The organism is Acinetobacter sp. ANC_7511 (assembly GCF_056779975.1).
Window position 1 is genome coordinate 57,672 of sequence record NZ_JBWYIY010000009.1, and the last position, 94,319, is coordinate 151,990.

Annotated in this window: 82 protein-coding genes, 6 tRNA genes, 2 other RNA genes and 1 pseudogene (1 of these 91 only partly in view); 58 read left to right on the forward strand and 33 right to left on the reverse strand. The window is 38.2% G+C overall.

Annotation, left to right across the window (positions count from 1 at the left end):
* Together AC1M9L_RS07590 and AC1M9L_RS07595 are read left to right on the forward strand one after the other, a co-directional pair.
* A protein-coding gene (locus tag AC1M9L_RS07590; protein WP_481591787.1) for a hypothetical protein crosses the window boundary here: on the forward strand, positions 1–952 show its 3' portion. It extends 344 nt beyond the left edge of the window; the window shows 952 of its 1,296 coding nt (coding positions 345–1,296); its start codon lies beyond the left edge, outside the window; its stop codon occupies positions 950–952.
* A 260-nt stretch (positions 953–1,212) separates the two neighbouring features.
* Complete coding sequence (locus AC1M9L_RS07595) at positions 1,213–2,508, forward strand: hypothetical protein (protein ID WP_481591835.1); 1,296 nt, start codon at positions 1,213–1,215, stop codon at positions 2,506–2,508.
* 29 nt (positions 2,509–2,537) lie between these two features.
* On the opposite strand, the gene smpB is transcribed toward AC1M9L_RS07595, so the two are convergent.
* On the reverse strand, positions 2,538–3,014 hold the full coding sequence (smpB, locus tag AC1M9L_RS07600; protein ID WP_035269908.1) for an SsrA-binding protein SmpB: 477 nt from the start codon (positions 3,012–3,014) through the stop codon (positions 2,538–2,540).
* Positions 3,015–3,153: 139 nt separating this feature from the next.
* Between smpB and coaD the strand changes: the two genes are divergently transcribed.
* The 4 genes from coaD (at position 3,154) to AC1M9L_RS07620 (ending at position 4,469) form a co-directional block, all read left to right on the forward strand.
* Positions 3,154–3,645, forward strand: a complete 492-nt coding sequence (gene coaD, locus AC1M9L_RS07605; protein WP_035269911.1) for a pantetheine-phosphate adenylyltransferase — start codon at positions 3,154–3,156, stop codon at positions 3,643–3,645.
* Between the two features lies 1 nt (position 3,646).
* The gene (locus AC1M9L_RS07610; protein WP_180027945.1) at positions 3,647–3,910 is read left to right on the forward strand and encodes a YfhL family 4Fe-4S dicluster ferredoxin; all 264 of its coding nucleotides are present in this window, start codon (positions 3,647–3,649) and stop codon (positions 3,908–3,910) included.
* Positions 3,911–3,938: 28 nt separating this feature from the next.
* Positions 3,939–4,320, forward strand: an RNA gene (gene rnpB / locus AC1M9L_RS07615) — RNase P RNA component class A.
* Positions 4,321–4,392: 72 nt separating this feature from the next.
* Positions 4,393–4,469, forward strand: a tRNA-Met gene (locus AC1M9L_RS07620).
* A gap of 58 nt (positions 4,470–4,527) precedes the next feature.
* Here the strand turns inward: AC1M9L_RS07620 and AC1M9L_RS07625 are convergent.
* Positions 4,528–4,890 carry a hypothetical protein gene (locus AC1M9L_RS07625; protein ID WP_373683286.1) on the reverse strand — a complete coding sequence of 121 codons (363 nt, stop codon included), beginning with the start codon at positions 4,888–4,890 and terminating at the stop codon, positions 4,528–4,530.
* 202 nt (positions 4,891–5,092) lie between these two features.
* On the opposite strand from AC1M9L_RS07625, the gene AC1M9L_RS07630 reads away from it, so the two are divergent.
* Positions 5,093–5,169 (forward strand) — tRNA-Met (locus AC1M9L_RS07630).
* Positions 5,170–5,204: 35 nt separating this feature from the next.
* Here the strand turns inward: AC1M9L_RS07630 and AC1M9L_RS07635 are convergent.
* From AC1M9L_RS07635 to AC1M9L_RS07645, 3 genes are all read right to left on the reverse strand, one after another.
* Complete coding sequence (locus AC1M9L_RS07635; protein ID WP_481591788.1) at positions 5,205–6,224, reverse strand: hypothetical protein; 1,020 nt, start codon at positions 6,222–6,224, stop codon at positions 5,205–5,207.
* A complete protein-coding gene (locus AC1M9L_RS07640) occupies positions 6,217–7,842 on the reverse strand; it encodes an NAD+ synthase (RefSeq protein WP_481591789.1) in 1,626 nt (541 codons plus the stop codon). The genes AC1M9L_RS07635 and AC1M9L_RS07640 overlap by 8 nt, the downstream gene beginning before the upstream one ends.
* 341 nt (positions 7,843–8,183) lie before the next feature.
* A complete protein-coding gene (locus tag AC1M9L_RS07645) occupies positions 8,184–8,672 on the reverse strand; it encodes a hypothetical protein (protein WP_481591790.1) in 489 nt (162 codons plus the stop codon).
* Positions 8,673–8,954: 282 nt separating this feature from the next.
* On the opposite strand from AC1M9L_RS07645, the gene AC1M9L_RS07650 reads away from it, so the two are divergent.
* From AC1M9L_RS07650 to AC1M9L_RS07660, 3 genes are read left to right on the forward strand one after another with little or no spacing between them, the layout of a single operon-like run.
* Positions 8,955–9,908, forward strand: a complete 954-nt coding sequence (locus AC1M9L_RS07650) for a metal-dependent hydrolase (RefSeq protein ID WP_481590217.1) — start codon at positions 8,955–8,957, stop codon at positions 9,906–9,908.
* A 15-nt stretch (positions 9,909–9,923) separates the two neighbouring features.
* Positions 9,924–10,769, forward strand: coding sequence for an SDR family NAD(P)-dependent oxidoreductase (locus tag AC1M9L_RS07655; RefSeq protein ID WP_481591791.1), 846 nt, complete (start codon positions 9,924–9,926; stop codon positions 10,767–10,769).
* Between the two features lie 15 nt (positions 10,770–10,784).
* On the forward strand, positions 10,785–12,362 hold the full coding sequence (locus AC1M9L_RS07660; RefSeq protein ID WP_481591792.1) for a flavin-containing monooxygenase: 1,578 nt from the start codon (positions 10,785–10,787) through the stop codon (positions 12,360–12,362).
* A gap of 155 nt (positions 12,363–12,517) precedes the next feature.
* On the opposite strand, the gene gltA is transcribed toward AC1M9L_RS07660, so the two are convergent.
* Positions 12,518–13,792 carry a citrate synthase gene (gene gltA / locus AC1M9L_RS07665; RefSeq protein ID WP_035269948.1) on the reverse strand — a complete coding sequence of 425 codons (1,275 nt, stop codon included), beginning with the start codon at positions 13,790–13,792 and terminating at the stop codon, positions 12,518–12,520.
* Between the two features lie 1,041 nt (positions 13,793–14,833).
* On the opposite strand from gltA, the gene sdhC reads away from it, so the two are divergent.
* The 10 genes from sdhC to AC1M9L_RS07715 all read left to right on the forward strand — a co-directional run bounded on the left by sdhC (position 14,834) and on the right by AC1M9L_RS07715 (position 27,320).
* Positions 14,834–15,232 carry a succinate dehydrogenase, cytochrome b556 subunit gene (gene sdhC, locus AC1M9L_RS07670; RefSeq protein WP_179997761.1) on the forward strand — a complete coding sequence of 133 codons (399 nt, stop codon included), beginning with the start codon at positions 14,834–14,836 and terminating at the stop codon, positions 15,230–15,232.
* Entirely contained in the window at positions 15,232–15,597 is a 366-nt protein-coding gene (gene sdhD / locus AC1M9L_RS07675) for a succinate dehydrogenase, hydrophobic membrane anchor protein (RefSeq protein ID WP_035268511.1), read from the forward strand. The genes sdhC and sdhD overlap by 1 nt, the downstream gene beginning before the upstream one ends.
* A 12-nt stretch (positions 15,598–15,609) precedes the next feature.
* Entirely contained in the window at positions 15,610–17,508 is a 1,899-nt protein-coding gene (sdhA, locus tag AC1M9L_RS07680; protein ID WP_035268510.1) for a succinate dehydrogenase flavoprotein subunit, read from the forward strand.
* A 14-nt stretch (positions 17,509–17,522) separates the two neighbouring features.
* Entirely contained in the window at positions 17,523–18,233 is a 711-nt protein-coding gene (locus AC1M9L_RS07685; protein WP_035268507.1) for a succinate dehydrogenase iron-sulfur subunit, read from the forward strand.
* 738 nt (positions 18,234–18,971) lie between these two features.
* The gene (locus tag AC1M9L_RS07690) at positions 18,972–21,794 is read left to right on the forward strand and encodes a 2-oxoglutarate dehydrogenase E1 component (protein ID WP_481591793.1); all 2,823 of its coding nucleotides are present in this window, start codon (positions 18,972–18,974) and stop codon (positions 21,792–21,794) included.
* Positions 21,795–21,811: 17 nt separating this feature from the next.
* Entirely contained in the window at positions 21,812–23,032 is a 1,221-nt protein-coding gene (gene odhB / locus AC1M9L_RS07695; RefSeq protein WP_035268505.1) for a 2-oxoglutarate dehydrogenase complex dihydrolipoyllysine-residue succinyltransferase, read from the forward strand.
* 60 nt (positions 23,033–23,092) lie between these two features.
* Positions 23,093–24,526 carry a dihydrolipoyl dehydrogenase gene (gene lpdA / locus AC1M9L_RS07700; protein ID WP_035268502.1) on the forward strand — a complete coding sequence of 478 codons (1,434 nt, stop codon included), beginning with the start codon at positions 23,093–23,095 and terminating at the stop codon, positions 24,524–24,526.
* Positions 24,527–24,693: 167 nt separating this feature from the next.
* Entirely contained in the window at positions 24,694–25,860 is a 1,167-nt protein-coding gene (gene sucC / locus AC1M9L_RS07705; protein WP_481591794.1) for an ADP-forming succinate--CoA ligase subunit beta, read from the forward strand.
* Between the two features lie 12 nt (positions 25,861–25,872).
* On the forward strand, positions 25,873–26,763 hold the full coding sequence (gene sucD, locus AC1M9L_RS07710) for a succinate--CoA ligase subunit alpha (protein WP_035268498.1): 891 nt from the start codon (positions 25,873–25,875) through the stop codon (positions 26,761–26,763).
* Between the two features lie 77 nt (positions 26,764–26,840).
* Positions 26,841–27,320, forward strand: coding sequence for a hypothetical protein (locus AC1M9L_RS07715; protein WP_481591795.1), 480 nt, complete (start codon positions 26,841–26,843; stop codon positions 27,318–27,320).
* A 4-nt stretch (positions 27,321–27,324) separates the two neighbouring features.
* Here the strand turns inward: AC1M9L_RS07715 and rsmD are convergent, their stop codons facing one another.
* Both rsmD and mrdA read right to left on the reverse strand, forming a co-directional pair.
* Positions 27,325–27,876, reverse strand: coding sequence for a 16S rRNA (guanine(966)-N(2))-methyltransferase RsmD (rsmD, locus tag AC1M9L_RS07720; RefSeq protein ID WP_035268497.1), 552 nt, complete (start codon positions 27,874–27,876; stop codon positions 27,325–27,327).
* On the reverse strand, positions 27,877–29,985 hold the full coding sequence (gene mrdA, locus AC1M9L_RS07725; protein WP_481591796.1) for a penicillin-binding protein 2: 2,109 nt from the start codon (positions 29,983–29,985) through the stop codon (positions 27,877–27,879).
* Between the two features lie 236 nt (positions 29,986–30,221).
* Here mrdA and AC1M9L_RS07730 point away from each other — a divergent pair, with 236 nt between their 5' ends.
* From AC1M9L_RS07730 to AC1M9L_RS07745, 4 genes are all read left to right on the forward strand, one after another.
* A complete protein-coding gene (locus AC1M9L_RS07730) occupies positions 30,222–30,737 on the forward strand; it encodes a hypothetical protein (protein ID WP_035268492.1) in 516 nt (171 codons plus the stop codon).
* 64 nt (positions 30,738–30,801) lie between these two features.
* On the forward strand, positions 30,802–32,118 hold the full coding sequence (locus tag AC1M9L_RS07735) for a DUF445 domain-containing protein (RefSeq protein ID WP_035268489.1): 1,317 nt from the start codon (positions 30,802–30,804) through the stop codon (positions 32,116–32,118).
* A gap of 75 nt (positions 32,119–32,193) precedes the next feature.
* Complete coding sequence (adk, locus tag AC1M9L_RS07740; protein ID WP_035268488.1) at positions 32,194–32,853, forward strand: adenylate kinase; 660 nt, start codon at positions 32,194–32,196, stop codon at positions 32,851–32,853.
* Positions 32,854–32,928: 75 nt separating this feature from the next.
* A complete protein-coding gene (locus AC1M9L_RS07745) occupies positions 32,929–33,081 on the forward strand; it encodes a hypothetical protein (RefSeq protein ID WP_171076785.1) in 153 nt (50 codons plus the stop codon).
* Here the strand turns inward: AC1M9L_RS07745 and nth are convergent.
* Together nth and AC1M9L_RS07755 are read right to left on the reverse strand one after the other, a co-directional pair.
* Positions 33,078–33,779, reverse strand: coding sequence for an endonuclease III (gene nth, locus AC1M9L_RS07750; RefSeq protein ID WP_481591797.1), 702 nt, complete (start codon positions 33,777–33,779; stop codon positions 33,078–33,080). The two genes, AC1M9L_RS07745 and nth, sit on opposite strands and share 4 nt — an antisense overlap.
* A complete protein-coding gene (locus tag AC1M9L_RS07755; RefSeq protein ID WP_180027938.1) occupies positions 33,780–34,571 on the reverse strand; it encodes an RnfABCDGE type electron transport complex subunit B in 792 nt (263 codons plus the stop codon). It lies immediately after the preceding gene.
* Positions 34,572–34,907: 336 nt separating this feature from the next.
* Between AC1M9L_RS07755 and gdhA the strand changes: the two genes are divergently transcribed.
* Positions 34,908–36,251, forward strand: coding sequence for an NADP-specific glutamate dehydrogenase (gene gdhA / locus AC1M9L_RS07760; protein ID WP_035268479.1), 1,344 nt, complete (start codon positions 34,908–34,910; stop codon positions 36,249–36,251).
* Positions 36,252–36,302: 51 nt separating this feature from the next.
* Here the strand turns inward: gdhA and AC1M9L_RS07765 are convergent, their stop codons facing one another.
* From AC1M9L_RS07765 to AC1M9L_RS07785, 5 genes are all read right to left on the reverse strand, one after another.
* A complete protein-coding gene (locus AC1M9L_RS07765; RefSeq protein ID WP_481591798.1) occupies positions 36,303–37,079 on the reverse strand; it encodes a DUF4377 domain-containing protein in 777 nt (258 codons plus the stop codon).
* A gap of 153 nt (positions 37,080–37,232) precedes the next feature.
* Positions 37,233–38,009, reverse strand: a complete 777-nt coding sequence (locus tag AC1M9L_RS07770) for a DODA-type extradiol aromatic ring-opening family dioxygenase (RefSeq protein ID WP_481591799.1) — start codon at positions 38,007–38,009, stop codon at positions 37,233–37,235.
* Positions 38,010–38,109: 100 nt separating this feature from the next.
* Positions 38,110–38,592, reverse strand: coding sequence for a 23S rRNA (pseudouridine(1915)-N(3))-methyltransferase RlmH (gene rlmH, locus AC1M9L_RS07775; RefSeq protein ID WP_035268469.1), 483 nt, complete (start codon positions 38,590–38,592; stop codon positions 38,110–38,112).
* 156 nt (positions 38,593–38,748) lie between these two features.
* Entirely contained in the window at positions 38,749–41,175 is a 2,427-nt protein-coding gene (lon, locus tag AC1M9L_RS07780; RefSeq protein WP_481591800.1) for an endopeptidase La, read from the reverse strand.
* Between the two features lie 116 nt (positions 41,176–41,291).
* A complete protein-coding gene (locus AC1M9L_RS07785; RefSeq protein ID WP_481591801.1) occupies positions 41,292–41,906 on the reverse strand; it encodes a 5-formyltetrahydrofolate cyclo-ligase in 615 nt (204 codons plus the stop codon).
* 225 nt (positions 41,907–42,131) lie between these two features.
* Between AC1M9L_RS07785 and AC1M9L_RS07790 the strand changes: the two genes are divergently transcribed.
* Both AC1M9L_RS07790 and AC1M9L_RS07795 read left to right on the forward strand, forming a co-directional pair.
* Complete coding sequence (locus AC1M9L_RS07790) at positions 42,132–43,388, forward strand: putative solute-binding protein (protein WP_481591802.1); 1,257 nt, start codon at positions 42,132–42,134, stop codon at positions 43,386–43,388.
* Between the two features lie 103 nt (positions 43,389–43,491).
* The gene (locus tag AC1M9L_RS07795) at positions 43,492–43,614 is read left to right on the forward strand and encodes a hypothetical protein (RefSeq protein ID WP_481591803.1); all 123 of its coding nucleotides are present in this window, start codon (positions 43,492–43,494) and stop codon (positions 43,612–43,614) included.
* Between the two features lie 28 nt (positions 43,615–43,642).
* Here AC1M9L_RS07795 and AC1M9L_RS07800 read toward each other — a convergent pair whose 3' ends face one another.
* The 4 genes from AC1M9L_RS07800 to AC1M9L_RS07815 all read right to left on the reverse strand — a co-directional run bounded on the left by AC1M9L_RS07800 (position 43,643) and on the right by AC1M9L_RS07815 (position 46,137).
* Complete coding sequence (locus AC1M9L_RS07800; RefSeq protein WP_481591804.1) at positions 43,643–44,611, reverse strand: hypothetical protein; 969 nt, start codon at positions 44,609–44,611, stop codon at positions 43,643–43,645.
* A 402-nt stretch (positions 44,612–45,013) separates the two neighbouring features.
* Positions 45,014–45,197, reverse strand: a non-coding RNA gene (gene ssrS / locus AC1M9L_RS07805) — 6S RNA.
* Positions 45,198–45,298: 101 nt separating this feature from the next.
* Positions 45,299–45,583, reverse strand: coding sequence for a cell division protein ZapA (locus tag AC1M9L_RS07810; RefSeq protein ID WP_180027932.1), 285 nt, complete (start codon positions 45,581–45,583; stop codon positions 45,299–45,301).
* A gap of 2 nt (positions 45,584–45,585) precedes the next feature.
* Positions 45,586–46,137, reverse strand: a complete 552-nt coding sequence (locus AC1M9L_RS07815; protein ID WP_035269763.1) for a hypothetical protein — start codon at positions 46,135–46,137, stop codon at positions 45,586–45,588.
* Positions 46,138–46,202: 65 nt separating this feature from the next.
* On the opposite strand from AC1M9L_RS07815, the gene AC1M9L_RS07820 reads away from it, so the two are divergent.
* From AC1M9L_RS07820 to AC1M9L_RS07840, 5 genes are all read left to right on the forward strand, one after another.
* Complete coding sequence (locus tag AC1M9L_RS07820; RefSeq protein WP_481591805.1) at positions 46,203–46,823, forward strand: UPF0149 family protein; 621 nt, start codon at positions 46,203–46,205, stop codon at positions 46,821–46,823.
* An 82-nt stretch (positions 46,824–46,905) separates the two neighbouring features.
* A complete protein-coding gene (pepP, locus tag AC1M9L_RS07825) occupies positions 46,906–48,225 on the forward strand; it encodes a Xaa-Pro aminopeptidase (protein ID WP_481591806.1) in 1,320 nt (439 codons plus the stop codon).
* A gap of 195 nt (positions 48,226–48,420) precedes the next feature.
* On the forward strand, positions 48,421–49,629 hold the full coding sequence (locus AC1M9L_RS07830) for an FAD-dependent monooxygenase (RefSeq protein WP_481591807.1): 1,209 nt from the start codon (positions 48,421–48,423) through the stop codon (positions 49,627–49,629).
* A complete protein-coding gene (locus AC1M9L_RS07835; protein ID WP_481591808.1) occupies positions 49,626–50,864 on the forward strand; it encodes an FAD-dependent monooxygenase in 1,239 nt (412 codons plus the stop codon). The genes AC1M9L_RS07830 and AC1M9L_RS07835 overlap by 4 nt, the downstream gene beginning before the upstream one ends.
* A 170-nt stretch (positions 50,865–51,034) precedes the next feature.
* Complete coding sequence (locus AC1M9L_RS07840; RefSeq protein WP_035269751.1) at positions 51,035–51,283, forward strand: hypothetical protein; 249 nt, start codon at positions 51,035–51,037, stop codon at positions 51,281–51,283.
* Positions 51,284–51,323: 40 nt separating this feature from the next.
* Here the strand turns inward: AC1M9L_RS07840 and rsmI are convergent, their stop codons facing one another.
* Positions 51,324–52,166, reverse strand: a complete 843-nt coding sequence (gene rsmI / locus AC1M9L_RS07845; protein ID WP_481591809.1) for a 16S rRNA (cytidine(1402)-2'-O)-methyltransferase — start codon at positions 52,164–52,166, stop codon at positions 51,324–51,326.
* Between the two features lie 11 nt (positions 52,167–52,177).
* Between rsmI and AC1M9L_RS07850 the strand changes: the two genes are divergently transcribed.
* The 4 genes from AC1M9L_RS07850 (at position 52,178) to AC1M9L_RS07865 (ending at position 55,176) form a co-directional block, all read left to right on the forward strand.
* Positions 52,178–53,107, forward strand: a complete 930-nt coding sequence (locus AC1M9L_RS07850; RefSeq protein WP_481591810.1) for a penicillin-binding protein activator — start codon at positions 52,178–52,180, stop codon at positions 53,105–53,107.
* 14 nt (positions 53,108–53,121) lie between these two features.
* Positions 53,122–53,538 (forward strand): YraN family protein, encoded by a 417-nt coding sequence (locus AC1M9L_RS07855; protein WP_180027924.1) that lies wholly within the window; start codon positions 53,122–53,124, stop codon positions 53,536–53,538.
* 64 nt (positions 53,539–53,602) lie between these two features.
* Positions 53,603–54,295, forward strand: coding sequence for a BON domain-containing protein (locus tag AC1M9L_RS07860; protein WP_481588942.1), 693 nt, complete (start codon positions 53,603–53,605; stop codon positions 54,293–54,295).
* Positions 54,295–55,176: an alpha/beta hydrolase gene (locus AC1M9L_RS07865; protein ID WP_481591811.1), complete on the forward strand. Its 882-nt coding sequence runs from the start codon at positions 54,295–54,297 to the stop codon at positions 55,174–55,176. The genes AC1M9L_RS07860 and AC1M9L_RS07865 overlap by 1 nt, the downstream gene beginning before the upstream one ends.
* Positions 55,177–55,199: 23 nt before the next feature.
* Here AC1M9L_RS07865 and nudC read toward each other — a convergent pair whose 3' ends face one another.
* From nudC to dnaQ, 3 genes are all read right to left on the reverse strand, one after another.
* On the reverse strand, positions 55,200–55,958 hold the full coding sequence (gene nudC, locus AC1M9L_RS07870) for an NAD(+) diphosphatase (protein ID WP_481591812.1): 759 nt from the start codon (positions 55,956–55,958) through the stop codon (positions 55,200–55,202).
* Positions 55,958–57,598 (reverse strand): chemotaxis protein, encoded by a 1,641-nt coding sequence (locus AC1M9L_RS07875; protein ID WP_481591813.1) that lies wholly within the window; start codon positions 57,596–57,598, stop codon positions 55,958–55,960. Before AC1M9L_RS07875 ends, nudC begins: the two co-directional genes overlap by 1 nt.
* 119 nt (positions 57,599–57,717) lie before the next feature.
* A complete protein-coding gene (gene dnaQ, locus AC1M9L_RS07880) occupies positions 57,718–59,133 on the reverse strand; it encodes a DNA polymerase III subunit epsilon (RefSeq protein WP_481591814.1) in 1,416 nt (471 codons plus the stop codon).
* Positions 59,134–59,348: 215 nt separating this feature from the next.
* Here dnaQ and AC1M9L_RS07885 point away from each other — a divergent pair, with 215 nt between their 5' ends.
* From AC1M9L_RS07885 to AC1M9L_RS07910, 6 genes are all read left to right on the forward strand, one after another.
* Complete coding sequence (locus tag AC1M9L_RS07885) at positions 59,349–62,561, forward strand: LysM peptidoglycan-binding domain-containing protein (protein WP_481591815.1); 3,213 nt, start codon at positions 59,349–59,351, stop codon at positions 62,559–62,561.
* A 33-nt stretch (positions 62,562–62,594) separates the two neighbouring features.
* Complete coding sequence (locus tag AC1M9L_RS07890) at positions 62,595–64,448, forward strand: extracellular solute-binding protein (protein WP_481591816.1); 1,854 nt, start codon at positions 62,595–62,597, stop codon at positions 64,446–64,448.
* A gap of 11 nt (positions 64,449–64,459) precedes the next feature.
* The gene (locus tag AC1M9L_RS07895) at positions 64,460–65,530 is read left to right on the forward strand and encodes a microcin C ABC transporter permease YejB (protein WP_481591817.1); all 1,071 of its coding nucleotides are present in this window, start codon (positions 64,460–64,462) and stop codon (positions 65,528–65,530) included.
* A 2-nt stretch (positions 65,531–65,532) separates the two neighbouring features.
* Entirely contained in the window at positions 65,533–66,543 is a 1,011-nt protein-coding gene (locus tag AC1M9L_RS07900; protein WP_481591818.1) for an ABC transporter permease, read from the forward strand.
* Complete coding sequence (locus AC1M9L_RS07905) at positions 66,521–68,098, forward strand: dipeptide ABC transporter ATP-binding protein (protein WP_481591819.1); 1,578 nt, start codon at positions 66,521–66,523, stop codon at positions 68,096–68,098. Before AC1M9L_RS07900 ends, AC1M9L_RS07905 begins: the two co-directional genes overlap by 23 nt.
* A gap of 102 nt (positions 68,099–68,200) precedes the next feature.
* On the forward strand, positions 68,201–69,445 hold the full coding sequence (locus tag AC1M9L_RS07910) for an NADH:flavin oxidoreductase/NADH oxidase family protein (protein WP_481591820.1): 1,245 nt from the start codon (positions 68,201–68,203) through the stop codon (positions 69,443–69,445).
* Between the two features lie 57 nt (positions 69,446–69,502).
* Here AC1M9L_RS07910 and AC1M9L_RS07915 read toward each other — a convergent pair whose 3' ends face one another.
* The 6 genes from AC1M9L_RS07915 to AC1M9L_RS07940 form a co-directional block, all read right to left on the reverse strand.
* Positions 69,503–70,906, reverse strand: a complete 1,404-nt coding sequence (locus AC1M9L_RS07915) for an iron-containing redox enzyme family protein (protein WP_481591821.1) — start codon at positions 70,904–70,906, stop codon at positions 69,503–69,505.
* 157 nt (positions 70,907–71,063) lie between these two features.
* A tRNA-Glu gene (locus tag AC1M9L_RS07920) sits at positions 71,064–71,139 on the reverse strand.
* 40 nt (positions 71,140–71,179) lie between these two features.
* Positions 71,180–71,255, reverse strand: a tRNA-Glu gene (locus AC1M9L_RS07925).
* Positions 71,256–71,280: 25 nt separating this feature from the next.
* A tRNA-Glu gene (locus tag AC1M9L_RS07930) sits at positions 71,281–71,356 on the reverse strand.
* A gap of 214 nt (positions 71,357–71,570) precedes the next feature.
* Positions 71,571–72,983, reverse strand: a complete 1,413-nt coding sequence (locus tag AC1M9L_RS07935) for an amino acid permease (protein ID WP_481591822.1) — start codon at positions 72,981–72,983, stop codon at positions 71,571–71,573.
* A 108-nt stretch (positions 72,984–73,091) separates the two neighbouring features.
* Positions 73,092–73,167 (reverse strand) — tRNA-Glu (locus tag AC1M9L_RS07940).
* A 255-nt stretch (positions 73,168–73,422) separates the two neighbouring features.
* On the opposite strand from AC1M9L_RS07940, the gene AC1M9L_RS07945 reads away from it, so the two are divergent.
* Entirely contained in the window at positions 73,423–73,905 is a 483-nt protein-coding gene (locus tag AC1M9L_RS07945) for a YaiI/YqxD family protein (RefSeq protein ID WP_155756969.1), read from the forward strand.
* Positions 73,906–73,928: 23 nt separating this feature from the next.
* Positions 73,929–74,837, forward strand: coding sequence for a DMT family transporter (locus AC1M9L_RS07950; protein WP_481591823.1), 909 nt, complete (start codon positions 73,929–73,931; stop codon positions 74,835–74,837).
* A 9-nt stretch (positions 74,838–74,846) separates the two neighbouring features.
* Here AC1M9L_RS07950 and AC1M9L_RS07955 read toward each other — a convergent pair whose 3' ends face one another.
* On the reverse strand, positions 74,847–75,422 hold the full coding sequence (locus AC1M9L_RS07955) for a PilZ domain-containing protein (protein WP_035266851.1): 576 nt from the start codon (positions 75,420–75,422) through the stop codon (positions 74,847–74,849).
* Positions 75,423–75,445: 23 nt separating this feature from the next.
* On the opposite strand from AC1M9L_RS07955, the gene AC1M9L_RS07960 reads away from it, so the two are divergent.
* The 4 genes from AC1M9L_RS07960 (at position 75,446) to AC1M9L_RS07975 (ending at position 79,923) form a co-directional block, all read left to right on the forward strand.
* The gene (locus AC1M9L_RS07960) at positions 75,446–76,681 is read left to right on the forward strand and encodes a lipoprotein-releasing ABC transporter permease subunit (RefSeq protein WP_481591824.1); all 1,236 of its coding nucleotides are present in this window, start codon (positions 75,446–75,448) and stop codon (positions 76,679–76,681) included.
* Positions 76,674–77,351 (forward strand): lipoprotein-releasing ABC transporter ATP-binding protein LolD, encoded by a 678-nt coding sequence (gene lolD, locus AC1M9L_RS07965; protein WP_035266856.1) that lies wholly within the window; start codon positions 76,674–76,676, stop codon positions 77,349–77,351. Before AC1M9L_RS07960 ends, lolD begins: the two co-directional genes overlap by 8 nt.
* 82 nt (positions 77,352–77,433) lie before the next feature.
* Positions 77,434–79,119, forward strand: a complete 1,686-nt coding sequence (locus tag AC1M9L_RS07970) for a ComEC/Rec2 family competence protein (protein WP_481591825.1) — start codon at positions 77,434–77,436, stop codon at positions 79,117–79,119.
* Between the two features lie 24 nt (positions 79,120–79,143).
* The gene (locus tag AC1M9L_RS07975; RefSeq protein WP_481591836.1) at positions 79,144–79,923 is read left to right on the forward strand and encodes a ComEC/Rec2 family competence protein; all 780 of its coding nucleotides are present in this window, start codon (positions 79,144–79,146) and stop codon (positions 79,921–79,923) included.
* Here the strand turns inward: AC1M9L_RS07975 and AC1M9L_RS07980 are convergent.
* On the reverse strand, positions 79,920–80,855 hold the full coding sequence (locus AC1M9L_RS07980) for a lysophospholipid acyltransferase family protein (protein WP_481588956.1): 936 nt from the start codon (positions 80,853–80,855) through the stop codon (positions 79,920–79,922). The two genes, AC1M9L_RS07975 and AC1M9L_RS07980, sit on opposite strands and share 4 nt — an antisense overlap.
* A gap of 131 nt (positions 80,856–80,986) precedes the next feature.
* Here AC1M9L_RS07980 and sppA point away from each other — a divergent pair, with 131 nt between their 5' ends.
* Positions 80,987–82,000 carry a signal peptide peptidase SppA gene (gene sppA, locus AC1M9L_RS07985; RefSeq protein ID WP_180027906.1) on the forward strand — a complete coding sequence of 338 codons (1,014 nt, stop codon included), beginning with the start codon at positions 80,987–80,989 and terminating at the stop codon, positions 81,998–82,000.
* Positions 81,997–82,806 (forward strand): alpha/beta fold hydrolase, encoded by an 810-nt coding sequence (locus AC1M9L_RS07990; protein ID WP_481591826.1) that lies wholly within the window; start codon positions 81,997–81,999, stop codon positions 82,804–82,806. Before sppA ends, AC1M9L_RS07990 begins: the two co-directional genes overlap by 4 nt.
* A 15-nt stretch (positions 82,807–82,821) precedes the next feature.
* Here AC1M9L_RS07990 and purN read toward each other — a convergent pair whose 3' ends face one another.
* Together purN and purM are read right to left on the reverse strand one after the other, a co-directional pair.
* Complete coding sequence (gene purN, locus AC1M9L_RS07995; RefSeq protein WP_481591827.1) at positions 82,822–83,451, reverse strand: phosphoribosylglycinamide formyltransferase; 630 nt, start codon at positions 83,449–83,451, stop codon at positions 82,822–82,824.
* Positions 83,452–83,469: 18 nt separating this feature from the next.
* A complete protein-coding gene (gene purM, locus AC1M9L_RS08000) occupies positions 83,470–84,540 on the reverse strand; it encodes a phosphoribosylformylglycinamidine cyclo-ligase (protein WP_481591828.1) in 1,071 nt (356 codons plus the stop codon).
* A 135-nt stretch (positions 84,541–84,675) separates the two neighbouring features.
* Between purM and cxpE the strand changes: the two genes are divergently transcribed.
* The 8 genes and pseudogenes from cxpE to AC1M9L_RS08040 all read left to right on the forward strand — a co-directional run.
* The gene (cxpE, locus tag AC1M9L_RS08005; protein ID WP_481591829.1) at positions 84,676–85,899 is read left to right on the forward strand and encodes a chloramphenicol efflux transporter CxpE; all 1,224 of its coding nucleotides are present in this window, start codon (positions 84,676–84,678) and stop codon (positions 85,897–85,899) included.
* Between the two features lie 15 nt (positions 85,900–85,914).
* Positions 85,915–86,622 carry a DnaA regulatory inactivator Hda gene (gene hda, locus AC1M9L_RS08010; protein ID WP_035266869.1) on the forward strand — a complete coding sequence of 236 codons (708 nt, stop codon included), beginning with the start codon at positions 85,915–85,917 and terminating at the stop codon, positions 86,620–86,622.
* 179 nt (positions 86,623–86,801) lie between these two features.
* Entirely contained in the window at positions 86,802–88,592 is a 1,791-nt protein-coding gene (rbtA, locus tag AC1M9L_RS08015; protein WP_481591830.1) for a rhombotarget A, read from the forward strand.
* A 12-nt stretch (positions 88,593–88,604) separates the two neighbouring features.
* Positions 88,605–91,016: a CSLREA domain-containing protein gene (locus AC1M9L_RS08020; protein ID WP_481591831.1), complete on the forward strand. Its 2,412-nt coding sequence runs from the start codon at positions 88,605–88,607 to the stop codon at positions 91,014–91,016.
* 127 nt (positions 91,017–91,143) lie between these two features.
* Complete coding sequence (locus AC1M9L_RS08025; protein WP_481591832.1) at positions 91,144–91,926, forward strand: tellurium resistance protein; 783 nt, start codon at positions 91,144–91,146, stop codon at positions 91,924–91,926.
* Positions 91,927–91,985: 59 nt separating this feature from the next.
* Positions 91,986–93,065 (forward strand): toxic anion resistance protein, encoded by a 1,080-nt coding sequence (locus AC1M9L_RS08030; protein ID WP_481591837.1) that lies wholly within the window; start codon positions 91,986–91,988, stop codon positions 93,063–93,065.
* A 17-nt stretch (positions 93,066–93,082) separates the two neighbouring features.
* Positions 93,083–94,003 (forward strand): hypothetical protein, encoded by a 921-nt coding sequence (locus tag AC1M9L_RS08035; RefSeq protein WP_481591833.1) that lies wholly within the window; start codon positions 93,083–93,085, stop codon positions 94,001–94,003.
* A 171-nt stretch (positions 94,004–94,174) separates the two neighbouring features.
* Positions 94,175–94,319 (forward strand): annotated as a pseudogene (locus AC1M9L_RS08040) (thioredoxin family protein); the annotation flags it as partial.

Consider the following 94,319-nt stretch of genomic DNA (forward strand, 5'->3'; position numbering starts at 1 on the left):
TCGTGAAGGACGAGTCCAATCAAGTGCCCAACTAACCAATCCATTTTTAGAGTTTGCTATAAAAAACCCAGATTCAGCTTCCACACGTGAAATGGTTGGTGTTCGTTTAAGTGCAGAAAAAGTACTAGGATTATTAACGCTTGGTAGTGAGAACTCTGAAAAACAAAATGGTATCAATAGTTTAAGTGGCTATCTGAAGATTAAGGACGCTGTTGGAACTGCGACAACAGCAGCTCGTTCTGGTGTAAATTTTAACAATCTTGGAGAATTAGTTTACGGAAAAGCTAAGAGTACAACAGGTTTCGTAAGTGCAGACTTTACGTCTAATGATTATGCTTTAAATTTAGCTGAGGGAAGCGGCTCTTTAAAAATTAATGGCCAAACTATTAGTGGTAACAGAATGTCAAATGTTTATTTAACAGGTGTTGCTCGAATAGATAACATTGCATTGTCAGGGAAAATTTCTGCAAGTGCTAAACTCTGGGGGCTTTTGCCTATACCACTATCTGGTGACATTACGGGTAATGTTTCAAACCTAAATGTAGATGTTAAAGTTTCAGAGAACCTTGGATATATTCACCGCTTACCTTTGAGCAATCCATTTTCTCTATCGATGCAAAAACAAGATATACATTGGACTGGAGCGAGTGTTGCTGCTCAGACAGGTTGGTGGCTTTCAATCGAGGACCCAATTGATATAGGTAATGTTACTCCGAGTCAAAAAGTGGTTGTGACAGATGCAGTGATTAAACAAGTTGTACCGCTAATTAGTAATTATTTACAGGCTAATCCAATCGAATGTGGTTTTTTAGCAACAAGTTGTTTAGCAGGTAATTTTAGATTAGGTGAGGTTCCATTAACAAATTCAAGAGTGAATATGGATTTGGTAAACTTACAGTTAAAAAATCAATCCTTTGCCCCAAACTGTTATGGAAGTTTAAAATTCTGTTAAATAAGAGATATACTTGAGTTTTAAGTTTGCACTTCATCGGATAAATTGAAATATATATCACATTTTAAAAATTAACAATGTGATGTAAGTCTCTAGAAAATATTCAATTTTATTTTAATTTCTATATTTTAATTCTTTTAGCAAGTTTTAAGCCTCTTTATTTTTTTCATTAATTTATAGATAGTAATGCTGTTGCTTATGGATTAAGCCTGAATAAAAATAATATGGAGACTCTAATGTTGAAGAGTTTAATTGGTTCTATCAAATTGATTTTATCAACATCATGCTTAGTGTTGATTCCTTTGTATGCAACGGCAAATAACATTCATAATGATTTAAAAATGATGAGTGATGAAGAGTTATCAGCGACAAATGGCCAAGCTTTGTTAAGTATGAGTTATATTGATCCCAATGATGGGGCAAACAATATGCGAGGTAAAGGTGTTGGCTTTTATAAGCTTGGAATGGAAGCAGATATAGAACTCAATGCAAATATTAAGCATTTACAACTTGGCTGTGGTGGTATTAATGGAGCAGGTGGATGTGACATTGATATCGAAAATCTGAGTTTGAGTGGTATGTCAGACACTAGAGAAGGTCGTGCGGGTTCTTCAGCTAAGTTAACCAATCCATTTTTAGAGTTCGCGGTAAAAAATCCAACATCTGCATCAACTCGAGAAGTTGTGGGTTTGCGTCTCAGTGCTGAAAAAGTATTAGGTTTACTGACGCTTGGTGATGAAAACTCTGACAAACCGAATGGTATTAACTCACTCAGTGGTTATTTAAAAATTAATCCCACTCAGGGTATGGGCTATACTAATGCTCGAAGTATGACTTATGCTGATACTGGTCAAACTATCGATGGAAAAGTGAATGCAAGAATTTGTTTAATTTGTATTATCGCACCTACTTTGACACTCGATTTTAAATCGAATAATTACAATTTAGCATTACAAGAAACGACGGCACCAATTCAGATTAATGGAACTACGGTCTCTGGTACTCGAATGAGTTCTGCACAATTGACAGGTGTTGCCAATATTAATCAATTGAATTTTGGTGGTAATCTCACGGCTAATATCCAAGTGCTAGGGGTAGGATTACTGAATTTGCAAAAAGAGGTCAGTGGTAACATTACAGGTTTAAAAGCCAACATTACGGTAGATCAAAACTTAGGTTTAATTCATAAAATCCCTGTAAACAATCCATTCTCGCTCTCTGTGCAAAACAGTGAAATCTGGTGGCCAAATGCTGACGTTGCTGCACAACAGGGCTGGTGGATGGCGTTTAATGATTCGATTAATATTGGGGATGTAACACCTGAGAAGCGTATCGATATTACGAATGATGTGTTAAAACAAGTGGTTGGACCAATCAGTGATTATATCAGTCGAAATCCTCCATCTTGTAATGCACTTGATTGTCTGTTCGGTGACAAACTTGGTGTTGGGAATGTTCATTTGCCGAATACCAATGTAAATTTTCCATTAAAAGATTTACAACTTAAAAATCAAACCTTTGCTCCAAACTGTTATGGAAATTTAAGGTTTTGTTAATAAAAAAAACGCTCAAATGAGCGGTTTTTTTATTTATGAAAAATTCTTGCTTTATCACGCTGCCAATCGCGGTCTTTTTCAGTGGCACGTTTATCGTGTAATTGTTTACCTTTAACAAGTGCAATTTCGAGTTTGACTAAACGACCTTTCCAATAGCACGCCAAAGGTACACATGTGTAACCTTTTTGATTGATCGCCCCTTGGAGTTTCTCGAGTTCACGACGTGAAAGAAGTAGCTTACGAGTACGTGTTGCTTCGGGAACGATATGAGTTGAAGCAGAAAGAAGAGGTTGAATTTGAGCACCAAATAAATAAGCTTCATTATTTTTGAAAATAATATAGCTTTCCGTGATACTCATGCGTCCAGCGCGAAGAGATTTTACTTCCCAACCTTGTAACGCTAAACCAGCTTCAAATTTTTCCTCAATAAAATAATCGTGACGTGCACGTTTATTTAGCGCAATAGTGCCACTATTATTTTTTTTAACTACAATCGATTTCGACATAATACAAATATTCCAAGATTAGGCCTATTTTGCCTCAAACTTGGCTTGAGGTGAAGTCATTTCACTGTCAACAAGTGTGCGTGTGAATTGAGTTTTTGTTAAACTATGCGCCTACATAATAATCTTAGAGTATAAATGGATGTCTAAAACTCGTGTCATCTATCCGGGAACATTCGATCCTATTACCAATGGTCATATTGATCTTGTCTCTCGTGCTGCAAAAATGTTTGATGAAGTTGTAGTTGCGATTGCAATTGGTCATCACAAAAATCCAGTGTTTAGTTTAGATGAGCGAGTTGCGCTTGCAAAATCATCATTAAGCCATTTAGATAACGTAGAATTTGTTGGTTTTGATGGTTTGTTGGTGAATTTTTTTCAAGAGCAAAAGGCAACAGCTGTACTCAGAGGTTTAAGAGCAGTATCTGACTTTGAATATGAGTTTCAACTTGCAAATATGAATCGTCAATTAGATTCAAATTTTGAAGCTGTATTTTTAACGCCGTCAGAGCAATACTCGTTTATTTCATCCACATTAGTTCGTGAAATTGCACGTTTGAAAGGTGATGTGACGAAATTTGTGCCAAAAGCAGTTGTTGAGGCATTTGAACGTAAGCATCAGCAAGGTTGGTAGAGTGTCTTTAATTATTACGGATGAGTGCATCAATTGTGACGTTTGTGAGCCTGTATGCCCAAATGAAGCGATTTATATGGGTGAACTGATCTATGAAATTGATCCGAATCTATGTACTGAATGTATTGGTCATTATGACCAACCCCAGTGTTCATTATTCTGCCCGGTAGACTGTATTCCTAAAGATCCTAATCATGTGGAATCTGAGGATGAATTGCTGGAAAAGTATAAAAAACTAATTGCTCAAAAAAGCACGAGCAATTGATCTCAAAGTTTGTTAAGATGCGCCACTTGAAGTGAGCCAGACGATCGCTGCTGTGAAGGTCTTCGTGACTAAAGCAGGGGAGGAAAGTCCGGGCTTCATCGGGCAAGGTGCCAGGTAACGCCTGGGAGGCGTAAGCCTACGGAAAGTGCAGCAGAGAGTAGACCGCCATTTTGCAACTGAACTTCGGTTTAGCCTAGAATATGGTAAGGGTGAAAGGGTGCGGTAAGAGCGCACCGCATGACTGGTAACAGTTCATGGCATGGTAAACCCCACCTGAAGCAAGACCAAATAGGAATCCTTAAGGTATGGCCCATACTGGATTCGGGTAGGTCGCTTGAGCATATGAGTGATTGTATGCCTAGAGGAATGATCGTTCTAGACAGAACCCGGCTTATCGGCTCACTTCAACAAATTTTGATCAAACAGTGCCGATATTACTTGACGGATACATCAATCAAGTAGATAATGCGCCCACAGTTTACGGCTATGTAGCTCAGTTGGTTAGAGCACCGCACTCATAATGCGGGGGTCACAGGTTCAAGTCCCGTCATAGCCACCATTTTTTATAGACCACACTCACTAGTGTGGTCTTTTTTTATGTGTGAAATCTTGAGTTTTCATTGGCACTGAATAAGCTGAGAATCTAGCTTAATTTTTGGAAACCCTTGTTCAAATTGTGCTAAAACGGCTCTCTGATTTACATTTGAAAACACAATATTTTGCAAGCTTTCAATTTTTTGCTCAGACAAATAAAGCTGTGCACAATGAAGAGCAACCGCATTCTCTTTACTCACGGCAAGTTTATGATCTTCAGGAATGACATCAATATGCACGAGCTTTTGTTGAGCACGGCTTAATTGAACTAGAGTTCGTTTTTGTTGCATGGTTATAAAGTTTTGAGCATTGATCCATTGAGCGACATCCATGCGTACACCGTGATAATTCACAAATATGGGATGAATCGTTTGGCATCCGCTCACAAGGGTTAAACAGCATATGAGAATAAAATATTGAGGATTGAGCATGATTTTGATGTTATTGAAACCTTACTATTACAATAAAATCATATAATTATGGATTAATTTTGTTCAAATAAGGTTTATTTGTATAAAGGGTGATCATTAGTGCTTTCGTATGCTTGACGATACAACGATAACTTAAGATAATGCGCACACAGTTTACGGCTATGTAGCTCAGTTGGTTAGAGCACCGCACTCATAATGCGGGGGTCACAGGTTCAAGTCCCGTCATAGCCACCATTTTTATAGACTATGCTCACCGCATGGTCTTTTTTTTATTTCTCAAAATGTTTTGAGATAATATCAAGTGTAGATTGTGCTTGATAAAAAGGCTGAATCAAGCTTTGAATTAATTGTTCTAGAACGCCAAAATCATTTAACATGGTGATAAGTTGAGGTGCAAAACGATGGGCTTCGATCACTAAATCTTCTTGAGTTAGTCCAACAGCCGTAAGTAAAGCTTGTAAACTGTAATCACCAAAATATTCATAGAACTCATCAACCACTTCTAAAATGATGGACTGAATCTCAGCGGATTGGCGTAAATTTCTCCAGGTTTCATAGACCAGAATAAAAAAATCTTCGACATCAATGGCTTCAATCTGCTCAAGCTGAGCTGAAATTTTTTGAAATTGGAGATCTGACCAAATATGTTGAATGATTTCATAAAGTTCATTTTGAGGCAGCGTGATAATTTCGCCTAATTGAACCAATATTGCATTTGCAAGTTGGGATTCTAGTTTTAACTCTAATGTATGTTGCTGATCTTGGAGATAATTAAAAATCTTTGATTTGACCGTATGATTTTGAACTTTATTTTTTCGAAGCCTATCCAGCCAAGGTGTATATTTTTCTAAAATCTGATTTGCTAATTGAAGGCTCACTGCATGTGCCTTCTCATTACTCAAAATTTGTTGTTTTAAACCATAACGTACTTGATCTAATTCAAGAATTTTATTTAGCCATAGCCCAAAATCATGGTCTGAAATTAAATCTCCGATTAAAGCATTTGAATTCTTTAAATGAAGGTAAATACGTTGTGCAACAGCGCCAATAAACTCTAGTAAATCAGGTCCAAGATTTAACTCAAAAGTATATTTCGAAACAACAGCATGAAGTTGTTCAATATTTACAATATCTTTTAATTTAATTCGATTAAACTGAGCATAAGCTTGTGAAACAAACGTGTCTAATACCGCATTTGATTCAGCATTTAATAAATGTTGTTGGGTAAACCGAATTTGCTCAAGCATAAGTGCTTGAGCAAATTGATTGAGTTGTGTCGAGTTAGACACCTGCTTTCCATCCATTTACGATTGGATAGCGGCGTTCGCGGCTAAATGCACGAGAGGATATACGTGGACCAATTGCACCCTGACGGCGCTTATATTCGTTGCGATCAACCAACCCAATGACTTTAGTCACGATATCTCGATCAAAACCTTTGGAGATAATATCTTCAAGACTCTGATCTTCTTCAATATATGCATATAAAATTGCATCAAGAACATCGTAAGGTGGTAATGAGTCTTGATCTTTTTGATCAGGTCGTAATTCAGCAGAAGGTGGGCGAGTAATCACACGTTCAGGGATTACAGGCGTATCTTCCAAACTATTACGGTATTTCGCTAACTCAAATACAATCGTTTTATAAACATCTTTAAGTACAGCAAAACCACCGACCATATCACCGTACAGTGTGCAGTAACCAACAGATAATTCAGATTTGTTACCTGTAGATAAAACAAGATTACCAAATTTATTCGACAGACCCATTAATAAGGTGCCGCGTGCGCGAGCTTGTAAATTTTCCTCAGTTGCATCAGCAGGAGAATTGCCGAAGAATGGGTGTAATGTCTGCATAAAGCTGTTGACGATTGGGTGAATTTCCGCAATACCAAAAGTGACTCCCATACGTTTTGCCTGCTCAGTCGCGTCTTCAACACTGATTTGAGAGGTATATGTGTAAGGCATCATAACCGCTTGAACTTTATCTGCTCCAATAGCATCGACAGCGATTGCAAGGGTGAGTGCTGAGTCGATACCACCAGAGAGACCAAGAATGACACCAGGGAAACCTGAGCGTTGTACATAATCTCGTGTTGCCAAAACCAAAGCTTGGTAAATTTCTGCAATCGTATCTAATGCAGGTGCTTTGGTAGCGGCTTTAAAAGATTTAAGCTCTGCTTCATATTCAACATGAAAAAGGTCTTCTTTAAAGCTTGGTGCTTCAAGTACAACTTCACCATTTGCATTTACAACGAAACTTGTTCCGTCGAAAATGAGATCATCTTGCCCACCCACTTGGTTGACATAAACAAGATTGAGATTCAATTGTTTAGCTAACTCTGTAAGCGTAACAACACGGTGTTGAGGCTTTCCAACTTCGTATGGTGAGGCATTTAGCACAAGAACAGTTTCAACATTTAGTTTGGCAAGTTGTTGAACACTCTCTAGCGTCCAGACATCTTCGCAAATTAATACACCGAATTTATGTCCTAAATATTCAAATACAAGGTGTTGATGACCCTCAGCGAAATATCTCTTTTCATCAAAAACACTATAATTTGGTAAATTTTGCTTGTTATAAATACCTAATACTTGCCCATCTTTCATAACGGCTGCAGAGTTATAGCGTGCACCCGAATCAGCTTGATTAACAAAACCAAATACCATCACAATGTCTTTCACTTCAGCCAGTTTTTCGAAAGCTGATGCTGTACGTTTGCTTAGGCTTGGACGAAGTAGGAGATCCTCTGCAGGATAACCAATGGTCGAAAGTTCAGGAAACACAATGATATTGGCATTTTGCTGTTTGGCTTCATTAGCGAGTTCAATCATTCGTTGAACATTGGCTTCTATATTGCCGACAAATGGAGAGAATTGAGCAAGAGAAACTTTAAAACTATTCATTTAAACCAAGTCCTATCCTATAGGTTTATATACAGCACGTGCTGATTTTATTGGAGTAATTATTCAGCTGTGTGTATGTGATATTACATAACTGCCAAATGGCTCAAATTTACATCATTCAAACATGATAAAAGATCTTATTTTTTGCACAGCAAAAACTACGATTCATATGTATTCTATCTAAAATAAAAGTAGATACTAGCTTTTGCCATTGTTTGTACATAAAAAATTAAATCGTAATGGATTTGCGACACAGTAAATCAGATGTCAAAGCTGATATGGTGTTTCTGATTCACAAATCAATAGCTTGAATAAAAAATATTCTTTTAATTTTACAATTTTTATTGATTCAAAATAATATTCGGAATCTTTTTCAAAAATATATCTCTAGCTATATCGCCTTGTTGTTCAATGTTGTAGTCATTGAAATTTTTTTTAGGGTCAAATTTATAGGCATAAGGATTATACTTTTTGAAGGAAATAAAATACGCACTTTGCAGAAAAGCGCCTTTGAGCAAAACATTTTGTCCTTGTTGGTGTTGTAAAATATGAGTCATCTCGTGAATGAAAATTCCTTGATAGATTTTATTTTCTTTCGAATAGTCAGTTTTGAAATGTTTGTTACGAATATGCAAATAGCCCTTTGGTGCCATAAATACCGCTGAGGGTTGCCACGGTAGAAACGGATGATTCATGATTTTCACACTGTCATAATCTATAAGATCACCAAAGACACTTTGGCTCAACGTGATTTCACCTTGGGTGAGTGTTCTACATCTAAAAGCGTCAAATTTTATCCATTTTAAAATAAGTGGCATCCACAACATCATACTTATTTCTTAATCTACTTAAAGTTTATGTGACATTCAAAATATCACTATTTGGAATCATTACTTGTTAAAAATGGTGTTGACCTTTAATGATAATGAAATGGTATTTACTGATTAAAACTTAATAATTTTGTTAGACAATCTTGATGAATGAGCAATTATGCCATCTCTAAAGATTTATTATGCAAATGGCTATTTCGTCTTTTTATCTTAATTTTTTAGAAACGTCGAAGAATTCACATTATTTGAATTTATTCACTGAGATAAAAGAGAAGGTTCGCCATGTTATTAACTCAGCCACTAAAAAAAATTTCTAAATTTCTAAACGGTTCTAAATTTGATCCTGAGAATCAATCAAAAGCTATTCCAATTCGTCATATGAAATTTGATTTTGATCATCAAAAGATTGATCCAAAATTTTATTTGAATGCGGAATTAGCAAGTGCTTACTTTGCCTCACTTTCAATTTTTTTAACCTATGGTGAGGATCTCGTTATTGATACAGCACGTTATCATCGTGACTTTATTCAAGATCCATTACTGAAGCAAAGAGTGACAGCACTGATTGGGCAAGAAGCTTTACATTCTAAACTTCATGAAGAATTAAATGACGCTTTTTTAAAGGCAGATTTGCCTGTCAAATTGTTTAGATTTCTGGCGCATCACGTTTTTGAATATGGTTTTAATCGGTTGCCTCAGCCAATGAAATTATCGCTTATGGCTGGGATTGAGCATTTTACCGCAGTGCTTGCTGAATACATGATGAATCATGAGCATATTTTCTTCGAATCTCAAGATGAGAAACAACGCGCAATTTGGATGTGGCATATGCTTGAGGAATCAGAGCATAAAGATATTGCATATGATGTGTTCCAACTTCTTTCGAGTAACTATGCTTTAAGAATAGCAGGCTTTTTCCCAGCGCTTATTACGATTTTAGTGCTGATTTCTGCTGCATCACTAGTTGTGCCATTTTATCGTAAGCCATCAAATCTAATCAGTTTAAGTTACTACAAAGATATGTACCGAAGTGTAGGTTTGATTTTTGGTCTAAAAGATGGTGTTTATGGCAGTTCGATCAAACATATTTTCGAATATCTCAAACCAGACTTCCATCCGAATGATCATGATACATCAGCGTTTTTAGAGTACTACAAAGAACGTTTATTAAATCCAGTGGATGGTATTTTAACACCATACTTTACGAAGGAATTCATGCCTGCTTTAAAGGTATAAGAATAAGGATAGTTCATGCTTTTTTTTAAGAAGAAAATTAAACCGAGCCATCAGGCTTATGCTGTGGTAACGGGTGCTGGAAGTGGTATTGGACGGAGTTTTGCATTGGAAATTGCAAAACGTGGTGGTCAAGTGGTGTGTGCTGATATTAATTTAGCTGCAGCTGAAGAAACTGTTCAGCTGATTTCTCAGACCACAGGCCAAAAAGCATTTGCTGAATCCTGCGATGTGGGAAAAAAGGAAGATGTTGAGCGATTGGCGAATCAAGCAGAAAACCTTTTTAATCATCCTGTGACACTTGTTATTAATAATGCTGGCGTGGGGTTAGGTGGTAAGTTTGATGAGGTGACACTAGAAGATTGGCAATGGTGTATGCATGTCAATTTATGGGGCGTGATTCATGGTTGTCACTTTTTTGTACCGAAGTTTAAACAACAAGGTTATGGGGCAATTATTAATGTTGCTTCAGCAGCAGGTTTTACAGCTGCACCTGAAATGACAGCTTATAACGTGACGAAATCTAGTGTACTTGCATTATCTGAAACGTTATCTGCAGAATTACATCAAGATAATATCCATGTGAATGTGCTTTGCCCAACTTTAGTACCTACCAATATTATGAAGAATGGGCGATTACCTTCCAATTACTCGGGTTTAGCGGATGATTTATTGCAGAATCATGCATTTGTCACAAGTGATCAAGTTGCACAAAAAACCTTAAACAATTTAGATAAAGGCATTCTTTATACGATTCCACAGCCAGACGCGAAATTATTTTGGTTGATGAAGCGTGCTTCACCGACCTTATATACCAAGATGTTAGGTGTAGGTTATCCATGGTTTAAGCGGTTTGTAAAATAATAGAGAGATAAAAGAATGACACTCGATAACGAATTTGAAAGCAAAGCAGATTTAAAAATTCAAAGTGATGATCAATCTGAAAAAACAGAAGTAAAAGTAAAGAAAAAAAACAATGCAGATAAAGAACTTAAAGTTGAACAACAACAAAAGGTGTATGACACGATTGTTGTTGGTGCAGGTATTTCAGGTATCGCTGCGGCATATAAAATGAATCAGGCAGGCTATCGCGACTACATTGTGCTGGAAAAAGCGAACCGAGTTGGTGGTACATGGCGCGATAATAATTATCCAGGATGTGGATGTGATGTTCCTTCAGCCTTATATTCTTTTTCCTTTTCGCCAAGTCACAAATGGAGTCATTTGTTTGCCAAGCAGCCAGAAATCTTAAGTTATCTTGAGGAAGTGGTTGAGAAGCATCAACTGAATGAAAAAATCCAATTTAATCATGAATTAAAAGCAGCACGTTGGGATAACGAGAAGGCGCAGTGGTCGTTAGAAACTTCTCAAGGAAAGTATCTAGCAAAAACGGTAATCTTTACAACGGGACCCATTACTGAGCCATCATTTCCAAAAATTAAGGGCATAGAAAGTTTCAAGGGGGAAATGTTTCACTCTGCAAGATGGAATCATGAGTACGATCTTAAAGGTAAACGTATTGCTGTTATTGGTACAGGTGCTTCAGCGATTCAATTTATTCCTCAGGTTCAGCCATTAGCGAAAGAACTCTTTGTGTTACAGCGTACAGCACCTTGGGTTTTGCCAAAAGCTGATATGAATTTGAATGATCAAGCGAAATCACTGATCCAGAAATTTCCCGTTATTCAATCCACTTGGCGGAGCAGTATTGCCCAAATTTTAAATGGCATTAACTTTGGTTTGCGTAATCCAAAAGTACTGAAACCTGTGAATTTCTTAAGCAAACAATTATTGAAGTTGCAAATTCAAGATGATGAATTAAGAAAAAAAGTCACACCAAATTTTGATATTGGTTGTAAACGTCTTTTATTTGCCAACAATTATTATCCAGCATTGCAACAAGATAATGTGAAACTAATCAATGAGGGGTTGGTTGAGATTGATGGGAATACGGTTGTTGCGGCCAATGGTGAGCGTCATGAAGTAGATGTCATCATTTGGGGCACGGGTTTTGAGGTATCGCATCCGCCAATTGGTAAGCGCATTTATGATATGGATGGGAAGCTCTTAGCGGATCGCTGGAAAAATAGTTCACCAGAAGCTTATTTAGGTGCAAGTATTACCAATGTACCAAATGCATTTTTGGTGTTAGGACCAAATATTCTGGTTTATGACTCATTTATTGGTATTGCTGAAGCTCAATTAGATTATATTCTTGATGGCCTACTAAAGATCAAAAAGCAAAATATTAACAAGCTTGTGATTAAAGACGACGTTGTTAAGCGACATAATCAATTGGTTCAAAAACATCTTAAAACCACTGTATTTAATGCAGGTGGCTGTAAGAGTTACTATTTGGATGAAAATGGTCGTAACTTTGCAGCATGGCCATGGTCTCTTGCAAAATTAAAACAGCAGTTAAGCTCATTAAACTTGGATCATTATTCACAACACTGATCAAAAAGCCTGATTTAATCAGGCTTTTTTTGTTTGTAGATATTCTATATATACGAGGTTTGTATTTCATCAGGGCTGAAAACAATATTTTGTTGTTAATCAGATAATAAAAAACCACCCAAAGGGTGGTTTTTTGACTGTCGACGTAGTTCGAATTAACGAACGATATCGCGTTGAACTTCGCCAGTGTAAAGCTGACGAGGACGTCCGATCTTGTATGGGCCGCTGTGCATTTCTAACCAGTGGCTGATCCAACCAACAGTACGTGCAAGTGCGAAGATTACAGTGAACATTTCTGTTGGGATACCAATCGCTTTAAGGATGATACCTGAATAGAAGTCAACGTTTGGATAAAGGTTACGCTTGATGAAGTATTCATCAGAAAGTGCGATACGCTCCAATTCCATTGCTAAAGCTAACTGTGGATCATTGATACCTAAAGCACCAAGAACTTCATCACAAGTTTCTTTCATTACTTTAGCACGTGGATCGAAGTTTTTATAAACACGGTGACCGAAGCCCATAAGTTTAACTTCTTTAGTCTTCACTTTTTCCATGAAGCCAGCAACGTTTTCTACAGAGCCGATTTCATCAAGCATCTTAAGAACAGCTTCGTTTGCACCACCGTGAGCAGGGCCCCAAAGTGCAGAGATACCAGCAGCGATACATGCATACGGATTAGCACCAGTAGAACCAGCTAAACGTACTGTAGACGTAGAAGCATTTTGTTCATGGTCAGCATGAAGCGTGAAGATACGATCCATTGCTTTTGCAAGAATAGGGTTAACTTTGTAATCACGATCTGCTGGAGTAGCAAACATCATGTACAAGAAGTTTTCTGCATAGCTTAAGTCATTACGTGGGTAAACGAATGGTTGACCAACAGTATACTTGTAGCTCCACGCAGCAAGGGTAGGAATTTTAGCAATCAAACGGATCGCAGTAATTTCACGGTGATCAACATTTTCGATATCAAGGTTGTTGTGATAGAACGCTGATAACGCACCAACAACACCAACCATAATCGCCATAGGGTGTGCATCACGGCGGAAACCGTTATAGAAGCGGCTAACTTGATCGTGAACCATGGTGTGGTTACGAACTTTAGCGTCAAACTCTTCTTTTTGCTCAGCTGTAGGAAGCTCACCATTTAATAATAAGTAGCAAGTTTCTAAATAATCAGCTTTAGTAGCTAGTTGGTCGATTGGATAACCACGGTGTAATAGAACACCTTTATTACCATCGATAAATGTGATTTTAGACTCGCAAGACGCTGTAGCCATAAAACCAGGATCAAAAGTGAAGTGACCTGCGGCCAATACATCTTTAACGTCGATTACATCTGGGCCCAATGTGCCGCTGTAAATTGGTAATTCAATTTCTTTGCCATCAAGCTGTAATACGGCTTTTTTGCCAGTTGCTTCAGACATTCAATAGATCTCCTGTCCTGGTGAATGTTTTATCTAACCCGAAATAATCTGTTGTAATCCGTGAGTTAGACGGTTTCAAAATTTGCTCTAAGCTTAGTGAGTAGTCAAAAATTGTCAATTATACTTATGGATAAAAATGACGACCTAAAGTGACTGGTTCTAAACTCAGTTAATCAGTAGGAATTTATCTGCTTTTCACTAGCGCCGCCGTATAATAAGACAATTTCAACGGTAGTGGCATAAAAAAAAAGACAAAAACGTGCATATTTTGATGATTTAAACCAAGTAATGCTTGATTATTAATACCTTTTATCAATATGTTAAAGGTTGTGAAAAGCGATTGTTTATAGAATTTGTCAGTTTTTTTAAGATGATAGACTGAATAAATACACCAAAAATGACAATGAAATATTTTTTTTCACTTTATTTACTAATTGATTAAAAAGTGTCTAATTTATAATGTTTCATTACATTTTAAGTGGTGAGCTCAACATTAGAAAATGAAGTTTATTTTGTAATTAATTTATAAGTGCATATGATTTTTATCCTTTTTTACATTTGAAATTACTCAATTCAATTAGATAAAAAAACAATGACCATGTGAGCAATATTCATTTTTCTAATTAGTTTTAAAAGTACAAATTATTTGAGATTTAATTTTCTTTAAGTTTTTGAAAAATAAAATAAATATTATATTTCTTGAAAAAATATATTTTTGTAGTGAGTTGTGCTTTAGTCTAATTAAGACAAATCGAACATTTGAGTTCAGTAACACTAAATTAAAATAAATTGATATAAATATTAATGGCTTAGTGTTTGTATTTAAATAGAGAGATGACTTAACTGTAAGAAAGTAGATGTAAATGATTCTTATTTAAAAATATTTTATGGTTGACGCCTGCTTCGTAGGTTTGTAATTTGAAATTGCACGTTTTATAATTCCGTGTCGTATAAAGGTTTAGACAATTTATTTGTCTAACAAATGCCAGCTTTCCTTCGAATTAATTCCAACAAACTCCGGATGGAGTTTTTAACTACAGGATGCCCGCTGTGAAAAGCAACAGACCTGTCAATTTGTCCATGGGTCAAGTTTTAGACGTAAACTTAAAATCCCCTGTGGCTATTGCATCTATTTTACACCGTCTTTCAGGTGTCATCGTATTTTTACTCGTACCAGTTCTTTTATGGATCTTAGACAAATCATTGTCTTCTCCTGAGGGCTTTGCACAAGTTCAAGCTATTTTTGATAGCTTTATCGTGCGCTTTATCGTATGGGTATTTGTCGCTGGCTTAATCTACCACTTCATCGCAGGTATCAAGCATTTGCTTGCTGATATGGGTATCGCTGAAGAGTTACAAAGTGGTCGTGTAGCAGCAACAATCGCATTAATTTTATCTGCAATTGGTATCGTTGCATCATTTGTATGGATCGTACTCTAATGAAAAGTGCTACTGGTTTAACGGGTTCAGGTTCTCGCGATTGGTTTATCCAGCGTGTAAGTGCTGTAGTTTTAGCTGTTTATACTGTTGTGGTGTTTGGTTGGATCCTTTGTAATGGTGGTTTCAACTTCGAACAGTGGTACGGCTTTATGATGACATTACCGATGAAGATTTTATCTTTATTGGCAGTCTTATCTCTTGTTGCACACGCATGGATTGGTATGTGGCAAGTATTCACTGACTATGTGACGACTCGTCAAATGGGTCCATCAGCATCAGGTTTACGCCTTGTACTGACTTCAGCAGTTATTATTGCTGTATTTGCATATGCGATCTGGGCAATCCAGATTTTTTGGGCGAATTGATAGGAAACAATCATGGGCGCTATAAACCCTAAAGAAGATTATACAAATATTCCACACGAAACTTTCGATGCTGTCATCGTTGGTGGTGGTGGTTCTGGTATGCGTGCTTCTTACCAACTTGCTCAAGCTGGTTTGAAAGTTGCGGTATTGACTAAAGTATTCCCAACGCGTTCTCACACTGTAGCTGCACAGGGTGGTATTGGTGCTTCTCTTGGTAACATGCAAGAAGATAACTGGCACTACCATTTCTATGACACAGTAAAAGGTTCTGACTGGTTAGGTGACCAAGACGCAATTGAGTTTATGACTCGTGAAGCGCCACAAGTTGTATATGAACTTGAACATCTAGGTATGCCATTTGATCGTAACGCTGACGGCACAATTTACCAACGTCCATTCGGTGGTCACTCTGCGAACTATGGTGAAAAAGCTGTTCCTCGTGCTTGTGCTGCTGCCGACCGTACAGGTCACGCACTTCTTCACACGCTTTATCAAAGCAACGTGAAAATGGGTACACAATTCTTCGTAGAATGGATCGCGCTTGATTTGATCCGTAATGAAGCAGGTGATGTACTTGGTGTTACAGCAATTGACCAAGAAACAGGTAAAATTGCAGTATTCCAAGCGAAAGCAACATTGTTCGCAACGGGTGGTGCTGGTCGTGTTTACCGCGCATCTACAAACGCATATATCAACACTGGTGACGGTCTTGGTATGGCTGCTCGTGCAGGTATTCCATTACAAGATATGGAATTCTGGCAATTCCACCCAACGGGCGTTGCAGGCGCAGGCGTATTGTTAACTGAAGGTTGTCGTGGTGAAGGTGCAATCCTTCGTAACAAAGACGGCGAACCGTTCATGGAGCGTTATGCTCCAACTTTGAAAGACTTGGCACCACGTGACTTCGTATCACGTTCTATGGACCAAGAGATCAAAGAAGGCCGTGGTTGTGGTCCTAAAGGTGATTATATCCTTCTTGATATGACGCACTTGGGTGCTGATACGATCATGAAACGTCTTCCATCTGTATTTGAGATTGGTAAGAAGTTCGCGAACGTTGACATCACAAAAGAGCCAATTCCTGTTGTACCAACAATCCATTACCAAATGGGTGGTATTCCAACTAACATTCATGGTCAAGTTGTTGTTCCTGAATCGCGTGAAACTACTCCGCTAGAAGCACATTACGACAAAGACAGCGATACTTATTCTACCAATGCTGCGGATCGCAATTTCACTAAACCAGTGAAAGGTTTCTATGCGATTGGCGAATGTTCATGTGTGTCTGTACATGGTGCTAACCGTTTAGGTACAAACTCATTGCTTGACTTAGTTGTATTTGGTAAAGCTGCTGGCGAACATATCATTGACTATGTGACTAAGCATCACGGTGATGAATATGCGCCGCTTCCAACAACTGTGCTTCAGCAAACTGTCGAGCGTATCCGTCGCTTAGATGAGTCAACTTCTGGTGAGAATGCGCAAGAAGTTGCTGATGCAATTCGCGATATCGTTCAAGATCATGCAGGTGTATTCCGTACAACTGAACTTCTTGAAAAAGGTGTGAAAGAGATTCTTGCACTTGAGCCTCGTATCCGTAATATCCATTTAAAAGACAAATCAAAAGTATTTAATACTGCGCGTATTGAAGCACTTGAAGTGGAAAACTTATACGAAGTTGCAAAAGCAACCTTAATCTCTGCTGCTGCACGTAAAGAATGTCGTGGTGCGCATACTGTTGTAGATTTTGAAGAATCTCCAGATCATCCAGCATATCCTTACGGCCGTCGTGATGATGAGTGGATGAAGCATACTTTATGGTTCTCTGCTGATAACCGTCTTGAGTACAAGCCAGTACGTTACAAGCCTTTATCAGTTGATGCTATTCCACCTAAACCACGTACATTCTAATTGGGAGAAGTAAGATGAGTAGAGGTACTCGTACATTTAATATCTACCGCTACGATCCTGATAAGGATAAAGCACCGTACATGCAAACATTCAAGCTTGAGTTGACTGATAAGCACCGTATGTTGCTTGATGCGCTACTTGCATTGAAAGTTCAAGACGAAACTTTAACGTTCCGTCGTTCATGTCGTGAAGGTATTTGTGGTTCAGATGGTGTAAACATCAATGGTAAAAATGGTTTAGCGTGTCTTTGGAACCTAAACGATTTGCCAGAAGTAATTACTATTCGTCCATTACCAGGTCTTCCAGTAATCAAAGACTTGGTTGTAGACATGAATCAGTTCTATGATCAGTACGACAAAATTCAACCGTTCTTGATTAATAATCAACCTGCACCACCTAAAGAGCGTTTACAATCTCCAGAAGAGCGTGAGCATCTTGATGGTTTGTATGAATGTATTCTTTGTGCATGTTGTTCAACGTCTTGCCCATCATTCTGGTGGAACCCTGATAAATTCTTGGGTCCTTCAGCATTGTTGAATGCATATCGTTTCATTATTGATTCGCGTGATACTGCTACTCAAGACCGTTTGGCTCGTTTAGACGATCCTTTCAGTTTATTCCGTTGTAAAGGTATCATGAACTGTGTATCAGTATGCCCTAAAGGTCTAAATCCAACAAAAGCGATTGGTCACATTCGTAGCATGTTGTTAGATCAAGCTGGATAATGCTGTTCCAAAAAAAGCACACTTAGGTGTGCTTTTTTTTTAATCAAAACTTGATGTTAAATTTAGTTTTCGAGATATTTTGGTTGAAGTGGTTAGATTTGCCCCAATCATAAAAAAATATGCACTTTAGGGATAAATGAAAACGTTTTGCATCTGCAAATATCTTTTTAAAATGTTAAGATATCGGTTTTATGATCCAAGTTGCATGTATTTAAATCTATAATTTTAGGCTTTAGTCTAATAATTATGAATTTTAATAGAATTTATCTAAATGCACCTTATATTATCTCAATGGTTTATAGTTGTATTTAGCTAATTTATGAATGGTATGTGTCAATAAAATCAGTTTGAAGTGAAGTTCATGGTAGGATTTGAACAAAATTTTTAGCATGAATGTTATTCAATCTGTACATTAAATCAACATTTTGGTGGTTTGGTGTTAAGCTGAAAGCAGGGATAATCAAATTGAAAAGTTGCTTTAGAAAAGACTAATATTTTTATTTTTTTCTAAGTCAATTTGCAAAAATTGCTCGGTAATTTTATCGAGTATAAAGATGAGTGATGATGCCAATGAGGGCGTTATGATTCGTCATTGGTATTAGAAACTCTCTAATGCTATACGCCCCATGGTCTTTTGTACCAGATGGGTGAATGTCAATTTACCGATTTGGCATTATCAATCATGGGCGAGCTTAGAAAGCTCCCTGTAATGTTTTGCAATAGGAAATGGGTCCACAAATGCAAGAAGTTGCTGACGCATTGCGTCTTGACACTGAACTTTCCGCTGACAGTGCAGCGTATATTGAAGAACTTTATGAGCAGTATTTAGTTGCTCCAGAATCAGTCGGTGCTGATTGGCAAGAATACTTTGGTAAGTTCCCAAAAGGGGATCAACCACACAGCAATGTACGTGAGCAATTCCTTTTATTGGGTCGTAACTCAAACCGTATTCAGCCTGTCGTTCAAAGTTCAGTTAGTTCTGAGCACGAGCGTCGTCAGATTGGCGTATTACAATTAATCGCTGCATACCGTAACCGCGGTCATCAAAAAGCAAAATTAGATCCATTAGGTTTGGCAAAACGAGAAGAAGTGCCTGATCTTGATCTAGCGGCTCATGGTTTAACCAAATCTGACTTAGATACTGTATTCAATACAGGTAATCTTGCAATTGGCAAAACTGAAGCAACTTTAGGTGAAATGGTCAATGCGATGGAGGCGACGTATTGCGCTTCTATTGGTGTTGAATATATGCACATTGTTGACACTAAAGAGAAACGTTGGATTCAACAACGTCTTGAAGGTGTGAAAGGTCAATTTGGTTTTTCAGCAGAACAAAAGAAACATGTTCTTGAACGTTTAACTGCAGCTGAAGGCTTAGAGAAATACTTAGGCAATAAGTATGTTGGTGCTAAGCGCTTTGGTGTGGAAGGCGGTGAATCTTTCATTCCGATGGTTGATGCTGTTATTCAACGCGCAGGTTCTGTGGGATGTAAAGAAGTTGTGATCGGTATGCCACACCGTGGTCGTCTCAACTTGCTTGTCAATATCATGGGTAAAAACCCAGCAGATCTTTTCGGTGAATTTGAAGGTAAATCACTTCACAAGAAAGGTTCTGGTGACGTTAAGTATCACCAAGGTTTCTCGTCAAACGTAATGACTCCAGGTGGCGAAGTTCATTTGGCATTGGCATTTAACCCATCACACTTAGAAATCGTAGGGCCTGTAGTTGAAGGTTCAGTACGTGCTCGTCAAGTTCGTCGTAAAGACATTGGTGGTGATGACGTATTACCAGTAATCGTACATGGTGATGCTGCATTTGCTGGTCAAGGTGTGAACCAAGAAACCTTCCAAATGTCACAAACACGTGGTTATACGGTAGGTGGTACAGTTCATATTGTTGTCAATAACCAAGTTGGTTTTACAACATCAGATCCACGTGATGCACGTTCTACTGAATACTGTACTGATATCGCGAAAATGATTCAGGCACCAATCTTCCATGTGAATGGTGATGATCCTGAAGCTGTATTGTTTGTTGCTCAACTTGCACATGATTTCCGTCATACTTTCCGTAAAGACGTTGTTATCGATATGTTCTGTTACCGTCGTCGCGGTCACAATGAAGCAGATGAGCCAGCAGCAACTCAGCCAATGATGTATCAAGTCATTAATAAGAAAACGACGACTCGTGCATTATATGCTGACAAATTAGTACAAGAAGGTGTAATTGATCGTGCGACTGCAGATCAGATGATCGAAGATTACCGTGCTGATTTAGAAGCAGGTAAACATGTTGCTAATGCACTTGTACTTGAACCGAATAAAAAAATGTTCGTTGACTGGACGCCATACTTAGGTCACGAATACACTGACGTTTGGGATACTACTTTCCCTGAAGAGCGTTTAAAAGAACTTGGTCGCAAAATGCGTGAGCTTCCTGAAGGCTTCGTGATGCAGCGTCAAGTTTCTAAGGTGATCGATGATCGTCTTAAAATGCAAACTGGTGAAATGCCATTGAACTGGGGTGCAGCTGAGACTCTAGCTTATGCTTCGTTATTGGACGAGGGTTATCTTGTTCGTTTAACTGGTGAAGATGTTGGTCGTGGTACATTCTCGCATCGTCATGCGAAGCTTCATAACCAAGTAGACGGTTCGACGTATATTCCACTTTGCCATATTAAAGAAAATCAACCGCGTACAGCGATTTATGACTCATTATTGTCTGAAATGGCAGTATTGGCATTCGAATATGGTTATGCAACAACTCTACCTAAGAGCTTAATTATTTGGGAAGCACAATTTGGTGACTTCGCGAACTGTGCTCAAGTTGTTATTGACCAATTCATTGCTTCTGGTGAGACAAAGTGGGAGCGCGTTTGTGGTTTAACGATGCTTCTTCCACATGGTTTTGAAGGTCAAGGCCCAGAACACTCATCTGCACGTTTAGAGCGTTTCTTACAGCTATGTGCTGAAGAAAACATGCAAGTGATGACGCCTACAACTCCTGCACAGATTTTCCATGCTTTACGTCGTCAGGCGATTCGCCCAATTCGTAAACCAATGATTATCATGTCTCCAAAGTCATTATTACGTCACAAATTAGCGGTATCTAATCTTGATGAATTGGCGAACGGAACTTTCCAAACTGTGATTGATGAAGTTGATAACATTAATAAGTTGGATGTGACTCGTGTAGTGCTTTGCGGTGGTAAGGTTTATTACGATTTACTTGAAAAACGTCGTGAAAATGAATTGAACAACACTGCTATTGTTCGTGTTGAACAATTGTACCCATATCCAGAAGCACGTTTAGCGGAAGTACTTGCACAATATCCAAATATGAAAGAGCTTGTTTGGGCGCAAGAAGAACCGAAGAATCAAGGCGCATGGTTATTCATCGCACCACGTTTATACGAAGGTGTTATGAAGTCAGGTCAAAAAATTCAAATCAGCTATGCAGGTCGTGAAGCATCTGCTGCACCGGCTTGTGGCTCACCATATTTACATGCAAAACAACAAGCACAACTCGTTAACGAAGCGCTTGCGATCGTAGCAGAATAATCAGGAGAATCTTAAGAATGGCAACCGAAATTAAAGCACCGGTATTCCCAGAGTCAGTTGCAGACGGAACAATTGCAACTTGGCACAAACAACCAGGTGAAGCGGTATCACGTGATGAAGTGATCTGTGATATCGAAACGGATAAAGTTGTACTTGAAGTTGTTGCTCCTGCAGATGGTACGATTGCAAATATCATTAAAGGTGAAGGCGACACAGTTCTTTCTGATGAAGTAATTGCTACATTTGAAGCAGGTGCTGTTTCTGGTGCTTCTCAAACTCAAGCTGTTCAATCTGAAGAGAAAGTTGAACAAGCTGCGGCTGCTACAGAAGCGGGTGCTGCTCCGGTTGTTGAACGTGCTCAAGCTCCTGTTCAAGACCAAGCTCCAGCTGTTCGTAAGGCATTAACTGAAACTGGTATCAATGCATCAGAAGTTTCAGGTACAGGTCGTGGTGGCCGTATCACTAAAGAAGATGTGGCGAATCACCAATCTAAACCTGCTGCTCCTGCTGCTGCACCATTAAGCGTAGCTGTAGGTGAGCGTATTGAAAAACGTGTTCCTATGACACGTCTTCGTAAGCGTGTGGCTGAGCGTTTACTTGCTGCAACGCAAGAAACAGCAATGTTAACGACGTTCAACGAAGTCAACATGAAGCCAATCATGGACATGCGCGCTCAGTACAAAGATGCTTTTGAAAAGCGTCATGGTGCTCGTTTAGGCTTTATGTCATTCTTTGTTAAAGCTGCAACTGAAGCACTTAAACGCTACCCAGCTGTAAATGCTTCAATTGATGGTGATGATATCGTTTATCACGGTTACTATGACATCGGTGTAGCGGTATCTTCTGACCGTGGTTTAGTAGTTCCAGTATTACGTGATACTGATCGCATGAACTATGCTGAAGTAGAAAATGGTATTCGTGATTACGCATTCAAAGCACGTGATGGTAAGCTCGGCATTGAAGATATGACAGGTGGTACATTCACGATCACTAATGGTGGTACTTTCGGTTCATTGCTTTCAACACCAATTTTAAATACGCCACAAACTGCAATTTTGGGTATGCATAAAATCCAAGAGCGTCCAATGGCGGTAAATGGTCAAGTTGAAATCTTACCAATGATGTATTTAGCGCTTTCTTATGACCACCGTTTAATTGATGGTAAAGAAGCAGTAGGTTTCCTTGTAACAATCAAAGAATTGTTAGAAGAACCAGCTAAACTTATCCTTGATCTTTAATTCTAAAGAATAAATCCATGGGCTTAGAGCGATCCTCTAGGCCCATTTTTGGAGAGAAGAATGTCTCAACAATTTGATTTAGTAGTAATCGGCGGTGGTCCAGGTGGTTATGAAGCTGCTATTCGTGCAGCACAACTGGGTTTCAAAGTTGCGTGTATTGAAAAGCGTATTCATAAAGGAAAACCATCTTTAGGTGGTACTTGCTTGAACGTGGGTTGCATCCCATCTAAAGCACTTTTAGATTCTTCACATCGTTATGAAGATACTGTTCATCATTTAGATGATCATGGTATTACAACGGGCGAAGTGAAATTCGATCTTCAAAAATTACTTGCTCGTAAAGATAAAATCGTTAACCAACTTACAATGGGTATTGATGGCCTGTTGAAAGGTAACGGCATTGAATGGTTGCAGGGTACAGGTAAATTATTAGCTGGTAAAAAAGTTGAGTTTGTTCCACATGAAGGTGAAACTCAAATTTTAGAACCTAAATATGTCATTCTTGCCTCTGGTTCTGTTCCTGTAAATATTCCTGTTGCTCCTGTAGATCAAGATCTTATCGTTGATTCTACTGGCGCGCTTGAATTCCAAGAAGTACCTAAGCGTTTAGGTGTAATTGGTGCAGGTGTAATTGGTCTTGAACTTGGATCAGTATGGCGTCGTTTGGGTGCAGAAGTTGTTGTTTTTGAAGCAATGGATGCATTTTTACCAATGGCTGATAAAGCTTTGGCAAAAGATTACCAAAAAGTATTAACTAAGCAAGGTCTTGATATTCGTGTTGGCGCAAAAGTAGCTGGTACAGAAATCAATGGTCGTGAAGTGACAGTTAAGTACACTCAAGGTGGCGAAGACAAAACTCAGACTTTCGACAAATTGATCGTTTGCGTGGGTCGTAAAGCGTATGCAGAAGGTTTATTAGCAGAAGATTCTGGCATTAAACTTACTGAACGTGGTTTGGTTGAAGTAAATGATTGGTGTGCAACTTCTGTTGAAGGTGTATATGCAATTGGTGACTTAGTACGTGGTCCAATGCTTGCACATAAAGCAATGGAAGAAGGCGTAATGGCTGTTGAACGTATTCATGGTCACGCAGCTCAAGTGAACTATGATACGATTATTTCTGTGATTTATACACACCCTGAAGCGGCGTGGGTTGGCTTAACAGAAGAACAAGCGAAAGAAAAAGGTCACGAAGTTAAAACAGGTCAATTTGGTTTCGCAGCGAATGGTCGTGCGATGGCAGCTGGAGAAAATGCTGGTTTCGTAAAATTTGTTGCTGACGCTAAAACGGATCGTTTGCTTGGTATGCACGTGATTGGACCTGCTGCGTCTGATATCGTTCACCAAGGCATGATCGCACTTGAATTTGTATCAAGCGTTGAAGATCTTCAATTAATGACATTTGGTCACCCAACATTCTCTGAAGTAGTTCATGAAGCTGCGCTAGCAGTAGATGGGCGAGCGATTCACGCGATTCAGCGTAAACGTAAATAACACAAAAAAGAGCGGCTGAGGCCGCTCTTTTTGCATTTGGTGGTTGTTTTTGTTTGAATAATCATCTAAAACTAGAATACTAAATTTAATAAATGCCAATATTTATTGCGAAGGAAGTTTAAATATTGGTGTGTCATAAAAAGTGAAAAGTAGTAAAAGGTAAAACAATGAATTTACACGAGTATCAGGCGAAATCGCTGTTAAAAAAATATGGTATGCCAGTTCAGGAAGGCATCATCGCTACAAATGCAGAGGAAGCAGTAAAAGCATTTGAACAGCTAGGCGGCAAATTCGCTGTTATGAAAGCACAAGTACATGCCGGTGGGCGTGGAAAAGCTGGCGGCGTTAAAGTCGTTAAGTCAGCTGATGAAGCAAAAGAATATGCTTCGCAAATTATTGGTACTCGTTTAGTTACATATCAAACGGATGCAAATGGGCAACCAGTTAACAGTGTACTCGTTGCAGAAGATGTCTATCCAGTTGAGCGTGAATTGTATTTAGGCGCAGTTGTTGATCGTTCATCACGTCGTATTACTTTCATGGCTTCTACTGAAGGTGGTGTCGAAATTGAAAAAGTCGCTGAAGAAACTCCAGAAAAAATTATTAAAGTTGAAGTAGATCCATTGGTTGGCTTACTTCCTTTCCAAGCTCGTGAAGTCGCTTTTGCTTTAGAGCTGAAAGATAAACAGATTAATCAATTTGTTAAAATTATGTCTGCAGCTTATCAAGCGTTCGTAGAAAATGATTTCGCATTGTTTGAAATTAATCCATTGTCAGTCCGTGAAAATGGTGAAATTTTGTGTGTTGATGCCAAGGTCGGTATTGATTCGAATGCTTTATATCGTTTGCCAGAAGTTTCTGCTTTAAGAGATAAATCGCAAGAAAATGAGCGTGAGCTCAAGGCATCTGAGTTTGACCTTAACTATGTTGCTTTAGAAGGTAATATTGGTTGTATGGTGAATGGAGCAGGTCTTGCAATGGCAACCATGGACATCATTAAACTCTATGGTGGTCAACCAGCAAACTTCTTGGATGTAGGTGGTGGCGCAACCAAAGAGCGTGTAATTGAAGCATTCAAGATCATTTTAGTGGATCAGTCAGTAAAAGGTGTGCTGATCAATATCTTCGGTGGTATTGTGCGTTGTGACATGATTGCTGAAGCAATTATTGCAGCGGTTCAAGAAGTAAATGTAACAGTGCCTGTTGTTGTTCGCTTAGAAGGGAATAATGCAGAACTAGGTGCAAAATTACTTGATGAATCTGGTCTTAAACTAATTTCTGCAAACGGCTTATCTGATGCCGCAGAAAAAATTGTTGCTGCAGTAAAAGCATAAGGAGTATCAATCATGAGCGTATTAATTAATAAAGACACTAAAGTATTGGTACAGGGCTTTACGGGTAAAAATGGTACATTCCACTCAGAACAAGCTTTGGCTTATGGTACTAAGGTTGTGGGTGGTGTGACTCCAGGTAAAGGCGGTCAAACTCATTTAAATCTACCTGTATTCAATACAATGAAAGATGCAGTGAAAGAGACTGGTGCTGATGCATCGGTCATTTACGTTCCTGCACCATTTGTATTGGATTCTATCGTTGAAGCAGTTGACTCTGGCGTTGGACTGATTGTTGTTATCACTGAAGGTGTACCAACCATTGATATGCTGAAAGCGAAACGCTATCTAGAAACCAATGGAAATGGCACTCGCTTAGTGGGTCCAAACTGTCCAGGTGTTATCACGCCGGGTGAATGTAAGATTGGTATTATGCCAGGACATATTCATCAGCCAGGACGAATCGGTATTATTTCGCGTTCTGGTACGTTGACCTATGAAGCTGTTGCACAAACTACGAAGTTAGGATTAGGTCAATCAACGTGTATTGGTATTGGTGGAGATCCAATCCCTGGTATGAATCAGATTGATGCTTTGAAACTGTTCCAAGATGATCCAGACACAGATGCAATTATTATGATTGGTGAGATTGGTGGTACAGCTGAAGAAGAAGCGGCAGAATATATCCAATCAAATGTGACCAAACCTGTTGTTGGTTATATTGCTGGTGTGACTGCACCGAAAGGTAAGCGAATGGGTCATGCTGGTGCTATTATTTCAGGTGGTAAAGGCACGGCAGAAGAAAAATTCGCTGCGTTTGAACGTGCTGGAATGGCATATACACGTAGCCCAGCTGAACTTGGTTCAACGATGCTAGAAGTACTTAAAGAAAAAGGTCTAGCTTAATGCTTTAAGTAAAAAAGCCTCCTGAGTGGAGGCTTTTTTTCATGCATAATAATAAGATATAGAAACGTAAAATTAATATGATTCAAAATTTAAAACTTTATTTACAAGCTTTGATGTTTTTTTCAATTTCTGCTGTTCACGCGAATTCCTTGGATCATGATGAAAATACGAATGATCAAAATCTCATTTTTAATTTTTTTGAAGCTCAGCAAGAACTTCACTATGAGCCTGCCATGGAAGATTTAAATAGTGAACAGACCAAGATTGCAGAATTAAATGAGAAAGAATATTCGAGATTTGATGTATTGACGCATTCAATTTTTCAATCCGAACGTATTCAATTTTTTAATTTCACGGCTTTTGATCGGAATGAATTGAAGAATAAACTTGATACAGGTCATTTTGACTTATCAAATCTGGAACAATTAAGCATTACGTTTGGATATGGTGTTGAGTATTTGCTGAAACAGAATCAAACGATAGGGTACGAGTTTTTATCCTCGTTTCCCTACGATCGAGGCAGATTGATTCGGATTTTTTGGAATCAGACATTTTAAATGTCTAATCTATTTTTCGATAAAGGCCTGATTTAACTGTTCCAGCTTTGGTTTCTTTTATGAGGTGCCATGAAGAAGGTAGATTAAGTGATGACAATGGTTGATCGGCTTCGACATAAATAAATGCATCTGCTTTGAGTTTTGGGTCAATCAATGAAGCCAACTCCTCCCAAAGATTTAAACTATAGGGAGGATCTAAAAAAACTACATCGAATTGATTGTTTGAGAGTTGTTTTAGCGCGATTTGGGCAGTGCTTTGAATCAGTTTTGCATTATTCACATTTAAAAGCGCTAAGTTTGATTTTAAAAATTTATTTTGCTCTAAATTAGGTTCGATCATCGTGACATGAGCTGCCCCTCGAGATAGCGCTTCAAAACCTAATGCACCAGATCCAGCGCAAACATCTAGCACCTGCGCTTGTTGAATATCCCACATTAACCAATTAAATAAAGTTTCGCGTACACGATCTGGTGTTGGTCTTAAACCCTCAATAGTGGCAAAAGGTAATACACGGCGTTTCCATTCACCACCAATGATGCGGAGTTGATTTTTCATTTATTGACTCGTGTTACGTTGAGTGTCAGTGTTTGCATTTGTTGCATTTGTTGCATTCGTTGCATTCGTTGCATTCGTTGCATTCGTTGCATTCGTTGCATTCGTTGCATTCGTTGCATTCGTTGCACTGTTGCTGTTACGTGATGTTTGGAGTTCACGAGGAAGTGCATTTGGATCGGCTGACAAATTAGTAGATCCGCTAGGTAATTCACCAGGCTTAATGCCTGCTGTCATTAAGCCGCCGCTGACAACATGATTCATCGGCTTTATTGGCTTACGATCACGATGGAGTAACCAATAATCTAATACAGGACGTGCGAGCGCGGTTGCTCCTGAACCTCCACGACCATTTTCCCATATCACTGCAATCGCTATTTCTGGGTTGTCGGCAGGGGCGAAGCCTACAAATAAGCCGTGATCGAGTTGACGTTCAGTTAATAAAGCTTCGTTATACTTTTTACCTTGCGCAATACTCTTGACCTGAGCGGTACCTGTTTTACCCGCAATTTGATATTGCAGTCCACCACGAATCCCTTTACCTGTTCCAGATTGGATCACATCCACCATGGCATCACGCATCTTAATCCAATCTTCATCAGTACCATTGAAGGCAATTTTATAATCTGGTGCATTGTGGACTTTGAATTGCTTTGTTCCTTTGGTTTCACGCAATACATGCGGTGTAACATGGGCGCCATGATTTGCGGTAATTGCAGTTGCCATCGCTAGTTGTAAAGGGGTAGAAGTGAATGCACCTTGCCCAATACTGACTGAGATTGTTTCACCTTTGAGCCATTTAGAATTGCGAGTACGCATTTTCCATTCTGGCGAAGGATACAAGCCTGTGCTTTCGCTAGGAAGGTCTACACCCGTTTTCTCACCAAATCCAAACTGACGCATCCATGTGTTCATACGATCAATCCCCATCTGGTAAGAAAGAACGTAATAGTAAGTATCACAAGAGACAACAATGGATTTATGCATATTGACTACACCATGCCCCGTTTTTTTCCAGTCGCGGAATTTGTGAGAGTCTCCTGGTAAGTGGAAATAACCTGGATCTGAAATAGCAGTTGACCAATCGACAATACCGTAGTGAATACCCCCTAATGCAGCCATAGGCTTAATGGTAGAACCTGGTGGATAGGTCCCTTGAACTGCGCGGTTATACAACGGCTGATCTAAATTGTCACGCAGTGCACTATAGTCTGTATGACTGATACCAGTCACGAATAAATTGGGGTTGAAACTCGGACTCGAAACGAGTGCCAAAATTTCACCTGTACGTGGATCCATTGCAACAATTGCACCACGACGCCCCGCAAGTTGCTCAGCAGCTACTGTTTGGAGACCATAATCAAGTGATAAATAGAGGTCATTACCGCGTACAGAATCTTTACGCCCTAACTTCCGTAAGACATTACCAAATGCATCTGTCTCAATAGATTCAAAGCCAGGTGAACCATGCAACAGGTCTTCGTAAAATTTTTCTACGCCAATTTTACCGATCAGGTTGGTGCCTGCGTAAGCATCTTTATCAATGCTTTTAAGTTCTTTATCATTAATACGACCGACATACCCAATAACATGGGCAAATAATTCACCATGTGGGTAATAACGCGTCATTTGGGTTTCAATGGAAACACCAGGAAATTTAAACTTTACTTCGCTAAATTTAGCGATATCTGTTTCAGTTAAGTTTAGTTTAAGCGTTACACGTTCAGTCTTTTTTGCGGTTTTTACACGACTCATGAAGCGTTCAATGTCTTCTTCGCTCAAGTCAATAATCTTTCTAAGGCGTTCTACCGTGTCTTCAATATCAGGCACATCCGCTTTACTTAATGTAGCCGTAAAAACTGGATAATTGTCAGCCAGTAGAATGCCGTTACGATCAAAAATATAACCGCGGGCAGGGGAAATCGGTTGTAAACGAATTCGGTTTTTGTCCGATGCATCTTTAAACTGGTCGTAATGCACAATTTGCAAATAAGCATATCGAGACAATAGAACAAGTAAAAAAAAGATTACCACGCAAATAGCAAACACCACTCGACTACGAAAAATTCGCTTTTCTTGTTGTACATTCTTCAGTGGGAACTGCTGCTTCATAGATCTTTACTTTTTTGCGGGTAAAAGCTGACTTTATATCAAAGTATTTTAACTCAGATTGACTATAAAATTTGTAAAATTAATAAATAGTTCGTATGTTATAAAAATTAAAATTTGACCAAATAGACACTAATTTTAAAGCTTGTTGTATATAAGAACGAAAATTATTCTGTTAAAGTCGAATCACTATGGATGAATAATAATATTGTTCTCAGTTTGAGAAAATGGAGAAAATAATGAGAAAAATCGTTTCCTTTGCTGTCATGATGTGGGTAGGGAATTTAGCATACGCAGATTTTTCATCGTTTTATCCTGAAGCAAAATTGAAACCAGAACAATTTTCTAAAATAAATGTGGGTGCTGGTGTTACACAACGGTTAGCGCATGGGAATTTAGAATACGTCACTCCATACGGTATTGGATACGGAAAGCTTGGCGCTTTCTTAAATGACGACCACGATGTGGGTGCTCAAGTCGGTTTTCGTTACCCAATAATTCTCGGAACTAAGGACTTAAATGGATTTTATTTAGGTGCATTTGCTGGTCATCTAAAATCAAAAACAGTCAATGGTGAAAAGGAATCTCAACTCGGTGGTGGTATAGATTTATCTTATGTCATGCTGAATAAAGAAAGAATTAGTACATTTAGTGTAGGGATAAAAGCAGGAGAGGAAATCACGCAAGGAAACCAAGTGATTTTTGAAACTAAACCAGAACTACAGTTTGCTTACACCTTAAGTGTAGGATTTTAGAAAGCTTTATGGTTTTATACCTCAAGTTCGACTGCAATTAGATATATGAATATGAGAGTCATGAATGTTTGGATATGTGAGTGATTTGTGGCAAGCCTTCGTCAATCGACCTGATTTTTATGCAGTACTGAGTATTATCCCAGTAACCGCATTTGTGACTTGGGCTCACGTCTGGATGGCACTCAAGATGGTGTTTTATCCAATTAAGTTTTGGGGTTTTCACTTAGGTCCGCTTCCGGTGGGATGGCAAGGAATTGTTCCACGTAAGGCAGGACGTATATCGGGTATTATTACCGACAATACACTATCAAAACTTGGCTCCTTACGAGAGTTCTTAGATGCGATGGATCCCGAGGATACTGCTCGTATCATTGGTGAACAGGTTGGCTTTGAGTTAGAGCACTTAATTGATGAAGTGATGATGGATCGCAATGCGGTTCTATGGGAAAACTTACCTTACTCAATCAAGAGACGTATTTATGCGCAAGCACATAAGCAACTTCCAAATGTTTTGAAAGAGCTCGTAACCGAATTAACTTTAAATGTTGAGTCGCTCGTGGATATGCGTGCGATGGTAGTGAGTCAAATGGAAGGCGACCGTCAATTGATGGTCAATATGTTCCTAAAAGTGGGTCAAAAAGAAATTAACTTCATTTGGCATATCAGTGCATTAATCGGTATGTTCTTCGGTATCTTCCAAATGATCGTTTGGTTTGTGGTGCCTTGGCATTGGACTGTACCATTCTGGGCAGCAATTTGGGGCTTTTTAACAAATTGGATTGCAATTTGGATGGTATTTAATCCAGTTGAACCACACTATATACGTTATCCACAATTCTTTGAATTAACGAAAGATCGTAAATTCCCTTGGATAAAACCTGTCATTCCACGCATTGGTTCTTATAATATTCAAGGTGCGTTTATGAAGCGCCAAGAAGAAGTATCTGATGTATTTGCACGTGTAGTGACTGAAGATTTGATTACATTGAAATCTATTATGATGGAAATGATGTATGGTGGAAAAAAAGACAAAACACGCCGTATTGTTAAACGTCATATCAATGAAATCATGGAAACACCATTGGTTCGTACATCATTACAGCTATCTTTAGGTCCAAAAGAGTATGCAAAACTCAAGACAGACTTGATCGATCGCTCAATTGAAATTACGATGGTGCCTGTATGCGACCCAGCTTTTAATGCGAGCCGCGCACAGAAAATCTATCAAATGTTTAAAGAACGTATCCGTGAATTAACGCCGCGCGAGTTTCAAAATCTATTACGTCCTGCATTCCAGGAAGACGAATGGATCTTAATTGTGCTAGGTGGGGTAACAGGTTTCTTCGCGGGTCTGATTCATTTATTTGTGGCTTTCTTATAAATAGATGCTGGATTGGTGCCTACCAAAGACATTAACCAAGTATCGTCGATATAGTTAAAATGAGGATGTTTATTTATGCGCATTATATTACTCGGACCACCTGGAGCAGGTAAAGGTACTCAAGCTCAGTTGATCTGCAAGCGCTACAATGTCCCACAAATTTCAACCGGTGATATGCTCCGTGCTGCAATTCGTGAAGGAACTGAACTCGGTCTACAGGCAAAATCTGTAATGGACAATGGTGGTCTAGTTTCTGACGAACTGATTATTGGTCTGGTTAAAGAGCGTATTGCACAACCAGATTGTGCAAATGGTTGTATCTTTGATGGTTTCCCTCGTACGATTCCTCAAGCTGAAGCTTTGGAAAAAGAAGGCATTGATATTGATCACGTGATCGAAATTGATGTGCCTGATGAAGAAATCGTTAAACGCTTATCGGGTCGTCGCCAACATCCAGCATCAGGTCGTGTTTATCATATCGTCTACAACCCACCAAAAGTGGAAGGCAAAGATGATGAAACTGGTGAAGATTTAGTTCAGCGTCCAGATGACCAAGAAGAAACAATTCGTAAGCGCTTAGGTTCGTATCATACTGAAACTGAACAGTTGGTTGGCTTTTACCAAGGGCGTGCAGCTTCAGGTGAAAATGCGCCAACGTATGATAAGTTGAATGGACTTCGTCCTATTGAAGAAGTTCAAAAAGAACTTTTTGCAATTTTAGATCAAACTAAATAACCATTATTCAGCTTTGACAAAAAAGAAGCCCTAAGTCATATTAGGGCTTCTTTTTTATAATGTTAAGGTAAACAAGTGCAAAATATTGCCATTATTTTATTGATGCTTGCATGCTTGGCAGTATTGTCTTTTTTGGTATTTATAAGTTTTAAATTACTTCGCGATAGTCAAAAACAGATGAAATTAGATAAAGAGAAAAAAGATCAAAAAAAATCTCTTGATCGTTAAACCTGTTTTAAATCGATCTGTCTTGTCGCTCCATATTCGAAACGTTCAGGCCAGTTGCACACATCACTCACAACACATTCATTGCACTTTGGCTTCCGCGCAATACAGCAATAACGTCCATGTAAAATTAACCAATGATGAGCGTCTACAATAAACTCTTTTGGAATCACTTTAACTAGACGGTGTTCAACTTCGAGTACATTTTTTCCTACCGCAAGTCCAGTACGATTACCTAATCGAAAGATGTGGGTATCAACGGCCATGGTTGGTTGACCAAAAGCGGTATTTAATACCACATTTGCAGTTTTTCGACCTACGCCCGGAAGTGCTTCTAAATCAGCACGGTTGTTAGGAACAGTACTGTTGTGTTGTTTAATCAATATTTCACAAGCTTTGATGACATTTTCAGCTTTAGAGTTATAGAGACCTATTGTTTTAATATAAGATTTTAATCCTTCTACACCTAAGCCATAGATTGCTTCAGGTGTGTTTGCTACAGGGAAAAGCTTATCTGTGGCCTTATTTACGCTTACATCAGTGGCTTGTGCTGATAAGGTCACAGCAACTAACAACTCAAAGGGTGAAGAATAATTCAGCTCTGTTTTAGGGTTTGGGCGTTGAGCTCTTAATCTTTCAAAAAAAATTTGAATTTGGTTTTTTGTCATGTTTTTTACAGTTTTAGGTGTTTTAACGTTCATTTAAACACCCTCAATTGAATTGAGTTTTTCATATAAAGTATTGAGTTGCTCTTGCTTATCGACACTCTCACGTACAGCAAGTTGTTTTTCAAGCTTTTTAATTTGTGTACGTAATTTGGCAAGTTCGATTGTAGATTTTGCATCTAATGTCTTATGAAGCGCTGTTTTTTTTATCGTTTGAATAGTAGGTACTGATTGTAATTGTTTTGAAAATTGAGCAAAAAGCGCAGTATCAATTTCAGCTTTAACGACAGGACCTTTGCGATGAAGACTGCGATTTTCCTCACGTTGAATATGAGCATAATAACGATTTCTAAGATCATTTTGTTCTAGGATGCGGGCTTGCTCATTTGGTATGGGCTGTAAATCTTCAACAAGATCGATACAGTCAACTGGACAAGGTGGTATACATAATTCGCATCCAGTACAAAGATCAGTTAACACAGTATGCATTAACTTTCCTGATCCAATGATGGCATCTACAGGGCAAGCACTGATGCATTTAGTGCAACCAATACACTCGTCTTCACGTATGATCGCTTTCATACGCTGTGGGCGACCATCAGATTGAATTGGCCAAACGCTTTCTTCAGCTTTAAGCTTAGGGCGATTCAGTAAGTGAGCAATTGCGTCAGCAACAGGTTGACCGCCAGGGACACATTTATTCGCGTCTTCTCCTTCTACAATAGCTTTAGCATAAGGTAAACAACCATCACGGTGGCCACATAGACCACATTGGGTTTGAGGTAGGAAAGCATCAACTTGTTGTATCAATGAGATTTGTGCGTGCATGTACGTTAAAACTTAATCAAGCGAAAAGGAGATCATAGGTGCGAAATATGAATGATTTTAACATGATTAGTGTTAGTTTGGGGTGCGCTGTTATGGGTCATTTATCGCGCAATAAAAGCGCCGAATAAGCATTAATTCATAATTAAAAGTAATGAATTTGATAATTTAAAATTATTAAATACTATAATTAAGTAATTGAAATTAAAAAAATATTAAAAAAAATTATGAAAACTATTGTACAGTGCCTGTAAAAGATATTTAATACTTTGCGCCAAAACTTATCAATATATTGAAATTTTGACCAATTTTGATCCATTTTCTGCTGAGGATTAAGCGTTGAAATACAACAGCCTTAACGACTTCCTAGACTACGTTAAAACACGTGATGCACATCAACCAGAATTTCTTCAAGCTGTTGAAGAGGTGATGACAAGCTTATGGCCTTTTATTGAAAAGAACCCTAAGTATGCAGCTCATGGTTTATTAGAACGTTTAGTTGAACCTGAACGTGCGATTCAATTCCGCGTTTCTTGGGTTGATGATCAAGGTCAAACACACGTTAACCGTGCGTTCCGTGTTCAGTACAACTCAGCAATTGGTCCATTCAAAGGTGGTATGCGTTTCCACCCTTCAGTGAACCTTTCAATCCTAAAATTCTTAGGTTTTGAACAGACTTTCAAAAATGCGTTAACTACACTACCAATGGGTGGTGGTAAAGGTGGTTCTGATTTTGACCCTAAAGGTAAATCAGAAGGCGAAATCATGCGTTTCTGCCAAGCACTCATGATCGAGTTATACCGTCACTTAGGATCTGACACAGATATTCCTGCGGGTGATATTGGTGTTGGTGGCCGCGAAGTTGGTTACATGGCGGGTATGATGAAGAAGCTCAGCAATGACACTTCATGCGTATTTACAGGTAAGGGTTTAACTTTTGGTGGTTCACTAGCGCGCCCTGAAGCAACTGGTTACGGTACAGTGTATTTCGCTGAGGAAATGCTTAAGACTCGTAACGACAGTTTCAAAGACAAGGTAGTTACAATCTCTGGTTCGGGTAACGTTGCACAGTTTGCTGCTGACAAAGCAATGTATTTGGGCGCAAAAGTTGTTTCACTTTCAGATTCAGCTGGTACTGTATACATTAAAGACGGTTTAACTCCAGAGCTTTTAGCTGAAGTAATGGAGCTTAAAAACGTTCAACGTGGTCGTATCTCTGAGTTTGCAGCGAAGCATGGTTTTGAATATCTTGAAGGGCAACGTCCTTGGGGTATTAAGTGTGATATCGCACTTCCATGTGCAACACAAAATGAATTAGATGCTGATGATGCGGATAAATTGCTTGCAAATGGTGTGATCTGCGTAGCTGAAGGCGCAAATATGCCTTCTACACTTGCTGCAGTTGAAAAATTCGTTGATGCAAAAATTCTATATGCTCCAGGTAAGGCATCTAATGCAGGTGGTGTTGCAACTTCTGGTCTTGAAATGTCTCAAAATGCGCTTCGTTTAGGTTGGTCTTTCGAAGAAGTAGATGAGCGTTTACATGCAATCATGAAAGAAATTCACCGTAACTGCGTAAAATTCGGTACTCAAGAAGATGGTACTGTGAATTATGTAGATGGTGCGAACATTGCTGGTTTCGTAAAAGTTGCTGATGCGATGTTAGCTCAGGGTGTATTCTAAGAATATAATCAAAAATAAAAAAACCGAGGCTTAGCCTCGGTTTTTTATTCTTTATAAAGAACCTTTTACAGCTTCACGCTCTACAGCCATATCAAAAATATAAGCATACTTTGATTGATCTGCAGCAGGATTTTTAATTTCATAACGTTTTACACGAATGATTTGACGTTCATTCGGACTATGTGAAAAACCTTCAATTTGATCGTAGAATAAAGTCCAGTCTTTATCGACTTGCGTTTTAATACCACTATCGTTGTATTTTATTTCTCTGACTTGTAGACAAGTTTGGGGAGCTACACCAGTACATTGTTTAGTTTCTGGCGAAATTTCAAGAAATATGGTTTCACCTTGAGTTTTGTATTTGGTTTCAGGTGTCATTTTACCCGTGAAGATAATCTTTTCACCATTCGGCTGTACCAAAGTCAACATTGGATTATCACGATCATTTAAATTAAGCACGAAAGGAACAGCAGCTTGGGAAAATAGATTTCCAGCAAAGCGTTCTTGTTCGGCAGCCAAACCATTACATCCCTTCATGGTAGATGCAAGTTGAGCAGCTACGATAGTATTGTTTTTTAGCTCAAACCCGCCAAATAAAGTATTGCAGCTCGTATGAATTGAAAGTTTTTTATCAGCGGTGAAGTTTAAAGTGATTGGTTGAGGCGCATTTTGTGGATTGGCTTGCCATTGGTATGCAGCGAGAGTTTGATCAGCATTTTGTTGTTGAAGCACAGACACAGCTAAATCCCCAGCTTTTTGTAGATCGGAAGTCTGACACGCAGCAAGTGTGATAGGCAAAATAGCCAAGGTAATTAATTTTAATTTCATAACAAGCTTTCTAAATTGTATTGATCCGAGGAAGGATAACGCAGGAGATCTAAAAAATTATGGATACATTTTGCACTTTTCAGTATCAAAATGTATCCATTGATCGATGATTATTTCGTGATGGTCATTTAAAAAATGATATTTTATTTTCTCTCAATCAAAGCGATAAATATCCATCCCTAAAGCACCCATGGTAAAACTACTATGTACAATGCTAAAACGATCACCAGTGCCCATAGAGAAAAATAAAGGTGCAAAGTGTTCTATCGTAGGGTGGTTACGATGAACATAAGGAATCGTATCCCACGCTAAAATAGCAGGATAATCCGAATGAGTGAGCTGCTGCACCACGTAGTTTCTAAAAGTTGATGCCCATTCTGGAACTTCACTCGTTTCACCATGCCAAGCAAGCTCTCTTAAATTATGGGTAATGCTTCCCGAGCCAATTAATAATATTTGCTGATCTCTTAATGGAGCGAGAGCTTGACCAATTTTAAATATCGCTTCAGCAGACATCGTCATGGGTAAAGAGATTTCGACTACGGGGATATCAGCTTCTGGATACATATGTAATAAAGGCATCCATACGCCATGATCACGAGGTCGTGTACTATTGGCATGTGCAGTAATTTGTGCCTCAGCGAATAAATTTAAAACTTGTTCAGCAACATCTGGAGCACCAGGGGCAGGATAGCGAATTTCATAGAGTGCATCTGGGAAACCTCGAAAATCGTGCCATGTTTCAGGTCTAGTCCCCGTACTTACTTCGAGTGCATTGCTTTCCCAATGCGCAGACATGACGATTATCGCTCTAGGTTTGGGCAAATTGAGACTCAAGCGATGTAAAGCTGGACCAACCTGTTCAGGATTCAAAGCCAGCATTGGAGAGCCATGTGAGATGAATAAGCCAGGTAGCGTTTGAATAGTCATGAGGGTAGTTCCATTCTTAGATGTATGAGGTGATCATCGCAAATTTTAGAAATCAGAGTAACCATTTAAATTTGAACATCATGTTGCAAATTCGGAACGATTATCCAGCACGATGGTACGGATGGTTATGATTAATGCTCATGGCACGGTACAGTTGTTCAATCAACAGAATGCGAACCATAGGGTGGGGTAGCGTTAATTTAGATAAAGACCAGTGCCAAGCAGCAGCTTTACGAACTGCATCAGAATGTCCATCAGGTCCACCAATCGCGAGCACAACATCATTCCCTTCAAGCATCCAACCTTTCATGGTTTCAGCTAATTTTTCTGTACTAAACTCTTTTCCTCCCACTTCAAGTGCAATTAAAAGTTCATTTCCTTTCAGTGCATTTAAAATGCTATCGCCTTCGATATTACGGTATTTTAAAATATCAGCTTCAGAGTCATTCTTTCCGCGTTTCGCCATAGGAAGCTCAACAATTTGAGTTTGTACAAAAGGTTGAATTCTTTTGAAATAATCTTCAAAACCAGTAAGAACCCATGCTGGCATTTTTTGACCAATGGTCAAGATACGAATTTTCATGAAAATGTGTCACTAGAAGTTTCACGATATTATACATTTCAAAGTGATGAATTTATAAAATCAAAAGTTAAAACATAATGAGTTGTTAAATTTGCATCCATTGATATCTTATAAAAAAAGAGAGCCTAAGCTCTCTTTCTTCAGTTAAAAGACCGATTAGTGTCGTGCAGATTTTGATTCGTCAACTGCTTTCACAATGGGTGTTTTTACTAATGGTTTAGGCATAGAGGTTAATGCTAGAGGTAAAATTTCATCAATTGATTTTACAACTTTGATATCTAAACCTTCTTTCACATTATCAGGAATTTCGACTAAATCACGTGCATTTTCATGTGGAATAAAGACCATTTTTACACCGCCACGATGTGCAGCCAGTAATTTTTCCTTTAAACCACCAATACGCATTGCACGGCCACTCAAGCTAGTTTCACCAGTCATTGCAATATCAGGTCGAATCGCAATGCCAGTAAACGCTGAAACTAATGCTGTCGTCAAAGCAAGACCAGCTGAAGGACCATCTTTAGGCGTAGCGCCTTCAGGTAAGTGCACGTGAATATCGGTTTCTTCAAAGCGAGTAGAATCGATACCCAAAGCATCAGCTCGTGTACGCACTACGGTCATCGCTGCAGTAATAGACTCCTTCATAACATCACCTAAAGAACCAGTGGTTACAAATTTGCCTTTACCTTTCATTGCTGCAACTTCAATTGTCAGTAGTTCACCACCAACTGAAGTCCAAGCTAGACCATTAACACGACCGACTTGAGCTTCTTCTTCCGCCATACCAAAATCGAATTTATGCGGCCCTAAGTAGTCAGGTAGATTTGCCGAATTAACTTCAATTTGAAGATTTTTCGCTTTTTTACTAACCGCTTCTTTAACCACTTTACGTGCAATTTTAGAGACTTCACGCTCTAAACTTCGAACACCAGCTTCACGTGTATAGCGTTGTACGATATCTCGAATTGCTTCTTCGTGTACACTTAATTCCTTAGCACGTAAGCCATTATTCTTGATTGCTTTAGGTACTAAGTAACGCTCAGCAATATTGATTTTCTCTTCCTCTGTATAACCAGGAAGGCGAATGACCTCCATACGATCTAACAAAGCTTCAGGTATATTCATACTGTTTGCAGTACAAATAAACATGACTTCAGATAAATCAAGATCAAGATCGAGATAGTGATCGTTGAATTTGTGATTCTGTGAAGGATCAAGCACTTCTAACAAGGCAGATGCAGGATCACCACGATGATCTTGAGCCATTTTGTCAATTTCATCGAGTAGGAATAAAGGGTTTTTTACACCGACTTTAGAAAGTGATTGCACAATCTTACCTGGCATCGCACCAATATAAGTTCTGCGATGTCCACGAATCTCAGCCTCATCACGAACACCACCAAGTGCCATTCGAACGAATTCGCGACCTGTTGCTTTAGCTACAGACTCACCTAATGAGGTTTTACCTACACCAGGAGGACCTACGAGACACAATACTGGTCCACGTAGTTTTTTTACACGTGACTGAACAGCAAGATATTCAACGATACGTTCTTTAACTTCATCCAAACCATAATGATCAGCATCAAGAATATCTTGAGCTTTAGCAAGATTGATACTTACTTTGCTCGCCTTATTCCATGGTGTATCTAAAATAGTTTCGATGTAATTACGAACTACGGCTGCTTCACTCGATGCAGGCTGCATTGCTTTGAGCTTACGGAATTCACCTTCTGCTTTTTTACGAACATGCTCAGGAAGATCAGCTTCAGCTAAACGTTTTTCAATCTCTGCGATATCATCTTCAGCACCGCCATTCATGTCAGAAAGTTCACGCTGAATAACTTTCATTTTTTCATTTAGAAAATATTCGCGCTGATTCTTTTCCATTTGACGTTTTACATTGTCATGTAAATTTTGCTCAATCTGTTGTTCTTCAGACTGTTGAAGCAAATAAGTCATTAACTCTTGTAAATGAGCTTCAAATTCATCGTGTTCGAGGAATTTTTGTTTCACTTCGATATTTAACGGCACGCGTGTTGCGACGAAGAACATGAGTTGCAATAAATCATCGATTTTATTTGCAGCATTAATTAACTCACGCGCATTACGTAGTTTTGCTTCAGCGTATTGGCTGAAAAGACCACGTAATTCTTCGAGGCGAGTTTGTTGAGTTGCCGATTCCATACGGATCGTCATTGGGCTAAGGCTGTGCTCAGCTTCTAAATAATCGTTTTGATCGTAAATATTAATCAATTTAGAGCGATAAATACCCTCGATTAAAACCTTAATGCAGTTTTCATCGTTCTCATGATTTACGACTTGCACAATCTTCGCGACAGTACCGTATTGATATAAATTGTCGTGATCAATTTCTTCTGTAAGAGAATCTTGTTGAGCTACTACAAAAACTAAATTGTCACTGTTACGAGCTACATCAACTGCTTTAATCGATTTTTCACGGCCGACAAAAAGCGCAATTTGCATGTGTGGATAAACCACAACATCACGCAAAGCTAATAGCGGTAACACGCTAGGGGTCTGAAGTTCTAAGTTTTCTTCATTCATAATAATATCAGTCATGAGCACTCCTAATGAGTGACAACGGTGTTGCCATATTTTTATAGTGATGTGTAATTTAAAAAATACAAGGGTGAAAATCGATAAAATTCGATTTATTTCTACTAATCTTGATAAATTCAGTTGGATTTAGGGTGAATTAATATTCTTCGTTTGAATTTTAATCGTTTTCTAGGGGTGATTAACTCATCTAATGGCTGATCCCAAGGTTGGCGCTTTAAAGGATCTAAGATTAATTGAAAGTCATGCGCTAAACCGATGCGATAGGGTTGATTGCTCGCATGCTTTAAAGTTCTATCATAAAAGCCACCTCCCATACCCATACGTGTTCCATGATAATCACAGGCTACTAGGGGCATCAACAGTAAATCAATTTGTTTTACATTTTTCCCCAATCTATGCATAGGCTCATACATGCCTAATTTATGTTTAGTAAAACGTTTATTTAGATATTGATGCTTTGAAATTGGAACCCATTTTAAAGTTGAATCAAGTCTGGAGACTTTTGGGAGATAGACGACTTTATGCTTTGAAAAGCAATGCATGATTAGGATATGTGTTTGAACTTCACCGAATGCATCTAAATAAATCCCAATTTTTTGTGCAGATTTAAATTTAGAGTGAGATTGGATTTTTGACAAAATCTGAAAAGCAGAACGTCGTTGCGTAAAAATTGAGAGTTGTCTTCTACGAGAACGTAGATTTTTTCTTAAAAGTTGTGTCTGCAACTGCATTTCAAACTGTACCAATCTAAGTGCATGTGTAAGGGTAAGTAGTTTATCGATTTTTACTCAGGTTTAATCAACCTGATTTGAATATTTTCGATAGTATATTTTTCATTTACTCTAGGTGTAACAAATAAAAGATTGGGGTCAATTTAATTTTTAATTGAAGCCGATAAGCTGAACTCTATCAGATCAATGAAGCTCTGATTATAAAGAATAGAAAAGGGAACGATAATGAAAAATAAAAAATACGGTATTCTATTTAAAAAGAGCAAGCATGCTTATCGTATGGTTATGCTCACGACAGTAATTAGTCTTTCTGGTCTAATCACAAATCATGTAAATGCTCAAACTAGCTCTAAGTTGGATTTATCACTGTCCAGCCATTCTGTGAATAAAATAAAAAAACTACTGAATGATCCAAAAGTTTGGCAACAGATTCCGAAACAAGTCACCTTATGTGTGTATTCACCGAGCGGTGCTCATGGTGAAGCATTTGAGCAGGCGACGAGCTATATGAGTGAATTACCACGAATTTCTAAAGTTGCTCAAGATTTCGGCGTGCAAATGACTGTCAATCGTACGGCTAAGCTACAAATGCAGATAGATTTGAATTATCCAAAATTAAAGCAAAAAACATCCACTGAAGTTAATTTAAAAGTCTATACAGATGAACGGGTTTTAACTGAAGACTTTAGAAGTAAACGTTGTGATGGTGCTGGAATAAGTAATTTACGTGCTAAGCAATTCAACTCTTTTGTTGGAAGTATTGATGCAATAGGTGCAGTTCAAAACTATAAACAACTGACTAAAGTGATTCAGCTGTTAGCAAGACCTGAATTTGACTCGAAAATGGTCAATAAGGATTATGAGGTTGTCGGTATTGTGCCTTTAGGTGCTGCTTATATTATGGTAAATGATCGTAAAATTGATACTTTATCTAAAGCAGCTGGGAAAAAAGTTGCTGTAATGAGTTTTGACGCAACCCAAAAAAAATTAGTCCAAAATGTTGGTGCTCAACCAGTTTCAGTGGATTTAACTTCTGTAGGCGGAAAATTCAACAATAAGGAAGTTGATATTATCGCAGCACCTGCACTCTTATTTGAACCTTTGGAACTCTATCGTGGAATGACAAACAAGGGCGAGGTACGAGGCGCAATTATTCGTTTTCCACTGGTTCAAGTGACGGGTACATTGATTATGCATCGAAATAAATTTCCTGCTGGAATGGGGCCCATAGCAAGGGAGATTATTTCCAAGCAATTAACACCAGCTTATAAATTTATTGATCAAACTGAATCTAAAATTGATCCTAAATTTTGGATGAATATAAGAGATGCTGAGAAACCTGGATATTTGAAAATTATGCGCGAAGCTAGAATTCAGATGACAAAAGAAGGGCATTATCATCCTGAAATGATGTCTATCCTTAAAAAGATACGATGTAGTGATGATCCTAAGAATTATGAGTGTGCGCTTCAAGATGAGTAACTAATAATCTATAAAATAGATGGTTTTTATAATTTTAATCGGTTTTATTTGTTTTTAGCCATGCTTTAAATTATTCACATCTAGATTAAAGAGCAAATGTGAGATGAAAACTTTTATCGCAGTAGTTACTTCTACTTTGATTGTAAGTGCATGCGCATATAATCCTGTAAATTATGAGCAGCTCAGAATGTCAGAAAATGCTCAACATATGAAATTAAATGGTTAAAAAAAGCCCCCAGATGGGGGCTCATTGTTTATTTACCAGTGATTTCAATCCATTTCATTTCAATAGGTTGTTTTTGATTGAATGAAACCATAGCAGTATTTGATTTATCTTTTGTTTGAGTTATATCAATTCGTTGGTAAAATCTGTCAAAAATTGTTAATTGGCCAGAGGCTTGAGGATAGGGTTGATCTGAAAATATGATTTTTTCAAATACAAAAGGAGTACTGGTGTAAAAATTAAAATTATATGAAAAATCTTCACCATAAGGTTGACCAATAATATTGCCTTGAGTGGTAAGTATTTTTTTATCAGTGCGGATAACAGAGTAAATATAATCACTTAAGCCAAGATATTCTTTACTTTCTAATGTTTCTGAATCTAAGATTTGATAACTAAAAGCTTTATTAATTTCGTAAGAATAATCACCTGAGGTTTCACCACGTAATGTAATTTCACCGTTAACTAAATAGTCATCTTTATCTTTAAAGTCTAAAGGATTATATAAAGCATTATTGAATTTTAAAGTTTTAATATTATCCTTTTCAGTCAATGAAATGCTGCCTGATTTGAATTTATTTACACCAGCATTTGGGCAATAACTACCTGGGTTAGTTGGCGTTACTTGTACAGTATTTGCATCTAATTTGGTTTCAGTAGTACACGTAATATTTCTGTATTTTGCAAGTGATACGCCTTGATCGAAGATCTCAACGAGTTTAGCATCCGATCTCAATATAAGTTGATCACCAAACATTTCACCTATAGCTTGGCTTAAGGCTTTATTATATTTGCTATCAATTTCATTTAAATTATCATTAGTGCCTAATAAATCACTTAAAAATGAAGGTTTTTGGAAAGGCACAAACTCACTTGAAAGTTGATTTGGATAAATTGTTTTGTCTGGTACATTTTGAGGCTTATCATCACCACCACCACCACATGCTGTTAAGAGTGTAGCAATACCCGCAACCCCAGCCAATTTTGCTAATTTAGACATATTCTCTTCCTTTAAATATAAATCTATTCTCATTGTTTATAATGTTTGACTAATAATATGAAGTCTTTAAACAATAAGAAGACATTAAAATGAAATACTTTTTGTGTAATTTCTATTATGGGGAATAATAATTTAAATTTTAGAAAAGTTACTAGGTCATTATTAACCAAATTTACAAATAATATGTCAATTTTTTTATATTGTTAAATATATATAAAGCAATAGGTTTAAATAATTAAATAATATTGAGAGTTAAGTGTACTTGTTTTAGATTAGTGTCTAATAAGTTGTTTATAGTGAAAATAATGTGATAAAAATCAAAAAAATATTAATATTGATTATTAATTTGGGATAAAGCGCAAGGATGTTTATTCAAAAATAAGAAAAAAGAGAAAATAAAATAAAGACTCCGGAGATGCCGCTGCATGTGTCGTTACCCTGAACCCGACGAGTTCAAGGTGGACGCGACGTATACTTGCTGGGTTTCCCACTCGAGGTGGGCATACGCTCTAAATATACAGAACACAATCCATAAGTTTAAGTATCGGCAGGGGAATAGACCCGCTGGCGAACATCCCAGAGTTAAATTAAGTATAACGAAATGAGTGAGATTGGCAAACCTTGGTGTACCCATTATTTGCGTGATAATTCACTCAGTAAAACTGACTGTGCAAACTTAGATCAAATTTATACAGTTTTTTCAACGTCTTCCAAGATTGTTGCAAGTAAGCGTTCACAATGAGAATATTCTTGTAAGGATTTGTTCATTGTTAAAACTTCTTGCATAAGCTCTAAAGCCACCATGATAACGAGCTTATTGTGTTCTACGTTAGGTGCTTTTCTACGAAATTCTTGAAATTTCTCATTCAGCAAATCACCAGCACGTTGTAAATCATCTTTCCGATCTTGAGTGGTTGAAAGTCTAAATGTTTGTTCAATTAGTCTTAACTCGACTGTAACGACTTCAGACATAATTATGCTTCCTCATTTTGTTCAGCCGGATTTTCTAATTGTTGGATTTCTTGGGCATGATGATCTTGATCAGTACCTAAAATGGCCAATCGTTGAATGATTTGCTCAACCTTAGTTTTAGCGAGTTCATTTTTTTTGATTAAACGTTGATTTTCAGCCTTCAATTCATCAATTTCTTTTTGAGCTTGACGTTGTTCAGCCAACATTTTTTCTTTGATGACTCTCAACTCATTCCTTTCAGCCAAGATTTCCTGAAATCTATTTTTTAAATCAGTACAACTCTTTTCTAAACGACTATAACGTTCTGCTAAAGCAGTAGCATCTTGATTTAAAGTTTTATAAATACCATCCAATTGATTGTATTTGTCATTTAGACTTTCAATCTGTTCTTGCTTTTGAGTGATGACGCTATTTTTTTGAGCAGTTTGAGTTTGATGAGTTTCCTGAAGTTCTTTCTGCTTAGCTTCAAGAGAACTATTCATTTGTTCGGTTTCGGACAAACGATGTTTAAGCGTGCCTAAATGCGTTTGTAAACGCTGTAATTGTTCTAACATAACGAGGTCGCGTAGTTTCGCAATCAAAGGTAATATATACAGAAGTATAGAGATTGGAAAAGCGAATGCAAGACGATATTTCAGGTTGGACAGATTGGAACCAACAATTCGGTTTAATTGAGGAAATTACTAGTCCTAGTGAGTTACATGGTCTACTTACAGGTATTGTTTGTGTAACTGAACCGCCATCTCATGAGGAGTGGATACGAATTTTGTCTACATTGAATGTGCCTCAATTAGAACCTACTGCTCTTAATTTACTGGCTGAGGAATCTGAAGATGTTTCGCATGCTTTATCAGAAGATGAATTAGATTATTTACCCATTTTGCCTGATGATGAACATGTATTGTCTGAGCGTGTTCAAGCTTTAGCAGATTGGTGTGCAGGAGTGGTATTGGGGTTTGGATTAGCGTCTGGGCATATTCGTGCTGATGAAGCTGAGTTGATTGAACACTTGCAAGATATTGCAGCAGTCGAGTTTGAAGATTCTGATAATGATGAAGAAGGTGAAATTAGCTATCAAGAACTTTATGAATTTGTTCGATTAATTCCAGTGAGTTTATCTGTTGGACGAACCAAGATTGCTGTTGAAGAAAGCTCATTACTGAAACATGTAAAACCAACAATTTCGAAAAAAAATGAGCAAAGTGTCGTTGAGATGTTTACACCTCATCGACCAAGTTGATTACATTTAATCAAGAGTACTACTTAACATATAAGTAGTACTGTATTTTCTTAAATTAAATAGCCTAAGCTGCAGAAAAGATATGAAACTTACTCAATCAGATTTTCAAAAACGACGTGATCAATTAGCCGCTGAAATAGGCCTAAGAAGCATTGCAATTATTGCAACACGTGAAGAAATGTTTAGAAATCGTGATGCTGATTATAAATATCGCGCTGATAGTAGCTTTTTTTATCTAACGGGATTTGCAGAGCCTGAAGCAGTTGCTGTAATTGAAACATTTGATACTGAAGAAGAAGGTTATACCTACAGTTTATTTTGTCGTGAACGCAATCGAGAGATGGAAATCTGGACAGGTTACCGTGCAGGGATTGATGGTGCAGTCGATGATTATGATGCGGATGAAGCTTATGCGATTGATCTACTAGACGAAGAAATGATCGCAAAGCTTCAAGGAAAAGAAAGATTATTTTATAGAATTGGTCAACAAGCCAGTTTTGATGCAAAAATTACAAAATGGATTGCAGAAGCAAGTGGTGAAAGCCGACGTGGTACCGCTGCACCGACACAATTGATTCAGTTAGATACAATTTTAGATGAGATGCGTCTACACAAAGAGCCAAAAGAAATAGAGTTAATGCAAATCGCATCTGATATTTCTGCTCAAGCACATATGCAAGCGATGAAATCTGTACGACCAGGAATGATGGAATATGCTTTAGAAGCGGAGCTGAATTATATTTTTGGTAAAAATGGTTGTGTACCATCGTATAACAGTATTGTGGGTGGTGGTGAAAATGCTTGTATATTGCACTATGTTGAAAATAACAAACAACTTAATGACGGCGATTTAGTTTTAATAGATGCAGCTTGTGAATATGAATTTTACGCGTCAGATATCACTCGGACATTTCCAGTAAATGGTAAATTTAATCCTGAACAAAAGGCGCTTTATAATATAGTGCTTGATGCTCAAATCGCTGCAATAGATGCGGTTAGAATTGGTAACTCTTACAAAGAGCCACACTACGTTGCTGTTCGTATTTTAGTGCAAGGCTTGCTTAATCTTGGAATCATGCAGGGTGATCTCGATAAAATCATTGAGACAGAAGCCTATCGTCAATTTTATATGCATGGAACTGGTCACTGGTTAGGCATGGATGTTCATGACGTAGGGGCATATAAAGTCGATGGAGAATGGCGAACATATCAAGAAGGTATGGTGGTGACCATTGAACCAGGTTTATATATTGCCCCTGATGATGAAACTGTCGATCCAAAATGGAGAGGGATTGGTATTCGCATTGAAGATGATATTGTGGTCACTCAAGATGGACCGAGAAACCTGACTGCTAAAGTAGTGAAAACCATTGAAGATATCGAAGCCTTGATGGCGAGTTAACCATTTTCACAAATCTCAAAAGTCGATGGAAACATCGGCTTTTTTTCAATGTCATATTCAATATTGAAAAATGAATTATGGCTTCATCTTCAATAACGCTAATTCATTATAAAAAGTAAAAACTTTATTGTAAGATGAATTTGATTAAAAATTTATGTGTATGCAGCTATTGCTTGCTTTTATAAGGATCAAAACATGCAACAAGAAGTCATCATTGTCGGTGGTGGAATGGTCGGATTAAGCCTTGCTCTTATGCTGGCTAAAACTAACATTGCAGTGAAATTGTTAGAGGCGATCAGCTATCCTAACTATGATGATGCTAACCTTGCACCATATCATTCAAGTTTTGATGCCCGTAATAGTGCGCTGTCACGTCGAAGCGTGCAAATTTATCAAGAATTGGGAATTTGGGATTCACTGCAACAATATGCAACGCCTATTTTAGAAGTAAATATCACAGAAGAAGGAAGTTTCGGTAAGGCACGTTTAATCGCGGCTCAAGAGAAAGTAGAAAGCTTTGGTCAAGTGATTGAGAATGCATGGCTTGGACGAGTATTGTTATCAGAAGTCAAAAAAAATCCACTCATTGAGTTAATTGATGGTGTTCAAGTGACGTCGCTTAAACAGGATGAGAATTTAGCTTATCTCGAAGCATCAAAAGCGAATGAACATTTGCAGTTTCAATCCAAATTAGTCATAGCAGCAGATGGACGTGATTCTTTCTGTCGAAAAGCACTCGGTGTCGGTGCATCAGAGCATGATTATGATCAAGTGGCGATTGTCACTACAGTGCAGACATCCAAACCTCACTCCCATGTCGGTTTTGAGCGTTTCAGCCCACTTGGGCCTTTAGCATTGTTGCCTTTACCTGGTGAATACCGTCGCTCTGTTGTTTGGCCAGTGCCTAAAGGCACTGAGGGAGAGTGGTTAGGTGATGAAAATGATCAGCATTTTTTAGATGCTCTTCAAAAAACGTATGGCGATCGAGCTGGAAAATTTGAGAAAACTGGACGTAGATTTAGTTTTCCTTTATCTCAAGTTTTGTCTGAAAAACAAGCAGTAGGACGTGTTGTACTTATGGGTAATGCTGCTCATACGATTCATCCAGTCGCAGGTCAGGGTTTTAATTTGTGTATGCGTGATGCATATGTATTGACCCGATATTTAAAACAACAAGTCATCAAAAATGCCGATTTAGGTGAAGCTGCTGTAATGAAAGAGTATGAAAAATCTCGACTCAAAGATCAGCAACGTGTGATTAAGTTTTGTGATTCTGTGGTGCGAGGCTTTAGTAATCAAAATCCAATTCTAAAATTTGTGCGAAATACAGGTCTAATGTGCTTTGAAAATATTCCAGGTATTAAGCCACTCGTTGCCAATTATGCAATGGGGTTAAAAGCATGAATGATGCTATTTTAGATGTCGTGATTGTGGGTGGTGGTTTAGTTGGTGGATTAACGGCTTTATTGTTGGCTAAAGGTGGAGTTCAAGCGACTGTACTTGATGCAGCACCGATATTGGATCACGAGAAGACCTTAAAATCATTGAATCCTCGTGTACTTGCATTGAGTCAAGCCACTATTCATTTGCTTAAGCATGTTGATGTATGGGGTAAGTTAGCTCGTCAACAACCCTACACGGGAATGCAGGTGTGGAACAAAAATGGCTTTGGTGAAATCAATTTTGGAACATCAGCGCATTCTAAACCTGATCAAGCACAAATATTAGGTTCAATGGTCGAACCAAGTATCTTGAACCTTGCGATTCAGAGCATGATGATCGACCAGATTGATGATTACCGTACTCAGATTCAAGTGAAACGTATTGAGCAAGGAAATGGTTGTTGGATTCTTCATCTCGCTGATCAAACTCAATTGAAAACGAAACTTTTAATTGGTGCGGATGGTGCAAACTCATTCGTACGTGAACAAGCCATGATTGATTTGGATGTTTTGGATTATCATCAGGCTGGTATTAGCTGTGCGATCAAGACGGAACAAGCGCATCAACATGTTGCGAGACAAATTTTCTTAGAAACAGGGCCACTGGCTTTTCTCCCAATGGCAAGTTTAGAAGATCAAGAATATGGTCATTGGCAATCCATTGTATGGACTTTACCAGATGATTATGCAGACGAATTTGCGTCACTCTCAGATGAAGATTTTGTACAATTACTGACACGAGAGAGTCATCATATGTTGGGCAAAGTATTAGCCGCAACGCCTCGAGCAAAATTCCCACTGAAAGCACGAGCTGCTCAACGTTATATTAAAGATGGCTTAGCGCTAATTGGTGATGCAGCCCATGTTATTCATCCACTTGCTGGTCAGGGGGTGAATATTGGTTGTCTTGATGCAGCAATTCTATGCGATGCGCTACTTTCGGACTACGCACGTGGCGTTTGGGCTCATGAGCAAACTTTATTGAAATATGAGCATCGCCGTAAATTTCAAAACGATGCCATGATGCATAGTATGTCTATGATTGGGTGGATGGAATCTGCTCCTGTTTTTCCTATTGTTTGGGCGAGAAACTTTGGGTTGAAACAAGTTGAAAATATCAGTGCGTTAAAATCGGCGTTTATGTCGCAAGCGAATGGTTTGAGTCAGCTCAGTAATACAAGATATCAAGTGAATTGAAATCTGATCTAAAAAGAATCATCAGTATATATTTTTTTACCAATATGATTAAAAAATATACAAATGAGGTGCTTTAGATACTATGCGAAAGATAAAGAGCTTGATACATTTCTCTAAAAATCAAAGCACGTTCCAATCAGGTGCGTGAAAACATTGATGGGGAGTTTGAAATGACAGACGCAAATGATTTTGATGACAACGAAGACAGTGTTGTAGACGAAAATGAATCACAAGCAGCAGAAAAAGGTGCGGCCGTAAGTGACGTTACTGTATCTGATGCCGATGTCGCGGAAGCTGAAACATTAACAGTGACAGCTAAACTCAAACAACGTCAGGCACTGGAAGATGAAGTTGCTGCTTTTCTAGCACGTGGTGGTCGTATTACTGAAGTTCCACCTGATGAATCAATAAAAGATTAATAAAAAAAGCACCATCAATATGGTGCTTTTTTTATTTTGCTTAATCATTCGCACCACTGAGCTCTAGCGCGCGTTGATATGCGACTTTCTTTTTGATTCCGGTGAGATCAGCTGCAAGTTGAGATGCTGCTTTTACAGATAAATCTTGCAATAAACGATTGAGTAATTTGTCTAATTCTTCTTGCTGCATGTCTTTTTCAGTGGCTGCTCCAGCAATGACCAGTACAATTTCACCTTTTTGCTGGTGATGATCATTTACAATAAATGATTGTAAATCTCCAAGGGTCATTTTTTTGATTGTTTCGAAGGTTTTGGTAATTTCACGTGCAAACCCGACTTCACGGTCAGCCCCGAACACAGAGACCATATCCGTTACAGAGTCTAGGATTCGATGTGGTGCCTCATAGATGATCATGGTATGCGTGTTGTCTTTCAGTTTATTTAATTGAATAAGACGTTGTGATTGTTTCGAAGATAGAAATCCTTCAAAACTAAAGTGATCACTGGGTAGACCTACAGCGCTTAATGCTGCAATAGCTGCACATGCACCTGGAACAGGAACGACACGAATACCATGCTCCTGAGCTGCACGAACCAATTTAAAACCAGGATCACTAATCAATGGTGTACCTGCATCACTGACGAGTGCAACATTTTCACCATTTTTTAACTTATCGATAATTATATCAATTTTGTTACTTTCATTGTGATCATGGCACGCTGTAAGCGGAGTTGAGATATTATAGTGTTTCATTAAAAGAGCGGACTGACGTGTGTCTTCTGCCGCGATAAGAGAGACAGACTTTAAAACATCAATTGCTCGATAAGTCATGTCATCTAAGTGCCCAATTGGCGTCGCTACAACAAATAACTGAGCACTCATAAGGTTTCTCCATGTTGGATCTATTAAGAATAAAAAAAGAATTCATTGGTATTGGCTTATGTGGAATGATTTTCCAAGCCCAAGCGGAAGTATTGGTTATTTTACCTGATTCAGGCCCTATGGTGCGAGCAAGTAATAGTATTAAAAATGGTATTGATGAGGCTTATCAAAAGTCTAAAAGTGAAATGCCAATCAAATATGTCAATTCGGATCAAAAACGATTAAAAGAGATCCTAAAGACGCAAGTCAGTCAAAACACCAAACTTATTATTGGTCCATTAGCCAGACAGGATGTCGAAGCAATAATGAAAGAACCGCTTAAAATTCCTGTTTTAGCACTGAATGAAGTTCCTTCTAAGCATGCAAAAGTGTGGCAGTTTAGTTTATCGAAAACTGATGATGCTCAAGTTTTAATTAAACAGATTGAAAAGGATCGAGTTCAACATCTCTATATATTGCGTGAGTCTGGTACTGAGCCTGAGAGCTTAAGCTTTGTAAATGCCGTGTTTAAAAATTTTCATGGTAAATTTTCTCTAGTCCAACAATTGCCTGATATAAAGTCAAATGAAGGTGTGTTGCTTTTAGGCAGTATGGCGTGGATCAACTCATTGAAGAATAAGCCTTCAAAACGTTTGTATGTTCAGGCTTTTGCTATTGATCATAATATGGATATTCCGAAGGGAACTAAATTCTGTGATGTTCCAGTCATGGTTCAATTTTTAAAAAAACCTAATCAAACAACAGAAAATACTGCTGCATTCCAACGTCTCAATGCCTTCGGTCAAGATGTTTGGCGTTTGGCGGATTTGATGTTGAAAACGAAGAATCCTGATCAAATATCAATTCAAGGTCAGACTGGGCATTTGAGTTTTAAAGAGCATCGGATCGAAAGAAAACCTGCGTGTTTCGAGAAAACATGGTTTAGATTAAAAAATATTTAAGAGGACTTAAATGGATGAGTTCTCAACAATTAGGTATATGGGCTGAAGACCAAACTGAAAAAATCTTGATCTCACAGGGTTATATTGTGCTGGCTCGAAATTTTCATTCTCTTTATGGTGAGATAGATCTGATTGCTCAACGTGATCTTGAGCTTATATTTGTTGAGGTCAAAGCCAGATCAAAAACAACCTATGCTTCAGCCCTAGAATCAATATCATCGAGCAAGCAAATTAAAATTGCGAAAACAGCAATGTCATTTCTTCAAAAATTTCCAAGCTATACAGAGTTTTATTATCGTTTTGATGTGTTTTGTTTTGATTTTCATAAAAAAATTGCAAAACCGTTACAGCATGAAATTTCTGATATGGATTATGATCTCGAGTGGATTGAAAATGCATTTACAATAAATGCAGACTTGATTAATCTATGAACCGAATGAGCTAAGCCATTTCCAACAATAGAAAAAATTCAAGTTTCACGAGGAGACGGATTGAGTGTTGAAGCGTATTGTAATTTCGATGGCGTGTGTTGCTAGTCTTTCAGGCTGTGCAAGTTTTATTTCAGGTGGAACTGGCGCAGAACCAGTTGGGGTGGTGAGTGGAGCTCGTTCTTTAGGTCAGGTATTTATTGACTCTTCAATTGAACGTACAGCAAAGATCAATTTATACAAATTGGATGCTCGTTTTAAACAATCTCGAGTCAATGTGAATAGCTTTCACAGTAATGTCTTGTTAACAGGTCAAGTGCCTGATGCGCATTTGAAACAGTTAGCAGAAGATAACGTTCGAGCGATGAGTGATGTGAAATCTATTCATAATTACATCACAGTTGGTCCTCAAATTGGTTACTCTACCATCATGCAAGATGCGACTGCGACAGCGAATACACGTGGCTTAATTATGCGTGCGCCAGTTGTTTCAGACAGTAAAGTCTTGGTTCATACTGAAGATGGCGTGTTATATGTGATGGGACGCTTAAATACAGCTGAAGAGCAAGATCTCATTGAAGTTTTACAACGAGTAGGGAATGTAACGAAAATTGTTACTTTGATTGATAACGTGGAATCTGCTCAAGTAGGCGCAGGTGTTCAATCATCATCACTTATTAACCCTTCAGCGGTAAGTACTCAACCTTATGTTGAGACACCCGTTGCAATTGATCCTGATGCTGGTGTTAGTTACCAATAATGTCGAATAAGATTACGCAATTTTTTCCGAAATCAGTTCAGTTAAAACTTACCCAGTTGAATCAAAAACTGAATGCTTTTCGCCCATATAATTTGGGTGGTTTGGCATTAAATCAATTGACCTCAAATAAAGGCTATTCTGTAAAAAGAAATATTGCTTATGGTCTTAAAGCTCGGCAACGACTGGATCTTTATGTTTGCCAAGCGCCAGCGAATAAACCTTTAGTTATATTCGTGCATGGTGGTGCATGGAGTAGAGGAAGTAAGGACGATTACAAGTTTCTTGGAGAAAGTTTGACACGTGCTGGATATAACCTCGCCGTAATAAACTATCATCTGGCGCCAGAACATATTTTTCCTCGTTACGTAACTGACCTTGCAGATTCAATTCAATATTTAATCAAAAGTGCTGATAAATATGGTATTTGTGCAGATCAAATAGCGCTTATCGGACATTCTGCTGGTGCTTTTAATGTGATGTCACTGATTTACCATCCTTCATTCATTGACTTTGAAGGACGAGATCGAATTAAAGCGTTGATTGGTTTGGCTGGACCCTATCACTTTAACTATCTAGGTGATCATTTGTCTGAACATGCATTCGATAAAGCAGTAAATTTCAAAGCGGTGATGCCATACTATTTTGTAGAGAAAAATAATATTCAGCACTATATTTTTCTAGCAGATCAAGATACGTTGGTAAAAGATCATAATTCTGAAGAGATGCATCAAGCACTGTTAGCTGTAGATAATCATAGCCAGCTCATTCGGGTGCCTCGTACTGGACATGTATCAATCATGGCAACAACTGCCACATTATTTGATCGACTCTTCAAAACTCGATCTCTCATCCTGAAAGTTTTAGAAGAGTCCTTCAAATAAATCTATAACGATTCGGATTTGATTTATTCAGATTTGAAAGGAGTTTTGTGAATGACATGTTGAATCATGGCATGCGCAATACTTCCTGCAAATGGAATTTCTGGTAAGTCATCAAATTTAAAGAATTGGGCATCACTAATTTCATCTTCTTGAAGCACAATTTCACCTGAATCATACTCGGCTCGAAAAGCAATCATTAAATTACTTGGGAATGGCCAAGGTTGGCTGGCAAGATATTGAATATTTTTAACGTTTAGACCAATTTCTTCCATGGTTTCGCGTTGCACAGCCTCTTCTAAAGTTTCACCAACTTCGACAAAACCTGCAATCAAACCATACATATTGGATTTATTTTTTGCATTTTTCGCGAGCAAAATTTCATTGTCACCTCGTGTAATTACCGTAATGACACAAGGTTGAACACGAGGGTATTGGTGATAATTACATGCTGGGCAGATCATGGCATATTCTGAACGGTGCACATCTGTTTCTGTACCGCAATGACTGCAAAATTTATGATTACGACGCCATTCTAATAATTGAACTGCTCGACTCGCTTGTTCAAATTGTTGCTTAGACCATTGAGTGATCAACTGTCGGATTGGCACAAGTTGATAACCTTTAGGAATTGCTTCTTCAATATGTAGATCTCGTGCAATTACTTGATCACCAGATTGGAAAATCAGATCACTCTCTAAACGTTCAACACGTGGTAATTGGAAGTTTTCATCGACGAGAAGTTGATGTTGTTTAAAAATATAAGCAACAGAGAGTTCAGACATTAGGCAACCGCTTTAATTTTTTGACTGCTGATGAGTGCAGTCTCAGATACTGATTTATGAATAGGATAATCATACTTCAAGCCATCAAGATGAAGTTCTAGACTGGCAAGCACATCTAGAATGTGCTGAAGTTGTTGGTGGGTGAGTGATTTCTGAATATCGTAATAGTGTTCAACCGCCTCAGCACTATTTTTTAGCGCATTACTTAATATTTGAGCATCAAGAAATAGAGCAGCACCGCTTAATTGTCTTAAATTGGTTGTGATGTTTAATAAATCATTTGTGTCTTGAGCATCATTGTTTTGAAAAAGTTTATCGCCTAGTTCTTGCAAGAGAATTCGAGCTTCTTTTTGCAGCGTTTCATGCGCATCATCTAACCGATCCAGTGATATATTCAAATTATTCACATCAAGTTGAATGCGAGTTGGTGCAAAATTTCGCTTCAAAATCCCGATAGAGTTCATAGCCGACAGCATGCTGTTCATTAATCGTTGAGCAAAATCGGCATTTTGTTGAATATAGGTTCGATGAAAATGCTCTGCTTGCAGTTTCATTTCTGCATAAGCTTCATTAAGATTCATCACTAAAAAGATATTTGCCATACGATAGAGCTTTAAGCGAATATCTAAAATTTGATCGTCAGTAAAACTTTGATAGTGACTTTCAATATCTAACCTTAATTGATTCAATTCTTCTGTAATCAAGTGAGCAACGGTATCGATTGTTCTTTGATCAGGTCCAAACAGATGGCGACTAAAAATTTGTAGTTGAACATCAGTCAAAATGTTGTCCGAGATTTGAAAATACTCACGAAGCATTTGTGAATCGTAGTTTTCTTGGCTAATACAAATCGCTAAAGCATTAGCAAAGTCAGTTTCATCGACCTGAAAATGATGGGGTGCATTTAAAAACTCTCGGATCTGACTGCCAACTTTAGCCAACCATTTTAGGCGTGCATCACTGAGAATGAGTTGGTCAAGTTGATTAAATGCGATTTGCATCAGAAGCCAATATTGTTGACTCGGTGTTTCAAGAGAGAACAGTGCTATATGATCTACAATGAGTTTAAAACGATCAAAATCGTCTTCAGTTTCATTTTGCGTCACTATTTTTATTAAACAATCTTTATATAGTGTATTCCAATAATCAGATGAATTAATCTGATTCGATGATGCTTGCGGTGTTAAAGTTAATTGTTTCTGAGTGGTCTGAATTCCATTACCCAATGCTGTACAAGGGATATTCAATACTCGCTCTAGATGGTTAAGTGTATCTAAGAGAAATTGGGGGACATCGACTTCACGTAAGCAAATAAATTCAATATATCGTTTTAGCATTGTTGTGCCATCACTTAATGCGGCGGCGTATTTCAGGTTTTTTGCGGTTGGATTTTGCATCATCTTTGACATGACTTGCGCACAGTAGTGTGCAAGTTGTGCGAGATGAGGAAGTTCGATCATGGCAAAAACTTGATTGGATTGCTCAAGTCGAATGAATGCGTCATCTATCCCAAAAGGAAGTGTTTGATCATCGATAAGCTCTGATACTGTATTTTCGACCTGATCGATGATTTGATCAATTTCTTTTTTAACAATAAGTAATGCTGTAGGGTCAAAATAAATTGAACTTTGATAAGACATCGATCGAAACCTATGTTGGCCATTAATTTTGCTCAGAGCCCAGATAAGGGGAATTTTTGCTCTAAATGAATATAGCCGAACTGATCGTACTTTACAAAATGAATCAAGCAGATGGAAGATTATTTAGCAAATAAGCACGGCTCGCCATTTTTTTCTTGGTAATCTTCGATCCATTTTTGGTGTGCTGCTAATTCCTCATCAGAAGCATAAATGATTGGTAAATCTACCTCAATTTTTTGGTACTGATTTTGTCCAGTTTCAGAATGATGATCATGCGCTGAGAGTGCATCGATATCAAATGAAACTTGACCACCTGTCATGGCTAAATAAACATCTGACAGAATTTCTGCATCCAGTAAGGCGCCGTGGAAGGTACGATCACGCTGTGGAACTTCGTAGCGTTTCACTAATGCATCCAATGAGTTCTTTTGACCTGGATGTTTCGCTTTTGCCATTGCAAGTGTATCGGTCACTGCGCAGACTTCTGAAAGCGTACCAAAGCCAGCACGTTTGAACTCCATATCTAAGAAGTTCATATCGAAAGTTGCGTTGTGTGCGATAATTTCTGCACCTTTTAAGTACTCGTACAGTTCAGCAGCGATTTCTTCAAATATAGGTTTATCTTTCAAAAAATCATCAGAAATACCGTGAATTGCTTCAGATTCACCGACTGGTTTTTTGGGATTGATATAAATGTGAATTGAACTTCCTGTCAGTTTACGATTGATCATTTCAATCGCACCTACCTCGATAATACGGTCTGTATCTTGATAATAAAAACCTGTAGTTTCCGTATCTAAAATCAGTTGGCGTGGTCCCTGTAAATTTAAATGAGCAGGTGTGACCACAATATGTGGATGCGATTTTTCAGCTAACTGAGGAACGCTTTGATCTACAGATTCAGAATTTAAGTCCTGTGCATCAACTGTCTTAATAATATCTGAGGAGTTTGAGGTGACTTCGTCCGTGCTGTATTCAGCTTGATCATCATTTTCTGCTAAATCAATTTCAACTTCTTCATCTTGATCATTGAGATCTAAACCAAACGGATCATTGAGCAACCAATCTTCAGACTGTTTTTTTTTATCATTCGCTTGCAGGGAATTTTTAAATTGTTCAGCCGTTTGGTCAGCGCCTTGATTAGCTAACTGATCTGCCATTTCATTGCCTGGATGTCCTGCATGACCTTTAATCCAGTTCCATTCAATGTCTCGACCTTGACAAACTTGATCCAAAGTTTGCCATAAATCAGGATTTTTTACGTCTTTCCAATTTTTCTTTTTCCAACCACTGATCCATTCAGTAATACCGCGTTTTACATAGTTTGAGTCTGTCCAAATGATCAGCTTTGCATCAACAGGACAAAATTTGATTCCTTCGATTGCAGCGGTTAACTCCATACGATTATTGGTCGTGTCTGGTTCACCACCACATATTTTATGTTCTGTATCCTTAGTGATGATGTAAGCACCCCAGCCACCTAGCCCAGGATTACCACGACATGCGCCATCAACATAAAGTGTTATTTCAGACATAGTTTGAACCAATCAATCGAATAAAGTGTTGAACATCAAGTTCGGAAATTTTATTGTATACGTAAATGCGAAACATCAGTGCGATAACTGGATATTTTTTAATGTCTTGTAACATTTATAAGCAATTACTCATCAAGAAGAGACTTGCCTGAACAACGAGCTCCTCTAAAATGGCTTATATACAATAAATTTACTATGCGTCTTTCGGAATTTGTATGTCTAAAACAACCACCGCAGTGTGGCAGCCATCTGCAACTTTTTTATTTAAAATTTCAGTAATTACTTCCGCAGTAACCGGATTAGGCGTAATGACTGGCTGTACAGCGAGTCCCACTTCTGTTAAGACGCAAAAGACGAATCAACTCGGCATGTTAGATGCCAGTAGTTTAGATTCACTTGAAGATCTTTTATCTGCAACTGATATGCGTGCAGTAGAAGGTGATCGTTTACTTATTTTAAAACACGGTGATGTTTGGAAACGTATGACCGTTGGTTTTAAAATGGATGAAACAAAGTGGGATCCACGGATTGATGCTCAAAGAAGTTGGTTTATTACGCGTCAGCCTTATCTGGATCGTTTATCCGCTCGAGCTTCTCGTTATCTTTATCATACTGTAAAGGAAGCAGAGCGTCGTGGATTACCTACTGAACTTGCTTTACTTCCTGTCATTGAGAGTTCCTATGATCCTGCTGCAACGAGTTCAGCGGCAGCTGCAGGGATGTGGCAATTCATCCCAAGTACAGGTCGTATTTATGGATTAAGACAGACCAATTTGTATGATGGACGCCGTGATGTAGTTGAGTCTACACGTGCAGCCTACGAGTTTTTAGGAAGTTTATATAACCAATTCGGTTCATGGGAATTAGCTTTAGCGGCTTATAACGCTGGTCCTGGACGTATTCAACAAGCGATTAACCGTAATAAGGCTGCTGGCTTGCCTACAGATTATTGGTCATTACGTTTACCTCAAGAAACAATGAACTATGTACCTCGTTTTCTTGCGGTTGCACAGATTATCAAATCCCCCGAAAAGTATGGCGTAAGATTACCACCAATTGCGAATCGGCCTCACTTTAGAGAAGTTCCAGTTCCAGCAGGTGCGAGTTTAAGCGAAATTGCTTCTCTGACAGGCTTAAGTCGTGCAGAACTTTATCAACTGAATCCAGGGCATCGTGGTGATATTATTGATCCTCAAAGTCCACAGCGAATTTTAATTCCAGCAGATTTAAATCCAAATATTGATCGTAAACTTAAAGCACTTAAACCAAGTAGTGCAGGTCTATGGGCGAGCGCTTCAAGCCCTGTTTCTACATCTACGCCAGCAACCACAATTACAACGACAGTAAATACACCAAAAGCTTCAAATGCTTCCGTATTGGCAACTCAAACAGCGAAGCCAGTTAATAATACTCAAACACCTTCAGTTTCTACAACAATTTCAACTTCGAAGGGTAGGACTCCTTCTGGTTCTGATGCATTGGCAGCTTTTGCTGCTTCGGCAGTGGTGCCAAGTGCACCTCGTATACCTGTTGCTGTTACACCGGCGCAAAATGTTAAACCTGTACGTGTAGAACCAGAAATCACTGCTGAAGAAAAAGCCAAAATCTTAGCTTCAATTGCACCTGAAAAAACCACAACAACTACGAGTTCTGATCAAATTATTGCCTCGGTCATTGAACCACAGGCCACTGAAGCAGAAAAAGCGGAAGTCGTTAGAGAGATTAGCGCCATTGCACCTCAAGGTACTGAGATTGTCGATCCGTTAGATGGCAAGATTAAATTAACTGCGATTCAAACAAGTCAATCTGTGGCAGCAGGACAAGGTTCAGAAGTTAAAGTTGGTTTTGCTTATCCTAAATCTGTAGCAGAAAGTACATTGCCTACTTCTGAGGAAGCCCAGCTTAATCAAGGTAAGGCATTTAAGAAAACTGAAAGTGAAGTGGTTGTAGAACCACCTAAGGGTAAGCGTAGTACGTATACGGTACTCCCTGGTGACACGCTAGCAATTATTGCAATGAAAAACGGCGTAAGTTGGAGAGATATTGCAAAATGGAACCAAGTAGATCCAAATGCAACCTTATATGTAGGTGCGACCCTATATCTCTACGATGCTAAACCAGTAGCATCTGCTCAGAAAACGGATATAAAGCCAGCAAGTTATATTGTAAAAGCAAATGATAGTCTGACTAGTGTTGCAAACCAGTTTGATTTGAGTGTCCAACAATTGGCTGAATTGAATGGTCTAACTATCAATAGTAATTTACTGGTTGGGCAGAAGTTAAATCTAATCCAGTCTCAAGCATCTAAATCAAGCAAAACAGAACAAGCTGTAACAAAGGTTCAAACGAAATCTTATACGGTTAAACGTGGCGAATACTTAAAGTTAATCGCTGATCGATATGGACTTTCGACTCAAGAGTTAGCGTCATTAAGCTCAGGACTGAAAGCTGATAGTAGCCTGTACGCGGGTCAAAAAATTAATGTTCCTTTAGAAGAAGTGCAATCTGCTACAGCTTCATCAACAACTCGCGCGAGTAATGCTAAAACTGTACCTGAAATTCAGACTGAAACTTACCGCGTACAACGAGGAGATACGTTGTACAACATTGCAAATGCGCATAAGTTAACCGTTGTTGAGTTGGCGACACTGAATAATTTGGATATTGAAAAAGGATTGATGGTTGGTCAAACCATTAAAGTACCAGCGGGATCTAAAGTACCAGAGCAATATGTTGTTCAATCAGGCGATAGCCTGAATGCCATTGCAAGCAAATATAATCTTTCTGTTGCACGGTTAGCAGAAATGAATGGCTTGCGAACGAATGCTGGATTACAAGTTGGGCAAAAGCTGAATTTGAAAGAAGATGAAAATAAAGCTTCCACTAAGCAGAGTTCGACACGAAATAATTCGGTTGCTGAGAAAGTGGAGTTTCACACTGTGAAGAGTGGAGAGACCTTAGCAAGTATTGCGCGACAATATGATATGCCGCTTCAATCATTACTTACGTTGAATGATCTAAACTCGAGATCAGTCCTTCAAATTGGTCAAAAATTAAAAGTAAGTGGCGATGTTGAAAAGACGGCTGCAAGTACAGAAAAAACACCAGTCCGTCAATCAAAATCGCGTGATACAGAGGATTATGCTGTCAAATCAGGCGAGTCTCTTCATGTTATTGCTACACGATTTGACATGACTGCAAAAGAACTTGCAGACCTCAATAAGTTAAACCTACGTGCTGGATTGCAAAGAGGCCAAATTATTCAAGTTCCTAAAGTGGTCACAGATTATAAAGTCCGTAGTGGTGATTCCCTGTACAGAATTGCGAATCGATTTGGTATAGACATTGATCAGCTTGCAGAAATGAATGGTTTGAAACCAAACACACCTTTACAGATTGGTGCTACGATTAAAGTTCCACATTCTTAAGTCTGCTTAAGCAATCAGGAATTTCATATCGAGATGCGCATTTCATCAACTTTGTCAAAAGCAAAGTTTATTTTCCTCTTCTTGCCCATTCATATCAGTGCATGGGCAAATCTTCAAACGACGCCTTATATTGCTTTACAGTCAAAACCGAAATATCTGAATTTAGATGCGATGCCATATGCCAACCCAGACGCACCAAAGGGTGGAAAGTTGGTGAAAGCGGCTGATGGGACATTTGATAATCTAAACGGTATGAATGGGCAAGGAAGTTGGGTTGAAGGTACAAATTACTTGTTCGATACGCTATTTTCCAAGTCATTAGATGAACCAAATGTGTTTTATCCACTTTTGGCTGAGAAAATTCAGTTTGATCCAACCCGAACAAAATTTGTGATTTTTCATTTAAATCCACGTGCTCGATTTAGTGATGGATCTCCTGTACTGGCTGATGATGTTAAATTCACGTTTGAAATGTATTTAACCAAAACCAATCCCGGTTTACAGATGTATTTGTCTGATTTAGATAAAGTTCAGGTTCTGTCTAAACATGCCGTAAAAATGGTATTTAAATCAGAAAGAAATACTGAAATGCCAGCAATACTTTCACAGATGCCAATTTTTTCTAAAAAAGATTGGCAATCTAAAGATTTTAGTCGAGCAACACTCAAACCCATTTTAGGATCAGGGCCATATACAATTAAAAATCTTGATGCTGGTCGTAGTATTACCTATCAGCGTAATCCCCATTATTGGGCTAAGGATTTACTTGTAAATCGCGGTCGTTATAATTTTGATCAAATTAAATATGTTTATTACCGTAGTTCGGACATTGCATTTGAAGGATTTAAAGCTGGACAATATACGTTTCACCAAGAGAAATTTGCTCGTAAATGGAAGACGGAATACAACTTTCCAGCATTTAACTCAGGATTGGTTAAAAAATATAGTGTAGCTTTACAAAACCCTGCTCCGACACAAAGTATCGTTTTAAACACACGAAAAAAACCCCTAAACGATATCTATTTTAGACAAGCAATGACCTATGCTTATGACTTTGAATGGCAAAATAAAGCATTGTTTTATCAACAATATCAACGTTTACAAAGTCATTTTCAGTTTAGTGAGCTCGAAGCAAAGTCAGTACCAAGTCAAAAAGAATTAACAATATTAAAACCTTATTTATCTCGGTTACATCCTTTACAACGAGAAGGGGTATTAAAAGCGTGGAAATATCCCATCACTGATGGTACAGGCTACAATCGTAAAGGCTTACTCACTGCTCGGAGAATTTTAATTGAGCAGGGGTATTCATTTAAAAATGGTAGTTTGCATGCGCGTGATGGAAAACCAATTCAATTAGAATTGCTTCTTCATCAAGAAGGCTTACAACGGACGCTCATGCCTTATATTCGAAATTTAAAAAAATTGGGTATTCAGGTTTCGATTCGGCAAGTCGATATGCCTCAATATTTACAGCGGATGCGTCAATATGATTTTGATTTAACCACGATGGTGATGCCGCAATCGCTTAATCCTGGGAATGAGCAAGCGCAATTTTGGAGTAGCCATGCTGCAAATGAAGAGGGAAATTATAATTTTTCTGGTGTAAAAAATAGCGTTATAGATGAAATTATACAACGTATTATCCATGCGCCTAATCGTGAAAAATTAATATTAAATACACGTATCTTGGATCGTTTATTACGTGCAGGATATTATCAGATACTTACTTATGGAAATGATCGTGAATGGTATGCGTATTGGAATATGTATAAACAACCACAGATTAAACCCAAACTCGCTGTTGGTGAAGATTATTGGTGGGTAGATCAACAGCAAGCTCGCAAAGTGTCTGCTTATCTTGGTCGAAGTAAAGGCTCACGTTAAAGGTTAAATTTATGGGTCTTTATATACTTAAACGACTTTTGCTGATCATTCCCACTTTATTTTTGATAATGCTGATCAATTTCGCCGTCGTTCAAATTGCACCTGGTGGACCTGTAGAACAGGCAATACAGAGAGCTGAACAGTTTCAAGGCATTGGTGTTGTGTCTGGTTCGACATCTCATATCAATGAAGTCCAGAGTCATTATCAGGGTACACGAGGACTCAGTCCTGAAATGGTCGAGCAGATCAAAGCGCAATATGGATTTGACCGCCCTGTGCATGAGCGCTTTTTTCTAATGCTAAAAGGATATTTTCAACTCGATTTTGGAACGAGCTTTTTTAAAAATAAATCAGTAACAACATTAATTTTGGAAAAAATGCCAGTCACGATCTCCCTTGGATTATGGAGTACCTTACTGATCTACAGTATCGCCATTCCTCTAGGGATCAGCAAAGCGAAAAGACATGGCAGTCTGTTTGATCAAACGACCTCCTTAATATTGGCGGTAGGTTATGCAGTGCCAACTTTTGTATTTGCTATTCTACTTATTATGATTTTTTCGGGGGGATCGTATTTACAATGGTTCCCATTACAAGGATTGGTCTCTGAGAATTTTGCTGAACTCAGTTTTATTGATAAAGTTAGAGATTATTTTTGGCATCTTACATTGCCTGTCCTTACTATTATATTAGGTGGATTTGCGACCCTCACATATCTAACAAAATACTCTTTTATGGAAGAGTTAAATAAACAATATGTGACGGCAGCTCGTGCTAAAGGTCTGACCGAGCAACGCGTTTTATACAATCATGTTTTCCGTAACGCCATGTTAATCGTTATTGCAGGATTACCTGAAGCACTGATCGGAATTTTTTTTGTTGGTAATCTATTTGTAGAAATTATATTTAATCTTGATGGTTTGGGTTTGCTTGGATTTGAGGCAATTCAGCAGCGTGATTATCCCGTGATTTTTGGAACATTGTTTATCTTTACGTTGGTCGGTCTAATTTTGAGATTACTCAGTGATGTTCTATATCAATTGATTGATCCAAGAATCAATTTTGATCGTCGAGGAGCATAAAAATGTCTCCACTTTTCGATCAACGAGTTTCAAAATTTAAGTCACATCGACTCGGATACTTCAGCTTCATTTTATTTATCGCGATCTTTATTTTATCCTTGGGGGCAGAGTTTATTGCCAACGAAAAACCAATACTTATTTATTATAAAGAAGAAATTTATTTCCCAATTTTTAAGCCTTATCCTGAAACAACATTCGGTGGTGTCTTTGAGACTGAGGCTGATTATAAAGATCCAGCTGTTCAAGAATTGATTAATGAGCATGGATGGCAGATTTGGCCTATCATCCCATTTTCATATCAAACACCTAATTATGAATTGGCAGAAGCTGTACCATCTCCACCGACCTCCGTGAATTGGTTAGGCACAGATGATCAAGGTCGTGATGTCTTGGCAAGATTAATATATGGTATTCGTATCTCTTTGCTGTTCGGCATTGCACTTACTATTGGATCTGCATTCATAGGAATTACCATTGGTGCTGTCCAAGGCTACTTTGGCGGTTGGTTGGATCTGATCGGTCAAAGGCTGTTAGAGGTGTGGGGTGGTCTACCAATGTTATTTATTGTGATGATCTTAGTGAGCATGTTTACACCAAGCGTATATTGGCTGTTTTTAATTATGCTGATGTTTGGTTGGACTGCGTTAGTTGGTCTTGTTCGTGCAGAGTTTCTGAAAGCCAGAAATTTGGACTATGTGCGAGCTGCGAGATCACTCGGTGCTACAGATAGTCAAATTATTATCAAACATATTTTACCCAATGCTATAAGTTCGTCACTCTCACAGCTTCCTTTCATTCTTACCGCTAATATTACCGCACTTACAGCATTAGATTTTCTGGGCTATGGTTTGCCACCTGATACAGCTTCAATTGGTGAAATTTTATTACAGGGTAAGAATAATCTATCAGCACCGTGGTTGGTTTTATCTGGATTTTTTAGTCTAGCAGTTGTGTTATCTATTCTTATTTATATCGGAGAGGCAGCTCGAGATGCATTTGATCCAAGAGGCTAAACCAATACTTGAAGTCAACAAGCTCAATATTCAGTTGAATGAACAAAAAATCTTAACTGATTTGTCTTTTAAGCTAAATGCGGGTGAGACAGTAGCGATTGTTGGTGAAAGTGGTTCAGGAAAATCTTTAGCTTGTCTAAGTCTTCTAGGTCTTCAAGATCGCGCTCTAGACTTAAGTGGTGAAATCATATTTCAAAATGAAGATCTGTGTCTAAAACACGAAGATCAGTTGCGCTTAATACGTGGCAATAAGATCGCGATGATATTTCAAGAGCCAATGACGGCACTTAATCCATTACATACAGTTGAAAAAATTATTTCAGAACCTTTATGGCTGATGGGGCTTAAGAGAAAAGACATTCAAAAAAAAATAGAAGAAGTGCTTTGTGATGTAGGGTTGGGTAATTCATTAGACATCCTCAAGCGATATCCACATCAGTTGTCTGGTGGACAGCGTCAAAGGGTGATGATCGCAACAGCTCTGATTTCGGAACCTGAAATTTTAATTGCAGATGAACCAACAACAGCCCTTGATGTATCACTACAGAAACAAATTTTAAATTTAATTAAAGACCAAGCGCATCAAAAAAATATGGCCTTAGTTTTGGTTAGTCATGATTTAAGGTTGGTGCAACAATATGCTGATCAGGTATTGGTTTTGTCTAAAGGTGTCACAGTTGAACAGGGTGATGTCTCTCAAATATTCCTGCAGCCTCGCCATGAATATACTCGACTGCTCCTTAATCAGCAGTTTGATTCGATTTCACCTATCAGTGAACAGGCCAAAGAACTTTTAAATACTGAACATCTTCGAGTGCGGTATCCACCTAAGCTGAATTTTCTGAATGTATTTAAAACTCAATTTATAGCGGTGGAAGATTTAAGTTTCCAGCTTAAACAAGGAGAGTCGCTTGGTATTGTAGGTGAAAGTGGGTCTGGAAAAACCAGTGCTGCACTCGCGCTTGCACGACTCATAGAGTCAACAGGTACCATTGAATTAAATCGTATCAATCTCAATCAGTTGTCTGACAAGCAACTTAGAGCGCATCGAAAAGATTTTCAAATCGTTTTTCAAGATCCTTTTTCGAGTCTCAATCCAAGAATGGATGTTTTGTCGTTATTAACTGAAGGGTTAAGATTAAAAAAATTGAGAAAGAGTGAAAAATTAAATCTCGCGATTCAAGCCCTTGAAGAGGTTAATCTCACAAAAGAATTTCTTGATCGTTATCCTCATCAAATGTCGGGTGGACAGCGACAAAGAGTATCGCTGGCCAGAGCACTTATTCTGAAACCTCAATTACTCATTCTGGATGAGCCAACATCTGCATTAGATCGCAATACACAAATAAAATTGGTGAAATTACTTCAAGATATACAGCAGAGAACAGGGATCAGTTACATCTTTATTAGTCATGATCTGAAAATTGTGAAAGCGTTATGCCATCGAGTTATGGTGATGAAAGATGCAAAAGTTTTAGAAATTCAAGAGACAGAACGTTTATTCCGTGCACCGATTCATGCTTATACGCAACATCTTATACAAAGTAGTTTATAAAAGTTATTTGACAAGAAGGATTGTCAATTCTAGACTGAAATTCAGGGAAGTCACGCCTAATTGGTTTTAGGTTTAGATAAGCACAAAATTGAGAACTTCAAGATGAGTAAAATTGCTGAGCCGATTCAAATTCGCAATACAACTTTCAAAAATCGCATTATTAAAGGCGCAATGAGTGAAGCTCTAGCGAATGCTGCTGGTGAACCAAATCATTTGCACACAGGCTTGTATGAAGCTTGGGCAAGAGGAGGTTTAGGGGGTTCAATCACAGGAAATGTGATGGTTGATCTACGTGCGAAGAATGAGCCTGGTGTCGTCGTGGTCGAAAATGAGCGAGATTTACCTAAATTAAAGGCATGGGCTGACCTAGGTAAACGTTATGGTATGGTCCAGCTTGTTCAATTGTCTCATCCGGGCAGACAGTGTCCTAAAGGCTTAAATAAAGAAACTGTTGCACCGTCTGCTGTGCCATTTAGTGCTATGTTGGCAACTACCTTTGCTACTCCACGGGCTCTCGAGCATGAGGAAATCCTAGATCTAATCCAAAGGTTTGCAACCTCTGCAGCGATTTGCGAAAAAGCGGGCTTTGAAGGTGTTCAATTACACGGTGCTCATGGATATTTAATAAGTGAATTTCTATCGCCACTGACCAATAAGCGTAATGATCAATGGGGTGGAAGCATTGAAAATCGTATGCGTTTCTTATTAGAAATTTATAAAGCTGTTCGAGCTGCAACATCCGAGAATTTTATCGTTTCAGTGAAATTGAATTCCGCAGATTTTCAACGTGGTGGAATTACTGAAGAAGAAGTGATTCAAGTATTTAAAGCTATTGATGATGCAGGTATCGATTTAATTGAAATTTCAGGTGGTACGTATGAAGCGCCCGCAATGGCAGGTGCTAAAGCTGAACAGCGTAAAGCAAGTACCATTGCACGTGAGGCTTACTTTTTAGATTTCGCAGAGAAAATACGTAAAGAAGTAAAATGCAGACTGATGGTTACAGGTGGATTCAGAACCGTTAAAGGGATGAATGATGCTTTAGAAAGTGGTGCATGTGACTTTATTGGAATTGCACGCCCGCTCGCTGTAGAAACGGATTTAACTGATCGTTTGATTGCAGGACACGATGTTAGATATGCAGTAAAACCAATTAAAACAGGGATTCCATTTATTGATAAAATGGCAATTATGGAAATTATTTGGTATGCGGCACAATTCAAAGCGATTGGTGAGGGTAATCAACCTAATCCAAAACTTTCACCTTCAAAAGTTTTTCTGAATTATGCAAAAGGAAATGTGAAGGCTATCATTCAAGGTAAAGTTAATTCAAGAAAATCTGCATAGTGTGAATCTATATATAAGGAGCCTTTATGGCTCCTTATTTTATGCGGCGAGTTAAAACTAAAGCGCAAGTGTTTGAAAAGGGAAAAGTAACTTAGAGACTTCTTGGGTTGCCCATAATCCGATCGCTCGTGGATGATAGTAAGGTGATAGATATGGAATTAACAATGCTAGTTTATCGTTTGTATCATCTAATGAATGACATTGATGTTTGATCTGTTCAAGTTCCTGTTGATTATTGTATTTTGATAGCCAGTTTTGATCTCCTGTTACAGGCATTCTTTTTAAACGAACAGTTAATGATTCCCCTTGAATCCAGTCTTTGATCAGGATTTTCTCAGTTGCATTAAACACACCAAACATTTTGCCATCACTATCGTGAATAAGTTTCCAAAAACGACTTTCTTCGACAGGCCTGTTTTTAATAATCCATTGTTTATCAATTAAGATTTGAACAAATTCAGATATTAATTGAGGTTGAGCGAGCCACTCATTAATAGACTTGCCACTGAATTGACATTTTTGGTTATGGATATGTTGACCGACAACTGCTTTTCTTTGCAGAAGTTGATAAACGCTTTTAGTCAGATCAATTTCTTGAATGATATTCGTCGAGCTCAAGCCAAGATCATTCATTTGGAAGCCCATTTTCACCAGTTCAAGATATTTTGATTTATCTTGAGCTTGATGATAATGATCAATAAATGCCTGTATTGATTTTTCAGCATGTCCATTGTGTGTATTATCAATCGTAATATGAACATTAAAATAATGAGGATCAATTCCAAGTTCTGCTAATTCATAATTGGTAATTAACAGGTGTAGTGGTAATTGTTCATAACCCAAGTTAAATCCAATTACTATTGGAAATAAATCATGTGGTACATATGCGAGAGCAAGTTGAACAGCGGCTTGTTCGAAATAAATATCATCTAAATAATTAATGTACGGTTCAAGCTCGAAATGTCGCAGTAAGCTTTGATACATGCAAACATGATTTGCTTTAGCATCTCCCAAGCCAAGTTCTTCTAAGTAGATATAGCTTAGATCTTTGCTTTCAAACAGAGAGGGGTGCGTAAGAGATGAATATAGCCAGGAGCCATCTACATATTTAACTGGAGCAACTTTATATAAAAATTCTAAAGCATGAGAGATGGTTGGAAAGTAGTCACGCCCAAGTCCTGATTTTCGTTGATCTAGATAACTTTGAAATTTAGAACAAGTTTGATCATGTTCGTGTTGTATATGTTGCCTAACTTGGTCTACCTGATCAATCCACGATAAATGAGTCGTATTGAGTTGATCGAATAGTGAAAGAACATAGGTTTCAGCATATTCTGTTTTACATTCACGATTCACTTTAGGGTCTAAAAAAAACTCAACCCAGTCTTTATTTGTTTTAGGACTAATTGTATTTAATTGTGATGGGGATGCTAGGGGATTAAGTACGGTGTTGTCCAACATCATCTTCTCCAAGCGTTATTAAGGGTTTAAACCACCATAACCTGCAAAGATGATAATGTTGTTTATTTTGTGTTCGATTTTTAGGGTGACTAAGTTATAAAAAAAAACCCAAGTCTTAAATGCTTGGGCTTTTTTATGAGATGTATCATCTCGAATATGGCGTCCCTACGGGGATTCGAACCCCGGTTACCGCCGTGAAAGGGCGATGTCCTAGGCCTCTAGACGATAGGGACAGTGCAGAAATATATTTTAAACCATTTCAATTGAAATTAATGGCGTCCCTACGGGGATTCGAACCCCGGTTACCGCCGTGAAAGGGCGATGTCCTAGGCCTCTAGACGATAGGGACTTAATAAAATCTACTTCTGAAAAATTGGCGTCCCTACGGGGATTCGAACCCCGGTTACCGCCGTGAAAGGGCGATGTCCTAGGCCTCTAGACGATAGGGACGTTTCAGAGGTGGGCGTATAATAGGGTGAAAATAGGGGGGTGTCAAACGCATTTCAGCAAAAAAATTAAAAAAATGGTGTGTTCGTATGAAAATAAAACAATATTGAATTTAAAGGCTAAATTTAGATCAAATCTCCAAGAAATATTAGAAAAGCATTTGGAAAATAGGAACTGTCTAAGCAAAAAAATAGCGACCGAAGTCGCTATTTCAAAATCAAGATTTATCGTGATAAAACAGGTAATAACTGGCATAGCATACAGCAATGAACGCTAAACACCCGAAAAAGCTAATACGCATACTTGGATCAAATACCATACTTAAGCATGTGATAAAACAGAACACAAAACCTAAGATTGGGACAATTGGAAATAATGGAGCAGCAAAGCCCAGCTCTTCTTTTTTGCGCCCTTGCTTATACCAATCGCGTCTGAAATTAAATTGGCTTAAACAAATACTCATCCACACAACGACCATTGTAAAAGCAGCAATACCTAATAAATTGGTAAAAATAGTCTCAGGTGCGAATTGTTCTGATAATAAGCCTGGTAACCCACCGATCATTGTCACGATCACTGCAACATAGGGGATACCACGTGCATTCACTCTAGAAAATACTGCAGGGAGCTGCTTTTTGTAAGATAAAGACCACATCATGCGTGACGCAGCAAACAAACCAGAGTTAGCAGCTGACAATAAAGCAGTAATAATTACAAAACGGATAATATCTTCTGCATAAGGAATACCAATATGCTGGAAAACAGTCACAAATGGAGAGCTACTCACACCTTCAGCAGCTAAGCCAGCTTCTTGGTGTGGAAGAAGTGACGTCACTACAATGATCGTACCTACGAAGAAAATCAACAGACGAAAAATCGCTGTATTAATTGCTTTAGGAACATTTTTAGCTGGGTCTTTAGTTTCACCAGCAGCAACCCCAATTAATTCTGTTCCAGAGAATGCGAAGTTTACGATAAGCATCGTAGCAAAAATTGGGAATAGACCTTCAGGGAACCAGCCTTGAGCAGTTAAATTGCTAAATAAAGGCGCCGTTTCGTAACCTTGATAGCCAATTACACCAAAAATTGCGAGTAGACCTAATAGAATAAATGCAACAACAGTAATAACTTTAACTAATGCCAGCCAAAATTCAGATTCTGCGAACCATTTTGTGGAAATCATATTTAAAACAAATACGAATACACCAAAGATTATAGTCCACATCCACATGGAACTATCTGGGAACCATTCCTGCATGAGGAGGGCGGCGGCTGTAAACTCAGTTCCTAAAGTAACCGACCAAGTTAACCAATATAACCAAGTGATGGTATAGCCTGTTCCTGGTCCAATATATCTTTTGGCATAAGCACCAAACGAACCAGACTCAGGCATATGAACGGCAAGCTCACCTAAACACAGCATAACCATGTAGGCGATAATCCCGCCAAGGATATAAGAAATAATGGCACCTACAGGCCCCGTTTGTGCAATGACTTCACCCGAACCTAAGAAAAGTCCAGTACCGATTGCGCCGCCAAGCGAAATCATAACCAGATGTCGAGTACTCATAGCGCGTTGTAAAGGCGCAGAATTGCCCTGATGCGAAGCATCATTCGGAGATGAGTGCATAGGATTGAAAATTCGAAACAAATGAAGCGAGTTATTGTAGTGAAAAACTACAATTCTTCAATGAAATAATAGTAATTTTGAATATTGAGTGATCGTATGAAACGATAATGGCGTCCCTACGGGGATTCGAACCCCGGTTACCGCCGTGAAAGGGCGATGTCCTAGGCCTCTAGACGATAGGGACGTTGCGAGGTGCTTGTATATTAAGGATAGACATTTCAATTGTCAAAAGCTTCGTATCAAAAAAAGTTTTAATCGTTCATACATTAAGCAAAAACAATCAATTAGTTTTAATTTTGATTAAACTGACAACAATAAGATTTTTCATGTATTTAAATAACATGGAGAGAAGGTCCTCACTATGAAAAAACGATCCGCTTTATATTCATCATATCAAACCAACCATCTATTAAATTTGATAAGATGACGTGGTAAGACAATGAAGGAAAGAGGCGTGTTGCCATTTAAACTCTGGGTCGATGCTGATGCATTACCTAAAATTTTGCGTGAAGTCATCTTAAGAGCTTCTGATCGTTATCAACTCGAAGTAACTTTTGTCGCCAATCAAAATGTAGGAATAACTCCTTCCGTTCGTATTAATTCAATACAAGTGATGAGTGGAGCAGATCAAGCTGATAAAGAAATTATCGAACGTATGAAAGAGCATGATATTGTCATGACGCAGGATATTCCTCTAGCAGCTCAAGTCATCGAAAAGGGTGGCGTTGCAATTCATCCACGTGGTGAAATTTGGACAGAAGCTAATATTAAGGCACGATTACATTTGCGTGATTTCATGGAAACTTTGAGAGGGGCTGGCGTTCAAACCGGTGGACCACCGCCAATTTCAGAAAGAGATAAGCGTGAATTTTCAAGTGCTTTGGATCAAACGATTCAAAAACAAAAAAGAAAAACTGCCTGATTTATCTTATCAATCGAGTTCACATGCCAGAAAAATCTAAACTTATGCTCATTTATGCCTTATTGGTCATCATCTGGGCAACAACTCCACTTGCGATTGTGTGGAGTGTAGACGATATTTATTTAATGTGGGCATTGGTGATTCGATTAGGCTTGGCACTGCCTATCGCGGCATTACTTCTCATAGTTTTAAAGGTGAAATTTCCTTTAAATTCAATTGCATTGCATAGTTATTTTGCTGGTTCATTTAGCTTGATTGGTTCGCAATTTTTTACTTATGTAGCTACTGATTATCTAAGTTCTGGCATGATTGCACTGATGTTTGGATTAGCCCCAATTATGGCAGGGCTTATTGGAAAATTTATCTTTCAACAAGATTTGCATAAGCTGCAATGGTTAGGAATGATCGTCGCGATTACTGGGCTTGTAGTGATCAGTTTTACTGGATCAGCACAACATATCCATCCCATTGGAATTGGTTTAATGTTGCTCAGCGTTTTTTCATACGCAATGTCAATTTTTTGGGTAAAAAAAATAAATGCTGATGTAGCACCGATGGCACAGGCGACAGGTTCAATACTGGTTTCTACCATCGTTGCATGTCTAATTGTGCCATTTATATGGAAATATTTACCTACTGAATTACCTTCAATGAAGTCATTACTTGCGATCATATATTCTGTTGTTATGGCTTCATTAGTTGCTATGTTTTGTTATTTCTATTTGGTCAAAAAAATCCAACCCACCACATTGTCCCTTACAAATGTAATGACTCCAGTTTTAGCGCTTGGTATAGGTGCCGCGTTTAATCATGAGAAATTAACGCTAGGTATGATACTGGGAGCAATGATCCTACTTCTGGGATTGTTTATGTATTTTTATCGGGATATAGAAGCGAATCAGAAATTTAAACAAAAAGTATTAAAGCCTTAAGTTGGATGCTCAGCGATTCTGTGAGTTTTTTAAATGCTTCAAGGCTTCTGTTAACTTTACTTTGTCTTGGGGATGTAACGTTAGAAAATATGCACCGGTTCTAAACAGCCCATTTTCTTCTTGATTGCTGTAGACAACTTGTGCAGTTGCAGCGATATGAAAATCATTTTCAGGGTGACTCAATGTGATGTGTATATAGGTTTGTTCAGGGATATGTTGCTCAGCATAAAAACTAAAACCCGTTTCAGACAAATTGACTTGAGTAGGTACTGGTAACATGGTTTGTACAATAGAGTCGTAAAGTGAGCCCGTAATGAGGTTTAATTTTTGATTAAATAAGGATAATATCCGAGCAATTTGTTGATCTTTTTGATTTAATTGTTCTAATTCGTACATAAGCGCATGATCAAATTGATCTAATTCTGCAAGTAAGAGAAAATAGCGCGGTAGTACAAAATTTGAATCATAGGGATCATTCAAAGCGACATCTTTAGTGATGATCTGATAATTTATTCTTAAGGCAGCATCAATACGTGACATGACGCGTCTTTCAATATTGCCACTTTGATGCTGAAGATTTTCCATTAAAACACCTCGGACTAGATGGTATGTTTAAACCGATCTCGCTGTATATAGGGTTGAGATACACTCGCGCACGGCGAAGTAATCACTTTATTTCTTTTATTGCTTTAGTTTCCATGATCGGTCTGACTTTGGGCGTCGCTGTTCTCATTACTGTGTTATCTGTAATGAACGGTTTCGATCGTGAATTAAAAAACCGTGTCTTGGGAATGGTACCTCAAGCGACTGTTTCCTCTACACAAATTCTAACAGACTGGCCTGAGCTTGCAAAGAAAATAGACCAACATGAACATGTGACGGGTGTTGCACCTTTTACACAGTTGCAGGGGATGTTAACAGCCCAAGGACAGGTTGCAGGGATAATGGTCACGGGTATTGAGCCTGACTATGAAAAAAATGTATCTATTATTCAAAATCATATGGTTCAAGGCGACATCAACTCATTAAAGAAAGGTGAGTTCGGGATTGTTTTGGGCAAGCAGATGACGGATGCTTTAGGTTTAAGTCTCAATGACAATGTAACATTGGTATTACCTGAAGCGACACCATCACCCGCTGGCGTTGTTCCAAGATTTAAACGTTTTAAAATTGTCGGTATTTTTAGTATTGGTGCGGAAGTGGACTCGATGATGGGTTACATCGCGCTAAATGATGCTTCGACATTGTTGAGACTGCCGGATGGTGCACAAGGTATCCGTATGAAGCTAGATGATATCTTCAAAGCACCACAAGTCGCTGAAGAAGTTGTTATGGATTTACGAGGCAATTTCTATCCATCAAATTGGACTTATACGCACGGCAATCTCTTTAGTGCCATTCAGATGGAAAAAGCAATGGTTAGCCTTTTACTTTTCCTCATTGTCTTGGTTGCAGCATTTAATATTGTATCTTCATTGGTGATGGTGGTTACTGATAAAAAATCTGACATTGCTATTTTAAGAACCTTAGGTGCTTCACCAGCAACGATCACTAAGATTTTTATGGTACAGGGTACGGTGATTGGTGTTGTAGGAACACTGGCAGGAGCAGCACTAGGTATCATCTTTGCAACGAGCATTAGTGGATTTATTGGCTGGTTGAACACTGCTTTTGGACTAAATTTGTTCGATGCATATTTCATTAACTATTTACCATCGTATCTACGTTGGCAAGATGTGGTGGTGATTGTTAGCTTATCACTAGCGCTAAGTTTCCTTGCAACAATTTATCCAGCGCTGCGTGCTGCCAAAGTTCAACCAGCAGAGGCTTTACGCTATGAGTAATATTGTCTTAGAAGCCAAAAATATTCATAAACATTTTACAGATGGTAAATCAACTGTTGAAGTGATTAAGGGATTGGATTTAGTTGTTGAGCAAGGACAATTTGTTTCAATTGTTGGATCAAGTGGTTCGGGTAAGAGTACGCTGTTACATGTATTAGGGGGGCTTGATCGTCCGTCCGAAGGTGTAGTGATGCTTAATGGGCAGCGTTTTGACACTTTAGGCGAAGCTGAACGCGGTTTCCTACGTAATGAACACCTCGGATTTGTGTATCAATTTCACCATTTACTTCCTGAGTTTACGGCTTTAGAAAATGTATCAATGCCGCTGATGTTACGTAAAGATGCAAATTTTAAAGAAGTAAAAGAACGTGCAGAATATTTGTTGAATAAAGTGGGTTTATCACATCGTTTAACGCATAAACCAGGTGAGTTATCTGGCGGTGAGCGACAACGCGTTGCGCTTGCACGGGCTTTAGTGGCTCAACCTAAATTGATGATGGCAGATGAGCCTACTGGAAATTTAGATCGTAAAACTGCCGTCACAATTTTTGAATTGCTTTCCGATCTGCGTAAAGAATTTAATATGGCAATGCTCATCGTGACCCATGATGAACAGCTCGCACAAACTGCTGATAAGATTTTGCATATGCAAGATGGATTGTGGGTATAGCCTAAAAATCCGATTAACAGTCTTGTTAAAGCCCACTTAGGTGGGCTTTAATCTATTTAAGAAAAATAAACATAAAAGTTAGATGTTCTTAATATTTATTCTCATCTTTTGGATCATTGGTGTTGCTACGATCAGCTTTCAGGGTGAAGTTGAATATTCAACTCTCTTGCTGGGTATGGCAAGTATCATTTTGATCATGGGTTACTTCGTACGATTAATGAGGCAACCTGATCGATTCATTTATCCTCACACCTCAAGTATTGTCCAGTCATCATCAAGAATGCTTGTGCTAACGGGAATTTGTCTGATCACATTTGTTTTGGGGCATCAACATGCAAAAACAGCCTTACACGATCGTTTAGAGAAACGTGTTCAATATATTGAAGAAAAAGAAATAGTTGTCTATATCAATAAAATTAATCAGCTGAAAATGGATCAGGAAGGTCGATCAATACAGCAGCGTGCGCAAGTGATCGACAAGAAGCAAGGACAATCTCAAACGCTATTATTATATTTGCGAGAGTCAAAACTTGATACGACATTAGAACTAGGGCGCTATTATAAAGTTACGGGAAAATTAAGACCCGCACATAGTTATGCAGTAGATGGGGTATTTGATCATGAGAAATGGTTGTTGCAGCAAAATATAGCTGGAACAATGCGTGTAGATTGGATCGTACCTGTAAGTGAAGCGGTGTTATATTCTGAAGGTTATTTATCTTCAACCGATGTGCATCGGAGCCTTATCGCACGATTGAGCCTGAGCATTGAAAAAGCACGTTTAGCTTTTAGGGATGATATCGAACAGGGAGTATTCAGAAATAAGGGTTTGCTAGTCGCGTTACTCACAGGTGATAAGAGTCTACTGACGGAGCAACAAGAAGAATTATTTAAAAAACTAGGCATTACGCATTTATTGGCTATTTCAGGTCCACATGTTCTAATTTTTGCTGGTTTATTATCGTGGTTCATGGGGTATCTTGTATCAATTTTTCGTCCTCATATTTTTCTAAAAGTTCCCAAAACATATTTACTTTTAATCCCTTTCGTATGTGGGGTAATTATTTATAGTTTTTTTTCAGGGCTCGAAATTCCTGCACTAAGAACTACATTGTCAGTTTGTCTAATTAGTATCGCTATTTTATTTAAATTCAAGATTAAGCCTTTTGTGCTATTACTTATCAGTGCGAGCTTAATGCTCTATTTAGACCCTTTTAGTATTTTATCTGCTGCATTTTGGCTTTCGTACGGCGCATGTTTGATTTTGATTCGTGTATACCAAACGATCGTTCATGAACAGCAAAACACTGCTTTAATCAACAAATATCATTTTCTAGATAAAGCAAAAATGTATCTTAAAATACTTTTGCAATCCCAATGGAAAATATTTATTGCACTGTTACCATTCACTTTACTGATATTTCAACAGATTTCTTTACTTGCACCATTTGCTAATTTAGTTGCTGTTCCAATGATTGGGACCTTGATCGTGCCATTAGAAGTACTGGGCTATTGTCTCAGCTTTATTCCTTTTGTTGGTCTATTTTTATTTCATCTGGCTGATATGTTGATATCGGTGCTTTTGGTGCTGCTGACTAAGCTGGGAGCAATATTAGACAATCCATTGAAATGGGTAGCGTTAACGAAAGCACAAATGTTTTTGCTCGCTTTGGCAGTATTGATGTTCTTTATGCCAAAGAATGTAATCCCTCGATTATGGATACCCGTATTAGGTGTGGCATTGCTGATGCCTAAACGTGATGATTGATACGATATCATTGAAATTTTAGACATAGGACAGGGGCAATCCATACTCTTACAGTCATCAGGGAAAAATGCTTTAGTTGATACAGGCGGGAGCTTTGATGAGAATACATTTAGTATTGGAGAAAGTGTAGTTGTCCCTTTCTTAATTCAACGTGGCATATCAAAATTAGATCAAATTTTTATGAGTCATCTTGATCAAGATCATGCTGGTGCATACCGCGCTATCGAAAAACATATACAAATTGATCAAGTTATCTCAAATGAAAAAGATGATAGGTTTCAGCAAGTGAAATTTGATTATTGTCGACAGCATCAACAGGTGCAATTGGGTAAGATAAATATACAATTTCTCTCACCAGCTGAATCACAATTAAATTTTGTCAGTCAAAATCGTAATGAGCTTTCGTGCGTAATGTATCTGACATTACCCTATGCTAACGATTTTAAGCATATTCTGATTATGGGGGATGCAGGGTGGGAGACAGAGTATCGTATTTTAAAGCAGTATCCTGAACTTAGAGTAGATATTTTAATCTTAGGACACCATGGCAGTCGACATAGTTCATCTTACGACTTTTTAAAAAATACCAAACCTAAAATTGCCATTGCATCGGCTGGTTTTGATAACCGCTATAATCATCCACATCCTGTTGTCAAAGAGCGTTTAAAAGCGCTTAATATTCCGCTACGCGATACCCAATCGAAGGGCAGCATTCGAATGACCTTCGATAAAAACGGAGATGTACAATTTCGATATCATCGAGATCAAAAAGCGTGGTTAACTCGGAATAACCCCATAGATTAACTTGCTTTTCTAACTTGTTCTATTTTTGCTCTGGCTTGTTCTGCAGGGATACGATAAATGTTATGTAGATCAGGATTTGCACGGAAACGTTTATAGCTCCAATGAGCATGTTCAGGATAACGATGAATCAGGCTTTCTATTGCACGGTGAATTACTAACGTTCCGTCAGCGGGAGTGCCTTCATAAATCGAAGCATCCATTGGTTCAATAAATACATCAAAATCTTCAGTTTCATTGCGAATTGCATAGACCAAAAGGCCTTTGGCTTTAGTTTTTTGGATGAGTTTGGCACTTAAATTACTGGACTCGAGTGGTATGCCGAAATAATCGATCATTTCACCACCGTGTTTAGGATTGTGATCTGGAAGAATCACAGTTGTCCCCCCTAATTTAAGGGCTTTAAAAATTTGTCTTATACCACTCTCATCTGTAGGGACTAAAGTTGCTTGTTCTCGACTACGAGCCTGGCGCACAAATTGATCTGCTTCTTCATTCTTGATGGGCTTATACATGATGGTCATCTTAGTATATTGTGCGAACCACGCATTCATGACTTCCCATGTACCAAAATGTGGTGCGAGTAAAATAATACCTTTCTTTTCAGCCATTGCTTCATGAAAATATTCAGCACCAGTGACATGGCGTATTCGTGAAATATTGGTTTCGTTTGAGCTTCCCCAAATACTAAAAAATTCCATATAAGATTGAAGTTCGTTTCTTACCGCTGCACGAGTCACTAAATGTTTTTCTTCATCAGAAAGATGCGGTAAGCAAATGTCGATATTGAGGCGGATGGTATTCGTAGTTTTTGTAATTTTTAGCGTATTAATCAGCCCTGCAAGCATTTTTGCAAAAAAACGAGAAAAACGAATCGGACGGCGACTGAAGAAATTTAACAGGCGGGTTGTGGTCGATGTTTTGGTTTCAGGCATTAGATTCAAAATTTGGTAAGTTCATAGAATATTGTGATTTGGGTTTATTATATGTTAAATCTTGACTTATAAATAGTTTGACCTCATTCCTTGTATATAATGTCAGCTTAAATTTAATTTGGATGGTATGTATGTCCGCTTGGCCGCCTGAACCACAAAATGAAAATCAAAAACCAAATAACCAACCGAACGGAAAAGAATGGCAAATTTTAGAAAAAGCTGTTCTCGCATCTGTAGAAGAACAGAGACGTGCAAGACGTTGGGGAATCTTTTTTAAATTTCTTACTTTCGCATATCTGTTGTTTATAGTTTTGGTCATGGGGAAAAGTTGTTCAACGACTTCCACTGATAGTGCGGTGTCATCACAGCATATTGCTACAGTCGATATTGTAGGAACGATTGCAGCAGACCAGCAAAGTGTGAATAGTGCAGATACGATCAAAGGTTTGAAAAAAGCATTTGAAAGCAAGCAATCGCAAGCTGTTGTTTTAAATATTAACTCTCCGGGTGGATCTCCAGTCCAGTCTGATGAAATTTGGCAAGAGATCCAATATTTAAAGTCGGTTTATAAAGATAAAAAACTTTATGCATTAATTGGTGACACAGGTGCTTCAGGTGCTTATTACATAGCTTCTGCAGCGGATGAAATTATTGTTAATCCATCAAGTTTAGTCGGCTCAATTGGCGTCATCATGCCAAACTATGGAGTGAGTGGTTTGATGCAAAAACTTGGCGTTGAAGATCGCACCATGACTTCAGGTGAGAACAAAGCATTATTGTCGATGACACAACCAGTTGATCCTGCACAACGTGCACACGTACAAGGTGTATTGGATAATGTTCATCAACATTTTATTGATGCAGTTAAAAAAGGTCGTGGCAATAAATTGAAATCGCAAGATCCTGCTATATTTTCAGGTTTGTTTTGGACTGGTGAGCAGGCTGTGAAGCTCGGTATCGCAGATCGGATTGGCAGTATTCACACACTGAAACGCGAATTAAAAGTCGAAAAAACGGTAGATTATACTATTCAACGTAGCCCCTTTGATTCTGTGATTGGACGACTTGGAAGTGAATTTGGTCAAGGTTTTGCTTCTTCAATTTCCAAGCAGATTCAATCTGAGCAGGTGAATCGAATCCAATGAAACCATTGATCCATTTTGCTCATGCCAACGGGGTTCCATCGAAAGTTTATCAAAAATTTTTTGATGCTTTGTCTGATCAATTCGATGTGATTTATACGACCAATCTTGGTGTTGATCAACGTTATCCTGTAGATCAACACTGGGAAAGTATGACACAGCAAGTGATTGATAATATTGTTCAGAAATCCCATGGTCGTAAAGTGATTGGTATCGGGCACTCCTTAGGAGGAGTTTTGACGTTCAAAGCTGCTTTGAAATGCCCAGAACTTTTTAGTCAAACTATTCTTCTCGATCCACCTCTTATTATGGGGCTAGAATCATTTGCTATGCATATTGCAAAGTCTTTGAAGTTAAAAGCAGTGGATCAAATGTCGCCAGCGGCATTGTCTAAACGTCGACGTGATCATTGGGATAGTCGAGAGCAAGCTGCAACATTACTTCGACCAAAAGCCCTATATGCAGCATTTGATGAGCAATGTTTTAATGACTATATTCAATTTGCATTAGTTGAAGATCCAACGCGTGGCGGCGTTGAGTTGGCGATTCCAAAATCTATTGAAGTGGATATTTTTAGAACCAATCCTTCATTATGGTGGCTGCCTCAACCTAAGCTCAAAGTTCCAAGTCAATTAATTGTTGCTTCTCAAGGTCCATTCTTAGCACGTAAATTCCCTCATAAAGTGAGGAAAAAGTTTGGTGTGCCTTTTAGTATTTTTGAAGGTGGACACATGTTCCCACTTGAACATCCTGAGCAATTGGCTGCGCATTTAAAAACTATTTTGACGCCACAAAAAAACGCAGCCTAAGCTGCGTTTTTTAAATCAAATATGACAGAACTGTATTGGACCTTTCAAAATTTGATTTTTATAGTGCACGCCTTCGGATGTGACTTGAATGGTTTGATTACAAATCCATTCTACAACTTGAGGATAAATTAAATGTTCAAGTTGATGTACACGATCTGCTAAAGATTCAACATTATCATGGTGAGAAACTTTGAGTACGCCTTGAGCTAGTGCTTGACCTGCATCTAGTTCTGCAGTGACATAATGTACTGTACAACCATGCCATAGATCACCAGTATTCAATACACGTTGATGTGTATGCATTCCTTTGTAATTGGGCAGCAGAGAGGGATGGATATTGATCATTTTACCCTCCCATGCTTTAACGAACTTAGCACTTAAAATGCGCATAAAGCCCGCTAAAACCACAAGATCAGCTTCCCAGTCGAGCAGTTGCTGGTGCATAACATCATCAAACGCTTCACGATCTGGGAAGTTTTTATGTTCAATCACTGCAGTTGCAATGTTGGCATGAGCAGCACGCTCAAGTGCGTAAGCAGCAGGTTTATTCGAGATCACACCGACAATTTGACCTGAAAGGTTTGCATCGATTAATGCTTGTAGGTTTGATCCGTTACCTGATACTAAAACAGCAATTTTAATCATGTTTTAACAATAAACTGATTAAGCGAAGATCACACGAATTTTTTCGTCTGCACCTTCGACAGATTCAGCATTGTCAACAATGTGGCCCATTGTCCATGCTTTTTCGCCGAGTTGATTTAAGATTTCAACTGTTTTATCAGCTTCAGCAGCATCAACAACTAGAACCATACCTACGCCACAGTTGAATGTACGGTACATTTCAAATTGTTCTACACCACCTTCACGTTGAAGAAGTTTGAACAGCTCAGGCCATTGCCAAGAAGATTCGTTTACTACAGCTTGAGCACCATTTGGTAATACGCGAGGTAAGTTACCTGGTAAACCGCCACCTGTGATGTGTGCCATCGCGTGAACATCAACCTGTTTGAGAAGCTCTAGAATTGGTTTAACGTAGATACGAGTTGGCTCCATTGCGACATCAGCAAGTGGACGACCATCAACAATTTGAGTTAAATCAACATTTTTTACATCTAAAATTTTACGAAGAAGAGAGTAGCCATTAGAGTGTGCGCCGCTTGAAGCAACACCAACTAATACATCACCAGCTTTAACTTTAGAGCCATCAATAATTTTACTTTGTTCTACAACACCTACACAGAAACCAGCTAAATCGTAATCTTCACCTTCATACATGCCTGGCATTTCAGCAGTTTCACCACCGACCAATGCACATCCAGCAAGCTCACAACCTTGACCGATACCTGTCACTACATTTGCTGCGACATCAACATTGAGGTGACCAGTTGCGTAGTAATCAAGGAAGAAGAGTGGTTCAGCACCACAGACAAGTAAATCGTTCACACACATTGCAACCAAATCCTGACCAATTGTGTCATGACGGTTTAAATTCAATGCTAAACGTAATTTTGTACCAACACCGTCTGTGCCAGATACGAGAACAGGTTCTTCATAACCTTTAGGAATTTTACAAAGTGCACCGAAGCCACCAAGACCGCCCATTACTTCAGGACGAGTCGTGCGTTTAGCGACAGATTTGATACGATCGACTAACGCGTCGCCCGCCTCAATGTCGACACCTGCATCTTTGTAGCTTAAACCAGTGTTTGGGGTAGAAGTTGAGTTGCTCATATTGAAGTCTCCGCATTCGCGCGGGGATTATAACCTGAATATACGAAACTCTTATGTTATTTATGCACTAAAATGTTATCTTTACTAAAATATTTTCCTTTACATAACGAATAATCTTAAAAAAGGCGAGTTTCTATGGTAGATCGTACCCTACGCCGTGTTTTTATCCTTGCAGGGATAGCTTTATTTCTCTGGATTTTATACTTATTAAAACCGGTCGTAATCCCATTTATTGGTGCATTTTTAATAGCTTATCTTTTCAGTCCATTGGTTGATCGATTGCATAAGATAGGTTTACCTCGTTGGTTGTCTATCAGTTTGGTATTTATTGGTATTGGCGTCGTGATCACATGGGCAATGTGGTATTTGGTTCCATTAATTTGGGAACAGCTAATGTATGCTAAATCCAGTATCCCGAAAGTAGTTCATTGGGTAAATTATAGCTTCTTACCGTGGTTATCAGATACTTTCAATATAGTGCCACTAGAATTAGATGTAGACCAGATTTCAGCAGCTGTTATGGAGTATGTTCAAACCAATTATAGTGCTGACAGTATCCAAGCGATGGCACTCAAATTGGCACAATCTGGTCTGAATTTTATTCAGATTGGTGGGACAATTGTACTGATTCCAATTATTGCATTTTATTTCCTCTTAGATTGGGATCGAATGCTCAATAGTTTGCGTCGACTCATTCCACGTCCTTATGAAGCTTCAACGCTTGAAATCGTAGGTGAATGCCATAGCGTACTAGGCGCATTTGTAAAAGGACAATTCCTCGTGATGATCCTTTTGGGGATTGTTTATGCCGTTGGTTTACAACTGATTGGTCTGGAAGTTGGTTTGATTATTGGCATGATTGCAGGCTTGGCAAGTATCATCCCATATTTAGGATTTGCAGTAGGAATTATTGCTGCCGTGATAGCAACTTTCTTCCAATTTGGTATGGATTGGACTCAACTCCTTTTAGTTGCAGTGGTGTTCATGGTAGGGCAAGCTGTTGAAGGTTATGTGCTTCAGCCATTCTTATTGGGAGATAAAATTGGTCTTTCTCCAGTAGCGGTCGTATTCGCTGTATTGGCTGGTGCACAATTGGCTGGTTTCTTGGGTATGTTGATTGCATTACCTGTTGCAGCTGTAATCGTGGTACTGCTCCGACATGCACGTGACACTTATGAAAGGAGTACAATTTATGGTACGCCAGCTGTTGCCTTAGCTGATCATGGTGGTGGTGAAATTACAATCCAAACCGATCAGGTTGATATTGAGCTTGATCTCAAACCACAATCAATCAATAATCAACAAGATATTGCAACATCTGAAAAAATCGATGTGCAGAAACAAAATAAAGAACCTTAAGGTGACCAAGCATTTATGCGGCAACTGCAACTTGATATAGAACCTCAACTTGATGCACGGATCAGTGATTTTTCCGGCCCAGGTTGGGGACCCGTCATTGATGCAGTTCGCCAACTTCATGCTGGATTAATGAATCGATTTTACCTTTATGGCGGTGCGGGCACAGGTAAGAGTCACTTATTAACTGCGATATGTGACTCATATCTAGATGTGGGGAAATCTGCAATTAAAGTGTCATTGCTAGAATTGCTCGATGCTCCAATTGAGGCGATTACTTCATTGGATCGCTATGATTTGGTCGCTCTGGACGATATTGAAGCGATTAGTGGTGTACCGCATTGGCAAAAGGCGGTATTTCATTTAATAAATAATAATAATGATGGTGGAGGACAACTAGTCTTTTCATCTAGATCTGCGCCAATTGAATTGAAACTTGAATTACCAGATCTTCAGTCGAGATTAACTCAAGCGGTGAGTGTTAAAGTGCCAACAGGTCAATCCTACGCTGACCGCTATGCCTTATTACATTCTGTGTTAGATCGTAAAGGTGTGCATTTTGATCCTTTAATTATTGATTATCTGCTGACCAATGGCCCGATACAGACCAGTACCTTATTACAAACGGTTGATCAATTATCAAAGTTACTACAGGGTGAAAAAGTTAAGCTATCCAACGCAACCCTTAAGCAAATCTACGCGCTCATCGATCAGTATAGTGCTTAAATGCTTTTTAAATGTTATTCAAAACTCAAAATGTAGACTTTATCTGAACTCGGCAATTTTTTACTTAAAAATAATTGAGAATTCTAAAAAATTGTGACAGATTAGTCAAAATGGACAAATAGCGCTACATAATTAAAGTTCGCTACTTAAAAAAATAAAGAAAAATTAAGGAGATGGTAATGCTCAGACGGGGCTTAGGTCTTGTATTGTTGTGTGCAACAGGGCATGTATTCAGTGCAGATATTGTGGTTACGACCACTGAAGATATCACCAAAAATGATGATCAATGTTCGTTGCGTGAAGCAATTGAATATATTAATCAGGGTAAACCTGAAGCAGGTCTCAATGGCTGTGGTGGTAAAGATGCCACAGATAATATTATCTTATCTACGAAAGAATATCTCCTAAACGAGCAAGTTCGCATCTCTAAACCGATGGTTTTTAGAACGCAGTATGAAACTACCATTGTTGACGATATTCCTGGTACAAAAAATGCCGTCATAACAATGAAGGGTACTGATCGAATTTTCCATATTGAGCGAATTCGTCCTAAAGCTGATGATGAAATTAGAGATGCTGCAATTGGTGTGGAATTTTACGAAATTACCTTGCAAGGTTGTGCCGCATCAGTATGCAAAGAAAAAGGTGGGTTAATTCTCAATTATGAACGGCTAAAATTTGATAAAAGCCATCTTATCAATGGCAAAGCGAATTTTGGCGGTGCGATTTATAATGTTGAATCATTTATTGAATCCGAAACTAGCAAAATTCGTTCCGCGCGAGTGAATCTAGTTAATTCGTTATTGGAAAACAATCAAGCACAACAAGGTGCTGTTTTGTATAGTGAATATCCTGATTTTGACATTAGTGCTTCTGTTATTAAAGGTAATAAGACAACAGATTCAGAAGGTTTCGCAATCTATAGCCATAAAGTGTTGAGTGAAGATGAAACTAAGGTGACCAATCTCAATTATGCCAAAGTGACCAATTCAACAATTTTTAATAATAAGGGCTATATTATCAATGTTAAGGATGGTATTGCACTTAATAACAATACGCTGGTCTTTAATGATTTTGGCTTGATTTTTAATGCGCCGTTTAAGAAGGCATTGCTTACTAACAATATAATTGCAAAAAATGGCAATCGAGACTGTCGTGTAGAGACTGCAATAGATCAATCAAATTTAAACAATAATTTATATGGTTTTGGTTGTGAGGGCACAGCTTCAGAACAACTGGGCGAGCGCACATTATTAGCTGGGACTGATGTAGAAGGTGAGTGTGATGTTAATTCATCTGGCATTTTATGTCCGTTCAAAGTCTATTCTGGCTATGCTTTAGGATATTTCCGCCCAAGAGTGTTGCCTAGTTATCGACAATTAACAGATTCTCCGATCATTAATCGTGGACCAGATTCAAATGGTACATCATGTGAAACAGTTGATCAGCGTGGCAACGCACGTAAGGATCGTATTTTGTGTGATCGAGGCGCGATCGAACTTATTCAGTCAAGTACGTCTTCAGGCAGATTTGGCAAGGATATCTTTTACGGAGAAATTGTTAAGTTAAATATTAATGATTTTCTAGGAGATGGTGAGCTAATACCTGCTAGTCAATGTGATGCCTTAGTCGGACCTCATCCCAAAAAAGAAGAATGGCAAGCGGGCTGTATGATCATCCAACAAAATAACTCTCCTAGTAAAGGTAAAGCTGAACTACTCCAAAATGGAGAGTTTACTTATACACCTCAAGGGAATTGGCACGGAACTGATGATTTTAAAGTTTTGGTCGTTGTATCTACACGTCAATTGAATGAGTCAATGAATCCTTATATCGAAATTCCAACTGTCATTAAACAAGACCCCAGAGATACTTATACAAGCGATAAAGTAAAAACTTCTGGTGGGGGGCTAGGTCTAATCTCCGTATTAGGTCTGATGACTTTAATCGCGATACGTAGAAAAAAATAATAAGGGAATCGTATGTTGAAAAGTAGAAAAGCTTTTTTGACCTTAGCAGTCCTTTCTGCAATGTCCTTGATGGCTGCTGAAGATACAATAATTTATGTCACTACCTTTGATGATGAAGACGGTACTAATGATGCAAAGTGTTCACTCAGAGAAGCGTTGACGGCTGCTTCGACTAATCGAGCTTATGGAGGTTGTGCTAAAGGTAATACGGATCGAGTACAAACTGACATTATTCAGCTTGAAGCTGGTACCTATAGCTTGAATGCAGAGCTTCAGCCAACTTCTTCAGTGATTATTAGGGGTAAAGAGCCTGTCGATTATTCCAAACCGAATGTCATTTCAAATAGTTATCCTGCGCAAACTAAAATTCAAACTATAATTAATGGTCAAAATACACATCGCATTTTCAATACGACCAATCTAAATCGACCGAGTTTGAGTTTAAGAAATATAGAGCTGAGAAATGGTAAATCATCTACCAACGGTGGCGCTTTGCTATTGGGAGGCGAGACTGATTTATATAATGTAAATATCACTAGCTCTTCTGCATTAAGAGGTGGAGCGATATTTTTGAATGACAGTGATAGCTCTTTAAGTTATTCGGTCGGGTGGGTGAGTGGTAATACAGCTCAGCAAGGCGCTGTTATCGCGATGTCTTGTTTGGATAATCTTGTGTTCACACGTCGTAAGATTGATTTATCCCGTATGTCTATTACCGAAAATGGAAATACAGCTTCAAACAGTTTATTCTCATTTTGTGGTGAACCTACAACTCAATTGCAAGCAAATACAATCTCTTCCAATGTATTAAATACTACACAAGGTCAAATTTTTCAATTTAGTGATCGTTTAACAGATGGGGGTCAAATAAATTTGAGTCCCAATTCTATTTTGAAGCTCGATAGTAATACGATTATCGCGAATACCGCGCGATCTGTGCTTTGGTATGGAAATACAGGTGCAAAAGCCTTAAATCATAATGTGATAGGTTTTAATCAGGCTAAAGCCTGTATATATAGTCACGGTGATGTGAGCCAAGTTGAGTCAGCAGGTATTGAATTATTGGCAAATGCTATTCCACTGAGTAATCCATCTATAGACTGTGATCTACCAGCAAAAGCGTCAGAAAATGCACAAAAAAATAGTCTTGATGTTAGTCAATTGAGTATTAATGATCTGTTTTCAACATCGTTACCAGTTAATGATGAGAATACTAACTTTCATCCTGTCTTTTTTCCGAAGATTAATTCTAGTGGTACAGATTTAGTTGATTTTGGTACTGATGGTTGTTCGCAACATGATCAACGAGGTATAAATCGGATTGGATTGGACTCGCTCAACAGTTTAGATGTGACTCCCAATACTTGCGATATTGGTGCGATAGAAACCTTAAAGTTGACTGTTTCCAATTTAAGTAAAGCAAATGAATCACTGGTTCAAATAAAGAAATCAACTGAGAATAGAATTAAAGCATTCGAAGATGCTATTGCCGATCCTGAAACCAAAGAAGAAGTGATTGATTATTATAATAAGAAGCTCACCGATCAAAAAGCATTTTTGAATGAATTAAATAATCTTAATCAATATCGTCCAATATTATTCGATCCATTCAAATTGAATTTACCAGATGAATTTGTTTCTCCTGATGGTAAGGTGCGAAAAATTGAGCATCTTAATGTTGATAATTATGATGTCAAAGTTGAAGTTGTGGGAGTTGGGAAATTAGATATCGATAAAACGTTCTTAGGTAAGTTTGATGATCGGTTGAAATGTGAATGGAAACCGCAGCTTAAGCAGATAGTCATGTATAGAACAGATGGTCGCATAACACCGAGTGGAGACTCTGAATTCTGTACATATACGCTTACTTCAAAAAGCGACAGTAAAAAAACATCAAGTGCATATTTAATTGGTAATTTTATCAACATCGTGCCAACTGTTCCTGAACGTGTGGAATATACAATCAATCCAAAAAAATCGACTCAAATCAGTGTAAATTTACTGGCTGAAGCGAGTGATGCTGGTGATGGCAACAGAAATGCAATCAATCCTCCAAATAAAAAGGAGTTTTACCATAATGCTAATGGAGATGAGGTATCAATTTATTTTGCAAGAGTACCGAATCCCGTTTCAATTATCGCGGATCGGGTAGAGCCATGTGCTAATGACCGTTTTAAAAAGTGCTATGGTGGAAACATTCGTGTTCAGTTGAACAATAATTTGGATGTCTTTTCCTATGATCTTAAGTACTCAGTATTGGACGCAGACGGCGCTTCATCAGGTGAGGGAACATTAGCTGTTCTAAATACGGAAACAGGGCCTGGAAGTTCTCGTACGAGTGGAGGGGGTAGCCTAGGTGGGTTTGGGCTTTTAGGACTCATTGGTTTATGTTGGCTTAGAATGAGAAAATCTAAACCTCATTAATAAAAAAGCCAGCATTTGCTGGCTTTTTTGTATTTGATTTTGTGTAATATTTTGCAAAAAAATAGTATATTTTGAACAGTTTATTGCTACATTTGAGGATTGCTGATTACTTGCTTAAATTACGCTAATGTCATCTTTTAATGAGCTTATACCCTTAAATCAAATTGAAGTTAATCCCTCGGATTTACTCCCAATTAAGAGGCATGATCTTGTTCCTTTATTGACTGATTCGTCTAAACTTAATTTATATGCTGAACATATTGTGCAGGCACAAAATGCTCTATTGGTAGGTATAGACCCCACTTTAAATAAAAAATTAAGCGAAACAATTTCAGATATTATTCAAAAATTGAATCAATCCAAAAAGAAATTAAAACAAAAAAAATTTAATGCTCTCCAAAAGTGGTTAGGTCTGGATTTGGAGTTCGGTGCGGGTCAAATTTCTTATATTCGTGATTTAGATAGACTCATTCTAGATGCTGATCAGCTGTCCCAACGTATTCACATTGAAATCCAAAAGTCTAGTTCTCGATTTCAGCAAGCAGTTGGTTTGAGAGAGCAAATGGCGCGCTACATTCAAGCAGCAAGACAATTTTTAACAGAATACACAGATTTTTCTCATCATCGCCATCCACTCGATAACTTTGAGGAGCGATTGGCTAAAAAAATACAAACATTAGAGTCGGTACAAGCAAACAATGATATTTCTCTCATGCATATGCAATTGACTCAACAACTTTCATTAACTCTGACGGATCGTTTTCGTGAAGCGCAGCAAGTATTAATCCCAGCTTGGCAATATCATCTTGAGCAAACTCAAATTAAAAATGGCGCAGTCGATATTGAAAAGTTAGATCAAAGTCGCGAACAACTGATTCGATCTTTAAAAAAATCACTAATTAAAGAATAAGGTGTGTTATGTCTGATTTTCCAATTCAAAAGAAAAATGAATCCTTAAGCTTAATCTCTATGGAGGAAAAGTTTTCCAAGTTAGATTTAAAAGAAATTGGGTTGATGACCTCAGACCTTGCAGCAGTCGAATCAGTTCACCAAGAACTAGCTGATATGAATCATGCTACGGTTGCTGAATATGGGAAAAACATTGCGACTAAAACGGCGACTTATACGGATGAATTACTGGATCTAGTTAAAAATAAAGATTTGGATGCAACAGGTCAAAAGTTAAATGAAGTCGTTACAGTGGCTCAACAGCTCAATACAAACAGTATTTTAAGTCCTGCTAAAAGTTCAGGCTTCTTGGGTAGTATCTTAAATCGATTTAAGGGTGCTAAACAGAGTTTTGATCAAAAGTTCAATACCACTAAAGAACAAATAGATGCTTTAGTTAAAGAAATTGAAACCTCTCAACAAGGGTTAAAAGACCGTGTAAATACATTGGATCGTATGTTTGATGGTGTGCAGGACGAATATAAACAATTAGGGGTTTATATTGCTGCAGGGAAAATTAAACAACAAGAAGTTCAGGAGCAAATAGCTGAATTAAGTACGCTAGAACAAGATGCGCAAACTAATCAAAAAATCTACGACTTAAATCACTTAGCAAACAACTTGGAAAAAAGAGTGAGTGATTTACAGATATTGCAACAATCTGCGATGCAGACATTACCGATGATTCGAATTATTCAATCAAATAATTCAATGTTGGTTGATAAGTTTTATGCGATAAAAAATATCACGCTTCCTGCCTGGAAAAATCAAATTAGTTTAGCGATTTCATTACAGGAACAAAAAAATAGCGTCCAATTGGCTAATACTATTGATGATGCGACGAATGAGTTACTTAAACGAAATGCAGATTTATTACACCAGAACTCAGTAGATACTGCTCGAGCAAATCAACGCTCAGTGATTGACATTGAAACACTTGAACATGTTCAAAATACCCTCATTAAAACAGTGAATGATGTTATTAGTATTCAGAAAGAAGGGATGCAAAAACGTGAAGAGGCATCAATCCGTATTAAGGCTTTGCAAGGAAATCTTCAACAACTTGTTTTGGATTCGAGTCAAAATCAGCCAAAACACTAATTTCTTGAGGTTTAAATTTGAATAAAACCAATGAATATCTTGTGGCGCAGACTGAGATTCAGAAAAGATTGCCTGAATTGTACAAACGAAATCGCATACTTAATTTATGGGGATTTTTGAGTACCAGTGTACTCATTATTTCAGTTGTGTCGCTTTTTATTCATCAGGACATGATTTATGGTTTTATGGGTATGAGTGAAACTGTTCAGCAGCTTCATTTGCCACATAGTTTAGATGAAGTCGTAAACGTGTACCAACATCAGCCTGACTATTTTTTTAATTTGATATCTTGGTTAGGTTGGTTCATTCTAAAAGTATTTAGCTCAGTCATTGGTGCTTTTTTTATCGTTCATTTTTTAAAGAAAATACGTTTTTTCTATGTGCGCTTTCAATCATTTGTACTTAAGTTTGTTGGTTGGTTCATTGCTGTCATCTTAATTTGGTCAGGTTTGACCTATGTTCAATATGACTTGAATGATGAGTCTTTGGAACAACAATATCAATTAAGTCATTATGATAAATCGATTCACGAAAGTCAGATTGCTGTCATCATGACTGAACAACAGGTCAATCCAATTATACAAGCCTACGTCCTTGCGCAAGTGGCTTTGATTCACAAACCTGAAGATACCAAGCTAGCAACTACATATTTAGCTCGACTTGCGCAAGCTGAAAGAAATGAAAAACAGTTTGTCGAATATGGTTTTAATGCAGAGCAGTTATGGTCAATGCAGCAACAAGTTTATGGTCAATCTATTACTCCTTGGGCAAAAGCGATAGATCATCGAGCAAATCAGGCACGACAAATTTCAGAAGTCGTCAAGATGATATTAATGGTGTTCTCAGCCATCATGTTATTGTTAATTCTTATTTTCTTTGGATTAGCTCGTAGTTTTAAAAGCAGAATTCAAACGATCACTCAACGTTTGGAGATATAGTTAAAGTTTGTACTGTTACGACCATCATAAAAGAATCATTCATTTTTAAATGAATGATTCTTTAATTCAATTTTTCGATAGTCTTTATGCAAACTAACTGTTTTACCTATTTTTGTATTTCTTCTAATATAGCTTTATCAAATAAATATTACTCCTTTGGAGACGTTAGCAATGTTAGATCAAAATACTTCAGCTCAATTAAAAACGCTTTTAGAACGCCTTGAAGGTCCAATCGAATTGGTTGCGACTTTAAATGATTCAGACAAATCTGCAAAAATCAAAGAACTTGTGGAAGAAGTGGCAGCACTTTCTCCAT

Excerpts from the sequence above, each read along its gene's own strand:
- sdhC (WP_179997761.1), top strand. The coding sequence starts at position 14,834 with ATGCCCGCTGTGAAAAGCAACAGACCTGTCAATTTGTCCATGGGTCAA.
- lpdA (WP_035268502.1), top strand. The coding sequence starts at position 23,093 with ATGTCTCAACAATTTGATTTAGTAGTAATCGGCGGTGGTCCAGGTGGT.
- adk (WP_035268488.1), top strand. The coding sequence starts at position 32,194 with ATGCGCATTATATTACTCGGACCACCTGGAGCAGGTAAAGGTACTCAA.
- lolD (WP_035266856.1), top strand. The coding sequence starts at position 76,674 with ATGAGTAATATTGTCTTAGAAGCCAAAAATATTCATAAACATTTTACA.
- AC1M9L_RS07685 (WP_035268507.1), top strand. The coding sequence starts at position 17,523 with ATGAGTAGAGGTACTCGTACATTTAATATCTACCGCTACGATCCTGAT.
- AC1M9L_RS07735 (WP_035268489.1), top strand. The coding sequence starts at position 30,802 with ATGTTTGGATATGTGAGTGATTTGTGGCAAGCCTTCGTCAATCGACCT.
- pepP (WP_481591806.1), top strand. The coding sequence starts at position 46,906 with ATGAAACTTACTCAATCAGATTTTCAAAAACGACGTGATCAATTAGCC.
- AC1M9L_RS07960 (WP_481591824.1), top strand. The coding sequence starts at position 75,446 with ATGTTTAAACCGATCTCGCTGTATATAGGGTTGAGATACACTCGCGCA.
- AC1M9L_RS07900 (WP_481591818.1), top strand. The coding sequence starts at position 65,533 with ATGTCTCCACTTTTCGATCAACGAGTTTCAAAATTTAAGTCACATCGA.
- odhB (WP_035268505.1), top strand. The coding sequence starts at position 21,812 with ATGGCAACCGAAATTAAAGCACCGGTATTCCCAGAGTCAGTTGCAGAC.
- AC1M9L_RS07855 (WP_180027924.1), top strand. The coding sequence starts at position 53,122 with ATGAGTTCTCAACAATTAGGTATATGGGCTGAAGACCAAACTGAAAAA.
- AC1M9L_RS07905 (WP_481591819.1), top strand. The coding sequence starts at position 66,521 with ATGCATTTGATCCAAGAGGCTAAACCAATACTTGAAGTCAACAAGCTC.
- sucC (WP_481591794.1), top strand. The coding sequence starts at position 24,694 with ATGAATTTACACGAGTATCAGGCGAAATCGCTGTTAAAAAAATATGGT.
- rsmD (WP_035268497.1), bottom strand. The coding sequence starts at position 27,876 with ATGAAAAATCAACTCCGCATCATTGGTGGTGAATGGAAACGCCGTGTA.
- purN (WP_481591827.1), bottom strand. The coding sequence starts at position 83,451 with ATGATTAAAATTGCTGTTTTAGTATCAGGTAACGGATCAAACCTACAA.
- AC1M9L_RS07945 (WP_155756969.1), top strand. The coding sequence starts at position 73,423 with ATGAAGGAAAGAGGCGTGTTGCCATTTAAACTCTGGGTCGATGCTGAT.
- AC1M9L_RS07785 (WP_481591801.1), bottom strand. The coding sequence starts at position 41,906 with ATGCAGTTGCAGACACAACTTTTAAGAAAAAATCTACGTTCTCGTAGA.
- AC1M9L_RS07875 (WP_481591813.1), bottom strand. The coding sequence starts at position 57,598 with ATGTCTTATCAAAGTTCAATTTATTTTGACCCTACAGCATTACTTATT.
- AC1M9L_RS08030 (WP_481591837.1), top strand. The coding sequence starts at position 91,986 with ATGGAGGAAAAGTTTTCCAAGTTAGATTTAAAAGAAATTGGGTTGATG.
- AC1M9L_RS07990 (WP_481591826.1), top strand. The coding sequence starts at position 81,997 with ATGAAACCATTGATCCATTTTGCTCATGCCAACGGGGTTCCATCGAAA.
- rsmI (WP_481591809.1), bottom strand. The coding sequence starts at position 52,166 with ATGAGTGCTCAGTTATTTGTTGTAGCGACGCCAATTGGGCACTTAGAT.
- AC1M9L_RS07715 (WP_481591795.1), top strand. The coding sequence starts at position 26,841 with ATGATTCAAAATTTAAAACTTTATTTACAAGCTTTGATGTTTTTTTCA.
- lon (WP_481591800.1), bottom strand. The coding sequence starts at position 41,175 with ATGACTGATATTATTATGAATGAAGAAAACTTAGAACTTCAGACCCCT.
- nth (WP_481591797.1), bottom strand. The coding sequence starts at position 33,779 with ATGAACGTTAAAACACCTAAAACTGTAAAAAACATGACAAAAAACCAA.
- AC1M9L_RS07660 (WP_481591792.1), top strand. The coding sequence starts at position 10,785 with ATGACACTCGATAACGAATTTGAAAGCAAAGCAGATTTAAAAATTCAA.
- gltA (WP_035269948.1), bottom strand. The coding sequence starts at position 13,792 with ATGTCTGAAGCAACTGGCAAAAAAGCCGTATTACAGCTTGATGGCAAA.
- AC1M9L_RS07830 (WP_481591807.1), top strand. The coding sequence starts at position 48,421 with ATGCAACAAGAAGTCATCATTGTCGGTGGTGGAATGGTCGGATTAAGC.
- coaD (WP_035269911.1), top strand. The coding sequence starts at position 3,154 with ATGTCTAAAACTCGTGTCATCTATCCGGGAACATTCGATCCTATTACC.
- nudC (WP_481591812.1), bottom strand. The coding sequence starts at position 55,958 with ATGTCTGAACTCTCTGTTGCTTATATTTTTAAACAACATCAACTTCTC.
- dnaQ (WP_481591814.1), bottom strand. The coding sequence starts at position 59,133 with ATGTCTGAAATAACACTTTATGTTGATGGCGCATGTCGTGGTAATCCT.
- AC1M9L_RS07640 (WP_481591789.1), bottom strand. The coding sequence starts at position 7,842 with ATGAATAGTTTTAAAGTTTCTCTTGCTCAATTCTCTCCATTTGTCGGC.
- AC1M9L_RS07820 (WP_481591805.1), top strand. The coding sequence starts at position 46,203 with ATGCAAGACGATATTTCAGGTTGGACAGATTGGAACCAACAATTCGGT.
- AC1M9L_RS07955 (WP_035266851.1), bottom strand. The coding sequence starts at position 75,422 with ATGGAAAATCTTCAGCATCAAAGTGGCAATATTGAAAGACGCGTCATG.
- AC1M9L_RS07890 (WP_481591816.1), top strand. The coding sequence starts at position 62,595 with ATGCGCATTTCATCAACTTTGTCAAAAGCAAAGTTTATTTTCCTCTTC.
- AC1M9L_RS07935 (WP_481591822.1), bottom strand. The coding sequence starts at position 72,983 with ATGCACTCATCTCCGAATGATGCTTCGCATCAGGGCAATTCTGCGCCT.
- purM (WP_481591828.1), bottom strand. The coding sequence starts at position 84,540 with ATGAGCAACTCAACTTCTACCCCAAACACTGGTTTAAGCTACAAAGAT.
- AC1M9L_RS07645 (WP_481591790.1), bottom strand. The coding sequence starts at position 8,672 with ATGATGTTGTGGATGCCACTTATTTTAAAATGGATAAAATTTGACGCT.
- AC1M9L_RS07815 (WP_035269763.1), bottom strand. The coding sequence starts at position 46,137 with ATGTTAGAACAATTACAGCGTTTACAAACGCATTTAGGCACGCTTAAA.
- AC1M9L_RS07770 (WP_481591799.1), bottom strand. The coding sequence starts at position 38,009 with ATGACTATTCAAACGCTACCTGGCTTATTCATCTCACATGGCTCTCCA.
- AC1M9L_RS07950 (WP_481591823.1), top strand. The coding sequence starts at position 73,929 with ATGCCAGAAAAATCTAAACTTATGCTCATTTATGCCTTATTGGTCATC.
- AC1M9L_RS07650 (WP_481590217.1), top strand. The coding sequence starts at position 8,955 with ATGTTATTAACTCAGCCACTAAAAAAAATTTCTAAATTTCTAAACGGT.
- AC1M9L_RS07835 (WP_481591808.1), top strand. The coding sequence starts at position 49,626 with ATGAATGATGCTATTTTAGATGTCGTGATTGTGGGTGGTGGTTTAGTT.
- mrdA (WP_481591796.1), bottom strand. The coding sequence starts at position 29,985 with ATGAAGCAGCAGTTCCCACTGAAGAATGTACAACAAGAAAAGCGAATT.
- sdhD (WP_035268511.1), top strand. The coding sequence starts at position 15,232 with ATGAAAAGTGCTACTGGTTTAACGGGTTCAGGTTCTCGCGATTGGTTT.
- sdhA (WP_035268510.1), top strand. The coding sequence starts at position 15,610 with ATGGGCGCTATAAACCCTAAAGAAGATTATACAAATATTCCACACGAA.
- AC1M9L_RS07655 (WP_481591791.1), top strand. The coding sequence starts at position 9,924 with ATGCTTTTTTTTAAGAAGAAAATTAAACCGAGCCATCAGGCTTATGCT.
- AC1M9L_RS07910 (WP_481591820.1), top strand. The coding sequence starts at position 68,201 with ATGAGTAAAATTGCTGAGCCGATTCAAATTCGCAATACAACTTTCAAA.
- AC1M9L_RS07790 (WP_481591802.1), top strand. The coding sequence starts at position 42,132 with ATGAAAAATAAAAAATACGGTATTCTATTTAAAAAGAGCAAGCATGCT.
- AC1M9L_RS07810 (WP_180027932.1), bottom strand. The coding sequence starts at position 45,583 with ATGTCTGAAGTCGTTACAGTCGAGTTAAGACTAATTGAACAAACATTT.
- rlmH (WP_035268469.1), bottom strand. The coding sequence starts at position 38,592 with ATGAAAATTCGTATCTTGACCATTGGTCAAAAAATGCCAGCATGGGTT.
- AC1M9L_RS07895 (WP_481591817.1), top strand. The coding sequence starts at position 64,460 with ATGGGTCTTTATATACTTAAACGACTTTTGCTGATCATTCCCACTTTA.
- AC1M9L_RS08025 (WP_481591832.1), top strand. The coding sequence starts at position 91,144 with ATGTCATCTTTTAATGAGCTTATACCCTTAAATCAAATTGAAGTTAAT.
- AC1M9L_RS07865 (WP_481591811.1), top strand. The coding sequence starts at position 54,295 with ATGTCGAATAAGATTACGCAATTTTTTCCGAAATCAGTTCAGTTAAAA.
- AC1M9L_RS07885 (WP_481591815.1), top strand. The coding sequence starts at position 59,349 with ATGTCTAAAACAACCACCGCAGTGTGGCAGCCATCTGCAACTTTTTTA.
- cxpE (WP_481591829.1), top strand. The coding sequence starts at position 84,676 with ATGGTAGATCGTACCCTACGCCGTGTTTTTATCCTTGCAGGGATAGCT.
- AC1M9L_RS07800 (WP_481591804.1), bottom strand. The coding sequence starts at position 44,611 with ATGTCTAAATTAGCAAAATTGGCTGGGGTTGCGGGTATTGCTACACTC.
- AC1M9L_RS07915 (WP_481591821.1), bottom strand. The coding sequence starts at position 70,906 with ATGTTGGACAACACCGTACTTAATCCCCTAGCATCCCCATCACAATTA.
- AC1M9L_RS07970 (WP_481591825.1), top strand. The coding sequence starts at position 77,434 with ATGTTCTTAATATTTATTCTCATCTTTTGGATCATTGGTGTTGCTACG.
- AC1M9L_RS07850 (WP_481591810.1), top strand. The coding sequence starts at position 52,178 with ATGTTGGATCTATTAAGAATAAAAAAAGAATTCATTGGTATTGGCTTA.
- AC1M9L_RS08020 (WP_481591831.1), top strand. The coding sequence starts at position 88,605 with ATGTTGAAAAGTAGAAAAGCTTTTTTGACCTTAGCAGTCCTTTCTGCA.
- AC1M9L_RS07690 (WP_481591793.1), top strand. The coding sequence starts at position 18,972 with ATGCAAGAAGTTGCTGACGCATTGCGTCTTGACACTGAACTTTCCGCT.
- AC1M9L_RS07840 (WP_035269751.1), top strand. The coding sequence starts at position 51,035 with ATGACAGACGCAAATGATTTTGATGACAACGAAGACAGTGTTGTAGAC.
- rbtA (WP_481591830.1), top strand. The coding sequence starts at position 86,802 with ATGCTCAGACGGGGCTTAGGTCTTGTATTGTTGTGTGCAACAGGGCAT.
- sppA (WP_180027906.1), top strand. The coding sequence starts at position 80,987 with ATGTCCGCTTGGCCGCCTGAACCACAAAATGAAAATCAAAAACCAAAT.
- smpB (WP_035269908.1), bottom strand. The coding sequence starts at position 3,014 with ATGTCGAAATCGATTGTAGTTAAAAAAAATAATAGTGGCACTATTGCG.
- sucD (WP_035268498.1), top strand. The coding sequence starts at position 25,873 with ATGAGCGTATTAATTAATAAAGACACTAAAGTATTGGTACAGGGCTTT.
- AC1M9L_RS07730 (WP_035268492.1), top strand. The coding sequence starts at position 30,222 with ATGAGAAAAATCGTTTCCTTTGCTGTCATGATGTGGGTAGGGAATTTA.
- hda (WP_035266869.1), top strand. The coding sequence starts at position 85,915 with ATGCGGCAACTGCAACTTGATATAGAACCTCAACTTGATGCACGGATC.
- AC1M9L_RS07980 (WP_481588956.1), bottom strand. The coding sequence starts at position 80,855 with ATGCCTGAAACCAAAACATCGACCACAACCCGCCTGTTAAATTTCTTC.
- AC1M9L_RS07765 (WP_481591798.1), bottom strand. The coding sequence starts at position 37,079 with ATGAAATTAAAATTAATTACCTTGGCTATTTTGCCTATCACACTTGCT.
- AC1M9L_RS07795 (WP_481591803.1), top strand. The coding sequence starts at position 43,492 with ATGAAAACTTTTATCGCAGTAGTTACTTCTACTTTGATTGTAAGTGCA.
- AC1M9L_RS07755 (WP_180027938.1), bottom strand. The coding sequence starts at position 34,571 with ATGCACGCACAAATCTCATTGATACAACAAGTTGATGCTTTCCTACCT.